The organism is Pseudomonas sp. BMW13, from assembly GCF_013357275.1.
GTDB classification, from domain to species: domain Bacteria; phylum Pseudomonadota; class Gammaproteobacteria; order Pseudomonadales; family Pseudomonadaceae; genus Aquipseudomonas; species Aquipseudomonas khazarica.
In genome coordinates, this window is record NZ_SUKD01000032.1 from 1 (window position 1) to 87393 (window position 87393).

At 64.4% G+C, this 87393-nt stretch carries 78 protein-coding genes and 2 pseudogenes; 55 read left to right on the forward strand and 25 right to left on the reverse strand.

Going from position 1 to position 87393, the window contains the following annotated elements; translation table 11 throughout:
* Positions 1-169: 169 nt before the first annotated feature.
* Together E4487_RS20955 and E4487_RS20960 are read right to left on the reverse strand one after the other, a co-directional pair.
* Complete coding sequence (locus E4487_RS20955; RefSeq protein ID WP_150607093.1) at positions 170-1393, reverse strand: CaiB/BaiF CoA-transferase family protein; 1224 nt, start codon at positions 1391-1393, stop codon at positions 170-172.
* 57 nt (positions 1394-1450) lie between these two features.
* Positions 1451-2629, reverse strand: a complete 1179-nt coding sequence (locus E4487_RS20960; protein WP_037054635.1) for an acyl-CoA dehydrogenase — start codon at positions 2627-2629, stop codon at positions 1451-1453.
* A gap of 180 nt (positions 2630-2809) precedes the next feature.
* Here E4487_RS20960 and E4487_RS20965 point away from each other — a divergent pair, with 180 nt between their 5' ends.
* The 9 genes from E4487_RS20965 (at position 2810) to E4487_RS21005 (ending at position 10881) form a co-directional block, all read left to right on the forward strand.
* Positions 2810-3706, forward strand: coding sequence for a LysR family transcriptional regulator (locus E4487_RS20965; protein ID WP_134678264.1), 897 nt, complete (start codon positions 2810-2812; stop codon positions 3704-3706).
* Positions 3707-4168: 462 nt separating this feature from the next.
* Entirely contained in the window at positions 4169-5290 is a 1122-nt protein-coding gene (locus E4487_RS20970; protein WP_037054631.1) for a Re/Si-specific NAD(P)(+) transhydrogenase subunit alpha, read from the forward strand.
* 11 nt (positions 5291-5301) lie between these two features.
* On the forward strand, positions 5302-5616 hold the full coding sequence (locus E4487_RS20975) for an NAD(P) transhydrogenase subunit alpha (RefSeq protein WP_037054628.1): 315 nt from the start codon (positions 5302-5304) through the stop codon (positions 5614-5616).
* Between the two features lie 2 nt (positions 5617-5618).
* Positions 5619-7055 (forward strand): NAD(P)(+) transhydrogenase (Re/Si-specific) subunit beta, encoded by a 1437-nt coding sequence (locus E4487_RS20980; protein ID WP_037054625.1) that lies wholly within the window; start codon positions 5619-5621, stop codon positions 7053-7055.
* A gap of 358 nt (positions 7056-7413) precedes the next feature.
* Positions 7414-7629 carry a DUF1127 domain-containing protein gene (locus E4487_RS20985; RefSeq protein WP_175254302.1) on the forward strand — a complete coding sequence of 72 codons (216 nt, stop codon included), beginning with the start codon at positions 7414-7416 and terminating at the stop codon, positions 7627-7629.
* A 225-nt stretch (positions 7630-7854) separates the two neighbouring features.
* Entirely contained in the window at positions 7855-8058 is a 204-nt protein-coding gene (locus E4487_RS20990; protein ID WP_037054620.1) for a DUF1127 domain-containing protein, read from the forward strand.
* Positions 8059-8141: 83 nt separating this feature from the next.
* Positions 8142-8465, forward strand: coding sequence for a DUF2388 domain-containing protein (locus E4487_RS20995; RefSeq protein WP_037054618.1), 324 nt, complete (start codon positions 8142-8144; stop codon positions 8463-8465).
* A gap of 143 nt (positions 8466-8608) precedes the next feature.
* Positions 8609-8929: a DUF2388 domain-containing protein gene (locus E4487_RS21000; protein ID WP_037054615.1), complete on the forward strand. Its 321-nt coding sequence runs from the start codon at positions 8609-8611 to the stop codon at positions 8927-8929.
* Entirely contained in the window at positions 8926-10881 is a 1956-nt protein-coding gene (locus E4487_RS21005; protein ID WP_175254303.1) for a DUF4105 domain-containing protein, read from the forward strand. Before E4487_RS21000 ends, E4487_RS21005 begins: the two co-directional genes overlap by 4 nt.
* A gap of 9 nt (positions 10882-10890) precedes the next feature.
* On the opposite strand, the gene E4487_RS21010 is transcribed toward E4487_RS21005, so the two are convergent.
* Positions 10891-11292, reverse strand: coding sequence for a GFA family protein (locus E4487_RS21010; RefSeq protein ID WP_175254304.1), 402 nt, complete (start codon positions 11290-11292; stop codon positions 10891-10893).
* Positions 11293-11401: 109 nt separating this feature from the next.
* Between E4487_RS21010 and E4487_RS21015 the strand changes: the two genes are divergently transcribed.
* Positions 11402-12265 (forward strand): AEC family transporter, encoded by an 864-nt coding sequence (locus tag E4487_RS21015; RefSeq protein WP_257229480.1) that lies wholly within the window; start codon positions 11402-11404, stop codon positions 12263-12265.
* A gap of 16 nt (positions 12266-12281) precedes the next feature.
* Here E4487_RS21015 and E4487_RS21020 read toward each other — a convergent pair whose 3' ends face one another.
* Positions 12282-13016 carry a substrate-binding periplasmic protein gene (locus E4487_RS21020; protein ID WP_373921555.1) on the reverse strand — a complete coding sequence of 245 codons (735 nt, stop codon included), beginning with the start codon at positions 13014-13016 and terminating at the stop codon, positions 12282-12284.
* 166 nt (positions 13017-13182) lie between these two features.
* Here E4487_RS21020 and E4487_RS21025 point away from each other — a divergent pair, with 166 nt between their 5' ends.
* A complete protein-coding gene (locus tag E4487_RS21025) occupies positions 13183-14310 on the forward strand; it encodes a PilT/PilU family type 4a pilus ATPase (RefSeq protein WP_175254307.1) in 1128 nt (375 codons plus the stop codon).
* Positions 14311-14395: 85 nt separating this feature from the next.
* Entirely contained in the window at positions 14396-16036 is a 1641-nt protein-coding gene (locus E4487_RS21030) for a Na/Pi cotransporter family protein (RefSeq protein WP_134678254.1), read from the forward strand.
* 1 nt (position 16037) lies between these two features.
* Here E4487_RS21030 and E4487_RS21035 read toward each other — a convergent pair whose 3' ends face one another.
* The 5 genes from E4487_RS21035 to E4487_RS21055 all read right to left on the reverse strand — a co-directional run bounded on the left by E4487_RS21035 (position 16038) and on the right by E4487_RS21055 (position 23082).
* The gene (locus E4487_RS21035) at positions 16038-17546 is read right to left on the reverse strand and encodes an NCS2 family permease (protein WP_175254308.1); all 1509 of its coding nucleotides are present in this window, start codon (positions 17544-17546) and stop codon (positions 16038-16040) included.
* A gap of 115 nt (positions 17547-17661) precedes the next feature.
* Entirely contained in the window at positions 17662-20220 is a 2559-nt protein-coding gene (locus E4487_RS21040) for a TRAP transporter permease (RefSeq protein WP_175254309.1), read from the reverse strand.
* 172 nt (positions 20221-20392) lie between these two features.
* Positions 20393-21364 carry a TAXI family TRAP transporter solute-binding subunit gene (locus E4487_RS21045; protein WP_047585207.1) on the reverse strand — a complete coding sequence of 324 codons (972 nt, stop codon included), beginning with the start codon at positions 21362-21364 and terminating at the stop codon, positions 20393-20395.
* An 80-nt stretch (positions 21365-21444) separates the two neighbouring features.
* Positions 21445-21804, reverse strand: coding sequence for a RidA family protein (locus E4487_RS21050; protein ID WP_175254310.1), 360 nt, complete (start codon positions 21802-21804; stop codon positions 21445-21447).
* Between the two features lie 39 nt (positions 21805-21843).
* Complete coding sequence (locus E4487_RS21055; protein WP_175254311.1) at positions 21844-23082, reverse strand: D-amino acid dehydrogenase; 1239 nt, start codon at positions 23080-23082, stop codon at positions 21844-21846.
* Positions 23083-23210: 128 nt separating this feature from the next.
* Between E4487_RS21055 and E4487_RS21060 the strand changes: the two genes are divergently transcribed.
* Positions 23211-24116, forward strand: coding sequence for a LysR family transcriptional regulator (locus E4487_RS21060; protein WP_134678249.1), 906 nt, complete (start codon positions 23211-23213; stop codon positions 24114-24116).
* A gap of 64 nt (positions 24117-24180) precedes the next feature.
* On the opposite strand, the gene E4487_RS21065 is transcribed toward E4487_RS21060, so the two are convergent.
* Complete coding sequence (locus tag E4487_RS21065; protein ID WP_037054586.1) at positions 24181-25152, reverse strand: TAXI family TRAP transporter solute-binding subunit; 972 nt, start codon at positions 25150-25152, stop codon at positions 24181-24183.
* A 172-nt stretch (positions 25153-25324) separates the two neighbouring features.
* Between E4487_RS21065 and E4487_RS21070 the strand changes: the two genes are divergently transcribed.
* The 3 genes from E4487_RS21070 (at position 25325) to E4487_RS21080 (ending at position 27978) form a co-directional block, all read left to right on the forward strand.
* Positions 25325-26353: an AraC family transcriptional regulator gene (locus E4487_RS21070; RefSeq protein WP_175254312.1), complete on the forward strand. Its 1029-nt coding sequence runs from the start codon at positions 25325-25327 to the stop codon at positions 26351-26353.
* 113 nt (positions 26354-26466) lie between these two features.
* Positions 26467-27468, forward strand: coding sequence for an LLM class flavin-dependent oxidoreductase (locus E4487_RS21075; RefSeq protein WP_175254313.1), 1002 nt, complete (start codon positions 26467-26469; stop codon positions 27466-27468).
* An 84-nt stretch (positions 27469-27552) separates the two neighbouring features.
* Positions 27553-27978, forward strand: coding sequence for an OsmC family protein (locus E4487_RS21080; protein WP_037054579.1), 426 nt, complete (start codon positions 27553-27555; stop codon positions 27976-27978).
* Between the two features lie 15 nt (positions 27979-27993).
* Here the strand turns inward: E4487_RS21080 and E4487_RS21085 are convergent, their stop codons facing one another.
* On the reverse strand, positions 27994-28413 hold the full coding sequence (locus E4487_RS21085) for a hypothetical protein (RefSeq protein WP_037054578.1): 420 nt from the start codon (positions 28411-28413) through the stop codon (positions 27994-27996).
* A 135-nt stretch (positions 28414-28548) separates the two neighbouring features.
* Between E4487_RS21085 and E4487_RS21090 the strand changes: the two genes are divergently transcribed.
* Positions 28549-29610, forward strand: a complete 1062-nt coding sequence (locus E4487_RS21090) for an aminopeptidase (protein WP_175254314.1) — start codon at positions 28549-28551, stop codon at positions 29608-29610.
* Positions 29611-29672: 62 nt separating this feature from the next.
* Entirely contained in the window at positions 29673-29903 is a 231-nt protein-coding gene (locus tag E4487_RS21095; protein ID WP_175254315.1) for a DUF1161 domain-containing protein, read from the forward strand.
* On the opposite strand, the gene E4487_RS21100 is transcribed toward E4487_RS21095, so the two are convergent.
* The 4 genes from E4487_RS21100 to E4487_RS21115 all read right to left on the reverse strand — a co-directional run bounded on the left by E4487_RS21100 (position 29888) and on the right by E4487_RS21115 (position 32752).
* Positions 29888-30565 carry an HAD family hydrolase gene (locus tag E4487_RS21100; protein ID WP_175254316.1) on the reverse strand — a complete coding sequence of 226 codons (678 nt, stop codon included), beginning with the start codon at positions 30563-30565 and terminating at the stop codon, positions 29888-29890. The two genes, E4487_RS21095 and E4487_RS21100, sit on opposite strands and share 16 nt — an antisense overlap.
* Before the next feature lie 59 nt (positions 30566-30624).
* On the reverse strand, positions 30625-31596 hold the full coding sequence (locus E4487_RS21105; RefSeq protein WP_175254317.1) for a hypothetical protein: 972 nt from the start codon (positions 31594-31596) through the stop codon (positions 30625-30627).
* Between the two features lie 116 nt (positions 31597-31712).
* On the reverse strand, positions 31713-32213 hold the full coding sequence (locus tag E4487_RS21110) for a GNAT family N-acetyltransferase (protein ID WP_175254318.1): 501 nt from the start codon (positions 32211-32213) through the stop codon (positions 31713-31715).
* 2 nt (positions 32214-32215) lie between these two features.
* Complete coding sequence (locus E4487_RS21115; protein WP_152489979.1) at positions 32216-32752, reverse strand: gamma carbonic anhydrase family protein; 537 nt, start codon at positions 32750-32752, stop codon at positions 32216-32218.
* A 130-nt stretch (positions 32753-32882) separates the two neighbouring features.
* Here E4487_RS21115 and prlC point away from each other — a divergent pair, with 130 nt between their 5' ends.
* The 3 genes from prlC to E4487_RS21130 are packed head-to-tail and all read left to right on the forward strand — an operon-like array spanning position 32883 to position 36306.
* On the forward strand, positions 32883-34931 hold the full coding sequence (gene prlC, locus E4487_RS21120; RefSeq protein WP_175254319.1) for an oligopeptidase A: 2049 nt from the start codon (positions 32883-32885) through the stop codon (positions 34929-34931).
* The gene (locus tag E4487_RS21125) at positions 34928-35215 is read left to right on the forward strand and encodes a YheV family putative zinc ribbon protein (protein WP_037054561.1); all 288 of its coding nucleotides are present in this window, start codon (positions 34928-34930) and stop codon (positions 35213-35215) included. Before prlC ends, E4487_RS21125 begins: the two co-directional genes overlap by 4 nt.
* 26 nt (positions 35216-35241) lie before the next feature.
* A complete protein-coding gene (locus E4487_RS21130) occupies positions 35242-36306 on the forward strand; it encodes a hypothetical protein (protein WP_175254320.1) in 1065 nt (354 codons plus the stop codon).
* 67 nt (positions 36307-36373) lie between these two features.
* Here the strand turns inward: E4487_RS21130 and E4487_RS21135 are convergent, their stop codons facing one another.
* Positions 36374-37165, reverse strand: a complete 792-nt coding sequence (locus E4487_RS21135; protein WP_037054558.1) for a helix-turn-helix transcriptional regulator — start codon at positions 37163-37165, stop codon at positions 36374-36376.
* A gap of 81 nt (positions 37166-37246) precedes the next feature.
* Here E4487_RS21135 and E4487_RS21140 point away from each other — a divergent pair, with 81 nt between their 5' ends.
* The 3 genes and pseudogenes from E4487_RS21140 (at position 37247) to E4487_RS21150 (ending at position 39002) form a co-directional block, all read left to right on the forward strand.
* A complete protein-coding gene (locus E4487_RS21140) occupies positions 37247-38233 on the forward strand; it encodes a bile acid:sodium symporter family protein (protein ID WP_150607135.1) in 987 nt (328 codons plus the stop codon).
* A gap of 76 nt (positions 38234-38309) precedes the next feature.
* A pseudogene (locus tag E4487_RS21145) lies at positions 38310-38546 on the forward strand (radical SAM protein); the annotation flags it as partial.
* Positions 38547-38642: 96 nt separating this feature from the next.
* Positions 38643-39002 (forward strand): hypothetical protein, encoded by a 360-nt coding sequence (locus tag E4487_RS21150; RefSeq protein ID WP_175254322.1) that lies wholly within the window; start codon positions 38643-38645, stop codon positions 39000-39002.
* 1119 nt (positions 39003-40121) lie between these two features.
* On the opposite strand, the gene E4487_RS21155 is transcribed toward E4487_RS21150, so the two are convergent.
* Together E4487_RS21155 and E4487_RS21160 are read right to left on the reverse strand one after the other, a co-directional pair.
* A complete protein-coding gene (locus E4487_RS21155; RefSeq protein WP_175254323.1) occupies positions 40122-42047 on the reverse strand; it encodes a hypothetical protein in 1926 nt (641 codons plus the stop codon).
* 194 nt (positions 42048-42241) lie between these two features.
* Positions 42242-43852 carry a recombinase family protein gene (locus E4487_RS21160; RefSeq protein WP_175254324.1) on the reverse strand — a complete coding sequence of 537 codons (1611 nt, stop codon included), beginning with the start codon at positions 43850-43852 and terminating at the stop codon, positions 42242-42244.
* A 38-nt stretch (positions 43853-43890) separates the two neighbouring features.
* Between E4487_RS21160 and E4487_RS21165 the strand changes: the two are divergent.
* From E4487_RS21165 to E4487_RS21220, 12 genes and pseudogenes are all read left to right on the forward strand, one after another.
* Positions 43891-44727, forward strand: a pseudogene (locus E4487_RS21165) (PA0069 family radical SAM protein); the annotation flags it as partial.
* Positions 44728-44788: 61 nt separating this feature from the next.
* Entirely contained in the window at positions 44789-45694 is a 906-nt protein-coding gene (locus E4487_RS21170; RefSeq protein ID WP_175254325.1) for an AraC family transcriptional regulator, read from the forward strand.
* Positions 45695-45921: 227 nt separating this feature from the next.
* Positions 45922-47232 (forward strand): sugar ABC transporter substrate-binding protein, encoded by a 1311-nt coding sequence (locus E4487_RS21175; RefSeq protein ID WP_037054551.1) that lies wholly within the window; start codon positions 45922-45924, stop codon positions 47230-47232.
* Positions 47233-47399: 167 nt separating this feature from the next.
* Positions 47400-48332, forward strand: coding sequence for a carbohydrate ABC transporter permease (locus E4487_RS21180; RefSeq protein WP_175254326.1), 933 nt, complete (start codon positions 47400-47402; stop codon positions 48330-48332).
* Between the two features lie 10 nt (positions 48333-48342).
* On the forward strand, positions 48343-49176 hold the full coding sequence (locus tag E4487_RS21185) for a carbohydrate ABC transporter permease (protein WP_037054547.1): 834 nt from the start codon (positions 48343-48345) through the stop codon (positions 49174-49176).
* A gap of 13 nt (positions 49177-49189) precedes the next feature.
* The gene (locus E4487_RS21190) at positions 49190-50293 is read left to right on the forward strand and encodes an ABC transporter ATP-binding protein (protein ID WP_175254327.1); all 1104 of its coding nucleotides are present in this window, start codon (positions 49190-49192) and stop codon (positions 50291-50293) included.
* Positions 50294-50319: 26 nt separating this feature from the next.
* A complete protein-coding gene (locus tag E4487_RS21195) occupies positions 50320-51795 on the forward strand; it encodes a mannitol dehydrogenase family protein (RefSeq protein ID WP_175254328.1) in 1476 nt (491 codons plus the stop codon).
* Between the two features lie 15 nt (positions 51796-51810).
* Positions 51811-52773 carry a transaldolase gene (tal, locus tag E4487_RS21200; protein WP_175254329.1) on the forward strand — a complete coding sequence of 321 codons (963 nt, stop codon included), beginning with the start codon at positions 51811-51813 and terminating at the stop codon, positions 52771-52773.
* A gap of 2 nt (positions 52774-52775) precedes the next feature.
* Positions 52776-54275, forward strand: a complete 1500-nt coding sequence (gene xylB, locus E4487_RS21205) for a xylulokinase (protein WP_175254330.1) — start codon at positions 52776-52778, stop codon at positions 54273-54275.
* Positions 54276-54384: 109 nt separating this feature from the next.
* Positions 54385-55338 (forward strand): carbohydrate kinase, encoded by a 954-nt coding sequence (locus tag E4487_RS21210; RefSeq protein ID WP_175254331.1) that lies wholly within the window; start codon positions 54385-54387, stop codon positions 55336-55338.
* A 14-nt stretch (positions 55339-55352) separates the two neighbouring features.
* Positions 55353-57017, forward strand: a complete 1665-nt coding sequence (pgi, locus tag E4487_RS21215; protein ID WP_175254332.1) for a glucose-6-phosphate isomerase — start codon at positions 55353-55355, stop codon at positions 57015-57017.
* 158 nt (positions 57018-57175) lie between these two features.
* The gene (locus tag E4487_RS21220; protein ID WP_051800626.1) at positions 57176-57904 is read left to right on the forward strand and encodes a carbonic anhydrase; all 729 of its coding nucleotides are present in this window, start codon (positions 57176-57178) and stop codon (positions 57902-57904) included.
* A gap of 249 nt (positions 57905-58153) precedes the next feature.
* On the opposite strand, the gene oadA is transcribed toward E4487_RS21220, so the two are convergent.
* Positions 58154-59962: a sodium-extruding oxaloacetate decarboxylase subunit alpha gene (oadA, locus tag E4487_RS21225; protein ID WP_037054531.1), complete on the reverse strand. Its 1809-nt coding sequence runs from the start codon at positions 59960-59962 to the stop codon at positions 58154-58156.
* 8 nt (positions 59963-59970) lie between these two features.
* On the reverse strand, positions 59971-61386 hold the full coding sequence (locus E4487_RS21230; protein WP_175254333.1) for an acetyl-CoA carboxylase biotin carboxylase subunit: 1416 nt from the start codon (positions 61384-61386) through the stop codon (positions 59971-59973).
* Between the two features lie 156 nt (positions 61387-61542).
* On the opposite strand from E4487_RS21230, the gene E4487_RS21235 reads away from it, so the two are divergent.
* Positions 61543-62517 carry a LysR family transcriptional regulator gene (locus E4487_RS21235; RefSeq protein ID WP_150607156.1) on the forward strand — a complete coding sequence of 325 codons (975 nt, stop codon included), beginning with the start codon at positions 61543-61545 and terminating at the stop codon, positions 62515-62517.
* Between the two features lie 81 nt (positions 62518-62598).
* The gene (locus E4487_RS21240; RefSeq protein WP_175254334.1) at positions 62599-63786 is read left to right on the forward strand and encodes an XdhC family protein; all 1188 of its coding nucleotides are present in this window, start codon (positions 62599-62601) and stop codon (positions 63784-63786) included.
* A 346-nt stretch (positions 63787-64132) separates the two neighbouring features.
* Here the strand turns inward: E4487_RS21240 and E4487_RS21245 are convergent, their stop codons facing one another.
* On the reverse strand, positions 64133-66370 hold the full coding sequence (locus E4487_RS21245) for a xanthine dehydrogenase family protein molybdopterin-binding subunit (protein WP_175254335.1): 2238 nt from the start codon (positions 66368-66370) through the stop codon (positions 64133-64135).
* Positions 66371-66538: 168 nt separating this feature from the next.
* Positions 66539-66997 carry a (2Fe-2S)-binding protein gene (locus tag E4487_RS21250; protein ID WP_037054519.1) on the reverse strand — a complete coding sequence of 153 codons (459 nt, stop codon included), beginning with the start codon at positions 66995-66997 and terminating at the stop codon, positions 66539-66541.
* 247 nt (positions 66998-67244) lie between these two features.
* Here E4487_RS21250 and E4487_RS21255 point away from each other — a divergent pair, with 247 nt between their 5' ends.
* From E4487_RS21255 to E4487_RS21320, 14 genes are all read left to right on the forward strand, one after another.
* Complete coding sequence (locus tag E4487_RS21255; RefSeq protein ID WP_037054516.1) at positions 67245-67916, forward strand: GntR family transcriptional regulator; 672 nt, start codon at positions 67245-67247, stop codon at positions 67914-67916.
* 132 nt (positions 67917-68048) lie between these two features.
* On the forward strand, positions 68049-68984 hold the full coding sequence (locus E4487_RS21260; RefSeq protein ID WP_175254336.1) for a 4-hydroxyproline epimerase: 936 nt from the start codon (positions 68049-68051) through the stop codon (positions 68982-68984).
* On the forward strand, positions 68981-70090 hold the full coding sequence (locus E4487_RS21265; protein WP_175254337.1) for an FAD-binding oxidoreductase: 1110 nt from the start codon (positions 68981-68983) through the stop codon (positions 70088-70090). The genes E4487_RS21260 and E4487_RS21265 overlap by 4 nt, the downstream gene beginning before the upstream one ends.
* Positions 70083-70319 carry a (2Fe-2S)-binding protein gene (locus E4487_RS21270; RefSeq protein ID WP_037054509.1) on the forward strand — a complete coding sequence of 79 codons (237 nt, stop codon included), beginning with the start codon at positions 70083-70085 and terminating at the stop codon, positions 70317-70319. Before E4487_RS21265 ends, E4487_RS21270 begins: the two co-directional genes overlap by 8 nt.
* Entirely contained in the window at positions 70316-71551 is a 1236-nt protein-coding gene (locus tag E4487_RS21275) for an FAD/NAD(P)-binding oxidoreductase (RefSeq protein WP_134676529.1), read from the forward strand. The genes E4487_RS21270 and E4487_RS21275 overlap by 4 nt, the downstream gene beginning before the upstream one ends.
* 70 nt (positions 71552-71621) lie before the next feature.
* On the forward strand, positions 71622-72374 hold the full coding sequence (locus E4487_RS21280; protein ID WP_175254338.1) for an AraC family transcriptional regulator: 753 nt from the start codon (positions 71622-71624) through the stop codon (positions 72372-72374).
* A gap of 249 nt (positions 72375-72623) precedes the next feature.
* Entirely contained in the window at positions 72624-73442 is an 819-nt protein-coding gene (locus E4487_RS21285; RefSeq protein ID WP_037054498.1) for a transporter substrate-binding domain-containing protein, read from the forward strand.
* A 22-nt stretch (positions 73443-73464) separates the two neighbouring features.
* Positions 73465-75240 carry an aconitase X gene (locus tag E4487_RS21290; RefSeq protein ID WP_373921556.1) on the forward strand — a complete coding sequence of 592 codons (1776 nt, stop codon included), beginning with the start codon at positions 73465-73467 and terminating at the stop codon, positions 75238-75240.
* A 3-nt stretch (positions 75241-75243) separates the two neighbouring features.
* Entirely contained in the window at positions 75244-75909 is a 666-nt protein-coding gene (locus tag E4487_RS21295) for an amino acid ABC transporter permease (RefSeq protein WP_037054495.1), read from the forward strand.
* A gap of 13 nt (positions 75910-75922) precedes the next feature.
* Positions 75923-76573: an amino acid ABC transporter permease gene (locus tag E4487_RS21300; protein ID WP_037054493.1), complete on the forward strand. Its 651-nt coding sequence runs from the start codon at positions 75923-75925 to the stop codon at positions 76571-76573.
* The gene (locus E4487_RS21305; RefSeq protein ID WP_037054492.1) at positions 76566-77288 is read left to right on the forward strand and encodes an amino acid ABC transporter ATP-binding protein; all 723 of its coding nucleotides are present in this window, start codon (positions 76566-76568) and stop codon (positions 77286-77288) included. Before E4487_RS21300 ends, E4487_RS21305 begins: the two co-directional genes overlap by 8 nt.
* Positions 77289-77300: 12 nt before the next feature.
* A complete protein-coding gene (locus E4487_RS21310) occupies positions 77301-78338 on the forward strand; it encodes a proline racemase family protein (RefSeq protein ID WP_037054489.1) in 1038 nt (345 codons plus the stop codon).
* 141 nt (positions 78339-78479) lie between these two features.
* Complete coding sequence (locus E4487_RS21315; protein WP_175254340.1) at positions 78480-79415, forward strand: dihydrodipicolinate synthase family protein; 936 nt, start codon at positions 78480-78482, stop codon at positions 79413-79415.
* A 79-nt stretch (positions 79416-79494) separates the two neighbouring features.
* Positions 79495-81078, forward strand: a complete 1584-nt coding sequence (locus E4487_RS21320) for an aldehyde dehydrogenase (NADP(+)) (RefSeq protein WP_175254341.1) — start codon at positions 79495-79497, stop codon at positions 81076-81078.
* Between the two features lie 89 nt (positions 81079-81167).
* On the opposite strand, the gene E4487_RS21325 is transcribed toward E4487_RS21320, so the two are convergent.
* From E4487_RS21325 to hexR, 3 genes are all read right to left on the reverse strand, one after another.
* Complete coding sequence (locus E4487_RS21325; RefSeq protein ID WP_175254342.1) at positions 81168-82175, reverse strand: Ldh family oxidoreductase; 1008 nt, start codon at positions 82173-82175, stop codon at positions 81168-81170.
* Positions 82176-82277: 102 nt separating this feature from the next.
* The gene (locus tag E4487_RS21330; protein ID WP_037054482.1) at positions 82278-82463 is read right to left on the reverse strand and encodes a PA3496 family putative envelope integrity protein; all 186 of its coding nucleotides are present in this window, start codon (positions 82461-82463) and stop codon (positions 82278-82280) included.
* A gap of 231 nt (positions 82464-82694) precedes the next feature.
* Positions 82695-83561, reverse strand: a complete 867-nt coding sequence (gene hexR, locus E4487_RS21335; protein ID WP_037054469.1) for a transcriptional regulator HexR — start codon at positions 83559-83561, stop codon at positions 82695-82697.
* A 220-nt stretch (positions 83562-83781) separates the two neighbouring features.
* Here hexR and zwf point away from each other — a divergent pair, with 220 nt between their 5' ends.
* The 3 genes from zwf to tssI all read left to right on the forward strand — a co-directional run.
* The gene (gene zwf, locus E4487_RS21340) at positions 83782-85206 is read left to right on the forward strand and encodes a glucose-6-phosphate dehydrogenase (protein ID WP_218571718.1); all 1425 of its coding nucleotides are present in this window, start codon (positions 83782-83784) and stop codon (positions 85204-85206) included.
* Between the two features lie 283 nt (positions 85207-85489).
* Positions 85490-86008, forward strand: coding sequence for an Hcp family type VI secretion system effector (locus E4487_RS21345; RefSeq protein WP_003241180.1), 519 nt, complete (start codon positions 85490-85492; stop codon positions 86006-86008).
* Between the two features lie 188 nt (positions 86009-86196).
* Positions 86197-87393: type VI secretion system tip protein TssI/VgrG (gene tssI, locus E4487_RS21350; protein ID WP_175254343.1), on the forward strand; the 1197-nt coding region annotated here is incomplete at its 3' end.

Here is an 87393-nt window from a genome sequence, read left to right on the forward strand (position 1 = left end):
CCCCTCTTTTAAACTTAACTTATTGATTAACAAGAAGTTTTCGAAGAGCTTCATCGCTGAAGTGGCGCGCATTCTACAGCACCAGAACGCGCTGTAAAGCCCTGATATGCAAAAAGTTGCGCAGACCGTTCCAACGGCCTGCGCCTCTTCTATATAGAGAGCGCGAAACTCAGATCACCCCCGCCTCACGCAGTGCAGCGATCTGCCCTTCGCTCATGCCCAGCACCCTCTGCAACAGCGCATCGGTGTGCTGCCCGAGCAGTGGCGGTGCCGAATGGTAGGCCACTGGCGTGTCCGACAGGCGCAGGGGACTGGCGACCTGAGGCGTACGTCCGCCAAGCGCATTGGGCAGATCGAAGCTCAACCCACGCGACTGGACCTGCGGATCGGCGAACACCTGCTGCAGATCGTTGATCGGCCCACAGGGCACACCCGCCGCTTCCAGCAGAGCAATCCATTGCGCCGTGGTCTTGAACACGGTGGCCTGGCGCAGCTGCGGGATCAGCTCGGCCCGATTGGCCACCCGCGCCTTGTTGGTGGCATAGCGCGGATCATCGGCAAGACCGGCGATACCCGCTACCTCGCAGAACTTGCGGAACTGCCCGTCATTACCCACGGCCAGGATGAAGTTGCCATCGGCGCTGGGGAAGTCCTGGTAAGGAACGATATTGGGATGGGCATTACCCAGGCGCCTGGGGGATACGCCCGTCGTCAGGTAGTTCATGGCCTGGTTCGCCAGACAGGCCACCTGCACGTCGAGCAGCGCCACGTCGATGTGCTGACCGATACCGGACTGCTCGCGCTGATTGAGCGCCGCCAACACGCCCACCGTCGCATACAGCCCGGTGAGGATATCGGTGAGCGCCACGCCGACCTTCATCGGCCCCGCCCCTTCCTCACCCTCAGGGCGCCCCGTCAGGCTCATCAGCCCGCCAAGCCCCTGGATCATGAAGTCGTAGCCTGCACGCTTGGCGTAAGGCCCGGTCTGACCGAAACCGGTGATGGAGCAGTAGATCAGCTTCGGATTGATCGCCTTGAGCGACGCGTAATCCAGGCCATAGGCCGCCAGGCCGCCCACCTTGAAGTTCTCCAGCAGGACATCGCACTGCGCCACCAGCTCGCGAACCAGGCGCTGGCCCTCCGGCTGGGTGAAATCCAGGGTCAGGGACTGCTTGTTGCGATTCGCGCTCTGGAAATAGGCGGCCTCGCGCGAGTCGTTACCCTCGGCATCCTTTATATAGGGAGGCCCCCAATGCCGGGTGTCGTCCCCCGCCCCCGGTTTTTCGACCTTGATCACCTCGGCCCCGAGGTCACCCAGGATCTGCCCGCACCAGGGCCCGGCAAGTACCCGGGACAGGTCGAGCACGCGAATATGGGAAAGAGCACCGGACATGGAGATCCTCCGCATGGCGCGCCAAGCGCGCCATGGATCAGTGAGAGGCGCGAGCCTTTAGAAGAACGCCTGGATGCCGGTTTGCGCACGACCGAGAATCAGCGCGTGCACGTCATGCGTGCCTTCATAGGTGTTGACCACCTCGAGGTTGACCAGATGACGGGCGATGCCGAACTCGTCGCTGATGCCGTTGCCGCCCAGCATGTCACGGGCCAGGCGCGCGATGTCGAGCGCCTTGCCGCAGCTGTTGCGCTTCATGATCGAGGTGATTTCCACCGCGGCGGTGCCTTCGTCCTTCATCCTTCCCAAGCGCAGGCAGCCTTGCAGGGCCAGGGTGATTTCGGTCTGCATGTCCGCCAGCTTCTTCTGGATCAGCTGGTTGGCCGCCAGCGGACGGCCGAACTGGTTGCGATCCAGCACGTACTGCCGCGCGGTGTGCCAGCAGAACTCGGCGGCGCCCAGCGCCCCCCAGCTGATGCCGTAACGCGCAGAGTTCAGGCAGGTGAACGGGCCACGCAGGCCACGCACGTCCGGGAAGGCGTTCTCTTCGGGACAGAACACGTTGTCCATCACGATCTCGCCGGTGATCGAGGCGCGCAGCCCGACCTTGCCGTGAATCGCCGGAGCGGAAAGCCCCTCCCAACCCTTCTCCAGCACGAAGCCACGAATCTCGCCGGCATCGTCCTTGGCCCAGACCACGAAGACGTCGGCAATCGGGCTGTTGGTGATCCACATCTTGCTGCCGCTCAGGCGGTAACCGCCCTCGACCTTCTTCGCACGCGTGACCATCGAACCCGGATCGGAACCGTGGTTCGGCTCGGTCAGGCCGAAGCAACCGATGTATTCGCCGCTGGCCAGCTTGGGCAGGTACTTCTGCTTGGTCGCTTCATTGCCGAACTCGTTGATCGGCACCATCACCAGGGAGGATTGCACGCTCATCATCGAGCGATAGCCCGAGTCGATGCGCTCCACTTCCCGGGCGATCAACCCGTAGCAGACATAGTTCAGGCCACTGCCACCGTAGGCCTCGGGAATGGTCGCGCCGAGCAGCCCGGTCTCACCCATCTCGCGGAAGATCTTCGGGTCGGTCTGCTCATGACGGAAGGCCTCCAGCACACGAGGTGCCAGCTTGTCATCGGCGAACTGTTGGGCGCTGTCGCGCACCATGCGCTCTTCTTCGGTCAGTTGCTGATCGAGCAGCAGCGGGTCGATCCAGTTGAAGCTTGCCTTGGCCATTGCGAGAAACCTCGAAACGATGAAGTGAGCGGCCGGCGCAACCGACCCCGTATAAGCATGATCCTAGGACGACCTGGCATGCAGGACAAACGCAGAATTCGCACAGACCTGTGCTTTTTCCTCACTTCGAGATAGCTTAACCAGTAATTAACGCCACTTCCGTGTGAGGCTTTCGCATAAATGCGCCGCAAGATCCCCAGTACCGCCGCCCTGGTCGCCTTCGAGTCCGCAGCACGTCACCAGAGTTTCACCAAGGCGGCCGATGAGTTGAACCTGACGCAGAGCGCCATCTGCCGGCAGATCGGCGGGCTGGAAAGTTTCCTCAACGTCGAGCTGTTCCGCCGCTCGCGCCGTGGCGTGGTGCTGACCGAGGCCGGCATCGCCTACAGCCGCAAGGTGGCCGCCCAGCTCGATGCCGTGGAACGTGACACCCTGGCGCTGATGGGCAACCAGGGCACCACCAGCATCGAGCTGGCGGTGGTGCCGACATTCGGCACCCAGTGGCTGTTGCCACGCCTGCGCGCCTTCCAGCGACTGCACCCCGAGGTCACGGTGCACCTGACCAACCGCACCCGCCCCTTCCTGTTCGCCGACACCCACTTCGATGCCGCCATTTACTATGGCGATGCCGAATGGTCAGGCACCGAGGCGCACTTCCTGATGCCCGAGCACCTGCTGCCGGTGTGCAGCCCGGCGCTGCTGGAACAGGGCGAGATCGATGCGCAGCGTATCGCCACCCTGCCGCTGCTGCAGCAGACCACCCGCCCCTATGCCTGGCGTCAGTGGTTCGCGGCGCAGGGCATGAGCGTCGCCCGCGACATGACCGGGCCTCGCCTGGAGTTGTTTTCCATGCTGGCCCAGGCTGCCCGCCATGAAATGGGTGTCGCCCTGATTCCCCCCTTCCTGATCCAGCGGGAACTCGAAGAAGGCAGTCTGGTGATCGCCATGGACGCGGCCGTGCCGGACAACGACCGCGCGTACTACCTGATGGTGCCGGAGCGCAAGGCCGAGTCGGCGGCGCTCAAGGCCTTCCGCGACTGGCTGCAAGGCGAGGCACGCGCCTACCGAGCCGAGTAGCCCTGCATCGACTTTTTTCGACCACGCGCAACGAAACAGAAGCCGGATTGAACACGTAGGGCACTATCGGTCACACTACACGGCATTCTGCCCGATTCATTCACAAAAGCCCCTGCCTCCGGGGTGTTGCGTGATTTTGAACGCCTCGTTCATTACTTTTCACACCCCAGCCGATTCGACCAACGGTCATTCCGCTCATGAATACCGGCATGGCCGCCAAACCTGCATGAAACCTGCTGCCGACCGGGCGCCACGCGGGCTGCGCGCAGTATAAAAATCCCTCATAGACCCATTACTTGTAGTAATGCATTTTTTTTACTCCATAACTTCTTGTAAGGGTTTGCGTTCGACTGCACAATCGCCGCGCCCGCCATTCACTATCGGGTTATGTGCTGATCCCCAATCGCCGGCGCGCCAGCGCAGTGCACCGGTTCACAAAAAAGATCACGCAGGAGATTAGAAGTGCACATTGGTGTTCCTCTCGAAACCCATGCAGGGGAGACGCGGGTTGCCGCGACCCCCGAGACCATCAAGAAGCTGGTCGGCCAAGGTCATCAGGTGACCGTGCAAGCCGGTGCCGGCGTCAGCGCCAGCATTCCGGACAGCGCGTATGAGGCCGCTGGCGCAACCATTGGCAACGATTCGGCCGCCTTCGGCGCCGACCTGGTGCTCAAGGTGGTCGCACCCACCGACGCCGAACTGACTCACATGAAGTCCGGCGCCGTGCTGGTTGGCATGCTCAACCCGTTCTGCAATGAAACCATTGCGCGCATGAATGCCCGTGGCATCACCGCCTTCGCCCTGGAGGCCGCGCCGCGTACCTCCCGCGCACAGAGCCTGGACGTGCTGTCGTCCCAGGCCAACATCGCCGGCTACAAGGCGGTGATGCTGGCGGCCAACCACTACCCGCGCTTCATGCCCATGCTGATGACCGCCGCCGGGACCGTTAAGGCGGCCCGCGTGCTGATCCTCGGTGCAGGTGTCGCCGGCCTGCAGGCCATCGCCACCGCCAAGCGTCTGGGTGCCGTGATCGAGGCATCGGATGTGCGTCCGGCAGTGAAAGAGCAGATCGAGTCGCTCGGCGCCAAGTTCGTCGACGTCCCCTTCGAGACCGACGAGGAGCGCGAGTGCGCGCAAGGCGTGGGCGGCTATGCCCGGCCGATGCCGCAATCCTGGATGGAGCGTCAGGCCAAGGCCGTGCACGAGCGCGCCAAGCAGGCCGACATCGTCATCACCACCGCGCTGATTCCGGGCCGCAAGGCGCCGACGCTTCTGCACGAAAGCACGGTGGCCGAGATGAAGCCGGGCTCCGTGGTCATCGACCTGGCTGCCGCACAAGGCGGCAACTGCCCGCTGACCGAGGCCGATCAGGTCGTGGTCAAGCACGGCGTCACCTTCGTCGGCCACACCAACCTGGCCGCGCTGGTGCCGGCAGATGCCTCGGCGCTGTATGCACGCAACCTGCTGGACTTCCTCAAGCTCGTGATCGACCAGGAAGGCCAGTTCCAGCTCAACCTCGAAGACGACATCGTCGCCGCCTGCCTGATGTGCAAGGACGGTGAAGTCGTGCGCAAGAACGGCTAAGGAGTAGGGACATGGATCTGATTTCCGACGGCATCTACAACCTGATCATCTTCGTGCTGGCTATCTATGTCGGCTACCACGTGGTCTGGAACGTCACCCCGGCCCTGCACACCCCGCTGATGGCGGTCACCAATGCCATCTCGGCGATCGTCATCGTCGGCGCCATGCTGGCGGCCGCACTGACCGTCACGCCGCTGGGCAAGGCCATGGGCACCCTGGCCGTGGCCCTGGCCGCCGTCAACGTCTTCGGCGGCTTCCTGGTCACCCGACGCATGCTGGAAATGTTCAAGAAGAAAGCGCCGAAAGCACCTGTGGAGAAACACTGACCATGAGCATGAACCTGATCACTGTTCTCTACCTCGTCGCCTCGGTGTGCTTCATCCAGGCGCTCAAGGGCCTGTCGCACCCGACCACGTCGCGGCGCGGCAACCTGTTCGGCATGATCGGCATGGGCATCGCGGTGGCCACCACCGTCGGCCTGATCTACAAGCTCGGCGCCGATCTGGCCGTGCAGGGTATCGGCTTCGTGGTCGTCGGCCTGCTGGTCGGCGGTAGCGTCGGCACCGTCATGGCCAAGCGCGTGGAAATGACCAAGATGCCGGAGCTGGTCGCCTTCATGCACAGCATGATCGGCCTGGCTGCGGTGTTCATCGCCATCGCCGCCGTGGTCGAGCCGCAGTCGCTGGGTATCGTCGCCGCCCTGGGCGATGCGATCCCGTCCGGCAACCGCCTGGAGCTGTTCCTCGGCGCGGCCATCGGTGCCATCACCTTCTCCGGTTCGGTGATCGCCTTCGGCAAGCTGTCGGGCAAGTACAAGTTCCGCCTGTTCCAGGGCGCCCCGGTGGTGTTCAAGGGCCAGCACCTGGTCAACCTCGCGGTCGGCCTGGCGATCCTCGCCCTGGGCCTGTACTTCACCTTCACCGGCAACATCACCGCATTCGCAGTGCTGGTGGCACTGGCCTTCGTCATCGGCGTGCTGATCATCATCCCGATCGGTGGCGCCGACATGCCGGTGGTGGTGTCGATGCTCAACTCCTACTCGGGCTGGGCGGCTGCCGGTATCGGCTTCTCGCTGAACAACTCGATGCTGATCGTCGCCGGCTCGCTGGTCGGCTCCTCGGGCGCCATCCTCTCGTACATCATGTGCAAGGCGATGAACCGTTCGTTCTTCAACGTCATCCTCGGCGGCTTCGGTGCCGACGCAGATGCCGGTGCGGCAGGCGGCAGCCAGGAGCAGCGCAGCGTGAAGTCGGGTTCGAGCGACGACGCTGCCTTCCTGCTGACCAACGCCGACACCGTGGTGATCGTCCCCGGCTATGGCCTGGCGGTTGCCCGTGCCCAGCACGCGCTGATGGAACTGGCGGAGAAGCTGACCCACCGTGGCGTGACCGTGAAGTACGCGATCCACCCGGTTGCCGGCCGCATGCCGGGCCACATGAACGTCCTGCTGGCCGAGGCCGAAGTGCCGTACGAGCAGGTGTTCGAGATGGAGGACATCAACTCCGAGTTCGGCCAGACCGACGTGGTCCTGGTGCTCGGCGCCAACGACGTGGTCAACCCGGCCGCGAAGAACGATCCGAAGTCGCCGATCGCCGGCATGCCGATCCTCGAGGCCTACAAGGCCAAGACCGTGATCGTCAACAAGCGCTCGATGGCCAGCGGCTACGCCGGCCTGGACAACGAACTGTTCTACATGGACAAGACCATGATGGTCTTCGGCGATGCCAAGAAGGTCATCGAGGACATGGTCAAGGCCGTGGAATAAGCCCTGACCAGTCAGACAGGAAACCCGGCCTCGCGCCGGGTTTTCCGTTTCTGGAACCGGTAAAAAAGCTGAATTTCAGGTCAAACGGCACGGCCAATCAATTTGCAACTGTACTGCTCGAAAGACCATGAAGAACGGGTTGCACCCAGCTAAAAATCTCGCATAAATGGGTTGCACCCAGTTTTTTAACTTATGGCCAGTACAGTTCATTCATTTCCTGACCGAACAGTTACAAAGCAACCTATCTAATAGCACAACAATTTCATCCAGCTGTGACTACTGGGCCACGCTCGCGCTCGGGATAATTTCCCCATCGAAAGCAAACACCAGACCCGCCACAAGCGGAAGGATGACCACCATGGAACGTACCCTCAGTTCCGCCCTGCTCCAAACTCACAGCGTTGCCAGTGACAAGTCTGCCTGGCCCCTGCGCCTGATGGCCACCCTCAGCCTGTGGCAGCGCCGCATCGTCAGCCGTCGTCAACTGGCTCGACTGGATGCCCGCCTGCTCGCTGACGCCGGCATCACCGAAAATCAGCGTTTCGTCGAACTGCAGAAGCCGTTCTGGCGCTGATTGACCGCTTTGCTCCATCCCAGAATTGGGATCTTCTGAGAGCTCCACCGTCTCTGCTGCGGTGGGGCTTTCGTTTTATCTGGAACAGTCGTCGCCCTGACGAGCAGTACAGTTGCCAGGTAATAGACACTGCCCCTGCACAATTCCCCCCGTTTGTATCTGCTCCTCGACAACCATTGGCGAGATCATGGACTGCCACACCTTGTCTCTGGACAGGAGCACGCCATGGACCGCACGCACTCCCCGCTCTCGCAGCACGCACATCCCCACGCCCTGGACTCCCTGCGCCTCTACGCGCTGCTGCGCCATTGGCAGCGCAACCTACGCACGCGCCGCCAGCTGGCCCAGTTGAATGCACAGCAGCTGGCCGACGCGGGCATCAGCCCGGCCCAGCGCGAGCAGGAACTGGCCAAGCCCTTCTGGCGCTAGGCCAGCAATGGAGTGCACAGGCCTTCTGGGCTAAGCTGCAGGCGCGGGCAGCACCTTGTCCCGTAACCTCGGAGTGACCCCAGATGCCTCTCAACAAATCCTTCAGCGCTGCCCTGCTGACGATGCTGCTCGTCGGCAGTGCCAGCGCCAGTAGCCTGGTCGCCACCACGGATACCCTGGTGGGCGCCCTGGCCGGCACGGCCGAAGGCCTCTCGGATGCGACCAGCTCCCTGCGCGACATGAAGCAGATACGCGCCGCTCGCGAGGACGCCGCCAGCTTCGTCGCCAGCGACGGCGCCATCCGCAGTGCCAGGCTGGAAGCCGCCCTGCTGCAGATTCGCAGCCATGCCAGCGAGCTGGCGCAGGCCGATGACCTGACCCTGGCACAAGCCATTCTCAGCCTGTAGAAGGCTCCACGCCCCTGCCGGTCGACTCACTGCTGACCGGCTTCGCCGCGCCCCGTACACTTCCCCGAGCGACCGCGCACGGGGAACCGCGCAGGCTTGCCCACGTCAAATCGTCCGTTCTGCAGTTCTCGGAGCTACTCATCATGCGTCGTTCACTCGTCATCGCCCTTACCGCTTGCGCCCTGTGCAGCGGCCTCGCCCAGGCACAGACCCTGGTCGCCACCAGCAACATCGTCGTGCGCGCGCTGGATCGCAGCATCAACTTCACCTCCGATACCACCACCTCGCTGCGCGACATGAAGGCCGTGGTACAGGCCCGTGACGACGCGGCCAGCTTCGTTGCCAGTGCCGGCGAAATCCGCGGCGCGCAACTGGAAGCCGCCCTGCAGACCATCCGCCAGCAGTTGCCAGAGGCCCGACAAGCCAGCGACCTGCAACTCGCCGAAGCCATCCTCGCCCTGTGACTCGCCTCGCCGCCTGGTGCTGCGGCGTTCTGCTGACGCTCGCCACGGGCCTCGCCCAGGCACAGCTGCGCCTGCTGCTGGACGACGACGCACTCGCTGCGGCCGAGCGCCAGGCCAGCCAGACGCTGCTGGACGAGGCCATGGCGGCGTTACCGCCAAGTTTCATCGCGCGACTGGATCGCGTGGTCGCTGTCAGCTGGCGTGCCGAGATGCCGGCCGACGTCTACGGTCAGGTCGGGCGTTTCAGCGGCATCGAGCTCAATGCCGCGCTGCTGCCAAGACTGGTGGACGGTTCGGCGGCCCGTAATCGCACCGGTCGCGCCCACGGCACCCAGCGCCAGGAGCTGCTGGCCACCCTGCTGCACGAGCTGACCCACCTCTACGATCGCGCCCGGCTCTGGCCCACCGCCGAGCGCCAGCGGATCAACCAGTGTCGGCAGCGTGCCAGGTCGACCGGCCTCGTCGGGCTGGCGGACGAGTGCCGTGGCCAGACCGAGCGCCGCTTCACCCTCAGCGACGACCCACGCCTGCTCGACCTGGCCGGCTGGGCGCAGCGGGTCGGCAGGCGCGGCGCACGCGACACGGACAACGGCCAGGTGGCGCGCAGCCCGGACGACTACGAACTGCGCAACGCACTGGAGTTCGTCGCGGTCAACCTCGAATACTTCCTGCTCGATCCGAGCTACGCCTGCCGTCGCCCGTCACTGGCTCGCTACTGGCGCGAGCACTTCGACTGGGCACCGCCGACCGCGGCCTGCTCCAGCGATTACCCCTACCTCAACGCCGGGCGCGACTTCGCCCGCCAGCCGCTGGGACGCCTGGACCCGGAGCGCGTGTACGAGGTCGACTACCTGCTCGCCGAAGCCAACGATGCCTGGATGAGCCGCTGGGGCCACAGCATGTTGCGCCTGGTGGTCTGCGCACCGGGCAGGCCGCGTGGCCCGGATTGCCGGCTGGATCTGGACCAGCACCTGGTGCTGTCCTATCGCGCCTTCGTCGGCGACCTGCAGCTCTCCAGCTGGGATGGCCTGACCGGCGTCTACCCATCGCGCCTGTTCGTCCTGCCACTGGAGCAGGTGATCGACGAGTACACCAAGGTCGAACTGCGCAGCCTGGCCTCGGTGCCACTGCGCCTGTCACGCGACCAGCTCGAGCAGCTGGTGACCCGTGCCGTGGAGCAGCACTGGAGCTATGACGGCGACTACTACTTCATCTCCAACAACTGCGCGGTGGAAACCCTCAAACTGCTGCGCAGCGGTACCGGCGACCCGCAGTTGCAGGCGCTCGACAGCATCCTGCCCAACGGCCTGCTGCAACTGATGGACGCCCGCGGCCTGGCCGACACCTCGGTGCTGGACGACCCGCGCGAAGCGCTGCGCCTGGGCTACCGTTTCGACTCCTTCCGCGAGCGCTACCAGGCGATGTTCGGCGTGTTGCGCCAGCGCCTGCCGATCTCGCAGGGCAGCGTCGAAGCCTGGCTGGAACAACCCGCAGAGGATCGCCGCCGGTGGTTCAGCCAGGCCGATCTGCGTGCCAGCGCCGCCCTGCTGCTGCTCGAACAAGCCGCCTTGCGCCGCCAGTTGCTGCTCGCCCAGGACGAACTCAAGCAGCGCTACCTGAGCGGGCGTGCCGCAGGCGACCCCAACCTGAACAAGGCCGGCAGCGCGCTGGAACAGATTCTCGCCAACAGCGGCTTCCTCAGTCGCCCCGCAGAATTGCTCGACGGAGGTTATGGCCTGCCGCAGCACAGCGAGTGGCAGGGGCTGGAGAACCGCAGCCGTGAGCGGCAGCAGCAGCTGCGCCAGCTAAGCGACGAACTCGACGGCGAGGTGCGCAAACTGCTGGAACCCGGGCGTCTGCTCGAACTGGAGGCCAACGAGGCCAACCTCCTCGCCCTCGGTGAGCACCTGCGCGCGCTGCACAAGGCCAGCGGAGGCCTGGAGCTGCCCTGACGCCCCCCGCTACAGCAGCTCCTCATCTTCCTCCGGCAGCTGCGGATCGACGCTGAGCCACGGCAGACGGCTGCCCACCCAGATATGTCGATTGGCCGGAGCCCGCTCCGGCACATCGAGGGTGGCAACTGTCACGTCCAGCGTCTGCGGGCTGAGCGTAGTGAACAGCGCCAGGTGCGCACCGCAGTCGGCGCAGAAGTAGCGCGAGCAACTGGCCGATGAAGCGAAGGTGCGCGGCTGCCCCTGCAACCACTGGAAGCTCGTCCTGGGCACGGTGACCCAGGTGGTGAGAATGCCGCCGCTGCTACGCCGGCAGATGGTGCAGTGACAATGCGCACTGTCCGACAGCGGCGCCTCGATCCGATAACGCAGGGCACCGCACTGGCAGCCACCCTCATGCTGCTCGCTCATCTCTTCGCTCCGTCTTGCATTGCCCTGCGCCGCTGACCAAGATAGGCCCTCACCACCGTCGGGGGTTACCGTGATAGACCTGCTGCTGGCCTTGTGGCCGCTGTTCGCCATGATAGTCGCCGGCTACTGGCTGCGCCTGCGTGAGTTCCCCAGCGAGGCCTTCTGGCCCGGTGCCGAACGCCTCAACTACTTCATCCTGTTCCCCGCGCTGCTGTTCTCCAGCCTGGCCCGGGCGCCCCTGAACAACCCCGCCCTGCCGCGCCTGGCCCTCGCCGTGCTGCTGGCCCTGGGCATCGCCTGGATCGCCCTGCTGCTGGTACGCCGCCTGCGTGGCTGGCCGGCCGGGCGCTTCGGCGCCTTCAGCCAGGGCATCCTGCGCTTCAATACCTACCTGGGACTGGCAGCGGTGGGCAGCCTGTTCGGCCAGCAGGGCCTGACCCTGGCCGCGCTGATGCTGGCCCTGATGGTGCCGACGGTGAACGTGCTGTCGGTCTGGTCGCTGACCGCCGAACGCGGTGTCAGCGCCCGCAGTCTGCTGCTGCCCATCGCCAAGAATCCGCTGATTCTCGCCTGTGTCGGGGGTGCCCTGTTCAACCTCACGGGCATCGGACTGCCTGGCGGCACGGATCGCCTGCTCAGCCTGCTGGCCGCCGCCAGCCTGCCGCTGGGCCTGCTCTGCGTCGGCGCGGCACTGAAGCCCGAGCAACTGGGCGCCGAGGTGCCCGCGCTGGGCTGGAACAGCGCGCTGCGCCTGCTGATCATGCCCGTCCTGGCCTGGTGCGTGGCCTGGGCACTGGCGCTGCCGGCCATGGAGAGCGCCGTGCTGGTGCTGTTCTTCGCCTTGCCCACCGCCCCCACGGCCTACGTACTGACCCGCCAGCTGGGCGGCGACAGCCAGCTGATGGCCGGGATCATCACCCTGCAGACCCTGCTGGCAGCGGGCAGCCTGCTGCTGGTCATGACGCTGCTGTGAAATCCGCCACGACCACCTATTCCACGTAACGGTCAACGATGCGCTGGTACTCCCCACTCACCTTGAGCGCGTCGAGGCCGTGGTCGAAGCGCTCGATCAGCTCCGCCGCCCGCGGATGGCGTCGAGGCACGATGAAATGCAGGGTGTTGCTGCCCAGGGCGTGCGAGCGGTGAAACCGCTCCGCACCGACACCGGTCGAGCTGAGGGCGCTTTCCCCCAGATTGCGGTCTGCGATGAAGAGGTCGTCGCGCTGCAGCAGCAACAGCCGTGCACACTCCTTGAGGCCGAGCGGTGAATGGCGCCTGAGCGCGCCCTGATCGATCAGGCGCTGGATCGCGACGGGCGGCTGCCAGCCCAGCGGATAGCAGAGACGAAGCCCCTTGTGGCGCGACAGGTCGTCGAGCTCGAGCGAGTCGCCGACGCGACTGAACAGGTGCTGTTCGGCCTTGTACAGAGGGGCCGAGTAGAGGAAGTCCTGCTCGCGCTGGGTGGAGCGCACGTAGGGAAAGGTGGCGTCGTATTCGCCGCGCGAGGCATTGAGATAGCCGCGGTTCCAGGGCTGCCAATCGAGCGTCATGGCCAGCCCCTGCTCGGCCAGCGCGGCCTGCACCACCTGGGTGAGCATGCCCTGCCCCGGCAACGCCTTGCCCGTGAATGGCGCGTACTCATCCCCCGTGACCAGGTGGAGAACCTCGGCACGTAGCGATGTGCACAGCAGCAGCCCCAGCAGGGCAGCCCTCCAGAATCCCACCACCTTCCTCCCGTATCCGACGTTCAAGCACCAGGCCGTGCCGCAGTGTGGCCGGACGGCGATCCAGCTATAAGGCGACCAATCATCCCGCTCTCTTGATACAAAGCAATGGGCGTGTGCGGACGCCGACTATCCTTGCTGCAACGCCACGAACTGCGACCCGCCGATGAACGACACCAGCGCCGAGCAACCCGACGTCTTTCCCTATCTGCAGCTGATGCACCAGCATGCGGGCTCGGACCTGTTCTTCAGCGTCGGTGCGCCGCCGCACATGAAAGTCGAGGGGCACAGCCAGCCGGCCGGCCAGCACGTGCTCAAGGCCGGCGAGGTGAAGCAGCTGGCCTACCAGCTGATGACCCAGAAGCAGATCGCCGAGTTCGAGCGCGACCTGGAGATGAATCTCGCGGTCAGCCTGCAGGGTGCCGGGCGCTACCGGGTCAATGTCTATTACCAGCGTGGCGAGGTGGCCATGGTGGTGCGTCTGATCAAGAGCCGGATTCCGGGCGTCGAGCAGCTCGGTCTGCCCAGGCTGCTGGAAAAGCTGGCCATGCAGGATCGCGGGCTGATCCTGGTCACCGGCGCGGCAGGCTCCGGCAAGTCCACCACTCTGGCAGCGATGCTGGACTTCCGCAATCGCCACAAGAGCGGCCATATCGTCTGCATCGAAGACCCCATCGAGTTCCTCCACAGCCACCAGCGCTCGATCATCGATCAGCGCGAAGTCGGCCTCGATACCCACAGTTTCGACGACGCCCTGCGCAACGTTCTGCGCGAGGCGCCGGACGTGATCATGCTCGGCGAAATCCGTGACGCCGCGACCATGCAGCACGCATTGCATTACGCCGAGACCGGCCACCTGTGCGTCGCCACCCTGCATGCCACCAGCAGCAGCCATGCAATCGAGCGGATCGCCCGTTTCTTCCCCGACGAGGCGCGCAAGCAGGTACTGGCCGACGTGGCGCACAACCTCCTCGCCGTGGTGGGCCAGCGCCTGGTCCCCGGCATCGCCCAGAAGCGCGTGGTAGCGGTGGAGCTGATGCTCGGCACGCCCTACATCCGCGACCTGATCCAGCGCGATCAGCTGGACGAGTTGCGCGAAGCCATCGCACGTGCGGCGGAACAGGGCCTGCAGACCTTCGACCAGCACCTGTTCGCCCTGCTCGAAGCCGGGCGCATCAACCTGGCCGATGCCCTGAAGTTCGCCGACTCGCGCACCGACCTCAGTCTCAAGTTCAAACTCGAACGCGGCTTCTCCGCCGACGACGCCGAACTCAAGGTGCTGCGCGACGGCTGACTGGCTTTCTGAACGATTTCGGCCGATGCTCAATACAGGCCGAAAGCATAATTCCTCATCGGCCGTCTTTCAGGGGGGCCGATTCATGCTGACCCTGCTGCATTTGCTGTCAGCCATTGCCTTGCTGGTCTGGGGCACACACATCGTACGTACCGGCATCCTGCGCGTGTTCGGCTCGCAGTTGCGCAAGGTACTCAGCCACAACGTCAGCCGACGACCGCTGGCCTTCGTCGCCGGTATCGGCGTCACCGCGCTGGTACAGAGCAGCAACGCCACCGCCTTGCTGGTCACGTCCTTCGTCGCCCAGGGGCTGATGGCCCTGGCACCCGGCCTGGCGATCATGCTCGGCGCCGATGTCGGTACCGCACTGATGGCGCGCGTGCTGACGCTCGACCTGAGCTGGCTGAGCCCTCTGCTGATCTTCATCGGGGTGATCTTCTTCCTCTCGCGTCGGCAGACGCGGGCGGGCCAGCTCGGCCGGGTAGCCATCGGCCTCGGCCTGATGCTGCTGGCACTGGAGCTGATCGTCGCCGCCGCCACGCCGATTACCGAGGCGCGCGGCATCCGCGTGCTGTTCGCCTCGCTGACCGGCGACCTGCTGCTCGACGCCCTGGTCGGCGCCCTGTTCGCCCTGCTGACCTATTCCAGCCTGGCCGCCGTGCTGCTCACCGCGACCCTGGCCGGCGCCGGCATGATCAGCCTGCCGGTGGCCATCGGCCTGGTCATCGGTGCCAACATCGGCAGCGGTCTGCTGGCGTTTCTCACCAGCAGCCTGCAGAACCCGGCCGGACGTCGCGTGGCGCTGGGCAGCCTGATCTACAAGCTGATCGGCCTGCTGCTGGTCCTGCCGGTGCTGCAGCCACTGGCCAACTGGCTGGACAGCCTGAACTGGCGGCCAGCCGAGCTGGTGATCTTCCTCCACCTGTTCTACAACAGCCTGCGCGCCCTGCTGATGCTGCCCAGCGTCGGGCTCATGGCGCGCTTCTGCAACTGGCTGCTGCCGGACCGCCACGACGACAGCGGCGTCGCCCGCCCGCGCCATCTCGACCCGACGGCGCTGGCCACGCCGAGCCTGGCACTGGCCAATGCGGTGCGTGAAACCCTGCGCGCCGGCGACCTGGTCGAGAGCATGCTCGGCCACCTGGGGCCGGTGCTGGAACACAACCAGCCGGCGCTGACCAAGGAGCTGCGCAGCCTCAATGACGACGTCGCCAGCCTGTGCCGGGCGATCAAGCTGTACCTCGCGCAGGTGCCCCGCGAGGCACTCAGCGACCACGACAGTCAGCGCTGGGCCGAGATCCTCGAACTGGCGGTGAACCTGGAGCAGGCCGGCGACCTGATCGAGCGCATGCTGGGCAAGATCCAGAGCGAGAAGACCGCGCAACGCCGGGCGTTCTCCGAGAAGGGCCTGGAGGAGCTGACCCACCTGCACAGCCAGCTGAGGGCCAACCTGCGCCTCGGCCTGAACGTCTTTCTCAGTGCCGACCAGGCCAGCGCCAGCCAGCTGCTGCGCGAGAAGCGCCGTTTCCGCGCGCAGGAACGGCGCCTGGCGCACGCGCACATCGGCCGGCTGCAACGCCAGGTGGTGCAGAGCATCGAGACCAGCTCGCTGCACCTGGAGCTGATCGCCGACATGAAGCGACTCAACTCGCTGTTCTGCGCCAGCGCCTACGTGGTGCTGGAAAGCCGGGACACCGGTGCCCTGCAGGCCGATGGCGGCGAGTGACTCAGTCCGCGCCGGGCGCCTGCGCCGGGGCTGACGGCGCCACCCCGCGCCAGGCGTACCAGGCGAAGAACAGCGCCATCAGCAGGTAGCCGTGGACGAAATCCGGTGCGGCGTACCAGGCCAGCTTCGGCGCATGCATCAGGCCGACGAAGGCCATGCCGGCGGCCACCAGGGCGAAGACGGTGGCCTGGCGGAACTGTCGGTCGATCACCGTGACGCACATGGCGCCGAGCAGGATGGCGCTGAACATGGCGCCCTGCCCCAGCGCGCCGATGGCGCTGGAAATGCCCTCGACCACCTCGGGCGCGCCGCGGTTGAAGCGGGTCATCAGGTAGTTGGCGAAGTACGGCAGCATCGCCAGCGCCACCGCCGGGTAGTAGCGCGCCTGATTGCTGTGGAACGCCGTGGCGATCATCGACATGCCGACGAACACCAGGATCGGCGCCACCACCGAGACCGGAATCAGCGCAGCGATGAAGGCGATCAGGCCGAACATGGTCGCCAGACCGTACACCGCGCCATTGAGCAGGCTGTAGCCACGCCCGGCGCCCATCCATTTCGAGCCGACGGTGGCGATGTACACGGTGGTCGGGAACACACCGCCAAACAGCGCGCCCAGCAGGGTGCCGACGCCATCCACCGCCTGGCATTCGCGCACGCTGTAGGTATCCCCCGCAGCGCTCATGGCCTCGACGTTGTTCATGGTTTCGATGGCGTTGTACAGGGTGATCGGCAGGATCACCGTGATCAGCGCCAGCAGGCTGGTGAACAGCAGCCCCAGGCCTTCGTACCAGGCCAGGTTGGGCAACAGCGGGTAGAAGCCCAGGTGGGTGAAGGCATCGCTGAACTTGCCGCTGTCAGCCGCGCCGACCAGGTAGGCCAGCGCCGTGCCGACGATGATGGCGAACAGCGAGGCAGGCAGACGAAACGGCATGCTCACCCGCGCCACCAGACCGACGATCATGATGGCCAGCACCAGCAGGCCGATCATGGGGATTTCCAGAGTCTTGAACAGCATTTCACCGGCGATGAACGTCAGCGCGACACCGGCCACGGCGCCGAGCATGGCGGCGCGCGGCAAGGAACGCTGGACCCAGTTGCCGATCAGGCTGATCGCCGCCTCGATGGCGCCGCTGATGAAGCAGGCGGCCACGGCCACCTTCCAGGCCAGCTCGGCATCGCCGGTGAGGTTCTTCGCCGGCAGCAGCACGCCGAACAGAAAGACGAACATCACCGGCGTGCTGATGCCGTAGGACAGCGCGGTGACATCCGCGCGATTCTCCTTGCGCGCCAGCCGCGCCGCGCTCCAGGCGTAGTAGAAATTACCCGCCATCACCGCCACGGCCGCGCCCGGCAACACCTGGCCAAACACGATCTCGGCGGGAAAGCCCATGCCCAGCATGCTGATGGCGATGATCACGAAGTTGGCGATGTTGTTCTGGAACAGCGCGAAGAAGGCGTCGGTGTCCTCCTTCTTGTACCAGGGGTAATGCACGCGCGGCGTCGACATGACGGGCTGAATCCTTGTTGTCCGAATGGTCAGGCCGGCGAGTCTATCAACCTGGCCATCGGCCATAAACGAACAAGGCAGCCGAAGCTGCCTTGTCGTGGTCAGGTCGAGCCGGTTACGCCGCCTGCGGCACCTGGCGACGACGCTGCAGGAGCACGATCAGGCCGAACAGCACGAAGGCCGGAATCCACATCAGCTCCTTGACCCAGCGGTCGGTCGGCGCACGCACCTTGAGGATCTGCTGATCGAATTCCAGGCCGGCATCGGCCGCCATGCTGCCGAAGGCGACGCTGTCGACCAGCACCTTGCCGTCCTCCTCGTAGAGGTTCAGGCCCAGCTTCTGCAGGCGTTCCTCACCCGTGGCACCGTCCGGTACCGGCAGCAGCAGGCTGAACTCGCGGGGATCGCCAACGGCATCCTCGCCACGGATACGCAGGCGCAGCGAGCTGCCATCCTCGACGCCATCGAGCGCCTGGGCCAACTGCGCCGGCGGGATGTCCTGATAGGGGTCGTGGACCATGTCCATCCAGAAGCCGGGGCGGAACAGGCTGAAGGCGACCACCAGCAGCAGCACGCTCTCGTACCAGCGGCTGCGCACAAGGAAGAAGCCCTGGGTGCCGGCGGCGAAAATCAGCATGGCGATGGTCGCGACGATGAAGATCAGCACGCCGTGACAGAAGTCCACGTCGATCAGCAACAGGTCGGTGTTGAAGATGAACAGGAACGGCAAGGCGGCAGTCCGCAGGCTGTAGAAGAACGCCACCAGGCCGGTCTTGATCGGGTCGCCCTTGGACACCGCCGCCGCAGCGAACGAGGCCAGCCCCACCGGCGGGGTCACGTCGGCCATGATGCCGAAGTAGAAGACGAACAGATGCACCGCGATCAGCGGCACGATCAGGCCGTTCTGCTGCCCCAGCGCCACCACCACCGGCGCCAGCAGGCTGGACACCACGATGTAGTTGGCCGTGGTCGGCAGGCCCATGCCGAGGATCAGGCTGAACACCGCCACCAGCAGCAGCATCAGCAGCAGGTTGCCCATCGACAGCAGTTCGACCAGATCGGCCAGCACCAGGCCCACACCGGTCTGCGAGACCGCGCCGACGATGATGCCGGCGGCAGCGGTCGCGATGCCGATACCGATCATGTTGCGCGCACCGGCGATCAGGCCTTCGCGCAGATCGACCACGCCGTCGACGAAGGTGCCGTGGTCATGGCTGCCATCGCGGCGCATCCAGCTCAGCAGCGGACGCTGGGTGAGCAGGATGATGATCAGCATCACGCTGCCCCAGAAGGCCGACAGGCCGGGTGACAGGCGCTCGATCATCAGGCACCAGACCAGCACCACCACCGGCAGCAGGAAGTGCAGGCCGGACAGCAGCACCGCACGGGTCTGCGGCAGCTCTTCCAGCGGCGCGTTGGGGTCTTCGGCCGGCAGCACCGGCACACTGGCGGCGACTTTCAGCAGGGCCAGGTAGACCACCGCCAGCAGGACGCCGATCACCGGCAGGGCGTACTCGCCCAGCGCCGGCTTGAGCCAGCCGAGCCCGTAGTAGACGGCCAGCGACAGGCCGCTGATCAGCGCCGCACCGAAGGCGAAACCGGTCAGACGGCGCAGCCACGGCTTGGGCTGATGCCCACCGATGGGCTGCAGGCCGAGCTTGAGCGACTCCAGGTGCACGATGTAGAGCAGCGCGATATAGGAAATCGCGGCCGGCAGGAAGGCATGCTTGATGATCTCGACATAGGGCATGCCGATGTACTCGACCATCAGGAAGGCCGCCGCGCCCATCACCGGCGGCATGATCTGGCCGTTGACCGACGACGCCACCTCGACCGCGCCGGCCTTCTCCGAGGAAAAGCCGGTGCGCTTCATCATCGGGATGGTGAAGGTGCCGGTGGTGACCACGTTGGCGATCGACGAGCCGGAGATCATCCCGGTCAGGCCGGACGCCAGCACCGCAGCCTTGGCCGGACCACCGCGGAAGTGACCGAGCAGGCTGAACGCCAGCTGGATGAAGTAGTGCCCGGCCCCCGCCCGTTCCAGCAGCGCGCCGAACAGCACGAAGAGGAAGACGAAGCTGGTCGACACACCCAGCGCGATACCGAACACGCCTTCGGTGGTGATCCACTGGTGGTTGGCCAGGGCATGGAAGCTCACTCCACGGTGCGCCAGCAGCCCCGGCATCCAGGGGCCGGCCACGCTGTAAACGAGGAACACCAGGGCGATGATCGCCAGGGGTGGGCCCAGCGCGCGGCGGGTCGCCTCCAGCAGCAGCGGGATGCCGATGCAGGCGGTGACCAGGTCGCCCGTGGTCAGGCTGCCGGGGCGCAGGGCCAGCTGCTGATAGAAGATGAACAGGTAGGCGGCGCTGGCGGCGGCGACCAGACCGAGGGCGATATCCAGCAGCGGCACGCGATCACGTGGCGAGGTTCTGAACGCCGGGTAGGCGAGAAACGCCAGCAGCAACGCGAAGGCCAGGTGAATGGCGCGGGTCTGGGTGTCGTTGAGCACACCGAAACCGAAGATGAACGGCAGGGGTGAGGCGATCCACAACTGGAACAACGACCAGAGCAGCGCCAGGCCCGTGATCACCTGGGCCATCGGGCCGACGGGCAAACGCGCGCCGACGTCCTGGGCGATCAGTTCCTCGGTGGAGAGTTGTTTTTCGGCCATAGGGAGGTACACCTACGTTGTCATTCTGATAAAACGGCGAGCCCCTCGTTGACGGAGGGGCTCGGTTTTTCGACCCTGTGAACGGGTCTCTAGGCACGCAGTTTACCTATACAAACTCAACTGCGCCCGTTATCGAAGAGTTTAGAGCTCTGCCAGGTTCTCTCCACCCGGCCTAAAGCCAGCCTTTCTCCTTGTAGAAACGCAGTGCGCCCTCATGCATCGGTGCCGTCAGCCCCGCGCTGATCATGTCCTCGGCACGCAGATCGGCGAAGGCCGGGTGCAGGCGCTTGAAGCGCTCGAGGTTGTCGAATACCGACTTGACCAGCTGATAGACGACCTCGGGATCGGTCTTTGCCGACGTCGCCAGCACGGCCTTGCCGCCGATGGACGCAATGGCCTCGTTGACGCCAGGGTAGAGGCCGGCAGGAATGTCCGCCCGGGTGAAGTAGCTGGCCTCGGCCAGCAGCTTGTCGACTCCCGGTCCGGTGACCGGAATCAGCCGCGCATCGACCGTGGCCATCGCCTCCTGAATGGCACCGCTCGGATGGCCGACCACATAGGTGATGGCATCCAGGTTGTTGTCCCCCAGGGCCGCCGCCATCTCTGCCGGTTTCAGCTCGGCCGCGAGCGCGAAGTCGGACTTGCCCCAGCCATTGGCCTGCATCACCTCATCGAAGGTGTCGCGGCTGCCCGAGCCCGGCACGCCGATATTCACCCGCTTGCCCTTGAGGTCCGCGAAGCTCTGGATGCCGCTGTCGGCACGGGCGACCACGGTGAGGATCTCGCTCTGCAGCGAGAACACCACGCGCAGGTCCGCGACCGCGCCGTCCTTGTCGAACGGCGCCTGGCCCGTCAGCGCCTTGTTCTGGTGATCGGACTGAATGAAGCCGAAGTCATAGTCACCGCTCTTGATCGACGCGATGTTGCTGACGCTGCCCGCGGATGATGGGGCGTTGCACTTGATGCCGTGCTCGGCACCGCTGCGGTTGAGGAAACGGCAGATCGACTGACCTGCGGTGTAGTAGACCCCGGTCTGCCCGCCCGTGCCGATGGTCACGTAGCGCTCTTCGGCGACCAGAGGGCTGGCCAGCAGACTGCTGCCCAGCACGCACGCCAACAGACCCATGATTCGATGTTGCTGCATATCAACGTCCTCGTGTTTTTGTTTTTCGAACGGCAGACGGGCCGGCAGCGCCGGCGCCATCGATGGAACCAATGCGGCAGTTACGCGGGCTTGCGCACCGCTGTCAGCATGATCTCGACCAGTACGTCGGCGGAGGCCAGACGCGCCTCGACCGTAGCACGCGCCGGCGCGCAGCCGGCCGGCAGCCAGCGGCTCCAGACCTCGTTCATGGCGGCAAAGTCCTTCTCGATGTCTTTCAGCCAGATCTGCGCACTGAGCAGCAGGCTGCGATCCGAGCCGGCCTCGGCCAGCAGGGCATCGATCTTGTCCAGCACCTGGGCCGTCTGGCCCGCGACATCCTGGCTGCGATCGGTCGGCACCTGACCGGAAAGAAACACCAGATCGGAGAAAATCGTCGCGCCGGAAAGGCGCGCATTGGTCTGGATACGTTGCACGGACATGGCAAACTCCTACGGGGTCATGGGGTTGTTCAGGGGTTCTCAGGAGGCCAGCTTCATCCCCTCGAGAGAGATCGCCGGGCGCTGCCGGCCTATCAGCTGGGTCACGGCCTCGGCGCTGCCGCAGGCCAGGGTGAAGCCCAGGCTGCCATGGCCGACGTTCAGCCAGAGGTTGTCGATACCACTGGCACCCAGCAACGGGGTGCCCTCCGGCGTCGCCGGACGCATACCCGCCCAGGTCTCGGCGGCGGCATAGTCTCCCGCAGCGGGGAAGCTGGCCTGGGCCAAGCGCTGCAACGCGGCCAGCCGCCCCGGATCCGGGCTGGCGTCCCAACTGCCGATATCGACCATCGCCGCGACCCGCAGGCGCTGACCGAGACGGGCGTAGACCACCTTGTTGTCGTAGTCGGTGACGTTGGTCTCCGGCCCCGCAGCGCGGTCGGCCAACGGCAGGGTGAGGCTGTAGCCCTTCAGTGGATAGATCGGCAGGCGCAGTCCCAGCGGGCGAAGCAGCTCGACACTGCCGATGCCCGCAGCCACCACCACCTGATCGACCGCCAGTTCCTCACCCGCCAGCGCCACGGCCCGGACCTTGCCGCGCTCCAGCGGCAGCCCGCTGACGCGTTGCCCGGTATGCAGGCGGAACGTCGGATGGCCGCGCAGCTTGCGCAGCAGCTGGCGGCAGAACTGATGACAGTCACCGACCTCGTCGCCGGCGGCGAAGATGCCACCCTTGAAGCGTCCGGCCAGCGCCGCCAGGGCAGGTTCCAGCTCGATGCATTGCTCCGCGCCGAGCAGACGCTGATGGGCCGGGTCGACCCCGGCCTGCGCCTTGTGCAGACTCGACGCGTTGCGGTAGATCACCAGCTTGCCGTTGGCGCGCCAGGAAAAATCGTCCAGCAGCTCGTGCTCACGCCATTCCTGCAGCACCGACTGGCTGTACAGCGCCAGGCGCAGGAGGTGCTGGGCATTGCGCTGGTTCACCGAGCGCCGGCACGCCAGCAGGAAACGCAGGCACCAGTGCCACTGACGGGGGTTCAGGCTGGGCCGGAAGCGCAAGGGCGCACTGCCCTGAAGCATCCACGACAACGCCTGCAGCGGCACGCCGGCATCGGCCAGCGGCGCAACGTAGCGATAGCTGAGCTGACCGCCATTGGCGAAGCTGGTCTCCAGCGCCACTTCATCACGCTGCTCGATCAAATCGACCCGATAGCCCTGGCGCACCAGCGCATAGGCGGTGGTCAGGCCTATCACGCCACCACCGATAACCGCGACCCGCATCATCCATCTCCCGCATCCGAATGGAATTCAGGGTATGGATGCCTGGCGCGGGCGACCAATGAAAAGATAGTGGCAGCCCATAACCCCAGGTTATGCTCCAGCCAGTCTCGCTGGAGCACGAACGGATCATGCGCCTACGTCATATCGAGCTGTTTCAGGCGGTCTTGCAGACTGGCAGCCTCACGGCTGCCGCCGAGCTGCTGCACATCTCGCAGCCGGCCGCCAGCAAGATTCTCCAGCATGCGGAGCAGCAGCTGGGGTTCGCACTCTTCAGCCGCGTGCGCGGCAAGCTGCTGCCCACTGCGGAAGCGCGGATACTGCAGCAACAGACCGAACGGCTGTCTGCCGAGCTGCAGGACCTGCGGCGGCTATCGGCCAGCCTGCGCCGTGGAGAGGAACGGGCGCTGCGCCTCGTCTGCACGCCCACCCTGGCGCAGACCCTGCTGCCCGATGTGGTGTGCGGCTGGCGCGCCGAGTATCCACAGACCCGCTGCGACCTCGCGACCCAGCACACCAGTGAAATCGTCCAGGCCCTGTTGCTGCGCGAAGCCGACCTCGGCCTGACGCTGCAACGCGTTGAGCACCCGGATCTGCATACGGAGGTCCTGACGCAGGGCCGGATGATGGCCATCGCGCCGCCGGGCTGGTGGAGCGACGCGGCCTGCTCGACATCGATACGCCTGCAGGACATGGCCGGCCTGAGCCTGATCGGCCTGGACACGCGAGACGCGCTGGGCGGTCTGTTGCGCGGACACATCGAGGAGCTGCAGCCGCCCGCGCGCATCGATATCTCGGTGCAGACCTACCAGCTGGCCCGCATGCTGGTGGCGGCGGGACAGGGGCTGGCGCTGGTCGATCCCTTCACCGCACTGTCCGGCAACCTGGGCGATGTCCAGGCCCGCCCGCTGGAACCCAACATCCCGGTGACGCTGTACCTGCTGCGGCGTGTCGATGAAACACCCTCGGCCGCGCAGCAGGCACTGCTGACGCGCCTGCAGAGCCTGGCGACCGACCTGCTTGCCGCACAGGGCTGAACCAGGCGCCGGAAAACGAAAAACCGCGGCCGAGGCCGCGGTTTTCGTTAGCCGCCAGGCAGGCTTACAGCCAGCCACGCTCCTTGTAGTAGCGTGCGGCGCCCTCGTGCAGCGGGGCAGTCAGACCGACCTTGATCATGTCGGTTTCCTTCAGGTCGGCAAATGCCGGGTGCAGGCGCTTGAAGCGATCGATGTTGTCGAACACCGACTTGACCAGCTGGTAGACCACTTCCGGGTCGGCCTTGGCGCTGGTGGACAGCACGGCCTTGCCGCCGATGGACTGAGTCGCCTGATCGTTACCCTTGTACAGGCCACCTGGAATTTCGGCCTTGGTGTAGTAGGTCTTCTCGGCCAGCAGCTTGTCGATCTCGGGGCCGGTCACCGGAACCAGAACGGCGTCGGTGGTAGTGGTGGCTTCCTGGATCGCGCCGTTGGGATGACCGACGAAGTAGGTCATGGCGTCGATGTTGTTGTCACCCAGGGCGCTGGCCTGCTCGGCCGGCTTCAGCTCGGCAGCCAGGGCGAAGGCGGAGCGGTCCCAGCCTTTGACGGCGAGGATCTCTTCCAGGGTGTCGCGCTGGCCGGAACCCGGGTTGCCGACGTTGACGCGCTTGCCCTTGAGGTCATCGAAGCCTTTGATGTTGGCGTCGCGACGGGCGAGGATGGTGAACACTTCGCTCTGCAGGGAGAAGACGGCGCGGATATCGCTCATCGCCCCTTCGGCTTCGAACGGTGCAAGGCCGTTGAGCGCCTTGTACTGGTGGTCGGACTGCATGATGCCGAAGTTGAATTCGCCGCTGCGAATGCCGTTGACGTTGGCGACGCCGCCGCCACTGGCCGGCGCGTTGCACTTGATGCCGTGCTCAGCCGAGCCACGGTTGAGGAAGCGGCAGATGGACTGACCGGCCACGTAATAGACGCCGGTCTGGCCGCCGGTGCCGATGGTGACGAATTTCTCTTCGGCCTGTGCCATGCCACTCAGGGCAGTACCCGCGAGCGCGGCGGACAGGACCCATGCCAAGGATTTGCCTTTCATGGGATATCTCCTTTTTTCTCTGTTGTTTTGAGCGAGCGCGCCTTGTGAGCGACGTCCGGGTGGGAAGTCTAACCGCTCGCGGCGAATATGCACGCGCTGTCGAAAAATCGCTGGTAACGCCGTGTGTGAAGCCGGGCTATCGCCCACTGCCGGCATTGGGCAGAATCGACGGATGTCGAACCCGCCCAACGCCCCCTCGCAGGCCTCGGTCAGCGCCAGCCTGACCCAGGCGATCCTGCACGCCGCCACGCGCCTCGGCCTCGAGCGCCAACCCCTGCTGGACGCCTGCGCACTGCACGACGAGCAGCTCGTCGACCCCGATGCGCGCATTCCCTTCGCCGCCCAGCAGGCGCTGTGGCTCGAACTGGACAGACGCCTGCAACACCCGGAACCGGGGCTGCTGCTGGGGCGCAACCTGACGCCCGGCCCCTTCAGTGTCCTCAGCTACCTGCTGCAAAGCAGCGCGACACTGGGCGATGCGCTGACCGCCGCGCTGCGCTACCAGCGTCTCGGCGGCGAGGGCGGCGAGTTGCAGGTCGAGGAGCAGGACGACACGCTCTCGCTGCTCTATCGCCCGCTGTACCCCCAGCACCCGGCGACCCGCATCCGCGTGCTGGCGATGATGGCCTGCTGGGTGCAGACCACCCTGCCGCTGCTGGACGGCTTTCGCCTGCTCGACGTGCGTTTTCGTCATCCGCAGCCGGACGACCTCGCGCCCTACGACGATGTGTTCGACTGTCCGCTGCACTTCGCCTGCGACGACTACGCCATCGTCCTGCCACGCGACCTGTGCCAGTTGCCGCTGATCCAGGCCAACCCGCCGCTGCAGCAGTTGCTGCGCCAGCATGCCGAAGCCCTGCTCGCCCGCCTGCCCAGCGCCAGCCTGAGCGCCCGCGTGATCGGACTGCTGGGCGAACAGCTGGCCCACGGCGAGCCGGACCGCGCCGAACTGGCACGGGCACTGGCTCTCAGCGAGCGCACCCTGCAACGCCGCCTGGCCGACGAAGGCTGCAGCTACCAGCAACTGCTCGCCGACACGCGCCGGCAACTGGCCGAGCAGCACCTGCGTGACGGGCGCCTGCCCGCGACGGAAATCGCCTGGCTGCTCGGCTACTCCGAACCCAGCGTGTTCTTCCGCGCCTTTCGTCAGTGGACCGGCCTGACGCCGGGCGAGTATCGCGCCCGCTACGGCGCCGGGTGAGGTGACGCCCCGCTGCGCATCAGCCACGTCGATGATGACTATGCTCCCGCGTGGCGTGCGCCCCCGCAAGCTGAGGGGTTAGAGTAGCCGGCCACGCATTGAGGAGACTCCCCATGAGCCGCTTGGCCTCGATCAAGCTCTCCACCCTGGACCTGGCGCCGATTCGTGACGACGGCGACGCTGCCCAGGCCCTGCACAACTCGCTGGCCCTGGCCCGGCATGTCGAGCGTCTCGGCTTCGAGCGCTTCTGGGTCGCCGAGCACCACAACATGGACGGCATCGCCAGTTCCGCCACGGCGGTACTGATCGGCTACCTGGCCGCCGGCACGTCGCGCATTCGCCTGGGCGCAGGCGGCGTGATGCTGCCCAACCATGCGCCACTGGTGATCGCCGAACAGTTCGGCACCCTGGCCACGCTCTACCCCGGCCGTATCGATCTGGGCCTGGGCCGCGCGCCCGGCGCCGACCAGTACACCGCTCATGCGCTGCGCCGCAGCCGCGATGGCAGCGCGGAAGACTTCCCCAGGGACGTCGAGGAGCTGCAGGCCTACCTGGGCCCGCGCGAGGAGGGCCAGCGAGTGATCGCCATGCCCGGGAGCGGCACCGAGGTGCCGATCTGGCTGCTGGGCTCCAGCCTGTTCAGCGCGCAGCTGGCCGGGATGAAGGGCCTGCCCTACGCCTTCGCCTCGCATTTCGCACCGCGCTACCTGCATGAAGCGATCCGGATCTACCGCAACCACTTCCGCCCGTCGGCGGTGCTGGACAAACCCTACGTGATGCTCGGCGTGCCGCTGCTGGCCGCCGACAGCGACGAACAGGCGCAGTACCTGGCGACCTCCGCCTACCAGCGCATCCTCGCCCTGGTCCGTGGCCAGAGCCTGGTGCAGCGCCACCCGGTCGCCAGTATGGAGGGCCTCTGGCTGCCGCACGAACGCCAGGCCGTCGGTGAATTCCTCGGTCTGGCCGCCATCGGCGGTCCGGACACGGTGCGCCAGCGTCTGGAGCAGCTACTGGAGCAGACCGAGGCGGACGAGCTGATCTTCACTTGCGACATGTACGACTTCGCCGATCGCCTGCATGCCTTCGACATACTCGCGCAGTTGCAACGCGACTGAGTTCGAACTTGTGCGCATGCGCGCCCTCTGAATGCAGGAAGGCCGCCAGACCGGCGGCCTCTTGCAGGCAATGGGAGAGCGCACATGAAAAAGACTGCATCGGCCCACTGGCAGGGCGGCATCAAGGACGGCACGGGCACCCTTTCCACCCAGAGCGGCGCCCTCAGGGATTCGCCCTACGGCTTCAACACCCGCTTCGCCGACCAGCCCGGTACCAACCCCGAGGAACTGATCGGCGCGGCCCACGCCGGCTGCTTCTCCATGGCGCTGTCCAAGGAGCTGGGGGACGCCGGGATGACCGCACAGAGCATCGATACCCAGGCAGAAGTGACGCTGGACAAGGTCGATGGCGGTTTCGAGATCAGCGCCGTGCACCTGTCGCTGCGGGCGAAAATCCCCGGCGCTGACCGCGCCGCCTTCGAACAGGCCGTGGCGACCGCCAAGAGCGGCTGCCCGGTGTCCAAGGTGCTCAACGCCAAGATCACGCTGGAAGCGGTGCTGGAGGACTGAGCCAGCCGCTTGCGGCTAGATCCCTGTGCCGCAGCGCAGCACCTCGCCTCGCGCCAGCACGTTGCGCTGATCGTCGTACAGCCAGGCCTGCGCCTTCATCAGCAGCGGCCTGGCTTCGACACGGTAGCGCTGGCCCGGCGCGAAGCCGTCATAGCGCAGGCGAATCTCGCAGGTCATGCGCAACGGCTCGCTCTGCATGCCAAGCGTGCCGCTACGCACCTCGAACTGAAAGCGCGTTTCCAACTCGTGCTTGCCGGGCGTGACCTGGAAGTAACGGCCGTCCGGCCAGCGCTCGCCGTCCAGGCGGTCGGCCATCAACAGCGTATCGGCGGTGGCGTACAGCTCGACCCAGGCCTGCTGGGGATCGGGCTTGGGCAACGGCGAAGCACAGGCTCCGAGTGTCAGCAGAACGGGAACAGCCAGCAGGGCGCGCATGTCGACCTCCATCTTGGGTTCGGGCACCAGCCTAGCGTGCGCGGGCCGGTCCCGGGGAAATAGTAGAGCCATCTGTCGCGGCGCTTTTCATCCGGAGCCTAGGCACCGACCATCCGGATCGGCTAGCGTGAGCGAATGCCCGACACCTTCTCCATCGACATTCTGCGCCACCTCGCGGTTCCGCTGCTCGCGCTGCTGCTCGGCGGTTGCTCGACCCTGGACTATTACGCCCATCTCGGCCAGGGCCAGTGGCAGTTGCTGCAGGCCCGCGAGCCCGTCGAGCGACTGCTGCAGGACCCGCAGACCACACCCGAACTGGCCAGGCGCCTGGCGCTGTCACAGCAGGCGAGGGACTTCGCCAGCGCCAGCCTGCGCCTGCCGGACAACCGCAGCTACCGGCTCTACGCCGACCTCAAGCGCCCCTTCGTGGTGTGGAACGTGTTCGCCACGCCCGAGTTTTCCCTCGACCCGGAGCTGCACTGCTTCCCCATCGCCGGCTGCGTCGCCTATCGCGGCTACTACCAGCAGGGTCGCGCCCGTGGCGCCGCCGCGCTGCTCCGCCAACAGGGGCTGGACACCTACATAGGCGGCGTCGAGGCCTACTCCACCCTGGGCTGGTTCGATGACCCGCTGCTCAACAGCATGCTGCGCTGGGACGACGAACGCCTGGTCGCGGTGATCTTCCACGAACTGGCGCACCAGCAGTTCTACCTGCCGGGCGATACCGCCTTCAACGAGTCCTTCGCCACCTTCGTCGAGCGCGAGGGCCTGCGCCAGTGGCACGCATCCCGTGGGGAGACGCCCCCCGCCAGCGACGACCATCAGCGCCAGCAGTTCGTCGAACTGGTCCTGGCCAGCCGCGAGCGCCTGCGCCTGCTCTATGCCCGCGACCTGCCGGCAGGGGCCATGCGCAGTGCCAAACAGGCCGAATTCGCCCGCCTGCGCCACGACTACCGCACGCTGCGCCAACGCGAGTGGGGTGGCCAGGGCCGCTATGACGCCTGGATCGACGCCCCGTTGAACAATGCCAAGCTGCTGCCCTTCGGCCTGTACGACCAATGGGTGCCCGCCTTCGCCGCGCTGTTTGCCCGCAAAGGCCGCGACTGGCCGGCCTTCTACGCCGCCGTCGCCGCTCTGGGCCAGTTGCCCGCCGAACAACGCCATGCGCAGTTGACCACCCTGCTGGGCGACGACTAGAACTGCCGGGCAATCTGCCAGTCCAACCTCACAGGTCACCCACAACCCTGGAGAGACGCGCGATGCAACGGATGATCCCTGCCCTGGCCCTGCTGATGCTTGCAGGTGGCGCGCTGGCAGCGCCCAAACCCTGCGAGGAACTCAAGCAGGAAATCGAAGTGAAGATTCAGGCCAACAACGTGCCCAGCTACACCCTGGAAATCGTTGCCAACGACGAAGTCCAGGATCAGAGCATGGCGGTGGGCAGCTGCGACGGCGGCACCAGGAAGATCATCTATCAGCGCAACGACTGAGCCACCCCGGGGGCGTTGCCCATGAAGGCGCCATGCAGCGCCTCCAGCGTCTCGAAATGGAACGCCGGCGCCTCACCCAGCAACTCCTCACGGCTGCCGAAACCGTAACCCACCGCCACCGCCTGCACGCCGTTGCTGCGTGCGCCGATCAGGTCGTGCTTGCGGTCACCGATCATCAGCGCCGCCCCCGGCGCCAGGTCTTCCGACTCCAGCAGATTCGCCAGCAGCTCCACCTTGTTGGTGCGCGTACCATCCAGCTCGCTGCCATAGATGCGCTTGAAGTAGCGGTCGAAACCGAAGTGCCGGGCGATCTCCTCGGCGAAAACCGTGGGTTTGCTGGTGGCGATGTACAGCGTGCGCCCCTGCGCCTGCAGCGCGTCGAGCAGGCTCGGTACGCCTGCGAACATCCGGTTCTCATACAGCCCGGTGACCTTGAAGCGCTCGCGATAATGGTTCACCGCCTGCCAGGCGGTGGCTTCGTCCAGCCCGTAGCTGGCCATGAAGCACTGCAGCAATGGCGGGCCGATGAAGTGCTCCAGGGCCGCCAGGTCCGGTTCGTCGATGCCCAGCTTGGCCAGCGCGAACTGCACCGAACGGGTAATGCCCTCGCGCGGATCGGTAAGCGTGCCGTCGAGGTCGAAAAGAACGGTGGAATGATGCATGACGAGCACCTCTGGGAAAGCGGAAAGCCGGGAAGGATACTCGCCTGCCCCCCGACAGTTCACCCCTGTACAGGTTGCGCCCGATAGCCCCAGCGCAGCCCGAGGCGGCTGAACGGCCAGAGCAGCGCCAGTTGCACGAGGCCAAAGAGCAGCAGCAACAGCAGGTCGGAGACACCCACCACCAGCAGCAACACCAGCATGATGATCGCGCACAGCAGCGCACCAGCGATCCATAGCGACAGCGTGATCAGCGCTGCCAGCGCCAGCCGCCCGCCCCTGAAACCACGGACCTGCTCCGGCAAGGCCGAGCGCGCGGCGAAGAACGCCACCAGCATGTAAACGCCGCCATGGAGCAGATTGATCACGCCGGCCCAGCTCTCCAGCTCGAACCCGTAGAACGCACCGTCCATCAGCTCGAGCGCCAGGCCCATCACCTGCAGGTATCCCACCATGATGGCCAGCGCGAAACACCAGGCCAGCGACGTAGCGGCCATCTGCAGGTCACCGTCGGTCACCTCGGCGCTGCGCCGGAACAGCTGCAGCAGCAGCCAGAGCGGCACCAGCACCTCCAGGCAAAAGCTCAGCAGGCCAATGACCGACCAGCCCAGGCTGGTCAGCAGGCGTCCGCTGTACTGATCGTCCAGTAGCTCGTACAGCCACATGTACAGCTGGCCGGAGACGAAACCGAGCCCCCAGGACAGCAGCAGGTAAACCACGCCATAACTCACCAGCAGTCGCGCCGGCTGCCGGTAGCCGGCCAGGCGATGACGTTCCAGGTATGCGCTCGTCAGCCAGTAGACACCCAGTCCCGCCATGAGCAGGTGATTGACCCAGTAAGGGGCGACGTAGCTCAGCCAGACGCTGAAATCGTTCTCGAGATCGCTCCTCCACCAGCCGATCATCGACAGCAGCATGGCGATGACGCTCATCGACAGGGCCACGGCCACCAGATGCCCTGGTAGTGCCGGCAGCGGGCGGGGCGCAGCGGATGGAACGAGCGGGTCGGCCGCGAAGGGGTTGGTTTGAGTCATGGCAATCCTTGTCGGTGCAGGCATCCTGTTCGGTCTGGCGAGCTTAGCCACCCTGCATGGCGGACAAAAGCGCCCGCATGCAGAACTGTGCTGTCGACACGCCCGGCGCGGGCGGCTCAGGTCAGGCTGCGAAACATCACATGGCAGTCCACCAGCCCCAGCCGCGCATGCCGGTAGGCCTTGGGCAGGGTGCCGACGATGGCGAAGCCGAGCTTCTGCCACAACGCCACGGCTACCGTGTTGCTCGCCACCACGCTGTTGAACTGCATGGCGCTGAAGCCCAGCTCGCGGCCGACCTGCAGCGAGTGCCGGCACATGGCGCTGGCCACGCCCTTGCCGCGCGCTGCCGCAGCGGTCATGTAACCGCAGTTGCACACATGATCGCCGGGGCCGGCGGCGTTGGCCTTGATGTAGTAGGTGCCGAGGATCTGCCCGTCCTGCTCGACGACGAAGGTGGCACGCGGCAGCTCGACCCAGGTTTTCCAGGCCGTTTCGCGATCCATGTCCGGATCGAAGGCGTAGGTTTCCTGCGCCTGCACCACATCGCGGATGATCGGCCAGACCTGGTCGAAATCGGCGGCCTCTAGAGGACGAATGCGCAGTTCGGCATCGCTCACGGCTAGTAGCCCTCGACCAGATGCAGGTCCTTGAGCTTCACGTAGTTGCCTGCCGTGTAGCTGAAGAAGTTGCGCTCCTTGTCGGTCAGCGGCCGCGCCTGCTTGACCGGGCTGCCGACGTACAGGTAACCGCTTTCCAGACGCTTGCCCGGCGGCACCAGGGAGCCGGCGCCGATGATCACCTCGTCCTCGACCACGGCGCCGTCCATGACGATGCTGCCCATGCCGACCAGGATGCGGCTGCCCAGGGTGCAGCCGTGCAGGGTGACCTTGTGCCCGACGGTGACCTCGTCGCCGATGATCAGCGGGTAGCCCTCCGGATTGAACGGCCCGGCATGGGTGATGTGCAGCACGCTGCCGTCCTGCACGCTGGTGCGCGCGCCGATGCGGATCTGGTGCATGTCGCCACGGATCACGGTCATCGGCCAGACCGAGCTGTCGTCACCGATCTCGACGTCACCCAGCACCACGGCGCTGGCATCGACGAATACCCGCTCACCGAGCTGCGGAGTGAATTGCTGGTAACTGCGAATCGCCATGATAGAAATCTCCAAGGCTGCGGGAAGGCTTGATTGTAATTAATATGGCCCCCATGTCGGTTGTTATCGTGCCGCCTCGCTGCGCTGCCACGCTCTCAACCCAATCTCCCTTCGTTACAGGTGCCTCGTCGTGACCGCGAACAATCCCCTGCTGCAAGACTTCGACCTGCCGCCTTACTCGCAGATCAAACCCGAGCACGTCGAACCTGCCGTCGAGCAGATCCTGGCCGACAGCCGCGTCGCCATCGCCGAACTGCTCGAGCGCCAGCAGGCCAATCCGAGCTGGGACGGCCTGGTCCTGGCGCTGGACGAGCTGGGTGCGCGCCTGGGCCGCGCCTGGAGCCCGGTGAGCCACCTCAATGCCGTGTGCAACAGCCCGGAACTGCGCGCCGCCTACGAGGCCTGCCTGCCCAAACTGTCGGAATACTGGACCGAGATGGGCCAGAACAAGCCGCTGTTCCAGGCCTACGAAGCGCTGTCGCAGAGCCCGCAGGCGGCCACTTTCGACGTGGCGCAGACGACCATTCTCGAGCACGCCCTGCGTGACTTCCGCCTGTCAGGTATCGACCTGCCGGCCGAACAGCAGAAGCGCTACGGTGAAATCCAGATGCGCCTGTCCGAGCTGACCAGCAGGTTCTCCAACCAGCTGCTCGACGCCACCCAGGCCTGGACCAAGCAGGTGACCGATGAAGCGCTGCTGGTCGGCCTGACCGATTCGGCCAAGGCGCAGATGCAGCAGGCGGCTCAGGCCAAGGGCCTGGACGGCTGGCTGATCACCCTGGAGTTCCCCAGCTACTACGCCGTGATGACCTACGCCGACGACCGCGCCCTGCGCGAAGAGGTGTACGCCGCCTACTGCACCCGCGCCTCCGACCAGGGTCCGAACGCCGGGCAGAACGACAACGGCCCGCTGATGAGCGAGATTCTCGACCTGCGCCAGGAGCTGGCCCGCCTGCTCGGCTTCGCCCACTACAGCGAGCTGAGCCTGGCCAGCAAGATGGCGGAGTCGACCGATCAGGTGCTGAGCTTTCTGCGTGACCTGGCGGTGCGCAGCAAACCCTTCGCCGAGCAGGACCTGGCCGAGCTCAAGGCCTTCGCCGCCGAGCAAGGCCTCTGCGATCTGCAAAGCTGGGACGTCGGCTACTACAGCGAGAAGCTGCGCCAGCAGCGCTACAGCATCTCCCAGGAGGAAGTGCGCGCCTGGTTCCCGGTGGACAAGGTGCTCAACGGCCTGTTCGCCATCGTGCAGAAGCTCTACGGCATCCAGATCCGCGAGCTGCACGACTTCGACACCTGGCACCCGGACGTGCGCCTGTTCGAGATCAGCGAACACGGCGAGCACGTCGGGCGTTTCTTCTTCGACCTCTACGCCCGCGCCAACAAGCGCGGCGGCGCCTGGATGGATGGTGCCCGCGACAAGCGGCGTGATGCCTCCGGCAAGCTGATCGCCCCGGTCGCCAACCTGGTGTGCAACTTCACCCCGCCGGTCGGCGGCAAGCCGGCGCTGCTGACCCACGACGAAGTCACCACCCTGTTCCACGAATTCGGCCACGGCCTGCACCACCTGCTGACCCGCGTCGAGCACGCCGGCGCCTCGGGCATCAACGGCGTCGCCTGGGATGCGGTCGAGCTGCCCAGCCAGTTCATGGAGAACTGGTGCTGGGAGCCGGAAGGCCTGGCGCTGATCTCCGGCCACCATGAAACCGGCGAAGCGCTGCCACAGGCCATGCTGGACAAGATGCTGGCGGCGAAGAACTTCCAGTCCGGGCTGATGATGGTGCGCCAGCTGGAGTTCTCCCTGTTCGACTTCGAGCTGCATGCCACCCACGGCGACGGTCGCAGCGTGCTGGACGTGCTCGAAGGCGTGCGCAGCGAGGTCTCGGTGATGCGACCACCGGCCTACAACCGCTTCGCCAATGGTTTCGCGCACATCTTCGCCGGCGGCTACGCAGCCGGTTACTACAGCTACAAGTGGGCCGAAGTGCTCAGTGCCGATGCCTTCTCCAAGTTCGAGGAAGAAGGCGTGTTCAACAGCGCCACCGGCAGCGCCTTCCGCGAGGCCATCCTCGCCCGTGGCGGCTCGCAGGCGCCGATGGTGCTGTTCGTCGACTTCCGTGGCCGCGAACCGAGCATCGACGCCCTGCTGCGTCACCTCGGCCTGAGCCAGGAGGCCGCATGAGCGATGCGCCTGTGAACAGCACGCCGAAGCGCTTCATCGCCGGCGCCGTGTGCCCGGCATGCAGCGAGACCGACAGCATCAAGATGTGGAACGTCGATGGCGTGCCGCACCGCGAGTGCGTCAAGTGCGGCTACGCCGACACCCTCGACGCCCGTGGCAACTCGGTGCCCAGGGAACTGCCCACCCGGGTCAACGTCAGCGGCCTGAAGCCCAAGGCGGCCGATCCGAACGTGCAGGCGGTGCAGTTCTTCCCCAACCCTAAGCTGAAGAAGCCCAGCGAGTAGTCCCACTTCTGGCCATGGAGGGCCGTATGCGTTTTCTACCCCTGTTACTGCTCAGCGCCGCATTGCCGGTGGCGGCCGAGCTGCGTGTCGAGAACCTGGAAGCCAAGCGTAGCGAGTGGGAAACCTACCGTTTCCCCCTGTTCAACGGTGACAGCCCTGCCATCGGGCGTATCAATACCTACCTGCATGCGGTCGTGCTGAACGGCCTACCTGGGCGCTTCGAGCGCTCGCCATTCGAACGCATCTGGCCCAAGGAGGGCGAAATCTGGGGGACCAACAACATCGATTACATGATCGATGGCCAGGGGCCGGGTTATCTGTCTCTGAGCGTGACTGGCGAATACACCGGCGCCTATACCAGCATGGGTACTTTTACCTACCCCTTCGATCTGACCAGCGGCCGCCCCATCGGCCTCGAGCAGTTGTTCACGCCAGCGGGCCTGCAACGGCTCGGCGAACGTGTGGGCCATGAACGCGGCCAGCGCATCGGGGCATTTCTCGCCGAATTGCCGCCTCCGGCCGACGCCACGGCAGAGCTGGACGAGGATGACGAGCGCCTCGAAACCCAGCGTTCGATGTATAAAGAGTGCTTGCCCAGACGCAGCAACAGCGATCTGACATACAACCGGGTGGAGCTGGGTCGCGATAGCCTGAAGCTGATCGCCGAAGGCTGCGCGCCGCATGTCGTGCAGGCACTGGACGACCTGGGCGAGTACAGCAACAGCATTCCCTATGCGCAATTGACCGATGACTTCAGCCCCTACGGTCGCTGCCTGCTGCTGGAGCAGCGCAGCGGCTGCCAGCGTCCTGCCGATCTGCGTGCCGGTGGCGCCTACCGCGGCAAGATCGATGGCCGCTACGCGATCAGCCTGGTGCTGGAGGGCAACGTCTATGCCTCCAGCAGCTACTTCTACGAGCGTTACGCCCGGCAGATCGAACTGAGCCAGCGGACCATCAGTGCTGATCAGGTTCGCCTGTACGAAGGTGGCGACAACCCTGCCATCTTCGACCTGCACTTGCAGCCGGACGGCTCACTAACCGGCACCTGGCAGCAGCAAGGCGGCAAGGCGCTGCCCGTGGAACTGCGCTGAGTGGAACTGCGCTGATCTGCTCACTGACTGCGCAAGGTAAGTGAAGATTCATCCCGCAAGTTACACGCTACTCGCGAAAGAACTCTCCTGGAGTTGCGCCAAACTGGCGGCGAAAGGCGGCGATAAAGGCCGATAGCGAGTCATACCCGCAGGCCAGCGCCACGTCGGTGACCCGCTCGCCCTGCTCCAGCGGGGTAAGCGCATCGAGCAGGCGTTGGCGCTGGCGCCACATACGAAAGCTCAGGCCCGTTTCGCGCAGGAACAGGCGACTCAAGGTTTTCTCCGAAACCCCCAGCCGCTCGCCCCATTCACCCAGGCCCAGTTGGCGCAGCGTCGCATCCTCCAACCCCTGACACACCTCACGCAGCCGTGCGTCCTGCGGCAACGGCAGCATCAGCGCGACATCCGGGGCAGCGCGCAGTTCGTCCAGCAGCACTGCGGCCAGCCGACCCGGCGCGCCCTGCTCGTCGTACTCCGCGGGCAGTGCACTGAAACCACGAATCAGCTCGCGCAGCAGCGGGCTGACCGCCAGCACACGGCAGTCGGGCGAACCCCAGGGCACGGCACTACCGTCGATGTACAGGCTGCGCATCTCGGTACGAGGCGAGCTGAGCACCTGATGTTCGACACCTGCCGGCACCCACACCGCGCGCTGCGGCGGGGCGACGAAGCGGGCCCCAGCGGTCTGCACCTCGAGCACCCCGGCGATGGCATAGGACAGCTGCACCCAGGGGTGGGTATGACGGAAGGTCAGCGCACGGTTGGTCAGCGACTCGACCCGGCCATAGAGCGGCCGAGGCAGGCTGGGCAACTCGGGCAGGCTGCGATGCAGGGTAGCGGGATGTCTGCTTAGCGACACTTGCTGGCTCTTTAGCGTTAGCCGGAAATCTTCGACGACGATAGTCTGACGCCCTCCTGTATCGCAAGTCCGAGATTCGCCATGTTCCTGCGCCGTCTGCTGCCTGACAACTTCACCCTGACCCTGCTCGCCGTGGTACTCGCCGCCACGCTGCTGCCCGCCAGCGGCCAGGTCGCCACCGCGTTCGAATGGATCACCAACCTGGCCATCGCCCTGCTGTTCTTCATGCACGGCGCCAAGCTGTCACGCCAGGCGATCGTCGCCGGTGCCGGTCACTGGCGCCTGCACCTGCTGGTGTTTTCCTGCACCTTCATCCTCTTCCCGCTGCTCGGGCTGGCGCTGCGCCCTGCCCTGGAGCCGCTGCTGGGCAGCGAGCTGTTCATGGGCATGCTCTACCTCTGCGCGCTGCCGGCCACGGTGCAGTCGGCCATCGCCTTCACCTCCCTGGCACGCGGCAATGTCGCGGCGGCGATCTGCAGTGCGGCGGCCTCCAGCCTGCTGGGCATCTTCATCACGCCGCTGCTGGTGGCAGTGCTGATGGGCGTGCACGGCGACAACGGCTCGACCCTCGACGCCATCGGCAAGATCAGCCTGCAACTGCTGCTGCCGTTCATCCTCGGCCAGATCGCCCAACGCTGGATCGGCGGCTGGGTGACGCAGAACAAGAACTGGCTGAAGTACGTCGACCAGAGTTCGATCCTGCTGGTGGTCTACACCGCCTTCAGCGCCGCGGTGATCGGCGGCCTCTGGCAGCAGGTGCCGCTGGTCACGCTGCTGGCGGTGGTCGTCGCCTGCTGCGTGCTGCTGGCCCTGGCGCTGCTGCTGACCCACCTGCTCGGCAAGTGGCTGGGCTTCAACCTGGAGGACCGCATCACCATCCTCTTCTGCGGGTCGAAGAAGAGCCTGGCCACCGGCGTGCCCATGGCCCAGGTGCTGTTCGCCGGCGGCGCCATCGGCGTGCTGATCCTGCCACTGATGCTCTTTCACCAGATCCAGCTGATGGTCTGCGCGGTACTGGCGCAGCGCTACGCCCAGCGCAAGGACGGGACGCAACCGGCGACCGCCTGAGCGGCGCCGCGACAAAAGGGACTTGCCCGGGCGCCAGATGACTGTATTTTTATACAGTATTCTCAGGAGCCCGTTCATGTCCGTCAGCCTGCCGCCACGAGGCCGTGGTACCGCCAGCAACCCACACAACCGTTATGCACCGACCCGTTCGGAGCAGCAGGACGACGGCTGGTATCAGGAGGAAACGCCGCCGAGCCGCGCCACCGAGGTGCGCAAGGAAAAGGCGAAGACGGCCATCACCCGCAACAACTCACCGGATGTCGGCTTCGATCGCTCGGTGAACCCCTACCGTGGCTGCGAGCATGGCTGGATATGCTCTGTAAAAGGTTCCGCCGTCATAATCTTATGGCTTTAATGCATAACGCCGCTATAGTATCAAGTCACTACATCGAATAAATAAGGAGTAGTGATGTTGTGGTTTTATGGAAGAAAAAGAAATTACATTGAACTAATAGGCTTGAAGTTAAGCAAAGAGTTCAAAATTGAGCCTGATGAAAGCCAAGGCTTCCCGAGTGCAGTAAAGTATTCCAAATTAATCGAAGCCTCTTGGGCTTCAAAAATGAACGCAGACGAAGCGGCAATGCAAATTGCGGTTTCTTATTTCTTGTATCTCTGTAAGGGCGGGTCTTTTGTTGATGCGTCTGAAATTCTCTTGCGAATAGAAAATATAGTAGGCTATGAAGTCCCAAGAAATTTGATTAGGGAAGAATATAGGTTAGAGTTTTCTAATGCCATAATCGAAGGGCGGCAGATACTCGGAATAAAATAAAAGGTTGTTTTGAGCGGTTGAACTTGTTCAAGCGTGAAAAATGACCAGAAAGAGCAAAAGCGTACCGAGCAATTGCTCGGTTGTTCTGATGGGAAAAGAGCGGAAAAAGAAAATTAAGGTCGGACGCTATTTAGTGTTTTTCGTCGAACGATAAAAATATTTTCATTTACCTATTGACAACGATTTTTGCTGTTTTTAAGCCAAAATTCGAAGGTCGGGAAAATGGAAATATCAAAAATTTGAGATAAAAATATATAAAAAATGATATGCACTTTTTTAGTGCATTCACGGAAATAGGTCAAAATTGAGCGATTTATTTTTCTTCGTATATTAGTAAGCAGAAATAAAAACCACGCTAAAAACGCCATTTTTTAAAGGCGTGAAAAATCAAGGTTTACGATTTTTTAGGGCAAGAAATCAACATCATCACACCAATCGAAAATAAGCCGTTTTAAGGCGTATTCTTGTTTTTGATACCCAAAGCACCAAGCCAATGCTAATCGCTCGATTATGGGCAGTTTTTGGAGGTTTTAGAGGGTATTGCTTGGTGTATGTGTGTTGGTATGGGTTTGCGGGGGATGTGATGCGTGTATGTATGTGTGTGTCGTGTGTGTATACGTGTCTTGAAAACCCTAGGGGGTTTTCGCTCTTTTAAATTCCAGCATTGCCTTTCGCTTTTCAAGCTTCAGGCAAAGCTGGTCTTCCTTGTTTTATGACTTAAAAAACAAGTTTAGCTTGCCTGATTTTCAGGGTTTAAATCTGTGATATTCAGTTTAAACTTTAAACACTTATAGGCTATATCAGCACCTAACTGGAACCCTGTTTAACATATTTTCATATGGCTGGCGGGTTGAGAAATTTCCAGTATCCCCGTTTTATTTCTCTTCGCTTGAACACGAAACAATCACTTTTTGGTTTCCTACATGTTCAAGGCGTGAATACTGAATTTATAATTATGATGAGGTTTTGTCGGCAGGGTCTTGAAATGGTAATATTATATGTTATAACTATATATACCAGTTGAAACTGCCGCTATCAGTATCAACGCCGAACCCTAAATGCTAACTACATTTGGGGTTCACTTATAATTATGGTATCACTTTAATATTTAAAGTCAAATCAGTAGGCGTTTGGTCTTCTTCTCTTTCTTGCTTTTGCTGCTTCTGCTTTTTCTTCTGCATCAAACTCTATTACTTGGGTGCTTGTTAATTTATCGCTGCACCATAGTTTTATATTGTCTTTAATGTCTGGTTTAACTTTATTGAAATCAAGCCCTTTATCTTGCATATTGGCTTCCCAATGGAATAAAAAGTCCTTCCTCATTTCTTTGCCATAGTGTTTTACTGTATCAATTATTTCTTCCTTCATTATTTTATAGTCAAGTTCGCTAGAATTACCAATCCTTATATCTCTTACCATCTTATCCATACGGCTGTCTAATTTTGCGATATTTACGCTTAACTTATTGTTTATAGCTTCATTGATATGTTGAAGTCTTTTATTACTTTTGTTCAACTTTTCATTTTCAGCCATAGCATTTTTATTTTTCTCTTCGGCTTTTTTAAGTTTGGCAAGTTCCGATGAGATATCTTCTTTGACTGTTTTTAATTCGGCATCTTTTTGGGTTAGTGTTTTGTTTAGTTCACTAACTGCTATTCTCTTGCTGGATATTGCATTATTAAGATTTAAGATGCTTTCATTATTGTTTGATATTTTGGTTTTTTGCTCTTGCAAAACCTGATTAGACTTTTTGATTTCAGCATCTTTTGCTTTTTGCTCTTCAATCTTTTCATTAAGAGCATTTATCAATTCCGATTGTTTGCTTTCATATTTTTCAATCAGTGCTTCTTTGTTTTCGATTAACTCGTTTTTCTGTTCAAGCTCCATATTGCTTTCTTGTATTTGCTTCATCAAATCATCAATTTGTTTTGTATAATAATTAAATGCCCTTTCGCTTTTTGGTTTTTTTGCTTGCTCTTCAATAATTCGCATTCTTGATTTTTGTTCTTCATTTTTAGGTAGGAATTTGGCTTTTAATCCATACTCCAATGCCATTTTATTAAAGTGCTCATAAAATGCCTTTTGTAATATGCTGGACTTCCAAGATTGTCTTTCTTCAATATATCGTTTTCTCTGTCTTTCTTCTGTTCTATTAGGTATTTTGAAGTCTTCAAGAACAGGAGGTCTTTCAAGCCCAAGTATTTCTTTATGAGTTTCGTAGTAATTTAAAGCGAACTCTTGTTCTTGCTCGTTAAAGTCATATTTCTTTGTTTTCGAGTTTTCAAGGTCAATGAATATGTGCGAGTGGTTAGATGTCTCATCTAAATGCTCAACGGCAAGAATTATTTCATTATTTGGAAAGTTCTCTTTATAGAATGTATATAGTGCTCTCTGGGTTAGTTTTGTATATTCTTCCGTTATTGGTAAATTGTTGGTTGATGGTATTGTTAAGAAAACCTCTTTTATTCTGTTGGTATTGTCCGAAACTGCTCTATTAGGCATTGTTGTTTCAATTTCTTTTTTCTTATCTATATAGTTGCCTAATAACTCAATTCTTTGGTTAATTCTCTTTATTCCGTGCTCATTTAAAAGTGAAGAGTATTCATCAGGAATAAATTCACTTTTCAACTCCATAGCAGATTCAATATAATTGGATATTGAATCCACATCTGTTTCTTTTAGGAATTTATTAAGTTTGGACTTTAACTTGCGGAGTTTTTCTTTTTCGCCAGCAATATCTTGTGATGCTGCTGTATCTCTTATTTTTGTTTGTAAGAAGTCTTGAAATTCTACATGTATAGACTTGGCAAGTTCTGGTGTTAAATCTTGCCTGATACCTTTGAATGTAATCTTATTATTGAATTGAGCGTTTGGGTTACGCTCAAAGTCATCATATTCATTTTGGTCTAATCGTAAAGAATGAAGCATTGAACTATTCAGCCCATTAAGGTTTGAATAGTTTTGGTCTCTTTTAGTTAGCGTAATAGTCTGTAAATTATCATTCATAGTATCCTCTTGTGGCTGTTGATTTTTTGCTTCTGCCATTCCGGCCAGGAACCTGCGTATACCGTCACTTTTTTGCGTAGCAAAAATGGGACTGTATACATAGCAGGTATATATAAGTGGCTTACTTTTATATATGTCCTCTAATTCATTAAACCACACATTAAAATGTTTTCAAGAGTGTATAGCACGCATAAAAAAAGCCACTGAAAAGTGGCTTTGCTAAAACTGGTAAATTAAGATTGTGGATTAGTCTTATTTGCTATTGATTTGACTACGCTAGCCCAAGAACTTTCAATTTCATCTTTGTTGTATTCATTTGCCAATTCATCATTGAGAATGTGGCGATTTACACCATTAGAAAACTCTACATGTAAAATATCATTCAAGTAATCAATCTGGATTTTCTTGATGATGTTTTTTAGTTCATTGTTATATTGAACTCGTTTTTCAATTGCTTCTTGTGATTTGTCATAGATGATTGTTTCAATGTCAATTTCTTTTAAGTCATAGAATGACCTAAATGAAGAAATAATCTTGTCGAGTTCTTTGTTTTTGATTTCAATTTCATCATCATATTTTATGATGCTGTTTTCTAAATCAACAATAATCTCATTGTATGTTTCTGGAATGGTTTCACCTTCCATAATCATCTTTTTGATTTGAGATTTAAAATCATCAAGACGATTAGAGATTTTGGTTTTTTGGTTCTCCAATTTCATCAATTCATTTTTTATTTCATCGGCATTGGTATTTTCTTCTAATAGGGTTCCAATGTTGATGCCATTGGTGAATTTAAAAAAGCGGCTGAATACTTTTTTACCTCTAATTGACTGCTGGCCTTTTAAACCACATTTGCCTGTCATCGAGTTTGTGCAAATGAAATAATCTCTTTCGCCTTTGTTCATGTAGCGAATAGTTCCGCCACAAAAACGGCAAAAAATTAAATCACGGAAAACATTATATCTTTGGGCTGAATATCTACCTGAAAATGGTTTCCTTGATGTGATGACGGATTGAACCTTTAAAAACAAATCTTCATCTATTACCTGCGGGTAATAATCTGGAATGGGATTTCCTTCATCTTTTCTAATGAGCCGACCATTTTCGTTGTAATGAATTTTTTGCGGCTGATGCTCACCAATTAACTTTCTATTGCTCAATAGATATTGAGCCTGATGAATAGCCAATTTTTCACCGTATAAGGTGTTATATTCTTTAGTTGCTTCTTGTAGACCTTTGGAAAGGGAAAGCCTGAAAAGTGTTCTTATTCTGTCTATTTTTACTTCATCAATGATGAATGTGTTGTTTTCTACTTTTAACCAAGTAGGAACTTTTTTAGTGACGATTTCACCATTGTGCATCTTATCTCTGTTGAGTTTCCAAGCCTTGCTTGAAAAATCGCTTTTACGCTGACTTTCTGCATTAGCCCTTTCAAATTCAACAAGAGCAGTAATCCAATCACCAAAATCTAAATTATCGGCGTCATAAACCTTGTTTTTATCAAGAATGACTATTTTGATGCCTGAAAATAGAAGATCCGTAAAAATCTTATTACTGCGAACGATTTTGTCTCTTGAAAGGCGATCAAAGTTTTCGATCAATAAATAAGAACCTTTCTCAATTTCTCCTTTCCTTACCTCTTTGAGAAACTGACCTAAAACACCTTCTGATCCTGCGTGTTTACTGTGGAAAGCACTCGTTCCGGCGTCTTCAAGGTGTCGATCCACTTCCAAGCCGTGCTTGGCTACAAAAGCCTCTATAAGCCCATTTTGGCGGGTTCTCGTTGATCCATCTTCCTGGCGGGTAGATGAGAAACGAACATAAGGAAAGCACTTTTTGGTCATCTTTTAACCAATCTTGGAGAGTGGAACCAATAACATAGCACGTCTGCATCTACTGCTTCGCCAGGCCGACCCATGCCTACTGGGACATGTCACCGGGCATCGACTTCGAAACCCGCCTGATCGCCAAGACCAACCTGGCCGAGCGCCTCGAAGAGCAGCTGCAGAAACCCGGTTACGTGCCGCAGCCCATCGCCCTGGGCATCAACACCGACGCCTACCAGCCCATCGAGCGCGAACAGCGCCTGACCCGCCAGGCGCTGGAAATCCTGCTGCGCTACAAGCACCCGCTGCACATCATCACCAAGGGCTCGCTGATCCTGCGCGACCTCGACCTGCTCGGCGAACTGGCCAGCCACAACCTGGTCAGCGTGGCCTTCAGCCTGACCACCCTGGACGACGAGCTCAAGCGCATCATGGAACCGCGCACCGCAGCACCAGCGGCGCGCCTGAGGGCCATGCGCACGCTGCACGAGGCGGGTGTGCCGGTCAGCGTGCTCTGCGCACCGATGATTCCCATGATCAACGACATGGAACTGGAAGCGCTGCTGGAGGCCGCCCGGGATGCCGGTGCCCGCTCGGCCGGCTATGTGCTGCTGCGCCTGCCGCTGGAAATCGCCGACCTGTTCGAGGAATGGCTGCAGGTGCACTTTCCGGAGCGCGCCGCCCATGTGATGAGCCTGATCCGCCAGAGCCGTGGCGGCAGGAACTACGACAGCCGCTTCGGCAGCCGCATGCGTGGCGAGGGGCAGTTCGCCGACCTGCTGGAACAGCGCTTCCGCCTGGCGCGTCGCAAGTTCGGCCTGGACCGCCGGGGCAGCGTGGCGCTGGACTGCACGCAGTTCTGCCCGCCGGGTGCACAATTGAGTCTGCTCTGACTTGGCAGCGGGCGCCGATATGTTAAAACGTGGTCAACCGAGGCATTGACCGGCGCACCCCATGACCCGCACATCCCGCGTAGCCGACCCGTCCTACGAACTGATGGACGACCATGAAGGCCATTCGCTGATCTACCGTCAGCACGGTTTCCCCTCGCCACTGGTGCGCTGGCATTTCCACAAGGAATACGAGCTGCACCTGATCGTCGCCAGTTCGGGCAAGGTGTTCATCGGCGACTACATCGGCAACTTCTCTGCCAACACCCTGTTTCTCACCGGCCCGGGGCTGCCGCACAACTGGATCAGCCAGGTCGAGGAAGGCGAACGGGTGGAAACCCGCGACATGCTGGTCAACTTCACCGACGAGGTGCTGGAAAGCGGCACCGCCGTGTTCGCCGAACTCAAGACCCTGCAGCCCCTGCTCGCCCGCGCGCAGTTCGGCATCGAGTTCCGCGACCCGCAGCTGATTCGCGAAGCCGCCGTGCTGCTGGACAGGATCGCCAGCAGCCGTGGGATCACCCGCCTGGGCCACTTCTTCATCCTCATGGAGCTGCTCGCCGGCAGCGAGGACTACCAGCTGCTCTCGGCCGTGACCTCGTCGGAGCTGGGCGACGAGCAGCACGTCGAACGCATCAACCGGGCGGTGGACTACATCTTTCAGCACTATGCACAGGGCATCAGCCAGGAGGAGGTCGCCGAGCACCTGGGCATGACACCCACCTACTTCTCGCGCTTCTTCAAGCAGGCCACCGGGCGCTGTTTCGTCGAGTTCGTCAATCGCCTGCGGGTGAGCAAATCCTGCGAGCTGCTGAGCAAGAGCGACAAGCCGGTGACAGAGGTCTGCTTCGAGTCCGGCTTCAGCAACATCTCCAACTTCAACCGCCGCTTCCAGCAGCTCAAGGGCATGACGCCCTCCGGCTATCGCAAGCTGGCGGTGCAGCGCCTGACCGAGCAAAACCTGTACTGAATCGGCAGCGCCCCTGTCCCCCGATATCGCCACAGCCCCTCATCTCAGGCAGTTCCGCTGCTCGCCAGGCGGGTTGAGCATTGCCCATCGAGTGCAAAAAAGTATCGGCCACTGTGCGCTCAAGGATTTGTCCGCGCGGCCCAGCGGGGGTGTAATCCGGGCCGAGCGAAACAAAAACAATAACGTTCTTCCGTAGCCGTACCGGCGCGGGAGAGGAGTTCACAAGCATGAACAACTCGATCAAAGCCCTCGTTGCAGCCTCTTGCCTGTCCCTCACCGTCGTCGCCCAGGGCGCCGAAACCCTGACCATCGCCACGGTCAACAACAGCGACATGATCCGCATGCAGCGCCTGTCGAAGACCTTCGAAGAACAGAACCCGGACATCAAGCTCAAGTGGGTGGTGCTCGAAGAGAACGTGCTGCGCCAGCGCCTGACCACCGACATCGCCACCCAGGGCGGCCAGTTCGACGTCCTCACCATCGGCATGTACGAAGCCGCACTGTGGGGCGAAAAAGGCTGGCTGGAGCCGATGACCGATCTGCCGGCCGACTATCACCTCGACGACGTGTTCCCCTCGGTGCGTGAAGGCCTGTCGGCCAAGGGCACGCTGTACGCCCTGCCGTTCTACGCCGAAGCTTCGATCACCTATTACCGCAAGGATCTGTTCGAGCAGGCCGGCCTGCAGATGCCGGAGCAGCCGACCTGGGCACAGCTCGCCGAGTTCGCCGGCAAGCTGCACCAGCCGGAGCAGGGCGTCTACGGCCTGTGCCTGCGCGGCAAGGCCGGCTGGGGGGAGAACATGGCGCTGATCACCACCCTGGCCAATGCCTACGGTGCGCGCTGGTTCGATGAGCAATGGCAGCCGGAATTCACCGGCAGCGAATGGAAGAACGCGCTGAACTTCTACGTCGACAACATGAAGAAGTACGGCCCGCCGGGCGCCTCGAGCAACGGTTTCAACGAAAACCTGGCGCTGTTCAACAGTGGCAAGTGCGCGCAGTGGGTCGACGCCAGCGTGGCCGGCTCGTTCGTCACCGACCCGTCGCAGAGCAAGGTCAGCGACGCGGTGGGCTTCACCTTCGCGCCGACCCAGGTCACCGACAAGGGTGCTTCCTGGCTGTACTCCTGGGCGCTGGCGATTCCCACCAGCTCCAAGTCCAAGGCTGCCGCCAAGACCTTCAGTGCCTGGGCCACTTCGCAGGCCTACGCCAAGCTGGTGGCCGACACCGACGGTGTGGCCAACGTACCGCCTGGCACCCGTGCCTCGACCTACAGCGATGCCTACATGCAGGCGGCGCCGTTCGCCAAGGTCACCCTGGATTCGCTGAAGCAGGCCGACCCGGCCAACCCCAGCGCCAAGCCCGTGCCCTACGTGGGTATCCAGCTGGTGACCATTCCCGAGTTCCAGGCCATCGGCACCAGTGTCGGCAAGCTGTTCGCCGCCGCGCTGACCGGCCAGATGCAGCCGGAGCAGGCCCTGCAGGCCGCGCAGCAGAGCACGGCGCGGGAAATGAAGCGCGCGGGATACCCGAAGTAAGCCACGCGCAGCGTCCCGGTGTGGGTCAGCGCCGTCGCAGGTGAAGCGCGGCGCGCCACCCGAGCAGGCGAGAGTCGGCGTCGCGTCGCTGCTCCACCGGGCGCCCACCCCACCCGACGCAACGCCACCCGCCCTACCTCACCCCCTATCCCGCCCTCGGAGGCATGATGAATTCTCCGGCCATCGACACACCTGCTGCCCAGCTCAGCACGCCGGGTGGGCGCAAGCCTCGGCGCCTGGCACCCGGCTGGTTCCTGGTCAGCCCTTCGGTGCTCCTGCTGCTGATCTGGATGATCGTGCCGCTGGGCATGACCGTCTATTTCTCGCTGATCCGCTACAACCTGCTGTACCCCGGCGAGAACGATTTCGTCGGCCTGGAGAACTTCGAGTACTTCGTCACTGACGCCGCCTTCCTCTCCGGTGCCGGCAATACCCTGCTGCTGGTGGGCAGCGTGCTGCTGATCAGCGTGGTGCTCGGCGTGCTCATCTCCGCCCTGCTGGAGGCCAGCGAATTCTTCGGTCGCGGCATCGCACGGGTGCTGCTGATCTCGCCGTTCTTCATCATGCCCACGGTCAGCGCGCTGCTGTGGAAGAACCTGATCTTCCATCCGGTGTCGGGGATTCTCGCCGCCGTCTGGCAGTTCTTCGGCGCCCAGCCGGTGGACTGGCTGGCGCACTATCCGCTGTTATCGATCATCCTGATCGTGTCCTGGCAGTGGCTGCCGTTCGCCATCCTGATCCTGATGACCGCCATGCAGTCGCTGGACCAGGAGCAGAAGGAGGCCGCGCGCCTCGACGGCGCCGGCCCGCTCGCCATCTTCTGGCACCTGACCCTGCCACACCTGGCGCGGCCGATTGCCGTGGTGGTGATGATCGAGACCATCTTCCTGCTCTCGGTGTTCGCCGAGATCTACACCACCACCAGCGGTGGTCCCGGCTACGAGTCGACCAACCTCGCCTACCTGATCTACAACCAGGCCCTGCTGCAGTTCGACGTCGGCATGGCCTCGGCGGGCGGGCTGATCGCGGTGGTCATCGCCAATATCGCCGCCATCGTGCTGATCCGCATGATCGGCAAGAACCTGACCGACAAGCAGTGAGGCCCCGGACATGCTGACCCTCAAGCAATCCCGTCGCCTGCAGAGCGTGCTGATCGGCACCCTGTCCTGGGCGATCGCCGCGGTGATCTTCTTCCCGATCTTGTGGATGGTGCTGACCAGCCTGAAGACCGAGATCGACGCCTTCGCCACGCCACCGCAGTTCATCTTCATGCCGACGCTGGAGAACTACCTGCACATCAACGAGCGCAGCGACTACTTCGCCTTCGCCTGGAACTCGGTGCTGATCTCCGTCTCCGCCACGCTGCTGTGCATGCTCCTGGCCGTGCCGGCGGCCTATTCCATGGCGTTCTTCGAGACCAGGCGCACCCGCGGCACGCTGCTGTGGATGCTGTCGACCAAGATGCTGCCGCCGGTCGGCGTGCTGGTGCCGATCTACCTGCTGGCCAAGCAGTTCGGCCTGCTCGATTCGCGCCTGGCGCTGATCATCATCTACACCCTGATCAACCTGCCGATCCTGGTGTGGATGGTTTACACCTACTTCAAGGACATCCCCGTGGACATCCTCGAAGCCGCGCGCCTGGACGGCGCCACCACCTGGCAGGAGATCGTCCGCGTGCTGCTGCCGATCGCTCGCGGCGGCCTGGCCTCGACCATGCTGCTGTCGCTGATCCTGTGCTGGAACGAGGCATTCTGGTCGCTCAACCTGACCAGCTCCGCCGCCGCCCCGCTGACCGCGCTGGTGGCCTCCTACTCCAGCCCCGAGGGCCTGTTCTGGGCCAAGCTCTCCGCCGTCTCGACCCTGGCCTGCGCGCCCATCCTGATCTTCGGCTGGATCAGCCAAAAACAACTGGTACGCGGCCTGTCTTTCGGCGCGGTGAAATAACGGGAGAACTGACATGGCTGATCTGAAGATCCGCAACCTGAAGAAAGGCTTCGATGGCACCGCGATCATCAAGGGCATCGACCTGGACATCCGCGACCGCGAATTCGTGGTGTTCGTCGGCCCCTCCGGCTGCGGCAAGTCCACCCTGCTGCGCCTGATCGCCGGGCTCGAGGAAGTCAGCAGCGGCCACATCGAACTCGACGGCAAGGACATCACCGATGTCGCCCCGGCGCGCCGCGACCTGGCCATGGTGTTCCAGACCTACGCGCTGTACCCGCACATGACCGTGCGCAAGAACCTGTCGTTCGCCCTCGACCTGGCGCGGGTGGGCAAGCAGGAAGTCGAGGCGAAGGTCGCCAACGCCGCACGCATCCTGCAACTGGAGGCCCTGCTCGAGCGCAAGCCCAGGCAGCTGTCCGGTGGCCAGCGCCAGCGCGTGGCCATCGGTCGCGCCATCGTGCGCAACCCGAAGATCTTCCTGTTCGACGAGCCGCTGTCCAACCTCGACGCCGCCCTGCGCGTGCAGACCCGCCTGGAGCTGGCGCGACTGCACAAGGACCTGCAGGCGACCATGATCTACGTGACCCACGACCAGGTCGAAGCCATGACCCTGGCCGACAAGGTGGTGGTGCTCAATGGCGGCCGCATCGAGCAGGTCGGCTCGCCGCTGGAGCTGTACCACCACCCGGCCAACCTGTTCGTCGCCGGTTTTCTCGGCACGCCGAAGATGGGTTTCCTGCGCGGCACGCTGCAGCAGGTCGAGGGCGACAGCTGCACCGTGCAACTGGAATGCGGCGGCCAGCTGAGCCTGCCGCTGTCCGCCGCCGGGCTCGCCGTCGGCAGCAGCGTGACCCTGGGCGTGCGCCCCGAGCACCTCGACGTCGCCGCCGCCGGCACGGGCCGCCTGCAGGTGACCGCCGACGTCAGCGAACGCCTGGGCAGCGACACCTTCTGCCACGTGCGCTGCAGCTCGGGCGAAATGCTCACGGTGCGGGTACGGGGCGACTTCGCGCCGCGCTATGGCGACACCCTGGCGCTGGATTTCGACCCGGCGCACTGCCACCTCTTCGACGCCGACGGCCAGGCCGTCGCCAAACCCTTGCAGCAGGCCGCCTGACAGCGCGCCATCACGGGACTTTCCAGATGAAACTCAATCGCCAGCAGCTCTCCCGGCTTGGCGGCGCCGTCGCGCTGCCAGCCTACACCCCGGACATGATCCGCACCGGCATCGCCCATATCGGCGTTGGCGGCTTTCACCGCGCTCACCAGGCGGTCTACACCGATGCCCTGATGAACCAGGGCCTGGCGCTCGACTGGGGCATCTGCGGAGTCGGCGTGCGCAGTGAGGACCGTGCCATGCGTGACGCCCTGGCTGGCCAGGACTATCTCTACACCCTGGTCGAACTGGGCGACGAACCGAACCTGCCGGTACGGGTGATCGGCGCCATCAACGACATGCTGCTGGCCGAGGAATCGCCGCAGGCGCTGATCGACAAGCTCGCCGACCCGGCGATCCGCATCGTCTCGCTGACCATCACCGAAGGCGGCTACTGCATCGACGACAGCAGCGGGGAGTTCCTCGCCGAGTTGCCGGCCATCCAGCACGACCTGCGCCACCCCGACGCCCCCAGGAGCGTGTTCGGCTTCCTCTGCGCGGCCCTGGCCAGGCGCCGGGCCGCCGGCATTCCGGCCTTTACCCTGATGTCCTGCGATAACCTGCCGCACAACGGCGCCGTCACGCGCAAGGCGCTGCTCGCCTTCGCTCAGCTGGCCGATCAGGAGCTGGCCAGCTGGATCGACCAGCACGTGTCGTTTCCCAATGCCATGGTCGACCGCATCACCCCCATGACCAGCGCCGCGCACCGCCAGCAGCTGGCCGCGCAGCATGGCGTCGAGGACGCCTGGCCGGTGGTCTGCGAGCCCTTCGTGCAATGGGTGCTGGAAGACAAGTTCGTCAGCGGCCGGCCCGCCTGGGAAGAGGTCGGCGTGCAGTTCACCGACGACGTCACGCCCTACGAAGAGATGAAGATCAAGCTGCTCAACGGCAGCCACCTGGCCCTGACCTACCTGGGCTTTCTCAAGGGCTATCGCTTCGTCCACGAGACCATGAACGACCCGCTGATGCGCCAGTACGTGCGCAGCTTCATGGACCTCGACGTCACGCCGCAGCTGGCCCCGGTGCCGGGCATCGACCTGACCAACTACAAGGACACGCTGATCGAACGCTTCTCCAACCAGGCCATCGCCGACCAGCTGGAGCGCGTCTGCTCCGACGGCTCGTCGAAGTTTCCCAAGTTCATCGTGCCGACCCTGCAGCGCCTGATCGCCGACGGCAAGCCACTGGACCGGGTGGCCCTGGTGGTCGCCGCCTGGGCGCTGTACCTCAAGGGCGAGGACGAAAGCGGCGCCCGCTACCGGATTCCCGACCCGAGGGCCGAGCATTGCCAGGCGCTGGTCGCCGACGATGCCCAGCTCACCGCGCGGGTGCTCGGCGAGGAGACGATCTTCGGCAGCGCGCCAGGGCGTTCGCTGGAATTCGTCGCCGCCTTCGAGCGCTGCCTGACCAGCCTGCGCGAGCGGGGCGTCAGCCAGACCCTGCACAACCTGCTGCACGCCTAGGCCCCGGAGACGCACATGCCCAGCCTGCTCAGCCAACTCAAGCAGCACAGCGTGGTGGTCGCCGACACCGGCAACCTGGTCGCCATCAACCGCTTCCAGCCCGAGGACGCCACCACCAACCCGTCGATCATCCTCAAGGCGCTGCAGGCGGGGCAGTACCAGCGTCAGGTCGACGACGCACTGCGCCAGGCCATCCGCAGCGGCGCAGCGCCCCGCGCGATCATCGCCGAGGCGTGCGACCGTCTGGTGGTCAGCATGGGCGTGGAGATTCTCGCGACCATCCGGGGCAAGGTGTCCACCGAAGTGCCGGCGGCGCTGTCCTTCGATAGCGCCGCCACCGTGGCGCGGGCGCGCGCGCTGCACCAGCGTTACCTGCAACTGGGCATCCCCGGCGAGCGCGTCCTGGTGAAGATCGCCGCCACCTGGGAAGGCATCCAGGCGGCGCGCCAGCTGGAGCGCGAAGGCATTCGCTGCAACCTCACGCTGATCTTCAACCTGGCCCAGGCCCGTGCCTGCGCCGAGGCCGGCATCTACCTGGTGTCGCCTTTCGTCGGGCGTATTCTCGACTGGCACAGGCAGCAGACTCCGGACGTCCGCTTCGAGGCCGAGAACGACCCCGGCGTGCTGTCGGTGCGCCAGGTCTATCGTTTCTTCAAGCAGCACGACTACGCCACGGTGGTGATGGCCGCGAGCTTTCGCAACATCGGCGAAGTGCTCGCCCTGGCCGGCTGCGACCGCCTGACCATCAGCCCTGCCCTGCTCGCCGAACTGGAACAGGCCAGCGGCGAACTGCGGCCAGCGCTGCAGGACGACGGCCAGCGGGTGCTCGCCCCGGCCTGCCTCGACGAGCAGCAGTTTCGCTGGCAGATGAACGAAGACCCCATGGCCACGGAGAAGCTCGCCGAGGGCATTCGCCAGTTCCATGCCGATCAGCTCGCCCTGGAAGCGCTGCTGATCGAGCGCATGCGGGAGCTCTGAGCATGTACCTCGGTATCGACTGCGGCACCCAGGGCACCAAGGCCCTGGTGCTCGACGCCGACAGCGGCCAGGTGCTCGGCGCCGGCAGCGCCAGCCACAGCCTGCAGAGCGCGGCCAACGGCCGCCGCGAGCAGCAGCCGGGGCAATGGCTGGAGGCCTTCGAGCAGGCCACGCGGCAGGCGCTGGCGGCCGCCGGCATTCGCGGCGAGCAGATTCTCGGCATCGGCGTCTCCGGCCAGCAGCATGGCCTGGTCCTGCTCGACGAGCAGGGCGCGGTGCTGCGTCCGGCCAAGCTCTGGTGCGACACCGAATCGACCCCGGAGAACCAGCGCCTGCTCGAGCACCTCGGCGGCGCAGCCGGTTCGCTGCAGCGCCTGGGCGTGGCCATCGCGCCCGGTTACACGGTGTCCAAGCTGCTCTGGACGCGCGAGCAGCACCCCGAGCTGTTCGCCCGCATCGCGCATATCCTGCTGCCGCACGACTACCTCAATCACTGGCTCACCGGGCGTGCCTGCAGCGAATACGGCGACGCCTCCGGCAGCGGCTATTTCGACGTGCGCACACGCCAATGGGACGGCGCGCTGCTGGATTTCATCGACCCCAGCGGGCGCCTGCAGCGCGCCCTGCCGCAACTGCTGGAGCCGGACCAGCCGGTGGGGCCGATCCGCCCGCAGATCGCCGAGCGCCTGGGCCTGAACCCGCAGGCCGTGGTGGCCAGCGGCGGCGGCGACAACATGATGGGTGCCATCGGCACCGGCAACATCCGTCCCGGCGCGATCACCATGAGCCTGGGCACCTCCGGCACGCTGTACGCCTACAGCGAGCAGCCGATGATCAGCCCGCATGCCCAGGTGGCGACTTTCTGCTCGTCGTCCGGCGGCTGGCTGCCACTGATCTGCACCATGAACCTGACCAGCGCCACCGGGCTGATCCAGCAGTTGCTGGAACTGGACATCCGGGCCTTCGGCGCGCTGGTCGAGCAGGCGCCCATCGGGGCCGAGGGTCTGCTGATGCTGCCGTTCTTCAACGGCGAACGGGTACCGGCGCTGCCCAACACGCGCGCCATCCTGTTGGGCATGGACAGCGACAACCTGACCCGTGCCAACCTCTGCCGGGCGGTGGTCGAGGGCACCAGCTTCGGCTTGCGCTACGGTCTCGACCTGCTGCGCGCCAGCGGCCTGCAGAGCCAGACCATCCGCCTGATCGGTGGTGCGGCGAAGAGCCCGGTGTGGCGCCAGGTGATCGCCGACATCATGGGCACGCCGCTGGTCTGCCCGCGACAGACCGAGGCCGCCGCCCTGGGTGCGGCGATCCAGGCGGCCTGGTGCCTGACGCCGGGTGCCGACCGCCAGGCGCAGCTGGCCGCACTGTGCGAACGTTGCGTGCAGCTCGACGCCAGCACGCAGACGCAGCCGGACCCGGCGCGCACGGCGCAGTACGAAGAGGTTTACCAACACTATCGCGAGCAGGTCAGCCGGCTCGCCGAACACAACCCGGCGTGAGAACGCCCCGAGGGCGGCTGCGGAACACCCGGCACTGGCGCAGAGCGACGCCGCGAGCCAGCGCCAGGGAAGTTTTCGGAGCTCCCCGAGAACCGATACGGAGACGCATATGTACCTGGTCTGTGGCGAAGCACTGTTCGACGTGTTCATCCAGAGCGACGGCGCCCGCAGCAACGAGCTGGCCTTCAAGGCCATCGCCGGTGGCTCGCCGTTCAACGTGGCGCTGGGCATGCGCCGCATGGGCGCCGACTCGGCGCTGTTCACCGGGATATCCTCCGACAGCCTCGGCCAGCGGCTGCGCCAGGTCCTGCGCGACGAGGGTGTGAGCGATGCCTACCTGATCGCCAGCGATGCGCCGACCACCCTGGCGATGGTCGGCGTGGATGCCGCCGGCTCGCCGCAGTATTCCTTCCGTGGCGAGGGCTGCGCCGACCGCCTGCTGCTGAGCGAACACCTGCCGACCCTGGATGCCCAGGTGCGCGGCCTGCATGTCGGCTCCTTCTCCCTGGTGGTGGAGCCGGTGGCCAGCACGCTGCTGGCGCTGGTGCAGCGCGAACATCAGCGGCGCCTGATCAGCCTCGACCCCAACGTGCGCCTCGGCCCGGCGCCGGATGTCGCGCTATGGCGCGAACGGGTCGAAGCCTTCGCCAGCCATGCGCACCTGATCAAGGTCAGCGAAGAGGACCTGCAGCTGCTGTACCCCGAGCGCGAGCCACAGCAGGTCGCGGCCGGCTGGCTCAACGAACGCTGCCAGCTGGTGTTTCTCACCCATGGCAGTGCCGGCGCCAGCGTGCACTGTCGTCACGGGCACTGGTCGGCACCGGCGGTGCCGGTGCACACGCGCGACACCGTCGGTGCGGGCGATACCTTCCAGGCGGCGCTGCTCAGCTACCTGGCACGGCATGACCTGGACAGCCCCGAGGCGCTGAAGACGCTCGACCGCGCAACGATCGACGACATGCTGCGCCTGGCCATCGAGGCGGCCGCGCTGACCTGCTCGCGGGTCGGCCCCGACCTGCCCTACCTGCACGAGCTGGACCGCCATCACTTGGCCGCGCGCTGAGAGAGGATTGCCCGATGCCCTACACCCCGTCCTCGCAGGACGTCACCCAACTGCCCAGCTGGCAGGCACTGCGCGAGCAGCGCCAGGCACTGGAGGGTTTCAGCCTGCGCCAGGCCTTCACCGACGACCCGCAACGCTTCGCGCGCTTCTCGCTGGATGACTGCGGCCTGTTCCTCGACTACTCGAAGAACCTGATCGACGTGCGCACCCGCAGCCTGCTGGTCGAACTGGCCCGCGAGGCCGGCCTGGCCGAGGCCATCGCGGCGCTGTTCGATGGCGCGCAGGTCAACGCCTCGGAGCGGCGCCCGGCGTTGCATACGGCGCTGCGCCGGCCGCTGGGCGAGCGCGTGCTGGTCGACGGCGTGGACGTGATGCCGCAGGTGCACCGCGCCCTGCAACGCATGAGCGAACTGGTCGGCCGGGTGCACCATGGTCTGTGGCGCGGCTACAGCGACAAGCCGATCACCGACGTGGTGAACATCGGCATCGGCGGCTCGTTCCTCGGCCCGCAGCTGGTGTCCGAGGCGCTGCTGCCGTTCGCCCAGCGCGGCGTGCGCTGCCACTACCTGGCCAATATCGACGGCAGCTCGTTCCAGGAGCTGGCCGCCAAGCTGTGTGCGGAAACCACGCTGTTCATCGTCTCGTCGAAGACCTTCGGCACCCTGGAAACCCTGAAGAACGCCCAGGCCGCACGTGGCTGGTACCTGGCCCAGGGTGGCAGCGATGAGGAGCTGCACCGGCACTTCATGGCGGTGTCGAGCAACGTCGAGGCGGCCTGCGCCTTCGGCATCCGCGAGGAAAACATCCTGCCCATGTGGGACTGGGTCGGTGGGCGCTATTCGCTGTGGTCGGCCATCGGCCTGCCCATCGCCATGTCCATCGGCATCTCCAACTTCAAGGAGCTGCTCACCGGCGCCTACCGCATGGACCGGCACTTCCAGCAGGCGCCGTTCGAACGCAACATGCCGCTGCTGCTGGCCATGCTCGGCGTCTGGTACGGCAATTTCTGGGGCGCGCAGAGCCACGCGATCCTGCCGTACGACCATTACCTGCGCAACATCACCAAGCACCTGCAACAACTGGACATGGAGTCCAACGGCAAGCGCGTGCGCCAGGACGGCAGCGCGCTGCAGATCGCCAGCGGCCCGGTGATCTGGGGCGGCGTCGGCTGCAACGGCCAGCACGCCTATCACCAGCTGCTGCACCAGGGCACGCTGCTGATCCCGGCGGACTTCATCGTCCCGGTGAGCAGCTACAACCCGGTCGCCGATCACCATCAATGGCTGTTCGCCAACTGCCTGTCGCAGAGCCAGGCGCTGATGCTCGGCAAGAGCCACGCCGAGGCCGAGGCCGAACTGCGCGCCCAGGGCCTGAGCGAAGCCGAGGTGCAGCGCCTGGCGCCACACAAGGTGGTCCCCGGCAACCGCCCGAGCAACACCCTGGTGCTGGAGCGGGTCAGCCCCGGCCGCCTGGGCGCGCTGATCGCCCTCTACGAGCACAAGGTCTTCGTGCAGAGCGTGATCTGGGGCATCAACGCCTTCGACCAGTGGGGCGTGGAGCTGGGCAAGGAACTGGGCAAGGGCGTCTACTCGCGCATGGTCGGCAGCGACCTCAGCGGCGCCGAGGATGCCTCCACCCAGGGCCTGATCGACTTCTTCCGCAGCCACCACCGCGGCTGACGACCTGCGGCTCGCCCGGCCGCAGGCGTTCGCCACGAATTGCAAAAACCTACCGGTTGTCGCGCCGCCTGGCGCAGGAGAAACTTGCGGTGTGACTCGCACAGCGCAGCGGCTGTCGTTCTAGCAGCGCATTTTCAGATAACAAAGAGGTTCAGGGCATGCCTTACAAACACCAGGTGATTCCGCTTCAGACCCATGAGGGCAACGAAACCGCCGAGCAGGCGCTGCACAGCATCGTCGATGGCTTCAAGCGCTTTCGCAACGAAGTCTTCCCGCAGCAGGAAGAACTGTTCAAGAAGCTCGCCACCGCCCAGAACCCGCGTGCCATGTTCATCACCTGCGCCGACTCGCGCGTGGTGCCGGAACTGATCACCCAGAGCTCGCCCGGCGACCTGTTCGTCAACCGCAACGTCGGTAACGTAGTGCCGGCCTACGGGCAGATGATGGGCGGCGTCTCCACCGCCATCGAGTACGCGGTGATGGCCCTGGGCGTGCAGCACATCGTCGTCTGCGGCCACTCCGACTGCGGCGCGATGAAGGCGGTACTCAACCCGGCGTCGCTGGAAACCATGCCCACCGTCAAGGCCTGGCTGCGCCATGCCGAGGTGGCACGCAGCGTGGTGGCGGAGAACTGCAACTGCAGCGACGACAAGGAAACCCTGGCGGTGCTCACCGAGGAAAACGTGGTGGCGCAGCTCAACCACCTGTGCACCCACCCATCGGTAGCGGCCAAGCTGGCGCGCGGCCAGCTGTTCATCCACGGCTGGGTGTATGACATCGAAACCAGCCAGATCAAGGCCTATGACGCCGAGCTGGGCACTTTCCTGCCGCTCGACGGCGACAAGGTGCCGATGGCCACCCCGCGCTCGCGCTTCCCGCAGGAATGAAAAAGACCGGCCGGAGCGAACTGCTCCGGCCGGTCGAAGGGAAAAGGCCGCGCCCCGCGCAAGCGGTGCTGATCGCCCGCGCTGTGCTTGCACACCCGGGGCACGGCCAGAGAACCGTGGTAAAAAAAGGAGCCTTGCGGCTCCCGGGTCTCGAACCCTTGGCGCCTCATGCGAAGCGCCCGTGAATAAAAAAGGAGCCCGGGTTACGCCCCGTCAAACTTGCCCATCCAACAGGCCGGGCTCCTGAGGTTAACCTTCGATTTCCACCAGCACTTCGCCCGGATTGACGCGGTCGCCCTTGGCCACGTGAACGGCCTTGACCTTGCCGGCAATCGGCGCCTGCACTTCGGTTTCCATCTTCATCGCTTCGGTGATCAGCACCGCCTGACCGGCCTTGACCGTGTCCCCTTCCTTGACCAGCACATCGACGATGTTGCCCGGCATGGTGGTGGACACGTCGCCCGGGGCGCCGGCCTGCTTGCGCTTGCCGCCACTGCCGGCGACGAATTCGTTGAGCGGCTCGAACACCACTTCTTCCGGCATACCGTCGATGGACAGGTAGAAGTGACGCTTGCCGTCGCCCTTGACGCCGACCCCGGTGATGTCCACGCGGTAGCTCTCGCCGTGCACGTCGACCACGAACTCGGTCGGCACGCCTTCGCCGCCGACCGGCGCCGCGCCCTGGCCACTGGGCATGGGCAGCAGTTCTTCGGGCTTGAGGGTGCCGGCCTCGCGCTCTTCGAGGAACTTGCGCCCGATATCGGGGAACATGGCGAAGGTCAGCACGTCCTCTTCGGACTTGGCCAGGCTGCCGATCTCTTCACGCAGGCGCGCCAGCTCGGGCTTGAGCAGGTCGGCCGGACGCACGTCGATCACTTCCTCGCTGCCGATGGCCTGCTTGCGCAGCTGCTCGTCGACCTTGCCCGGGGCCTTGCCGTAGCGGCCCTGCAGATACAGTTTCACCTCGTTGGTGATGGTCTTGTAGCGCTCGCCAGCCAGCACGTTGAAGAACGCCTGGGTACCGACGATCTGCGAAGTGGGCGTGACCAGCGGCGGAAAGCCGAGGTCGGCACGCACGCGCGGAATCTCGTCCAGCACTTCGTTCATGCGGTTCAGCGCGCCCTGCTCCTTGAGCTGGTTGGCCAGGTTGGAAATCATCCCGCCCGGCACCTGGTTGACCTGCACGCGGGTATCCACGCCGGTGAACTCGCTCTCGAACTGGTGGTACTTCTTGCGCACGGCATGGAAGTACATGCCGATCTCCTGGATCAGCTCCAGGTCCAGGCCGGTGTCGAACTCGCTGCCCTTGAGCGCGGCGACCATCGACTCGGTACCCGGATGGCTGGTGCCCCAGGCCAGGCTGGAGATGGCGGTGTCGATGTGGTCGGCGCCGGCTTCGATGGCCTTGAGCTGGCACATCGCGCCGAGGCCGGCCGTGTCGTGGCTGTGGATGAACACCGGCAGGTCGACTTCGCTCTTCAGCGCCTTGACCAGCTCGAAGGTGGCGTACGGCGTGAGCAGGCCGGCCATGTCCTTGATGGCGATGGAGTCGATGCCCATCGCCTGCATGGCCTTGGCCTGGGCGACGAAGGCGTCGGTGGTGTGCACCGGGCTGGTGGTGTAGGCGATGGTGCCCTGGGCATGCTTGCCGGCGGCCTTGACCGCCTCGATGGCGACGCGCAGGTTACGCACGTCGTTCATCGCGTCGAAGATGCGGAACACGTCGATGCCGTTGACCGCCGCCTTGGCGACGAAGGCCTTGACCACGTCATCGCTGTAATGCCGGTAGCCGAGCAGGTTCTGCCCGCGCAGGAGCATCTGCAGGCGGGTATTGGGCAGCGCGGCCTTGAGCTGACGCAGACGCTCCCACGGGTCTTCCTTGAGGAAGCGCACGCACGAGTCGAACGTGGCGCCGCCCCAGACTTCCAGCGACCAGTAGCCCACGCGGTCGAGCTTGTCGCAGATCGGCAGCATGTCTTCGGTGCGCATCCGCGTGGCCAGCAGCGACTGGTGGGCATCGCGCAGGACGGTATCGGTAACGGTGATCTTCTTGCTCATGATGTCCCCTACAGGCCCGCGTGGGCAGCGATGGCGGTGGCGATGGCGATGGCCAGGTGCGACGGATTGCGCTTGATCGAGTACTGGGTCAGTTCCGGATGGCTTTCGACGAAGCTGGTGTTGAACTGGCCGCTGCGAAATTCCGGGTTACGCAGGATTTCCTGGTAATAGGGCGCGGTGGTGCGCACGCCTTGCACGCGCATGTCGTCCAGCGCGCGCAGGCCACGGTCCATCGCCTCTTCCCAGGTCAGCGCCCAGACGATCAGCTTCAGGCACATCGAGTCGTAATAGGGCGGAATGGTGTAGCCGGTGTAGATCGCCGTGTCGGTACGCACGCCGGGACCGCCGGGGGCGTAGTAGCGGGTGATCTTGCCGAACGAGGGCAGGAAGTTGTTCTTCGGGTCCTCGGCGTTGATGCGGAACTGCAGGGCATAACCACGGTGGATGATGTCTTCCTGCTTGATCGACAGGGCCACGCCCGAAGCGATGCGGATCTGCTCGCGGACGATGTCGATGCCGGTGATTTCCTCGGTGATGGTGTGTTCCACCTGCACCCGGGTGTTCATCTCCATGAAGTACACCTCGCCCTCGGCGAGCAGGAACTCCACGGTGCCGGCGTTCTCGTAACCCACGGCCTGGGCGGCGCGCACGGCCAGGTCGCCGATGTAGGCGCGCTGCTCAGGGGTGAGCTGCGGGCTGGGGGCGATCTCGATGAGCTTCTGGTTGCGGCGCTGGATCGAGCAGTCGCGCTCGTACAGATGCACGGTGTTGCCAAAACTGTCGGCGAGGATCTGCGCTTCGATGTGCTTCGGATTGACGATGCACTTTTCCAGGAACACCTCTGCGCTGCCGAAGGCCTTGGTCGCCTCGGAGATCACCCGTGGGTAGGCCTGTTCCAGGTCCTCGCGGCTGTTGCAGCGACGAATGCCGCGCCCACCACCACCGGAGGTGGCCTTGAGCATCACCGGGTAGCCGATGCGCTCGGCCTCACGCAGGGCCTCGGCCAGGTCGGCGACATTGCCTTCGGTGCCGGGGGTGCAGGGTACGCCGGCGGCGATCATGCTGCGGCGCGCTTCGGTCTTGTCGCCCATGCGGCGGATGACTTCGGCGCTCGGACCTATGAACTTGATTCCACGTTCGGCGCAGATCTCCGCCAGTTCGGCATTCTCGGACAGGAAGCCGTAGCCCGGATGCAGGGCGTCGCAACCGGTCTCCACCGCCAGGTTCACCAGCTTGCGCGGGTTCAGGTAGCCGGCCAGCGGATCCTCGCCGATGCTGTGCGCCTCGTCGGCACGCTTGACGTGCAGCGCGTGACGGTCCGCATCCGAATAGATGGCCACCGAGCGAATGCCCATCTCGGCACAGGCCCGCACGATGCGGACGGCGATTTCACCACGGTTGGCGATCAGGATCTTCTTGATCACGGTTCGAATCCTCAGCGCAGAGCTGCAAGGGCCGCTGCAACAGTTGGTTGCAAAGTTGGACAAACCCTATCCGGCTATACGGATTAACCAAAATGAATAATTATTTGATCAGGCATAAGTAATTACTTATTCACCTTTGCGAACGAGGAAACGACCGTGCGTAAAACCCTGCTGCGCATGACCCTGCGCCAGCTCCAGGTCTTCCGTGCCGTGTGCGAGCACGGCTCCTACAGCCGCGCCGCCGAGGAGATGGCCCTGACCCAGCCCGCCGTCAGCCTGCAGATCCGTCAGCTGGAAGAGCTGGTCGGCCAGCCGCTGTTCGAGTACCTCGGCAAGAAGCTCTACCTGACCGAAGCCGCCGAAGCCTTGCGCCGCGCCAGCAGCGACATCTTCGGTCGCCTGGAAAGCCTGGACATGCAGCTGTCGGACCTGCAGGGCTCGCTGCAGGGACAACTGAACCTGTGCGTGGAATCCAGCGCCAAGTATTTCATTCCGCACCTTTTCGCCGACTTTCGCCGCAGTTACCCGGAAGTCAGCCTGAACCTGACCGTGGTCAACCACAGCCTGGTGGTACGCCGCCTGACCCAGAGCCGCGACGACCTGATGATCATGAGCCAGGTGCCGCAGGACATGGCGCTGGACTTCATGCCCTTCCTCAACAACCCGATCATCGCCGTGGCGGCGCCGGACCATCCGCTGTGCCAGGCGGACAACCTGCAACTGCAGGACCTGACCCCCTACCCCCTGCTGATCCGCGAGAGCGGCTCGGGCACCCGGCGCGCCTGCGAGGAGTACTGCCACCAGAAGCGCGCGCACTTCCCCAATACCCTGGAAATCGGCTCGCTGGAATCGCAACGTGAAGCGGTGCTGGCCGGCCTCGGTATCGCCCTGCTGCCACGCCATGCCGTGCGCCTGGAGCTGCAGCACGGCTTGCTGCGCGAACTGCCGGTGGCCGAGCTGCCGCTGCAGCGCAGCTGGTGCGTGGTGAATATCCGCGGGCGACGCCTGTCCCCCGTGGCCCAGGCCTTCGTCGACTTCATCCGCACCGAGCGCGCGCATATCGTCAGGCTGGCCGAGCGTTTCGAAGGCAGCCACGCAGGATCGGGCAAGAATCTCGCAGGATCGGCCTAACTCTCCTTAACTGGCATACGGAACATTGGCAGTCTGAGGGTCGCCGCCTGTCGCTGCCCCGTTCTTGTCTGGGAGAAACCTATGCTGTCGGGAATCAGTGCCCTGCTCGACGCCATCGGCAGCGTCGAACGCGATAACGGCCAGGCCGTGCTCGCCACCGTGGTCAAGGTGGAAGGCTCGGCCTACCGACGCCCGGGCGCGCGCATGCTGATCCCGCTCTACGGCGGTACCGTGGGCACCATCAGCGGCGGCTGCCTGGAATCCGAAGTGGCGAAGAAGGCCTGGTGGCTGACCGACGGCGGCGAGGCGGTAATCCGTCGCTACAGCACCGCGACCCAGGATGACGATGATGACCAGGACGCCGCGCTGACCTTCGGCCTCGGTTGCAATGGCACCGTGCACGTGCTGCTCGAACGGCACAGCGCGGAGAAGCCCCTGGGCGTGCTCGACCTGCTGCGCCAGGTGCGCGAAAGCGGCCAGCCCGGCGCGCTGGCCACAGTGATCTCCAGCTATCGTCACGCCCGCGTGCGTGTCGGCGATCGCCTCGCCCTGCACCCCGCGCAGGCCAGCAGCGAACGCCTGCCCGAGCCCGGCCTCGACGATGCGGTCCGCGCCGACCTGGCCGAGACCCTGGCCCTGGGCCGCTCCTCGCTGCGAACCTACCAGGGCGCGCGCGGCGAGATCGAAGTGTTCTGCGAGTACCTGCCGCCGCAACGCCGCCTGGTGATCTTCGGCGCAGGGCATGACGCGCAACCGCTGAGCCACATGGCCAAGTTGCTGGACTGGCATGTCAGCGTGATCGACGGGCGCGCGCATTTCGCCCGCGCCGAGCGTTTCCCCGATGCCGACGTCGTGCGCCAGGTGGACGCGAAAGCGCCCTACAACCTGACCCGGCTGACCGACGGCGCGCTGGTGGCGATCATGAGCCACAGCTACAGCCAGGACCGTCACTGGCTGGGCAGCGTGCTGCAGGGCTCGCCCCTCTACGTCGGCCAACTGGGCCCACGCGAGCGCACCGAGCGCCTGCTGGGGGAAATTCGCCAGTACGCCGCACAACTGCCCGCGCTGGACCGCCTGCACTACCCCATCGGCCTGGATATCGGTGGCGACACACCGGAAAGCGTGGCCACCTCGATCCTGGCCGAGATGACCGCCGCGCTGAACGAGCGCAGCGGAGGCATGCTCAAGCACCGCCAGGCGTCGATCCATGCCCAGACCCCACTGGAGTCAAGCGACATCGCAGCGACCCCCCGTCTGACCGCCTCCTGAACGCGGCCCCGGATTGCATCCGGGCTACGTCACCCCCTGTAGGAGCGGCTTCAGCCGCGATCGATCACAAGGACTCAACGCCGAAGCAGCCCCTGTACACCCCCGCCCCCTAGAGCACCCATCACATCCGCCGGCCCCAGCCTTGTGGGAGGGGCTTCAGCCGCGACGCCCCTCGAAAAGCCCAACACGACCACGCCCCGCCCCGGATTGCATCCGGGCTACGCCACGCCCCTGTAGGAGCGGCTTCAGCCGCGATCAGCCACTCACGAATCAGCCACGCAAACACCCCACACAAAAACGCCCGGGCAACCTGCCCGGGCGTCTTGTCTCCAGCGCCTGCTCTCGGTCAGGCCTTGATCTGCGCCGGGAACGGCAGCTTGCGCAGGCGTACGCCGGTGGCCGCGAACAGTGCATTGGCCAGCGCCGGCGCCAGGGGCGGCACGCCGGGCTCGCCGACACCGGTCGGGTTCTGCGCAGAGGGCACGATATGCACGTCGACCCTGGGCATCTCGTTCATGCGCAGCACCTGGAAGTCGTGGAAGTTCGACTGCTCGACCCGCCCATCCTTCAGGGTGATCGCACTGTGCCGGGCCGCCGCCAGGGCGAAGCCGATCCCACCCTCCATCTGTGCCTTGATCACGTCCGGGTTGATGGCGATACCGCAGTCCACCGCACACACCACGCGATCCAGGCGATAGCTGCCGTCGGCCTTCACCGTCACCTCGGCGACCTGCGCCACGAACGAGCCGAACGACTCGTGCACGGCGATGCCGCGTCCACGCTTCTCGCCCGCCGCACCGGCGGCCAGCGGCTTGTCCCAGCCCGCCTGCCTGGCCGCCAGCTCCAGCGCGCCACGGTGACGCGGATGGTTTTCCAGCAGCGCATGGCGGAAGGCATAGGGGTCCTGGCCGGCCGCCACCGCGGCTTCGTCGATCATGGTCTCGGCCACATAGCCGGTATGGGTATGCCCGACCGAGCGCCACCACAGCACCGGCACCTTGATGTTGCTCGGCGTACTCAGCTCCACCTTGAGGTTGGGCACCGCATAGGACAGGTTGGAGACACCTTCGACCGAGGTATGGTCGACGCCCTCCTTGACCAGGAACGGCTCCATCGAGGTGCCGGCGATGATCGACTGGCCGACGATGCGGTTGTGCCAGGCCTGCAGCTTGCCGGCCTCATCCAGGCCGATGCGCGCACGGTGCAGGTACATCGGACGGAAGAAGCCGCCACGGGTATCGTCCTCACGCGCCCAGACCATCTTCACCGGTGCGTCCACGCCCTTGTCGCGCGCGGCCTTGGTGATCGCCACGGCCTCCAGCAGGTAATCCGAACGCGAGCTGGCACGGCGCCCGAAACTGCCGCCGGCATACAGCTGGGTCAGCGACACCTGTTCCGGCTTGAAGCCCAGGTAGCCACTGATGATCGCCTGGTCGACGGTCTGGAACTGCTCGCCGTTCCAGATCTCGCAGCGATCGGCGGAGAGCTTCACCAGGCAGTTCATCGGCTCCATCGCCGCGTGCGCCAGGTACGGGAACTCGTAGTCGGCCTCGACGGTTTTCGCCGCCTTGGCCAGCGCCGCATCGGCGTCGCCACGGGCGGCCGCCGGCAGGCCGGGCTTGCCGGCACTCTCGCGGTACTGGGCGAGGATTTCCTCGCTGCCGAGGGTGAACGCCTGGCTCTCGTCCCAGTCGATCACCAGGGCATCACGCCCCTGGCGCGCGGCCCAGGTGTTCTTCGCCAGCACGGCGACGCCGGCACGGCCGTGCGGCAGGTCGCGAAACTCCACCACGTCGACCACGTCGCGCACGGCCTTGGCCTTGCTGCTGTCGACGGAACGCGGCACGCCACCGAAACGCGGCGGGTAGGCGACCATCGCCACCAGCATGCCCGGCAGTTTGAAGTCCTGGGTGAACACGGCACTGCCGTCGGTCTTGCCCGGGCTGTCCTTGCGGCGCAGCTCGACCTTGCCGATCAGCTTGAAGTCCTGCGGCTGCTTGAGCTGCACCTGCTCGGGCACCGGCAACGCCGCAGCCGCCTCGACCAGTTCGCCGAAACCGGCACTGCGCCCCGAGCCGGGGTGACTGACCACCCCCTTGCTGACGCTGATTTCACTGGCCGGCACTGCCCAGCGCTGCGCCGCCGCAGCCACCAGCATGGCCTTGGCCGTGGCCCCGGCGTTGCGCATCTGCTCCCAGGAGTTGGCCATGGCGGTACTGCCGCCCGTGCCCTGCATCGGGCCGAAGGCGAGGTTGTTGTAGCGTTTCACATCGGCCGGCGCGCCTTCGACGCGCACCGTTTCCCAATCGGCGTCCAGCTCTTCGGCCAGCAACGTGGCCAGGCCGGTGTAGCTGCCCTGGCCCATCTCCAGGTGTTTGGCCAGCACGGTCACGCTGCCATCCAGGTCGATCCGCACGAAGGCGTTCGGCTCCAGCGGGCCACCTGCGGCCAGTGCATCCATGCCGCGGATCAGCGGCGCGAAGAAGATGCCCAGCGCCAGCCCGCCCGTGCCCTTGAGCAGCGAGCGACGGCTGACGTTGAGGATGCCGCGAGCGGCGCTATCGGGGGTTTCGATCTTGCCCATGATTCAGTTCTCCGAAGAAAACCTGTTCAGGGTCTCGCGAGCCAGAGGCGGGCAAGGCAACAACCGATCGACGACGGACTGGGTTCGCACATGCGTTGATGTGCTGCATGCATTCCGAATCGGTTCTAAGCCCCGCACGCGCGACGCGCAGCAGACCCTGGAGAGGTCTTAGGCCAGTTGCTCGGCGGCTTGATGGATGGCCGCACGAATCCGCACATAGGTGGCGCAACGGCAGATGTTGCCGCTCATGGCCGCGTCGATATCGGCATCGCTCGGCGCCTTGTTGCTGCTGAGCAGTGCCGTGGCCGCCATGATCTGGCCAGACTGGCAGTAGCCGCACTGCACCACGTCGAGCTCACGCCAGGCCTCCTGCACGACCTTGCCGACGCTGTCCTCGGCGACCGCTTCGATGGTGCTGATGCGCTTGCCGACCACGGCCGATACCGGGGTGACGCAGGAGCGGGTCGGCTGTCCCTCGACATTCACCGTGCAGGCACCGCACAGCGCCATGCCGCAGCCATACTTGGTGCCGGTGAGATTGGCGACATCACGCAGGGCCCAGAGCAGCGGCATGTCGTCGGCCACGTCCAGCTCATGGTCCTTGCCATTGAGATTCAGGGTAATCATGGTCTGCCCACCTTGACTTGATGGTGTCTGAATAGTCTCGCCAGGCTCGCCGGCGTTCACGGTCAGGCCCACAGGGAGCCAGACCATCACTGTAGTGGGCGAACAGCACGGTGTCGTTGCCCGCCAACGAGATCGGCAGAACCGGGCAACAAGTCCGTAGAATCGGGCAAGCTGCGAAATACCCCTACGATCCGCTCGAGAAATTTCGTATAAAATATCCGCGATAGCTGAAGAGAGTACCGCCCCCTTGCCCCTTGCCCGTGTCAACGCCCCCAACCTCGGCCTCACGCCAACGGCATCGGAGGTCATCACCACGCACCTGCGTGACGCCATCGTCGCGGGCGATATCGCCGAAGGCGAGCCGATTCGCCAGGACGACGTGGCGCAGCTGTTCAACGTCAGCAAGATTCCCGTGCGCGAGGCACTCAAGCGCCTGGAGGCCGAGGGCCTGGTCCTGTTCCAGCGCAACAAGGGCGCCGTGGTGACACGGATCTCCGAGCCGGAGCTGGCGCAGATGTTCGAGGTGCGCATCCTCCTCGAGAACAAGGTGCTGCGCCTGGCCATTCCGAACATGACCGAGGAGACCTTCGCCCGCGCCGAGCGCATCTGCGAGGAGTTCGTCGGCGAGGAAAACGTGGGGCGCTGGGCCGAACTCAACTGGAAGCTGCATGCCTGCCTGTACGAGCCGGCGCAGCGGCCTTTCCTGGTCAGCCTGATCCGCTCGATCCACGACAAGCTGGAGCGCTACCTGCGCATGCAGATGAGCCTGTCGGAGGGCAAGGACCGCGCCGACCACGAGCACCGCGCGATCATCGACGCCTGTCGCAGCCGCGACACGGAGCATGCGGTGGCGCTGCTCGAGGAACACATCACCGGTGTCTGCAGCAGCCTCTTCGCGCATTTGCCGGGCCACCGCTGAGGCCCGCCCCGGCCTATTCAGCCGCCCCGAGGTTGTGCTGATTTCGTCATTCGCCCCAGGCAAATCCCTCAAGCCGGACGCTGCGCCTCGCGTCACCCTGTAGTCACTCAACACGACTGCAGGCATGGCCACATGAAACGTATCGAGGTAATCGATTCCCACACCGGCGGTGAACCGACCCGCCTGATCATCAGCGGTTTTCCTGACCTGGGCAGCGGCAGCATGGCCGAGCGCCGGCGACGCCTGGCCAGCCAGCACGACCAGTGGCGGGCGACCAGCGTGCTGGAGCCACGCGGCAGCGACGTCCTGGTGGGCGCCCTGCTGTGCACCCCGGTCGATCCCCAGGCCTGTGCCGGTGTCATCTTCTTCAACAACACCGGCTACCTCGGCATGTGCGGGCACGGCACCATCGGCCTGGTGGCCTCCCTGGCCCACCTGGGGCGGATCGGGCCCGGCGTGCACAAGATCGAGACGCCTGTCGGCACCGTCGACGCGACCCTGCATGAGGATCGCTCGGTCAGCGTGCGCAACGTGCCGGCCTACCGCTACCGCAAGGCGGTCACCCTGGGCGTGCCCGGACAGGGCGACGTCACCGGCGACATCGCCTGGGGCGGCAACTGGTTCTTCCTGATCAGCGACCACGGCCTGCGCGTGGCGGGCGACAACCTCGAGGCCCTGACCCGCTACAGCGCGGCCGTGCAGCAGGCGCTGGAAGACCAGGGCATTCGCGGTGAGGACGGCGGCCTGATCGACCACATCGAGCTGTTCGCCGATGACGCAGAAGCCGACAGCCGCAACTTCGTGCTCTGCCCCGGCAAAGCCTACGACCGCTCGCCCTGCGGCACCGGCACCAGCGCCAAGCTGGCCTGCCTCGCCGCCGACGGCAAGCTGCAACCCGGCACGACCTGGCGCCAGGCCAGCGTGATCGGCAGCCAGTTCGAAGGCCGCTACGAGACCGCCGAAGGTGGCCGCATCATCCCGACCATTCGCGGTCGGGCCAACGTCAGTGCCGAGGCCACCCTGCTGATCGAGGACGACGACCCCTTCGCCTGGGGCATCGTGCTGTGAGCGACGGCGCCGACTTCATCGTCATCGGCGCCGGCATCGTCGGCGCCACCTGCGCCCACGAACTGGCCCGGCGCGGGCACCGCGTGCTGGTGCTGGATGCCGGCCTGCGCGCCGCCACCGCTGCCGGCATGGGCCACCTGATCGTGCTCGACGACAACCCGGCCGAGCTGGCCCTCAGCCAATACTCGGTGCAACGCTGGCGCGACTGGTCGCGGGACATGCCGGAGGACTGCGCCTACCGGCAGAACGGCACCCTGTGGCTGGCCGCCAATGCCGAGGAAATGGCCGTGGCCGAGGCCAAGTATCAGGTGCTGCGTGATCACGGGCTGGACTGCGAGCTGCTCGGCGCCACGGCCCTGCAACGGGCCGAACCTGAGCTGCGCGACGGCCTGCACGGCGGTCTGCGCGTGATCGGTGACGGCATCCTCTATGCGCCCAACGTCGCGCGCTGGCTGCTCGATCACCCGCTGATCGAACAACGCCTGGCGCACGTCGTCGAGGTGGACGGCCAGCGCGTGCGCCTGGAGGACGGCAGCTGGCTCAGCGCCCAGGCGCTGATCCTCGCTGGCGGCACCCACGCCAGCACCCTCTGCCCGGAGCTGCCGATCGAGCCGAAGAAGGGCCACCTGCTGATCACCGACCGCTACCCCGGACGCATCAGCCACACCCTGGTGGAGCTGGGCTACGTCACCAGCGCGCACAACGCCAGCGGCCCTTCGACCGCCGCCAATGTCCAGCCGCGCCCGACCGGACAGCTGTTCATCGGCGCATCGCGGCAGTTCAACACCAGCGACCCCACCGTCGAACCATGGATGCTGGCGAAGATGCTGCAGCGCGCCGTCGATTACGTGCCGGGGCTGGCCCGGCTCAACGCCATCCGCGCCTGGACCGGCTTTCGCGCCGCCAGCCCGGACGGCCTGCCGCTGCTCGGCGCGCACCCGCAACGCCAGGGCCTGTGGCTGGCCGTCGGCCATGAAGGGTTGGGCGTGACCACTGCACCGGGCAGCGCCGACCTGCTGATCGCCCAGTTGCTCGGCGAACCCGCCCCCTTGCAGGTGGATGCCTACCTGCCACAACGCTTCCCAGGAGTACGCGCGCATGCCTGAACTGACTCTCGACGGCAGCCCATTGCGGGTGGCCCCCGGCACCACGGTCGCCGCCGCGCTCGCGCTCGGTGGCGACGGCAGCAGCCGCACCTCGGTCAGTGGCGAGCGCCGCGCCCCGCTGTGCGGCATGGGCATCTGCCAGGAGTGTCGCGTGAACATCGATGGCCAGCGGCGCCTGGCCTGCCAGACCCTGTGCCAGGACGGCATGCACGTGGAGACCCGAGCATGAAGGTGGACCTGCTCATCGTCGGCGCCGGCCCCGCCGGCATGGCGGCAGCTCTGGCCGCGGCCCCCAGCGGCGCGCGCATCGCCATAGTCGACGACAATCCCGCCGCGGGCGGACAGATCTGGCGCGACGGCCCGCAGGCGCACCTGCCGGCGCAGGCGCGCGCCTACCGGCAACAGCTGGAGGCGCTGGCGAATGTCGAGTGGCTGCCGTGCACCCGCGTGGTCGCCCTGGCCGGCCCCAAGGCGCTGTTGCTGGAGGACCCCACGCGCGGCTGGATCATCCACTACGACAAGCTGATTCTCTGCACCGGCGCGCGGGAGCTGCTGCTGCCATTTCCCGGCTGGACATTGCCCGGGGTCACCGGCGCGGGTGGCCTGCAGGCACTGATCAAGGGCGGCCTGCCGGTCGCCGGCGAGCGCATCGTCGTCGCCGGCAGCGGCCCGCTGCTGCTCGCCAGCGCCGCCACGGCGCAGGACAACGGCGCGCAGGTGCTGAACATCACCGAACAGGCACATTGGTCAGCCGTCGCCGGTTTCGCCGCGCAACTGCCGCGCTGGCCAGGCAAGCTGCTGCAGGCCTGCACGCTGTTCCATCCGGGCTACAGGGCGAACAGCCATGTCGTCGAAGCACTCGGCGACGGGCGCCTGCAAGCCGTGCGCCTGAGCATCGGCGGGCGCATCCGCGAAGTCGCCTGTGACCGCCTGGCATGTGGCTTCGGCCTGATAGCCAACCTGCAACTTGGCCAGGCCCTGGGCTGCCGCATCGAACTCAATGCACTGGCCGTGGATGACTGGCAGGCCACCAGCCTCGCCGATCACTACGCCGCCGGCGAAAGCACCGGCTTCGGCGGCAGCGAGAAAGCCCTGGTGGAAGGCGCCATCGCCGGCCATGCGGCAGTCGGCGAGCACGATGCAGCGCGGCGCCTGTGGCCACGACGGCACCACTGGCAGGGGTTCGCCAAGGCGTTGAACGCAGCGTTCGCCTTGCGTGACGAGGTCAAGCACCTCGCCAGGCCCGAGACCCTGCTCTGCCGCTGCGAAGACGTGCCGCTGGCGGCCGTCCGCGACCAGGCTGGCTGGAGCCAGGCCAAGATGGCCAGCCGCTGCGGCATGGGCGCCTGCCAGGGACGCGTCTGCGCAGCCGCCGCGCAGGTGCTGTTCGACTGGCCACAGCCGGCGCCCCGCTCGCCGCTCAGCCCGGCGCGCATCGACACCCTGCTGCACCTGCAATAGCGCCGTTCGAGCACTACCCAGGCGGCCCCGCGAGCCGTATGCTCAGGGGCCGCCACCTGTCAGTCGCACGATGTTAGACCTGCTGCCACGTTCCACGCTCACCGACCTGCCCGCGCTGCTCGACAGCCTTGCGGCGGTCGCGCCGTTGCTGGACGCAATGCCCGGCGTGGTGTTCTTCATCAAGGACCCGCAGGCGCGCTACATGATGGTCAACCAGACGCTGGTCCGGCGCTGCGCCTGCAAGGACAAGCAGGCGCTGCTCGGCCGCACCGCCGAGGCGGTCTTCCCGTCGCACCTGGGCCCGCAGTACACCGCCCAGGACCTGCAGGTCCTGCAGGCGGGCGCGCGGCTGGAGGATCAGCTCGAACTGCACCTGTACCCCGGACACCTCACCGGCTGGTGCCTGACCCACAAGCTGGCGCTGCACGATGTCGCCGGCAACGTGATCGGCATGGCCGGCGTGTCGTGTGACCTGCAGGCCGCGCAGGACACCCACCCGGCCTACCAGAAGCTGGCTGCGGTGGACGACTACATTCGCCAGCACCATGCGCGCCCGATCAGCCTGGCCGAGCTGACCGAACTGGCCGGGCTCTCGGTGGCGCAGCTGGAGCGTCTGTGCAAGCGCATCTTCCAGCTCACGCCACGGCAGATGATCCACAAGGCGCGGCTCGGCTCGGCCAGCCAGCTGCTGCAGGGCGAACTGCCGATCACCGAGGTCGCCCTGCGCTGCGGCTACACCGATCACAGCGCCTTCAGCCGCCAGTTCAAGGCCCTGACCGGCCTCTCTCCCAGCCAGTATCGCGACGCCCGGCGCCAGCTCTGAGCAGGCGTGTTCCGCTTCGGGGCAAACGTGCGCCGTCATGCTTCGTTATGTAACACGGTGACAGTTCGCCAACGCCGCGCGCTGCGTCACCTTGCTCGCCTTCCCCTCTACAGCCTTTGCCAGACAAGGGCTGGCACCTCGCAGCAGGCTGCCGGTGAAAATCGGCACAGGCCTTGCTAATAAAATATCGTATACGAAATCCTTGATACTCGATTCATCTGCCAACCATCACCCATCATGAGGCTGCACATGAACAGAAAGACCCTCACCCTCGCCCTCGGCGCCGCATTGAGCGCTTCGCTGATCGGCAACGCCCAGGCCGACAAGCTCGACGACATCATCGAATCCGGCAAACTGCGTTGCGCCGTGACCCTGGACTTCCCGCCCATGGGTTTCCGCGATGAGCAGAACAAGCCGGCCGGTTTCGACGTCGACTACTGCAGCGACCTGGCGAAGATCCTCGGCGTCGAGGCCGAAGTGGTCGAGACCCCCTTCCCGGATCGCATTCCCGCGCTGGTTTCCGGCCGGGCCGACGTCATCGTCGCCTCCACCTCCGACACCCTCGAGCGCGCCAAGACGGTTGGCATGACCGTGCCCTACTTCGCCTTCCAGATGGTCGTGCTGACCCGCGAAGACACCGGCGTGAACGGCTACGCCGACCTGAAAGGCAAGAAGCTCGGCAACACCAGCGGCACCTACGAGGCCATCGCCCTGGAAAAGGATCAGAAGGCCTGGGGTGAAGGCAGCTTCCGCGCCTACCAGTCGCAGAACGACACCATCCTCGCCCTGAGCCAGGGCCATATCGACGCCACCGTGGTGACCAATACCGTGGCCGCCGCCACCCTCAAGTCCGGCAAGTACAAGGGCCTGAAGGTCGCGGGCGACGCCCCCTACGTCGTCGACTACGTGTCCCTGGCCGCCAAGCGCAGCGAGTACGGCCTGCTCAACTACCTCAACCTGTTCGTCAACCAGCAGGTGCGCAACGGCCGCTACGACGAGCTGTGGAAAAAGTGGGTGGGCGAGGAGATCAAGCCGGCCAACCTGACCGTTCCCGCCGTGTACTACTGATCGGCCGCGCCTGGTGGGGATGATGACGATGCCTGCAACGACTATCGACGGCCGCTGCCTGGTCGCCGGCCGAGGCCAGGGGCCACTGCTGCACGCCACGCTCGGCCTGAGCTTCTGGGGCGGCGTCGACCCGAGCAACGGCGAGGTGATCGACCGCCATCACCCGCTGAGCGGGCAATCCCTGGCCGGGCGCGTACTGGCCATTCCCAGCGGACGCGGCTCCTGCACCGGCAGCAGCGTCCTGCTGGAGCTGATCCTGTCAGGCCCGGCGCCAGCGGCGCTGGTGCTGGCCGAACCCGACGAAATTCTCAGCCTCGGCGCCCTGGTCGCCGAACACATCTTCGGCATCCAGCTGCCCGTGCTGTGCATCGGTCATGCGGCGTTCGCCAAACTGGCCGCGCACCACGGCAGCTTCGCTCGCGTCGACGGGGCGAACCTGCAGCTGTTTGCCCACGCACCCGACGATGGCTGGCAAGCCAGCCCGCTCGAGCCGGTCGAAACCCAGGCGAGCACGCTCGAACTCAACGCCGGCGACCGCGCCCTGCTCGCCGGTGAACAGGGCCGCGCCGCCCAGGTCGCCATGCAGTTGCTGGTGCGCATGGCCGAACTGCAGGGCGCCAGCGCACTGCTCGACATCAGCCAGGCGCATATCGATGGCTGCATCTACACCGGCTCGGCCAGCCTGCGCTTCGCCCAGCAACTGCTGGACTGGGGCGCCAGAGTGCGCGTGCCGACCACCCTCAACGCCATCTCGGTGGACCAGCGCCAGTGGCGCGCCCTGGGCGTCGATCCGACGTTCGGCGAACCGGCCAGCCGCCTGGGCGACGTGTACATGGCGATGGGCGCGCAGCTCAGCTTCACCTGCGCGCCCTACCTGCTCGACAGCGCACCGACATTCGGCGAGCAGATCGTCTGGGCCGAATCCAACGCAGTGGCCTACGCCAACAGCGTGATCGGCGCGCGCACGCTCAAGTACCCGGACTTTCTCGACATCTGCATCGCCCTCACCGGCCGCGCGCCGCGCACCGGCAGCCATCTCGACGCGGGCCGCCAGGCGCGCCTGTTGCTCGAGGTCGAGGCGCCCGCGCAGGCCGACGACAGCTTCTGGCCGCTGCTGGGCTACCACGTCGGGCTGCTCGCCACCGTCGACATCCCGGTACTCGCCGGCCTCGAGCACAGCCAGCCGAGCCGCGATGACCTCAAGGCCTTCAGCGCGGCCTTCGCCACCACCTCGGCAGCGCCGATGTTCCATATCGCCGGCATCACCCCGGAGGCACCGGACGTGACCCGCGCCCTCGCCGGCCAGGCACCACGGCGCACCCTGCAGGTGACGCTGGCGGACCTGCGCAGCAGCTGGGCCGAGCTCAACAGCGCCGACTCGAGCGAGGTCAGCCTGGTCGCCCTCGGCAACCCGCACGCCTCGGCCAGCGAGCTGGCCAGGCTGGCCGAACTCTGCGCCGGGCGCACGCGCCATCCGCATACCGCCGTGGTGGTGACCTGCGGGCGTGCCGTGCACGACCAGGCCAGCGCCAGCGGCCATGTCGCCACCCTGCAGGCCTTCGGCGTGCGCCTGCTGACGGACACCTGCTGGTGCATGCTCGGCGAGCCGGTGGTGCCGCCGGACAGCCGCAACCTGATGACCAATTCGGGCAAGTACGCCCACTACGCCCCCGGGCTGGCCGGACGCCAGGTGCATTTCGGCAGCCTTGCCGCGTGTGTCGACGCGGCCTGCAGTGGGCAGAACCAGGGACAACTCCCGGCCTGGCTGGGACAACCTCAACCGCAAGGAACCCATTGATCGATGTTCGATTATTCCTTCCACTGGCGCTCAGCGTTCAAGGCCTTGCCGGACATGCTGGCCGGCGCCTGGGTCACGCTGGAGACCGCCGCGCTGTCGATGCTTCTCGGCACGCTCATCGCCCTGTTGCTGACCGTGATGCGGCAGATGAAGAACCCGGCGTTGCGGCATTTCGCCAATACCTGGGTGTCCATCGCCCGCAACACGCCGTCGCTGTTCCAGATCTACATCCTCTACTTCGGGCTGGGCAGTTTCGGGCTGCACGTCAGCTCCTGGGTCGCCCTGCTCGCCGGCATCACCTTCAACAACGCCGGCTACCTGGCGGAGAACTTCCGTGGCGGCCTCAAGGCCGTACCGGAAACCCAGATGAAGGCCGCCCGCTCACTGGGCATGAACGCCTTCCAGGCGTACCGCATGATCATCGTGCCGCAGCTGCTGCGCATCGTCTTCCACCCGCTGTCCAACCAGATGGTCTGGGCCGTGCTGATGACCTCGCTGGGCGTGGTCGTGGGCCTGAACAACGACCTCACCGGCGTGACCCAGGACTACAACGTGAAGACCTTCCGCACCTTCGAGTACTTCGCCCTCGCGGCGCTGCTCTATTACCTGATCGCCAAGACCATCGTGCTCGTCGCACGGCTGATGGCCTGGCGTCTGTTCCGCTACTGAGGGAGGACTGCACATGTTCGAAACCAGCCTGACCTCCACCGACCTGATGTTCATGCTCGACGGCGCCTGGGTGACCCTGCAGCTGACCGTCGGCGCCATGCTCATCGGCACCCTCTCCGGCGTCGTCTTCGGCCTGCTGCGCGCCACCCTGCCACGCGCCAGCCTGCCGCTGGCCTGGGTGCTGGACGTGTTCCGCAGCGTCCCGTTGCTGATCCAGTTCGTGCTGTTCAATGCCATGAAGAGCATCGCCGGGCTGAACATCAGCGCCTTCGCCGTCGGCTGCATCGTGCTCGGCGTCTACGCCGCGGCCTTCTGCACCGAGATCGTCCGCAGTGGCGTCCTCGCGGTGCCGCCGAACCTGCGTCGCGCCTCGCGCTCGCTGGGCATGAGCTACCTGCAGGACCTGCGCTACATCGTGCTGCCGATCGCCACCCGCGTGGCCTTCCCCGGCTGGCTCAACCTGGTGCTGAGCGTGATGAAGGACAGCGCCCTGGTCATGTGGATCGGCATCGTCGAGCTGCTGCGCGCCTCGCAGACCATCGTCACGCGCATTCAGGAGCCGCTGCTGGTGCTGTGCATCGCCGGCATCATCTATTACGTCATGAGCCTGGTCGTCGCCCAACTCGGCGCCCGGCTGGAAAAAAGGTGGCAGGAAAATGATTGAGATCGACAACGTCCACAAATCCTTCGGCGACCTCGAGGTCATCAAGGGCGTCAGCCTGACGGTGAACAAGGGCGAGGTGGTGTCGATCATCGGCGGCTCCGGCTCCGGCAAGTCGACCCTGCTGATGTGCATCAACGGCCTGGAGCCGATCCAGCAGGGCAGCATCCGCGTCGACGGCACCGAGGTGCATGCCGCCGGCACCGACCTGAACAGGCTGCGGCAGAAGATCGGCATCGTCTTCCAGCAGTGGAACGCCTTCCCGCACCTGACGGTGCTGGAGAACGTCATGCTGGCGCCGCGCAAGGTGCTCGGCCTGAGCAAGGAGGAGGCCGAGGCGATGGCGGTCAGGCAGCTGACCCACGTCGGCCTGGCGGAGAAGCTCAAGGTGTTTCCCAGCAAGCTCTCCGGCGGCCAGCAACAGCGCATGGCGATTGCCCGCGCACTGGCCATGAGCCCTGACTACATGCTGTTCGACGAAGCCACCAGCGCCCTCGACCCGCAGTTGGTCGGCGAGGTGCTGGACACCATGCGCATGCTCGCCGAAGACGGCATGACCATGGTCCTGGTGACGCACGAAATCCGCTTCGCCCGGGACGTATCCGACCGCGTGGCGTTCTTCCGCAACGGCCTGGTGCACGAGATCGGCACACCCGACCAGGTGATCGGCAATCCGCAGCGCCCGGAAACCGCCGACTTCCTCAAGTCGGTCAACTAGGAGGGCCACAGCATGCGCAGCAGCAAACTCATCCATGTCGTCAGTTGCCACGCCGAAGGCGAGGTCGGTGACGTCATCGTCGGCGGCGTCACCCCGCCTCCCGGCGAGACCCTCTGGCAGCAGTCGCGCTGGGTCGCGCAGGACGACTTCCTGCGCAACTTCGTGCTCAACGAGCCGCGCGGTGGCGTGTTCCGCCACGTCAACCTGCTGGTGCCGGCGAAGAACCCCGCCGCGCAGATGGGCTGGATCATCATGGAGCCGGCCGACGTGCCGCCGATGTCCGGTTCCAACTCGCTGTGCGTGGCCACCGTGCTGCTCGACAGCGGCATCCTGCCGATGAGCGAACCGCAGACCCGGCTGACCCTGGAAGCCCCCGGCGGCCTGGTGGAAGTGCTCGCCGACTGCAAGAACGGCAAGGCCGAGCGTGTCGAAGTGAAGAACGTGCCGTCCTTCGCCGACCGGCTCGACGCCTGGATCGAGGTCGAGGGCATCGGTTCACTGCAGGTGGACACCGCCTACGGCGGCGACAGTTTCGTCATCGCCGACGCGCACAGGCTGGGCTTCGCCATCACCCCGGACGAAGCCGCGGACCTGGTCGCCATCGGCCTGAAGATCACCCAGGCGGCCAACCAGCAGCTCGGCTTCAGCCACCCGCTGAATCCGGACTGGAACCACCTCTCCTTCTGCCAGATCGCCGCGCCGGTGGTGCATGAGAACGCCGTGGCCACTGGCGCCAACGCGGTGGTCATCCGCCCCGGCAAGATCGACCGCTCCCCCTGCGGCACCGGCTGCTCGGCGCGCATGGCCGTGCTGCATGCCAAGGGCCAGCTGGCGGTGGGCGAGCGCTTCATCGGCCGCTCGATCATCGGCTCGGCGTTCCACTGCCGCATCGACTCGCTGACCGAGGTCGCCGGGCGCACGGCCATCTACCCCTGCCTGTCCGGGCGCGCCTGGATCACCGGCACCCACCAGCACATGCTCGACCCGGACGACCCCTGGCCAACCGGCTATCGTCTGTCGGACACCTGGCCGGTGGACGTGCAGCTGTAACGCGGCGTTCAGCAGATTGACAAGCACCGGCTCGCCGACGCAGTGAACCGGGCTACGGCCCAGACCCTGGAAATGAGCGGTGCGCTTCGCACGCTTATTTTCGTATACGAAATACCCTGTATCTATCCAAGAGGCTACAGCATGAGCAACATCTTCATCGGCACCATCCCCGCCCTGATGACCCCCTGCACCGCCGAGCGCAAGCCGGACTTCGACGCCCTGGTGCGCAAGGGCAAGGAACTGATCGAAATCGGCATGAGCGCGGTGGTCTACTGCGGCTCCATGGGCGACTGGCCGCTGCTCACCGAGGCCGAGCGCCAGGAAGGCGTGGCACGCCTGGTCGCAGCCGGCGTGCCGACCATCGTCGGCACCGGCGCCGTGAACAGCCGTGAGGCCGTGGCGCACGCCGCGCACGCCGCCAAGGTCGGCGCTCACGGCCTGATGGTCATTCCCCGCGTGCTGTCCCGTGGCGCCTCACCGGCCGCCCAGGAGGCGCACTTCTCCGCCATTCTCGCCGCCGCGCCGAACCTGCCTGCGGTGATCTACAACAGCCCCTACTACGGCTTCGCCACCCGCGCCGAGCTGTTCTTCAAGCTGCGCCGCCAGTACCCCAACCTGGTCGGCTTCAAGGAATTCGGTGGCGCCGCCGACATGCGCTACGCCGCCGAACACATCACCTCGCAGGACGACAGTGTGATCCTCATGGCTGGCGTCGATACCCAGGTGGTGCACGGCTTCGTCAACTGCGGCGCCACCGGCGCCATCACCGGCATCGGCAACGCGCTGCCACGCGAAGTGCTGCAACTGGTCGAGCTGAGCAGGCAGGCCGCCAAGGGCGATGCCGTTGCGCGCCGCCGTGCCTGGGAGCTTTCCGAAGCGCTGAACGTGCTGTCGTCCTTCGACGAAGGCACCGACCTGGTGCTCTATTACAAGCACCTGATGGTGCTCAACGGCGACCAGGAATACCGCCTGCATTTCAACGAGAGCGACGCGCTCAGCGACGCCCAGCGCCACTACGCCGAGACCCAGTACCGGCTGTTCCGCCAGTGGTACGCCAACTGGTCGGCCGCTGCCTGACCGCTGCACCTCGCTCGGCTGCCGCCTGCGCAGCCGAGCGCAGGGCCTTCCCGAACCGCTGCAAACACAGGAGCCCGCAATGCCCTCCACCATCGGCCACAACATCATCGGCGGCGTATTCAGCGCCGCCGGCAGCGTGGTTCACAGCAGTCATGACGCCACCACGGGCGAACCCCTGCCCTACGCCTTCATCCAGGCCAGCGCCGAAGAAGTCGACGCCGCCGCCAAGGCCGCTGCCGAGGCCTACCCAGCCTACCGCAGCCTGCCAGCCACGCAGCGCGCCGCCTTCCTCGACGCCATCGCCGACGAGATCGACGCACTGGGTGACGACTTCGTCGCCATCGTCTGCCGCGAAACCGCCTTGCCGGCGGCGCGCATCCAGGGCGAGCGCAGCCGCACCAGCGGCCAGATGCGCCTGTTCGCCCGCGTCCTGCGCCGGGGCGACTTCTACGCGGCGCGCATCGACCGTGCCCAGCCGGAGCGGCAGCCGCTGCCACGGGCAGACCTGCGCCAGTACCGCATCGGCGTCGGGCCGGTTGCCGTGTTCGGCGCCAGCAACTTCCCCCTGGCCTTCTCCACCGCAGGTGGCGATACCGCCTCGGCGCTGGCAGCCGGTTGCCCGGTGGTGTTCAAGGCGCACAGCGGCCACATGGCCACCGCCGCCTTCGTCGCCGAGGCGATCCTGCGTGCCGCCCGCGCGACCGGCATGCCCGCCGGCGTGTTCAGCATGATCTACGGCAGCGGCGTCGGCGAGGCGCTGGTCAAGCACCCGGCGATCCAGGCCGTCGGCTTCACCGGATCGCTCAAGGGCGGCCGAGCCCTGTGCGACATGGCCGCGGCCCGCCCGCAGCCGATTCCGGTGTTCGCCGAGATGAGTTCGATCAACCCGGTGCTGGTGCTGCCCGGCGCCCTGGCCAGCCGGGGCGAGCGGATCGCCCGCGAACTGGCCGACTCGGTGGTGCTCGGTTGCGGCCAGTTCTGCACCAACCCCGGCCTGGTGATCGGCATCGCCTCGCCGGAGTTCAGCCTGTTCACCGCCAACCTGATCGCCGAGATCGGCCAGCGTCCGGCGCAGACCATGCTCAATGACGGCACGCTGCGCAGCTACGAGAAGGGCCTGGCAGCGCTGCACGCACACCCGCGCATTCGTCACCTGGCGGGCCAGCCGCAGGAGGGCCGGCAGGCGCGTCCACAGCTGTTCCAGGCCGCTGCCGGCCTGCTGATCGACGGAGACGCGTTGCTCCAGGAGGAGGTCTTCGGCCCGGCGACGGTGATCGTCGAGGTGGCCGACAAGGCCGAGCTGCTGAGGGCCCTGCACGGCCTGCGCGGCCAGCTGACCGCCACGCTGACGGCCGAGGCGGATGACCTGCAGGCGCATGGCGACCTGCTGGCCGTGCTGGAACAGAAGGTCGGCCGAGTGCTGTTCAATGGCTACCCGACCGGAGTCGAGGTGGGCGATGCCATGGTGCATGGCGGCCCTTACCCGGCCACCTCGGACGCGCGCGGCACCTCGGTCGGCAGCCTCGCCATCGAGCGATTCCTGCGCCCAGTGTGCTACCAGAACTGCCCGGACGCCCTGCTGCCAGAAGCCTTGCAGAATGCCAACCCGCTCGGCCTGGCACGGCTGGTCGACGGCGTCACCACGCGGGATGCGCTGGACTGAAACCCGTGTCGGCGCGGTAACCGGCGCATCCCACCCTCAGCCCCGGCTTGCCGGGGCTTTTTTTGCGCCGGCCCCTGGCCCGCCAGCACTCAGCCACGCAGCGCGATCAGGTCCTGATACAGGCTGTCGGCGATCTCCACACCCTCGACCAGGCTTTGCGCCCGCGCTGCGTAGCGGCGCTGCGACGGCAGCCGTGCGCCCTGGCCCTGGATCGCCTCGAACAGCGTCTCGGCACGGGCCAGCTGCGCGTCGGCCTGCTCACCGAGGAAGCGCTGTGGATCGAGCGCGATGATCAGCTCGCCGTGATACGGCAAGGCATTGTGCCCCGCATCGAACGCGGCGGACTCGACGCTGGTGAGGTCACCGATCAGTGGCCCGGCGATCAGCTCGATCATGGCCGACAGCGCCGAGCCCTTGTGCTCGCCGAAAGTCAGCATGGCGCCATGGTCGAGCACCTCGGCGGCGTCATCGCTGGGCCGTCCCTGGCGATCCACGCCCCAGCCGCTCGGCAACGGCTTGCCGGAACGGCGATGCAGCTCGATCTCGCCACGGGCCACGGCACTGGTGGCGAAGTCGAAGACGAACGGCTGGCCGCCAGGACGTGGCCAGCCGAACGCGATGGGATTGGTGCCGAACAGTGGGCGACTGCCCCCGGTGGGCGCGACGTAGGCCTGAGTCGGGTTGCAGGCCAGCGCGACCAGGCCCCGCTCGGTAAGCGCCTCCATCTCCACCCACAGAGCGGAGAAGTGCACGCAGCGATTGATCGCCATGGCGGCGATGCCATTGCGCCGCGCCTTCTCGGCCAGCAGCGGCAGGCCGGCGGCGAACGCCAGTTGCGAGAAGCCGCCATGGGCATCGACGCGCACCAGCGCAGGCGCCGGCTCGAACACCTCGGGTTCGGCATCGGCCACCGCCTTGCCTGATTTCAGCGTGCGCACGATGCCCAGCAGGCGCCACAGGCCATGGGACGTGCAGCCATCGCGCTCGCCGGCAGTCACCGTGGCGGCGATGGCCTGAACGAAGGCGGCGCTGAAACCGGCATGGCGAAGGATATCGGCGGCCAGCTCATGGGCCTCGGCAAGGGTCAGTCGGGTCATATCGGGCTCCTGGCAGTCAGCCCGTTACAGTGGCCCGAACAGGCCCCGCCCGCTTGATCGCTTTACCCAGGCAGCATGCCGAATTCGGCACACCGCGCGGCGTCAGGCAGCGTGGCGTTGGTTCGTCTGCAGATCCGGGAAGTCCGCCAGCTCACGCTGCAGCTGGCACTGCTCGGCGTAGTGCTCGATGGCCCGGCGATAGGCCATCCGCCGTTGGTCCTGCAGCTTGCGACGGGTCTTGGCGTCGGGTTGGGTCTGCAGCAGCGCGTCATCGAAGATACGAGACATCTCGGTACTCCCGGAACGAGGACTGGAGGCCTCAGCTTGCTCCGGGCAGATGACGCTTTGACGGCGACGTCATGAATGCTCGGTGACGTCGACCGCCTCGGTCGCTCGAATCTCGTGCGGGGCTTCGTCACGCTCGTGCACGCGAACAGCATCGAGCGGAAACAGTACTGCACCCTGCGCAATCAGTAGCGCATGCCTTGCTCGCATCTTCGTCCTTGAAGACCCAGTTCTCTAATCCTCGGAAGCCTTGATCGACTTCGGTGACAGACGCAGGCTGCGCAAGCTGCGCTTGACGCTCTTGAGGTGGTTGACCAGGCTCGGCCCGCGCGCCATGGCCACGCCCATGGCCAGCACGTCGATCACCACCAGGTGGGCGATGCGCGAGGTCAGCGGGGTGTAGATCTCGGTGTCTTCCTGCACATCGATGGCCAGGTTGACGGTGGCCAGCTCGGCCAGGGGGGTCTGGCTCGGGCACAGGGTAATCAGGCTGGCACCGGACTCACGCACCAGGTTGGCGGTGATCAGCAGGTCCTTGGAACGGCCGGACTGGGAAATGCACACGGCGACATCACCCGGCTTGAGCGTGACCGCGCTCATCGCCTGCATGTGCGGGTCGGAGTAGGCGGCGGCATTGAGCAACAGGCGGAAGAACTTGTGCTGGGCATCCGCCGCCACGGCACCGGATGCACCGAAGCCATAGAACTCCACGCGCTGCGCCTGCGAGCAGGCGGCGATGGCACGCTGCAGCGCCTCGGGGTCGAGCTTCTCGCGCACTTCCATCAGGGTGTGCAGGGTGGTGTCGAAGATCTTCAGGCTGAAGTCCGCGACCGAGTCGTCCTCGTGAATGGCGAACTGGCCGAAGCTCGCGCCCGCCGCCAGGCTCTGCGCCAGCTTGAGCTTGAGATCCTGGAAACCACTGCAGCCGATGGCACGGCAGAAACGCACGATGGTCGGCTCGCTGATACCCACGCTGTGCGCCAGCTCGGCCATCGAGCTGTGCATCACCGATGCGGGATCGAGCAGGACGTGGTCGGCCACCTTCAGTTCTGACTTGCGCAGCAGGTGGCGCGACTGGGCGATGTGTTGCAACAGATTCACGGGCTTGGCTCTATGAGAAAAGGGTCTACCACGGGCACTCGATCGATCATGACTCGGTTATGATCCACCGCCGGGGTTGTAGTGACCTTGTAGTTATACTACATGAGTGGCACTGGCGCACGGCCAACAGCCCGTTTTTGACGCCGTATTACCAACACGGGTAGTTTCCAACAGCCTGTCAGAATCGAGTCGGAGTCTTCTCTTGAGCATCCCCTGCGACATGCTGGTCTTCGGCGGCACCGGCGACCTGGCCCTGCACAAGCTGCTGCCAGCGCTCTACCACCTGCATCGCGAAGGACGCCTGCATGCCGACGTGCGCATCCTCGCCCTGGCCCGCAGCAGTCACAGCCGCGAGGCCTACCAGGCGCTCGCCGAGCGCCATTGCCGGGCGCAGGTAGCGCGCGCGGACTTCACTACCGAAACTTGGGCCAGCTTCGCCGCGCGCCTCGACTACTTCGCCATGGACGCCGCGCAGAGCGCCGACTTCGGCCGCCTGGCCAAGTACCTGGGGCGTGCCGAGGACCGCGTGCGGGTCTACTACCTCGCCACCGCGCCGAATCTGTTCGAAGACATCGCCACCCACCTGGCCAACGCCGGCCTGGCAGGCCCGGCCGCCCGCATCGTGCTGGAAAAGCCCATCGGCCACTCGCTGGATTCGGCCCGTGCGATCAACGCGGCCATCGGTGCGGTATTCGACGAAGCACGGGTGTTCCGCATCGATCACTACCTGGGCAAGGAAACCGTGCAGAACCTCATGGCGTTGCGCTTCGCCAACGCCCTGTTCGAGCCGGTCTGGCGTGCCGGGCATATCGACCACGTGCAGATCAGCGTCTGCGAGACGCTCGGTGTGGAAAACCGCGGTGCCTACTATGATAAGGCCGGCGCCATGCGCGACATGATCCAGAACCACCTGTTGCAGCTGCTCTGCCTGGTGGCCATGGAAGCCCCGGTACGCTTCGACGCCGAGGCCGTGCGCAATGAGAAGGTGAAGATTCTCGAAGCGCTCAAGCCCATCAGCGGCCTCGACGTGCAGGACAAGACCGTGCGCGGCCAGTACACCGCTGGCCAGATCGGCGGCCATGACGTGCAGGCCTACTACTTCGAGAAAAACGTCGACAACGACAGCGACACCGAGACCTTCGTCGCTGTACAGGCGGAAATCGACAACTGGCGCTGGGCCGGCGTGCCCTTCTACCTGCGCACCGGCAAACGCCTGGCGAAGAAAACCTCGGAGATTCTCATCCAGTTCAAGCCGGTGCCACACCGCCTGTTCAACGACGGCGAGGCCAACCAGCTGCTGATTCGCCTGCAGCCGGAAGAACGCATCAGCCTGCAGCTGATGGCCAAGAACCCGGGCAAGGGCATGCGCCTCAAACCCGTGGAACTGGACCTCAACCTGGCCAACGCCTTCAGCCAGCAACGCCGCTGGGACGCCTACGAGCGCCTGCTGCTGGACGTGATCGAAGGCGACTCCACGCTGTTCATGCGCCGCGACGAAGTCGAGGCCGCCTGGCAGTGGGTCGACCCGATCCTGCAGGGCTGGCACCAGCACTACCAGAGCCCGCGCCCCTACCCGGCCGGCAGCGACGGCCCGGAGCAATTGCAGCACCTGCTGGAGCGCCATGGCCGGCACTGGGCCGAATGAGCCGAGCGGCAGCTTCTTGCGCAGCGCCCGCCGGACAAAGCACTGCCGGATCGCCTGAAAGCCAGCAAACACGGGGCCTTCAGCGCGCTGCGCAACAAGCTGCACAGCACTGCGCAACTTGTTGCGCAAATTAACGTGACCCAGCGCTCAAGGTGACGAACCCTCGCCACACGGTCACGCTAACTTATTGTTTTGAATGAATTTATTTTATCTGGCATGCCGCTCGCTTTAGACAGGGCTCCCGGATCGATCATGATCCATGACCCAGGCAAGGAGAGCACTCATGCCAACACCCGCGTATCTGTCCCTCGAAGGCACCAAACAAGGTCTGATCACCGCTGGCACCTTCACCGAGGACTCGGTCGGCAACATCTTCCAGGAAGGTCATGAAGACCAGATTCTGGTTCAGGCGTACAACCACCAGGTCATCATCCCGCGTGACCCGCAGTCCGGCCAACCGACCGGCCAGCGCGTACACAAGCCGCTGATGATCACCAAGGTCTTCGACAAGTCCTCGCCGCTGATCTTCAACGCCCTGACCTCCGGTGAGCGTCTGAACAAGTGCCGTCTGGAGTGGTACCGCACCTCCTCCACCGGTACCCAGGAGCACTACTTCACCATCGAACTGGAAGACGCCGTGATCGTCGACGTTCAGTCGCGCATGCCGAACTGCCAGGACCCGAACATGGCGCACTTCACTCACCTGGAAGACGTCTACTTCACCTACCGCAAAATCGTCTGGACCCACGAAGTCTCCGGTACTTCCGGCTCCGACGACTGGCGTACCCCGATCTCCGCCTAATCGCAGGCTGAGTTCGTGCGTCACCGCAGCGGCCAGGCATCGTCCTGGCCGTTGCGTTTCGGCAAAACGCGTCGGACAGGCGCGGCAGTTGCCGAAAACCTCGACCGCTGCCAGCAGCACGCGGCCGAATCGGTTACAACCTGGAGCGCGCCACGCGCCCATCATGGAATGATCGAGAGGAACAACGAATGTTCGCCCAGGCCAACCAGACCCATTTCAGTCTCAGCATCGAAGGTGTCGAACACGACCTGCAGGTGCTCGAGTTCAGCGGGCGCGAGGCGGTCAGCCAGCCGTATGCGTTCGCCGTGGAACTGATCAGCGACAGGCCCGACCTGGACCTGGAAAGCCTGCTGCATCAACGTGCCTTTCTCGCGTTCGACCAGAAGGGAGCGGGCATCCACGGCCTGATCCACCGCATCGCCCAGGGCGAATCGGGCAAGCGCATGACCCGCTACCGCCTGACCCTGGTGCCTCAGCTGACCTATCTGAAACACCGCACCAACCAGCGCATCTTCCAGCACCTGACGGTGGAGAAGATCATCAGCCAGGTGCTCGAAGAACACGGCATCCAGGCCGATGCGTATCAGTTCCAGCTCGGTTCGATCTACCCCGAGCGCGAATATTGCGTGCAGTACGACGAGAGCGACCTGCACTTCGTCCAGCGCCTGTGCGAAGAGGAAGGCATTCACTACCACTTCCAGCACAGCAGCGACGGCCACGTCCTGACCTTCGGCGACGACCAGACCGTCTTCCCGCGCCTGGCACCGCTGGCCTACCAGCAGGACACCGGCCTGGTGGCCGACGACCCGGTGATCAAGCACTTCGGCGTCCGCGTGGAGACCCGCACCAGCCAGGTCACGCGCCGTGACTACGACTTCGAGAAGCCACGCCTACAACTGGAAGCCAAGGCCGATGGCGACGCCCAGCCCAAGCTGGAGGACTACGACTATCCCGGCCGCTACACCGACCGCGAGCGCGGCAAGCACCTGGCCACGCGCGCCCTGGAACGCCATCGCCACGACTTCGCGCAGGCCCAGGGCGATGGCGACTCGCCAACCCTGGTCAGCGGCCACTTTCTTGACCTGACTGACCACCCGCGCGACGCCTGGAACCAGCTCTGGCTGCTCACCGAGGTGCTGCACGAAGGCAAGCAACCGCAGGTGCTGGAAGAGTCGGTCATCAGCGACACCCGAGCCGACGACGGCTTCACCCAGGGCTATCGCAACCAGTTCGTCGCCACCCCGTGGGACGTCCCGTATCGCCCGCCGCTGGAGCACCCGAAGCCGCGCATCCTGGGCAGTCAGAGCGCCGTCGTCACCGGCCCGGCCGGCGAAGAGATCCACTGCGACGAATACGGCCGGGTGAAGGTGCAGTTCTTCTGGGAC

What these genes read in the sequence shown, in the direction of transcription:
- E4487_RS21115 (WP_152489979.1), bottom strand. Translation starts at nt 32,752, where the DNA reads ATGGCGATTCGCAGTTACCAGCAATTCACTCCGCAGCTCGGTGAGCGG.
- E4487_RS21280 (WP_175254338.1), top strand. Translation starts at nt 71,622, where the DNA reads ATGTTAGACCTGCTGCCACGTTCCACGCTCACCGACCTGCCCGCGCTG.
- E4487_RS21090 (WP_175254314.1), top strand. Translation starts at nt 28,549, where the DNA reads ATGCCCGACACCTTCTCCATCGACATTCTGCGCCACCTCGCGGTTCCG.
- E4487_RS21070 (WP_175254312.1), top strand. Translation starts at nt 25,325, where the DNA reads ATGTCGAACCCGCCCAACGCCCCCTCGCAGGCCTCGGTCAGCGCCAGC.
- E4487_RS21095 (WP_175254315.1), top strand. Translation starts at nt 29,673, where the DNA reads ATGCAACGGATGATCCCTGCCCTGGCCCTGCTGATGCTTGCAGGTGGC.
- E4487_RS21180 (WP_175254326.1), top strand. Translation starts at nt 47,400, where the DNA reads ATGAATTCTCCGGCCATCGACACACCTGCTGCCCAGCTCAGCACGCCG.
- E4487_RS21270 (WP_037054509.1), top strand. Translation starts at nt 70,083, where the DNA reads ATGCCTGAACTGACTCTCGACGGCAGCCCATTGCGGGTGGCCCCCGGC.
- E4487_RS21150 (WP_175254322.1), top strand. Translation starts at nt 38,643, where the DNA reads ATGTTGTGGTTTTATGGAAGAAAAAGAAATTACATTGAACTAATAGGC.
- E4487_RS21260 (WP_175254336.1), top strand. Translation starts at nt 68,049, where the DNA reads ATGAAACGTATCGAGGTAATCGATTCCCACACCGGCGGTGAACCGACC.
- E4487_RS21295 (WP_037054495.1), top strand. Translation starts at nt 75,244, where the DNA reads ATGTTCGATTATTCCTTCCACTGGCGCTCAGCGTTCAAGGCCTTGCCG.
- E4487_RS21250 (WP_037054519.1), bottom strand. Translation starts at nt 66,997, where the DNA reads ATGATTACCCTGAATCTCAATGGCAAGGACCATGAGCTGGACGTGGCC.
- E4487_RS21055 (WP_175254311.1), bottom strand. Translation starts at nt 23,082, where the DNA reads ATGCGGGTCGCGGTTATCGGTGGTGGCGTGATAGGCCTGACCACCGCC.
- E4487_RS21025 (WP_175254307.1), top strand. Translation starts at nt 13,183, where the DNA reads ATGAACGACACCAGCGCCGAGCAACCCGACGTCTTTCCCTATCTGCAG.
- E4487_RS21305 (WP_037054492.1), top strand. Translation starts at nt 76,566, where the DNA reads ATGATTGAGATCGACAACGTCCACAAATCCTTCGGCGACCTCGAGGTC.
- E4487_RS21240 (WP_175254334.1), top strand. Translation starts at nt 62,599, where the DNA reads ATGCTGTCGGGAATCAGTGCCCTGCTCGACGCCATCGGCAGCGTCGAA.
- pgi (WP_175254332.1), top strand. Translation starts at nt 55,353, where the DNA reads ATGCCCTACACCCCGTCCTCGCAGGACGTCACCCAACTGCCCAGCTGG.
- E4487_RS21310 (WP_037054489.1), top strand. Translation starts at nt 77,301, where the DNA reads ATGCGCAGCAGCAAACTCATCCATGTCGTCAGTTGCCACGCCGAAGGC.
- E4487_RS20960 (WP_037054635.1), bottom strand. Translation starts at nt 2,629, where the DNA reads ATGGCCAAGGCAAGCTTCAACTGGATCGACCCGCTGCTGCTCGATCAG.
- E4487_RS21330 (WP_037054482.1), bottom strand. Translation starts at nt 82,463, where the DNA reads ATGTCTCGTATCTTCGATGACGCGCTGCTGCAGACCCAACCCGACGCC.
- E4487_RS21125 (WP_037054561.1), top strand. Translation starts at nt 34,928, where the DNA reads ATGAGCGATGCGCCTGTGAACAGCACGCCGAAGCGCTTCATCGCCGGC.
- E4487_RS21000 (WP_037054615.1), top strand. Translation starts at nt 8,609, where the DNA reads ATGCGTCGTTCACTCGTCATCGCCCTTACCGCTTGCGCCCTGTGCAGC.
- E4487_RS21175 (WP_037054551.1), top strand. Translation starts at nt 45,922, where the DNA reads ATGAACAACTCGATCAAAGCCCTCGTTGCAGCCTCTTGCCTGTCCCTC.
- E4487_RS21065 (WP_037054586.1), bottom strand. Translation starts at nt 25,152, where the DNA reads ATGAAAGGCAAATCCTTGGCATGGGTCCTGTCCGCCGCGCTCGCGGGT.
- E4487_RS21275 (WP_134676529.1), top strand. Translation starts at nt 70,316, where the DNA reads ATGAAGGTGGACCTGCTCATCGTCGGCGCCGGCCCCGCCGGCATGGCG.
- E4487_RS21060 (WP_134678249.1), top strand. Translation starts at nt 23,211, where the DNA reads ATGCGCCTACGTCATATCGAGCTGTTTCAGGCGGTCTTGCAGACTGGC.
- E4487_RS20995 (WP_037054618.1), top strand. Translation starts at nt 8,142, where the DNA reads ATGCCTCTCAACAAATCCTTCAGCGCTGCCCTGCTGACGATGCTGCTC.
- xylB (WP_175254330.1), top strand. Translation starts at nt 52,776, where the DNA reads ATGTACCTCGGTATCGACTGCGGCACCCAGGGCACCAAGGCCCTGGTG.
- E4487_RS21035 (WP_175254308.1), bottom strand. Translation starts at nt 17,546, where the DNA reads ATGTCGACGCCGCGCGTGCATTACCCCTGGTACAAGAAGGAGGACACC.
- E4487_RS21085 (WP_037054578.1), bottom strand. Translation starts at nt 28,413, where the DNA reads ATGCGCGCCCTGCTGGCTGTTCCCGTTCTGCTGACACTCGGAGCCTGT.
- E4487_RS21080 (WP_037054579.1), top strand. Translation starts at nt 27,553, where the DNA reads ATGAAAAAGACTGCATCGGCCCACTGGCAGGGCGGCATCAAGGACGGC.
- E4487_RS20985 (WP_175254302.1), top strand. Translation starts at nt 7,414, where the DNA reads ATGGAACGTACCCTCAGTTCCGCCCTGCTCCAAACTCACAGCGTTGCC.
- E4487_RS21195 (WP_175254328.1), top strand. Translation starts at nt 50,320, where the DNA reads ATGAAACTCAATCGCCAGCAGCTCTCCCGGCTTGGCGGCGCCGTCGCG.
- E4487_RS21210 (WP_175254331.1), top strand. Translation starts at nt 54,385, where the DNA reads ATGTACCTGGTCTGTGGCGAAGCACTGTTCGACGTGTTCATCCAGAGC.
- E4487_RS21140 (WP_150607135.1), top strand. Translation starts at nt 37,247, where the DNA reads ATGTTCCTGCGCCGTCTGCTGCCTGACAACTTCACCCTGACCCTGCTC.
- E4487_RS21290 (WP_373921556.1), top strand. Translation starts at nt 73,465, where the DNA reads ATGACGATGCCTGCAACGACTATCGACGGCCGCTGCCTGGTCGCCGGC.
- E4487_RS20980 (WP_037054625.1), top strand. Translation starts at nt 5,619, where the DNA reads ATGAGCATGAACCTGATCACTGTTCTCTACCTCGTCGCCTCGGTGTGC.
- E4487_RS21075 (WP_175254313.1), top strand. Translation starts at nt 26,467, where the DNA reads ATGAGCCGCTTGGCCTCGATCAAGCTCTCCACCCTGGACCTGGCGCCG.
- E4487_RS21325 (WP_175254342.1), bottom strand. Translation starts at nt 82,175, where the DNA reads ATGACCCGACTGACCCTTGCCGAGGCCCATGAGCTGGCCGCCGATATC.
- E4487_RS21285 (WP_037054498.1), top strand. Translation starts at nt 72,624, where the DNA reads ATGAACAGAAAGACCCTCACCCTCGCCCTCGGCGCCGCATTGAGCGCT.
- E4487_RS21160 (WP_175254324.1), bottom strand. Translation starts at nt 43,852, where the DNA reads ATGACCAAAAAGTGCTTTCCTTATGTTCGTTTCTCATCTACCCGCCAG.
- oadA (WP_037054531.1), bottom strand. Translation starts at nt 59,962, where the DNA reads ATGAGCAAGAAGATCACCGTTACCGATACCGTCCTGCGCGATGCCCAC.
- E4487_RS21190 (WP_175254327.1), top strand. Translation starts at nt 49,190, where the DNA reads ATGGCTGATCTGAAGATCCGCAACCTGAAGAAAGGCTTCGATGGCACC.
- E4487_RS21045 (WP_047585207.1), bottom strand. Translation starts at nt 21,364, where the DNA reads ATGCAGCAACATCGAATCATGGGTCTGTTGGCGTGCGTGCTGGGCAGC.
- E4487_RS21300 (WP_037054493.1), top strand. Translation starts at nt 75,923, where the DNA reads ATGTTCGAAACCAGCCTGACCTCCACCGACCTGATGTTCATGCTCGAC.
- E4487_RS21030 (WP_134678254.1), top strand. Translation starts at nt 14,396, where the DNA reads ATGCTGACCCTGCTGCATTTGCTGTCAGCCATTGCCTTGCTGGTCTGG.
- E4487_RS21130 (WP_175254320.1), top strand. Translation starts at nt 35,242, where the DNA reads ATGCGTTTTCTACCCCTGTTACTGCTCAGCGCCGCATTGCCGGTGGCG.
- tal (WP_175254329.1), top strand. Translation starts at nt 51,811, where the DNA reads ATGCCCAGCCTGCTCAGCCAACTCAAGCAGCACAGCGTGGTGGTCGCC.
- E4487_RS21155 (WP_175254323.1), bottom strand. Translation starts at nt 42,047, where the DNA reads ATGGCAGAAGCAAAAAATCAACAGCCACAAGAGGATACTATGAATGAT.
- E4487_RS20990 (WP_037054620.1), top strand. Translation starts at nt 7,855, where the DNA reads ATGGACCGCACGCACTCCCCGCTCTCGCAGCACGCACATCCCCACGCC.
- E4487_RS21105 (WP_175254317.1), bottom strand. Translation starts at nt 31,596, where the DNA reads ATGACTCAAACCAACCCCTTCGCGGCCGACCCGCTCGTTCCATCCGCT.
- E4487_RS21220 (WP_051800626.1), top strand. Translation starts at nt 57,176, where the DNA reads ATGCCTTACAAACACCAGGTGATTCCGCTTCAGACCCATGAGGGCAAC.
- E4487_RS21185 (WP_037054547.1), top strand. Translation starts at nt 48,343, where the DNA reads ATGCTGACCCTCAAGCAATCCCGTCGCCTGCAGAGCGTGCTGATCGGC.
- E4487_RS21040 (WP_175254309.1), bottom strand. Translation starts at nt 20,220, where the DNA reads ATGGCCGAAAAACAACTCTCCACCGAGGAACTGATCGCCCAGGACGTC.
- E4487_RS21320 (WP_175254341.1), top strand. Translation starts at nt 79,495, where the DNA reads ATGCCCTCCACCATCGGCCACAACATCATCGGCGGCGTATTCAGCGCC.
- E4487_RS20955 (WP_150607093.1), bottom strand. Translation starts at nt 1,393, where the DNA reads ATGTCCGGTGCTCTTTCCCATATTCGCGTGCTCGACCTGTCCCGGGTA.
- E4487_RS21100 (WP_175254316.1), bottom strand. Translation starts at nt 30,565, where the DNA reads ATGCATCATTCCACCGTTCTTTTCGACCTCGACGGCACGCTTACCGAT.
- E4487_RS21015 (WP_257229480.1), top strand. Translation starts at nt 11,402, where the DNA reads ATGATAGTCGCCGGCTACTGGCTGCGCCTGCGTGAGTTCCCCAGCGAG.
- E4487_RS21245 (WP_175254335.1), bottom strand. Translation starts at nt 66,370, where the DNA reads ATGGGCAAGATCGAAACCCCCGATAGCGCCGCTCGCGGCATCCTCAAC.
- E4487_RS20975 (WP_037054628.1), top strand. Translation starts at nt 5,302, where the DNA reads ATGGATCTGATTTCCGACGGCATCTACAACCTGATCATCTTCGTGCTG.
- zwf (WP_218571718.1), top strand. Translation starts at nt 83,782, where the DNA reads ATGCTGGTCTTCGGCGGCACCGGCGACCTGGCCCTGCACAAGCTGCTG.
- E4487_RS21345 (WP_003241180.1), top strand. Translation starts at nt 85,490, where the DNA reads ATGCCAACACCCGCGTATCTGTCCCTCGAAGGCACCAAACAAGGTCTG.
- E4487_RS21315 (WP_175254340.1), top strand. Translation starts at nt 78,480, where the DNA reads ATGAGCAACATCTTCATCGGCACCATCCCCGCCCTGATGACCCCCTGC.
- E4487_RS21050 (WP_175254310.1), bottom strand. Translation starts at nt 21,804, where the DNA reads ATGTCCGTGCAACGTATCCAGACCAATGCGCGCCTTTCCGGCGCGACG.
- E4487_RS21170 (WP_175254325.1), top strand. Translation starts at nt 44,789, where the DNA reads ATGACCCGCACATCCCGCGTAGCCGACCCGTCCTACGAACTGATGGAC.
- E4487_RS20965 (WP_134678264.1), top strand. Translation starts at nt 2,810, where the DNA reads ATGCGCCGCAAGATCCCCAGTACCGCCGCCCTGGTCGCCTTCGAGTCC.
- E4487_RS21010 (WP_175254304.1), bottom strand. Translation starts at nt 11,292, where the DNA reads ATGAGCGAGCAGCATGAGGGTGGCTGCCAGTGCGGTGCCCTGCGTTAT.